Source organism: Collinsella sp. AK_207A (genome assembly GCF_902501965.1).
Classification (GTDB): domain Bacteria; phylum Actinomycetota; class Coriobacteriia; order Coriobacteriales; family Coriobacteriaceae; genus Collinsella.
Window position 1 is genome coordinate 1 of sequence record NZ_CABWID010000014.1, and the last position, 115,343, is coordinate 115,343.

At 62.5% G+C, this 115,343-nt stretch carries 100 protein-coding genes, 1 tRNA gene and 1 riboswitch (1 of these 102 running past the window's edge); of the genes, 80 read left to right on the forward strand and 21 right to left on the reverse strand.

What is annotated here, in order from left to right; genetic code table 11:
- Window positions 1-277 precede the first annotated feature (277 nt).
- From GDJ97_RS03490 to GDJ97_RS03545, 12 genes are all read left to right on the forward strand, one after another.
- Window positions 278-610: an HIRAN domain-containing protein gene (locus GDJ97_RS03490; protein ID WP_152069839.1), complete on the forward strand. Its 333-nt coding sequence runs from the start codon at window positions 278-280 to the stop codon at window positions 608-610.
- A gap of 327 nt (window positions 611-937) precedes the next feature.
- Complete coding sequence (locus tag GDJ97_RS03495) at window positions 938-2,248, forward strand: O-acetylhomoserine aminocarboxypropyltransferase/cysteine synthase family protein (RefSeq protein ID WP_152069840.1); 1,311 nt, start codon at window positions 938-940, stop codon at window positions 2,246-2,248.
- A 192-nt stretch (window positions 2,249-2,440) separates the two neighbouring features.
- Window positions 2,441-4,570: a ribonuclease R family protein gene (locus tag GDJ97_RS03500; protein ID WP_152069841.1), complete on the forward strand. Its 2,130-nt coding sequence runs from the start codon at window positions 2,441-2,443 to the stop codon at window positions 4,568-4,570.
- A gap of 102 nt (window positions 4,571-4,672) precedes the next feature.
- Window positions 4,673-5,608 (forward strand): hypothetical protein, encoded by a 936-nt coding sequence (locus GDJ97_RS03505; protein ID WP_152069842.1) that lies wholly within the window; start codon window positions 4,673-4,675, stop codon window positions 5,606-5,608.
- A gap of 2 nt (window positions 5,609-5,610) precedes the next feature.
- Window positions 5,611-6,084, forward strand: coding sequence for an SsrA-binding protein SmpB (smpB, locus tag GDJ97_RS03510; protein ID WP_152069843.1), 474 nt, complete (start codon window positions 5,611-5,613; stop codon window positions 6,082-6,084).
- Between the two features lie 50 nt (window positions 6,085-6,134).
- Window positions 6,135-6,638 (forward strand): flavin reductase family protein, encoded by a 504-nt coding sequence (locus tag GDJ97_RS03515; protein WP_152069844.1) that lies wholly within the window; start codon window positions 6,135-6,137, stop codon window positions 6,636-6,638.
- A gap of 150 nt (window positions 6,639-6,788) precedes the next feature.
- Window positions 6,789-6,932 carry a rubredoxin-like domain-containing protein gene (locus GDJ97_RS03520; protein WP_152069845.1) on the forward strand — a complete coding sequence of 48 codons (144 nt, stop codon included), beginning with the start codon at window positions 6,789-6,791 and terminating at the stop codon, window positions 6,930-6,932.
- A 242-nt stretch (window positions 6,933-7,174) separates the two neighbouring features.
- Window positions 7,175-7,732 carry a Fur family transcriptional regulator gene (locus GDJ97_RS03525; RefSeq protein WP_152069846.1) on the forward strand — a complete coding sequence of 186 codons (558 nt, stop codon included), beginning with the start codon at window positions 7,175-7,177 and terminating at the stop codon, window positions 7,730-7,732.
- The gene (locus GDJ97_RS03530) at window positions 7,725-8,096 is read left to right on the forward strand and encodes a hypothetical protein (protein WP_152069847.1); all 372 of its coding nucleotides are present in this window, start codon (window positions 7,725-7,727) and stop codon (window positions 8,094-8,096) included. The genes GDJ97_RS03525 and GDJ97_RS03530 overlap by 8 nt, the downstream gene beginning before the upstream one ends.
- 57 nt (window positions 8,097-8,153) lie before the next feature.
- A complete protein-coding gene (locus tag GDJ97_RS03535) occupies window positions 8,154-9,188 on the forward strand; it encodes a metal ABC transporter substrate-binding protein (RefSeq protein ID WP_152069848.1) in 1,035 nt (344 codons plus the stop codon).
- On the forward strand, window positions 9,181-9,915 hold the full coding sequence (locus GDJ97_RS03540; RefSeq protein ID WP_152069849.1) for a metal ABC transporter ATP-binding protein: 735 nt from the start codon (window positions 9,181-9,183) through the stop codon (window positions 9,913-9,915). Before GDJ97_RS03535 ends, GDJ97_RS03540 begins: the two co-directional genes overlap by 8 nt.
- On the forward strand, window positions 9,908-10,756 hold the full coding sequence (locus GDJ97_RS03545; protein WP_306437635.1) for a metal ABC transporter permease: 849 nt from the start codon (window positions 9,908-9,910) through the stop codon (window positions 10,754-10,756). Before GDJ97_RS03540 ends, GDJ97_RS03545 begins: the two co-directional genes overlap by 8 nt.
- A 106-nt stretch (window positions 10,757-10,862) precedes the next feature.
- Here the strand turns inward: GDJ97_RS03545 and GDJ97_RS03550 are convergent, their stop codons facing one another.
- Window positions 10,863-11,867: a hypothetical protein gene (locus tag GDJ97_RS03550; protein WP_152069850.1), complete on the reverse strand. Its 1,005-nt coding sequence runs from the start codon at window positions 11,865-11,867 to the stop codon at window positions 10,863-10,865.
- Between the two features lie 424 nt (window positions 11,868-12,291).
- Between GDJ97_RS03550 and dnaE the strand changes: the two genes are divergently transcribed.
- From dnaE to fucO, 7 genes are all read left to right on the forward strand, one after another.
- Window positions 12,292-16,104, forward strand: coding sequence for a DNA polymerase III subunit alpha (gene dnaE, locus GDJ97_RS03555; protein ID WP_152069851.1), 3,813 nt, complete (start codon window positions 12,292-12,294; stop codon window positions 16,102-16,104).
- 338 nt (window positions 16,105-16,442) lie between these two features.
- The gene (gene ftsE / locus GDJ97_RS03560; RefSeq protein ID WP_373422657.1) at window positions 16,443-17,588 is read left to right on the forward strand and encodes a cell division ATP-binding protein FtsE; all 1,146 of its coding nucleotides are present in this window, start codon (window positions 16,443-16,445) and stop codon (window positions 17,586-17,588) included.
- The gene (gene ftsX / locus GDJ97_RS03565; protein ID WP_152069852.1) at window positions 17,575-18,501 is read left to right on the forward strand and encodes a permease-like cell division protein FtsX; all 927 of its coding nucleotides are present in this window, start codon (window positions 17,575-17,577) and stop codon (window positions 18,499-18,501) included. The genes ftsE and ftsX overlap by 14 nt, the downstream gene beginning before the upstream one ends.
- Before the next feature lie 125 nt (window positions 18,502-18,626).
- Window positions 18,627-20,363, forward strand: a complete 1,737-nt coding sequence (locus GDJ97_RS03570; RefSeq protein ID WP_152069853.1) for a DEAD/DEAH box helicase — start codon at window positions 18,627-18,629, stop codon at window positions 20,361-20,363.
- Between the two features lie 43 nt (window positions 20,364-20,406).
- Window positions 20,407-21,519, forward strand: coding sequence for a CPBP family intramembrane glutamic endopeptidase (locus tag GDJ97_RS03575; protein ID WP_152069854.1), 1,113 nt, complete (start codon window positions 20,407-20,409; stop codon window positions 21,517-21,519).
- Between the two features lie 6 nt (window positions 21,520-21,525).
- Entirely contained in the window at window positions 21,526-22,188 is a 663-nt protein-coding gene (locus GDJ97_RS03580) for a YoaK family protein (RefSeq protein WP_226808787.1), read from the forward strand.
- A 188-nt stretch (window positions 22,189-22,376) separates the two neighbouring features.
- Window positions 22,377-23,537 (forward strand): lactaldehyde reductase, encoded by a 1,161-nt coding sequence (gene fucO, locus GDJ97_RS03585; protein ID WP_152069855.1) that lies wholly within the window; start codon window positions 22,377-22,379, stop codon window positions 23,535-23,537.
- A 90-nt stretch (window positions 23,538-23,627) separates the two neighbouring features.
- Here fucO and GDJ97_RS03590 read toward each other — a convergent pair whose 3' ends face one another.
- Window positions 23,628-23,852, reverse strand: coding sequence for a hypothetical protein (locus GDJ97_RS03590; RefSeq protein WP_152069856.1), 225 nt, complete (start codon window positions 23,850-23,852; stop codon window positions 23,628-23,630).
- An 89-nt stretch (window positions 23,853-23,941) separates the two neighbouring features.
- Here GDJ97_RS03590 and rnhA point away from each other — a divergent pair, with 89 nt between their 5' ends.
- The 13 genes from rnhA to GDJ97_RS03655 all read left to right on the forward strand — a co-directional run bounded on the left by rnhA (window position 23,942) and on the right by GDJ97_RS03655 (window position 38,654).
- Complete coding sequence (gene rnhA, locus GDJ97_RS03595) at window positions 23,942-24,424, forward strand: ribonuclease HI (protein ID WP_152069857.1); 483 nt, start codon at window positions 23,942-23,944, stop codon at window positions 24,422-24,424.
- Between the two features lie 27 nt (window positions 24,425-24,451).
- The gene (locus GDJ97_RS03600; protein ID WP_152069858.1) at window positions 24,452-25,555 is read left to right on the forward strand and encodes a Gfo/Idh/MocA family protein; all 1,104 of its coding nucleotides are present in this window, start codon (window positions 24,452-24,454) and stop codon (window positions 25,553-25,555) included.
- A gap of 7 nt (window positions 25,556-25,562) precedes the next feature.
- Window positions 25,563-26,039 carry an acylphosphatase gene (locus GDJ97_RS03605; protein WP_152069859.1) on the forward strand — a complete coding sequence of 159 codons (477 nt, stop codon included), beginning with the start codon at window positions 25,563-25,565 and terminating at the stop codon, window positions 26,037-26,039.
- A gap of 77 nt (window positions 26,040-26,116) precedes the next feature.
- Window positions 26,117-26,626, forward strand: coding sequence for a Cys-tRNA(Pro) deacylase (gene ybaK, locus GDJ97_RS03610; protein WP_152069860.1), 510 nt, complete (start codon window positions 26,117-26,119; stop codon window positions 26,624-26,626).
- Window positions 26,627-26,748: 122 nt separating this feature from the next.
- Window positions 26,749-27,963, forward strand: coding sequence for a C40 family peptidase (locus GDJ97_RS03615; protein ID WP_152069861.1), 1,215 nt, complete (start codon window positions 26,749-26,751; stop codon window positions 27,961-27,963).
- 18 nt (window positions 27,964-27,981) lie between these two features.
- Window positions 27,982-30,018 (forward strand): murein biosynthesis integral membrane protein MurJ, encoded by a 2,037-nt coding sequence (murJ, locus tag GDJ97_RS03620; protein WP_226808789.1) that lies wholly within the window; start codon window positions 27,982-27,984, stop codon window positions 30,016-30,018.
- Complete coding sequence (gene uvrC / locus GDJ97_RS03625; RefSeq protein ID WP_226808791.1) at window positions 30,015-32,156, forward strand: excinuclease ABC subunit UvrC; 2,142 nt, start codon at window positions 30,015-30,017, stop codon at window positions 32,154-32,156. Before murJ ends, uvrC begins: the two co-directional genes overlap by 4 nt.
- Window positions 32,157-32,586: 430 nt before the next feature.
- The gene (locus GDJ97_RS03630) at window positions 32,587-33,534 is read left to right on the forward strand and encodes a phosphate ABC transporter substrate-binding protein (RefSeq protein ID WP_152069862.1); all 948 of its coding nucleotides are present in this window, start codon (window positions 32,587-32,589) and stop codon (window positions 33,532-33,534) included.
- Window positions 33,535-33,537: 3 nt separating this feature from the next.
- On the forward strand, window positions 33,538-34,440 hold the full coding sequence (gene pstC, locus GDJ97_RS03635) for a phosphate ABC transporter permease subunit PstC (protein WP_152069863.1): 903 nt from the start codon (window positions 33,538-33,540) through the stop codon (window positions 34,438-34,440).
- Window positions 34,433-35,446, forward strand: coding sequence for a phosphate ABC transporter permease PstA (pstA, locus tag GDJ97_RS03640; RefSeq protein WP_226808793.1), 1,014 nt, complete (start codon window positions 34,433-34,435; stop codon window positions 35,444-35,446). The genes pstC and pstA overlap by 8 nt, the downstream gene beginning before the upstream one ends.
- A gap of 1 nt (window position 35,447) precedes the next feature.
- On the forward strand, window positions 35,448-36,287 hold the full coding sequence (gene pstB, locus GDJ97_RS03645; protein ID WP_152069864.1) for a phosphate ABC transporter ATP-binding protein PstB: 840 nt from the start codon (window positions 35,448-35,450) through the stop codon (window positions 36,285-36,287).
- Between the two features lie 133 nt (window positions 36,288-36,420).
- A complete protein-coding gene (locus tag GDJ97_RS03650) occupies window positions 36,421-38,238 on the forward strand; it encodes an ABC-F family ATP-binding cassette domain-containing protein (protein WP_152069865.1) in 1,818 nt (605 codons plus the stop codon).
- An 83-nt stretch (window positions 38,239-38,321) separates the two neighbouring features.
- Window positions 38,322-38,654, forward strand: coding sequence for an MGMT family protein (locus GDJ97_RS03655; protein WP_152069866.1), 333 nt, complete (start codon window positions 38,322-38,324; stop codon window positions 38,652-38,654).
- A 299-nt stretch (window positions 38,655-38,953) separates the two neighbouring features.
- Here the strand turns inward: GDJ97_RS03655 and GDJ97_RS03660 are convergent, their stop codons facing one another.
- The 6 genes from GDJ97_RS03660 to GDJ97_RS03685 all read right to left on the reverse strand — a co-directional run bounded on the left by GDJ97_RS03660 (window position 38,954) and on the right by GDJ97_RS03685 (window position 46,514).
- Entirely contained in the window at window positions 38,954-39,805 is an 852-nt protein-coding gene (locus tag GDJ97_RS03660; RefSeq protein ID WP_152069867.1) for a Cof-type HAD-IIB family hydrolase, read from the reverse strand.
- A gap of 53 nt (window positions 39,806-39,858) precedes the next feature.
- The gene (gene trpS, locus GDJ97_RS03665) at window positions 39,859-40,908 is read right to left on the reverse strand and encodes a tryptophan--tRNA ligase (protein ID WP_152069868.1); all 1,050 of its coding nucleotides are present in this window, start codon (window positions 40,906-40,908) and stop codon (window positions 39,859-39,861) included.
- A 54-nt stretch (window positions 40,909-40,962) separates the two neighbouring features.
- Window positions 40,963-42,249, reverse strand: coding sequence for a glycosyltransferase family 4 protein (locus GDJ97_RS03670; RefSeq protein ID WP_193221299.1), 1,287 nt, complete (start codon window positions 42,247-42,249; stop codon window positions 40,963-40,965).
- A 535-nt stretch (window positions 42,250-42,784) separates the two neighbouring features.
- Window positions 42,785-42,860: transfer RNA gene (locus GDJ97_RS03675), tRNA-Ala, on the reverse strand.
- A gap of 69 nt (window positions 42,861-42,929) precedes the next feature.
- Complete coding sequence (locus GDJ97_RS03680) at window positions 42,930-43,892, reverse strand: radical SAM protein (protein WP_152069869.1); 963 nt, start codon at window positions 43,890-43,892, stop codon at window positions 42,930-42,932.
- 87 nt (window positions 43,893-43,979) lie between these two features.
- On the reverse strand, window positions 43,980-46,514 hold the full coding sequence (locus tag GDJ97_RS03685) for an excinuclease ABC subunit UvrA (RefSeq protein ID WP_152069870.1): 2,535 nt from the start codon (window positions 46,512-46,514) through the stop codon (window positions 43,980-43,982).
- Window positions 46,515-46,993: 479 nt separating this feature from the next.
- Here GDJ97_RS03685 and GDJ97_RS03690 point away from each other — a divergent pair, with 479 nt between their 5' ends.
- From GDJ97_RS03690 to GDJ97_RS03705, 4 genes are all read left to right on the forward strand, one after another.
- Window positions 46,994-47,704 (forward strand): glycosyltransferase family 2 protein, encoded by a 711-nt coding sequence (locus GDJ97_RS03690; protein ID WP_152069871.1) that lies wholly within the window; start codon window positions 46,994-46,996, stop codon window positions 47,702-47,704.
- A gap of 9 nt (window positions 47,705-47,713) precedes the next feature.
- Window positions 47,714-48,061, forward strand: a complete 348-nt coding sequence (locus GDJ97_RS03695) for a DUF2304 domain-containing protein (protein WP_152069872.1) — start codon at window positions 47,714-47,716, stop codon at window positions 48,059-48,061.
- Window positions 48,062-48,291: 230 nt separating this feature from the next.
- Window positions 48,292-49,362 carry a glycosyltransferase family 1 protein gene (locus GDJ97_RS03700; RefSeq protein ID WP_193221300.1) on the forward strand — a complete coding sequence of 357 codons (1,071 nt, stop codon included), beginning with the start codon at window positions 48,292-48,294 and terminating at the stop codon, window positions 49,360-49,362.
- A 204-nt stretch (window positions 49,363-49,566) separates the two neighbouring features.
- A complete protein-coding gene (locus GDJ97_RS03705; protein ID WP_152069874.1) occupies window positions 49,567-52,275 on the forward strand; it encodes a sugar phosphate nucleotidyltransferase in 2,709 nt (902 codons plus the stop codon).
- A 46-nt stretch (window positions 52,276-52,321) separates the two neighbouring features.
- On the opposite strand, the gene GDJ97_RS03710 is transcribed toward GDJ97_RS03705, so the two are convergent.
- Both GDJ97_RS03710 and GDJ97_RS09700 read right to left on the reverse strand, forming a co-directional pair.
- The gene (locus GDJ97_RS03710) at window positions 52,322-53,548 is read right to left on the reverse strand and encodes a lipopolysaccharide biosynthesis protein (RefSeq protein WP_152069875.1); all 1,227 of its coding nucleotides are present in this window, start codon (window positions 53,546-53,548) and stop codon (window positions 52,322-52,324) included.
- On the reverse strand, window positions 53,521-54,135 hold the full coding sequence (locus GDJ97_RS09700; protein ID WP_304515496.1) for a DapH/DapD/GlmU-related protein: 615 nt from the start codon (window positions 54,133-54,135) through the stop codon (window positions 53,521-53,523). The genes GDJ97_RS03710 and GDJ97_RS09700 overlap by 28 nt, the downstream gene beginning before the upstream one ends.
- 182 nt (window positions 54,136-54,317) lie before the next feature.
- Between GDJ97_RS09700 and GDJ97_RS03720 the strand changes: the two genes are divergently transcribed.
- The 5 genes from GDJ97_RS03720 (at window position 54,318) to GDJ97_RS03740 (ending at window position 62,155) form a co-directional block, all read left to right on the forward strand.
- A complete protein-coding gene (locus GDJ97_RS03720) occupies window positions 54,318-55,118 on the forward strand; it encodes a glycosyltransferase family 2 protein (protein ID WP_152069876.1) in 801 nt (266 codons plus the stop codon).
- A 15-nt stretch (window positions 55,119-55,133) separates the two neighbouring features.
- Window positions 55,134-55,967 carry an NAD(P)-dependent oxidoreductase gene (locus GDJ97_RS03725; protein ID WP_152069877.1) on the forward strand — a complete coding sequence of 278 codons (834 nt, stop codon included), beginning with the start codon at window positions 55,134-55,136 and terminating at the stop codon, window positions 55,965-55,967.
- Window positions 55,968-56,002: 35 nt separating this feature from the next.
- Window positions 56,003-57,535: a DUF2142 domain-containing protein gene (locus tag GDJ97_RS03730; RefSeq protein WP_152069878.1), complete on the forward strand. Its 1,533-nt coding sequence runs from the start codon at window positions 56,003-56,005 to the stop codon at window positions 57,533-57,535.
- Between the two features lie 182 nt (window positions 57,536-57,717).
- Window positions 57,718-59,685: a DUF2142 domain-containing protein gene (locus tag GDJ97_RS03735; protein WP_226808795.1), complete on the forward strand. Its 1,968-nt coding sequence runs from the start codon at window positions 57,718-57,720 to the stop codon at window positions 59,683-59,685.
- 169 nt (window positions 59,686-59,854) lie between these two features.
- Window positions 59,855-62,155 carry a glycosyltransferase gene (locus tag GDJ97_RS03740; RefSeq protein WP_152069880.1) on the forward strand — a complete coding sequence of 767 codons (2,301 nt, stop codon included), beginning with the start codon at window positions 59,855-59,857 and terminating at the stop codon, window positions 62,153-62,155.
- Between the two features lie 43 nt (window positions 62,156-62,198).
- On the opposite strand, the gene GDJ97_RS03745 is transcribed toward GDJ97_RS03740, so the two are convergent.
- Entirely contained in the window at window positions 62,199-63,971 is a 1,773-nt protein-coding gene (locus tag GDJ97_RS03745; RefSeq protein ID WP_193221301.1) for a glycosyltransferase family 4 protein, read from the reverse strand.
- A gap of 35 nt (window positions 63,972-64,006) precedes the next feature.
- Between GDJ97_RS03745 and GDJ97_RS03750 the strand changes: the two genes are divergently transcribed.
- Window positions 64,007-65,887, forward strand: coding sequence for a cell wall-binding repeat-containing protein (locus GDJ97_RS03750; protein ID WP_152069882.1), 1,881 nt, complete (start codon window positions 64,007-64,009; stop codon window positions 65,885-65,887).
- A 213-nt stretch (window positions 65,888-66,100) separates the two neighbouring features.
- On the opposite strand, the gene GDJ97_RS09815 is transcribed toward GDJ97_RS03750, so the two are convergent.
- Both GDJ97_RS09815 and GDJ97_RS03755 read right to left on the reverse strand, forming a co-directional pair.
- Complete coding sequence (locus tag GDJ97_RS09815; RefSeq protein ID WP_373422659.1) at window positions 66,101-66,475, reverse strand: cell wall-binding repeat-containing protein; 375 nt, start codon at window positions 66,473-66,475, stop codon at window positions 66,101-66,103.
- Window positions 66,415-66,945: a hypothetical protein gene (locus tag GDJ97_RS03755; RefSeq protein ID WP_152069883.1), complete on the reverse strand. Its 531-nt coding sequence runs from the start codon at window positions 66,943-66,945 to the stop codon at window positions 66,415-66,417. The genes GDJ97_RS09815 and GDJ97_RS03755 overlap by 61 nt, the downstream gene beginning before the upstream one ends.
- A 110-nt stretch (window positions 66,946-67,055) precedes the next feature.
- Between GDJ97_RS03755 and GDJ97_RS03760 the strand changes: the two genes are divergently transcribed.
- The 12 genes from GDJ97_RS03760 (at window position 67,056) to GDJ97_RS03815 (ending at window position 79,757) form a co-directional block, all read left to right on the forward strand.
- Window positions 67,056-68,222: a pyridoxal phosphate-dependent aminotransferase gene (locus GDJ97_RS03760; protein ID WP_152069884.1), complete on the forward strand. Its 1,167-nt coding sequence runs from the start codon at window positions 67,056-67,058 to the stop codon at window positions 68,220-68,222.
- Between the two features lie 144 nt (window positions 68,223-68,366).
- Window positions 68,367-69,317 carry an L-lactate dehydrogenase gene (locus GDJ97_RS03765; RefSeq protein ID WP_152069885.1) on the forward strand — a complete coding sequence of 317 codons (951 nt, stop codon included), beginning with the start codon at window positions 68,367-68,369 and terminating at the stop codon, window positions 69,315-69,317.
- A 105-nt stretch (window positions 69,318-69,422) separates the two neighbouring features.
- Window positions 69,423-70,427 carry a nucleoid-associated protein gene (locus tag GDJ97_RS03770; protein ID WP_152069886.1) on the forward strand — a complete coding sequence of 335 codons (1,005 nt, stop codon included), beginning with the start codon at window positions 69,423-69,425 and terminating at the stop codon, window positions 70,425-70,427.
- 185 nt (window positions 70,428-70,612) lie between these two features.
- Window positions 70,613-71,035, forward strand: coding sequence for a flavodoxin (locus GDJ97_RS03775; RefSeq protein WP_152069887.1), 423 nt, complete (start codon window positions 70,613-70,615; stop codon window positions 71,033-71,035).
- A gap of 576 nt (window positions 71,036-71,611) precedes the next feature.
- Window positions 71,612-72,160 carry a DUF4352 domain-containing protein gene (locus tag GDJ97_RS09340; protein ID WP_193221302.1) on the forward strand — a complete coding sequence of 183 codons (549 nt, stop codon included), beginning with the start codon at window positions 71,612-71,614 and terminating at the stop codon, window positions 72,158-72,160.
- A 28-nt stretch (window positions 72,161-72,188) separates the two neighbouring features.
- A complete protein-coding gene (locus GDJ97_RS03785) occupies window positions 72,189-72,608 on the forward strand; it encodes an XRE family transcriptional regulator (RefSeq protein WP_152069888.1) in 420 nt (139 codons plus the stop codon).
- Between the two features lie 96 nt (window positions 72,609-72,704).
- Window positions 72,705-73,979 (forward strand): serine/threonine-protein kinase, encoded by a 1,275-nt coding sequence (locus tag GDJ97_RS03790; protein WP_152069889.1) that lies wholly within the window; start codon window positions 72,705-72,707, stop codon window positions 73,977-73,979.
- A gap of 142 nt (window positions 73,980-74,121) precedes the next feature.
- A riboswitch (Lysine riboswitch) is annotated at window positions 74,122-74,288 on the forward strand.
- A gap of 69 nt (window positions 74,289-74,357) precedes the next feature.
- Window positions 74,358-75,758 carry a diaminopimelate decarboxylase gene (locus GDJ97_RS03795; protein ID WP_152069890.1) on the forward strand — a complete coding sequence of 467 codons (1,401 nt, stop codon included), beginning with the start codon at window positions 74,358-74,360 and terminating at the stop codon, window positions 75,756-75,758.
- 169 nt (window positions 75,759-75,927) lie between these two features.
- Window positions 75,928-76,890, forward strand: a complete 963-nt coding sequence (gene dapA / locus GDJ97_RS03800; protein WP_152069891.1) for a 4-hydroxy-tetrahydrodipicolinate synthase — start codon at window positions 75,928-75,930, stop codon at window positions 76,888-76,890.
- Entirely contained in the window at window positions 76,883-77,632 is a 750-nt protein-coding gene (gene dapB / locus GDJ97_RS03805) for a 4-hydroxy-tetrahydrodipicolinate reductase (RefSeq protein ID WP_193221303.1), read from the forward strand. The genes dapA and dapB overlap by 8 nt, the downstream gene beginning before the upstream one ends.
- Before the next feature lie 83 nt (window positions 77,633-77,715).
- Window positions 77,716-78,432, forward strand: a complete 717-nt coding sequence (dapD, locus tag GDJ97_RS03810) for a 2,3,4,5-tetrahydropyridine-2,6-dicarboxylate N-acetyltransferase (RefSeq protein WP_226808797.1) — start codon at window positions 77,716-77,718, stop codon at window positions 78,430-78,432.
- Between the two features lie 68 nt (window positions 78,433-78,500).
- Complete coding sequence (locus tag GDJ97_RS03815; RefSeq protein WP_152069892.1) at window positions 78,501-79,757, forward strand: amidohydrolase; 1,257 nt, start codon at window positions 78,501-78,503, stop codon at window positions 79,755-79,757.
- Between the two features lie 354 nt (window positions 79,758-80,111).
- On the opposite strand, the gene GDJ97_RS03820 is transcribed toward GDJ97_RS03815, so the two are convergent.
- Window positions 80,112-81,179, reverse strand: a complete 1,068-nt coding sequence (locus tag GDJ97_RS03820) for a hypothetical protein (protein ID WP_152069893.1) — start codon at window positions 81,177-81,179, stop codon at window positions 80,112-80,114.
- A gap of 230 nt (window positions 81,180-81,409) precedes the next feature.
- Window positions 81,410-82,042 (reverse strand): MOSC domain-containing protein, encoded by a 633-nt coding sequence (locus GDJ97_RS03825; protein WP_226808799.1) that lies wholly within the window; start codon window positions 82,040-82,042, stop codon window positions 81,410-81,412.
- A 190-nt stretch (window positions 82,043-82,232) separates the two neighbouring features.
- On the opposite strand from GDJ97_RS03825, the gene GDJ97_RS03830 reads away from it, so the two are divergent.
- Window positions 82,233-83,096, forward strand: a complete 864-nt coding sequence (locus tag GDJ97_RS03830; RefSeq protein ID WP_152069894.1) for a DUF4430 domain-containing protein — start codon at window positions 82,233-82,235, stop codon at window positions 83,094-83,096.
- A 51-nt stretch (window positions 83,097-83,147) separates the two neighbouring features.
- Here the strand turns inward: GDJ97_RS03830 and GDJ97_RS03835 are convergent, their stop codons facing one another.
- Entirely contained in the window at window positions 83,148-83,576 is a 429-nt protein-coding gene (locus GDJ97_RS03835; protein WP_226808801.1) for a GtrA family protein, read from the reverse strand.
- 535 nt (window positions 83,577-84,111) lie between these two features.
- On the opposite strand from GDJ97_RS03835, the gene loaP reads away from it, so the two are divergent.
- The 20 genes from loaP to GDJ97_RS03935 all read left to right on the forward strand — a co-directional run bounded on the left by loaP (window position 84,112) and on the right by GDJ97_RS03935 (window position 107,667).
- Window positions 84,112-84,792, forward strand: coding sequence for an antiterminator LoaP (gene loaP, locus GDJ97_RS03840; protein ID WP_152069896.1), 681 nt, complete (start codon window positions 84,112-84,114; stop codon window positions 84,790-84,792).
- Window positions 84,789-85,976, forward strand: a complete 1,188-nt coding sequence (locus tag GDJ97_RS03845; protein WP_152069897.1) for an acetyl-CoA carboxylase biotin carboxylase subunit family protein — start codon at window positions 84,789-84,791, stop codon at window positions 85,974-85,976. The genes loaP and GDJ97_RS03845 overlap by 4 nt, the downstream gene beginning before the upstream one ends.
- A gap of 16 nt (window positions 85,977-85,992) precedes the next feature.
- On the forward strand, window positions 85,993-86,907 hold the full coding sequence (locus tag GDJ97_RS03850; protein WP_226808803.1) for an NAD(P)-dependent oxidoreductase: 915 nt from the start codon (window positions 85,993-85,995) through the stop codon (window positions 86,905-86,907).
- Window positions 86,904-87,842 carry a glycosyltransferase family 2 protein gene (locus GDJ97_RS03855; protein ID WP_152069899.1) on the forward strand — a complete coding sequence of 313 codons (939 nt, stop codon included), beginning with the start codon at window positions 86,904-86,906 and terminating at the stop codon, window positions 87,840-87,842. The genes GDJ97_RS03850 and GDJ97_RS03855 overlap by 4 nt, the downstream gene beginning before the upstream one ends.
- A 6-nt stretch (window positions 87,843-87,848) precedes the next feature.
- Window positions 87,849-88,649, forward strand: coding sequence for an aldolase/citrate lyase family protein (locus tag GDJ97_RS03860; protein ID WP_152069900.1), 801 nt, complete (start codon window positions 87,849-87,851; stop codon window positions 88,647-88,649).
- 1 nt (window position 88,650) lies between these two features.
- Window positions 88,651-89,307, forward strand: a complete 657-nt coding sequence (locus GDJ97_RS03865; RefSeq protein ID WP_152069901.1) for an HAD family hydrolase — start codon at window positions 88,651-88,653, stop codon at window positions 89,305-89,307.
- A 24-nt stretch (window positions 89,308-89,331) separates the two neighbouring features.
- Window positions 89,332-91,455, forward strand: a complete 2,124-nt coding sequence (locus GDJ97_RS03870) for a hypothetical protein (protein ID WP_152069902.1) — start codon at window positions 89,332-89,334, stop codon at window positions 91,453-91,455.
- A 24-nt stretch (window positions 91,456-91,479) separates the two neighbouring features.
- Window positions 91,480-92,628 carry a dTDP-4-amino-4,6-dideoxygalactose transaminase gene (gene rffA, locus GDJ97_RS03875; protein ID WP_152069903.1) on the forward strand — a complete coding sequence of 383 codons (1,149 nt, stop codon included), beginning with the start codon at window positions 91,480-91,482 and terminating at the stop codon, window positions 92,626-92,628.
- 187 nt (window positions 92,629-92,815) lie between these two features.
- Window positions 92,816-94,783, forward strand: coding sequence for a hypothetical protein (locus GDJ97_RS03880; protein ID WP_152069904.1), 1,968 nt, complete (start codon window positions 92,816-92,818; stop codon window positions 94,781-94,783).
- A gap of 39 nt (window positions 94,784-94,822) precedes the next feature.
- Window positions 94,823-95,572: a sugar transferase gene (locus GDJ97_RS03885; RefSeq protein ID WP_152069905.1), complete on the forward strand. Its 750-nt coding sequence runs from the start codon at window positions 94,823-94,825 to the stop codon at window positions 95,570-95,572.
- Window positions 95,573-95,608: 36 nt separating this feature from the next.
- Entirely contained in the window at window positions 95,609-96,625 is a 1,017-nt protein-coding gene (locus GDJ97_RS03890) for a sugar phosphate nucleotidyltransferase (RefSeq protein ID WP_152069906.1), read from the forward strand.
- Window positions 96,625-97,743 carry a glycosyltransferase gene (locus tag GDJ97_RS03895; protein WP_152069907.1) on the forward strand — a complete coding sequence of 373 codons (1,119 nt, stop codon included), beginning with the start codon at window positions 96,625-96,627 and terminating at the stop codon, window positions 97,741-97,743. Before GDJ97_RS03890 ends, GDJ97_RS03895 begins: the two co-directional genes overlap by 1 nt.
- Entirely contained in the window at window positions 97,740-98,834 is a 1,095-nt protein-coding gene (locus GDJ97_RS03900) for a glycosyltransferase family 1 protein (protein ID WP_152069908.1), read from the forward strand. Before GDJ97_RS03895 ends, GDJ97_RS03900 begins: the two co-directional genes overlap by 4 nt.
- Window positions 98,835-98,837: 3 nt before the next feature.
- Complete coding sequence (locus GDJ97_RS03905) at window positions 98,838-99,884, forward strand: glycosyltransferase family 1 protein (protein ID WP_152069909.1); 1,047 nt, start codon at window positions 98,838-98,840, stop codon at window positions 99,882-99,884.
- A complete protein-coding gene (locus tag GDJ97_RS03910) occupies window positions 99,878-102,373 on the forward strand; it encodes a glycosyltransferase (protein ID WP_152069910.1) in 2,496 nt (831 codons plus the stop codon). The genes GDJ97_RS03905 and GDJ97_RS03910 overlap by 7 nt, the downstream gene beginning before the upstream one ends.
- Entirely contained in the window at window positions 102,363-103,787 is a 1,425-nt protein-coding gene (gene wzx / locus GDJ97_RS03915; protein ID WP_152069911.1) for an O-unit flippase-like protein, read from the forward strand. The genes GDJ97_RS03910 and wzx overlap by 11 nt, the downstream gene beginning before the upstream one ends.
- A gap of 66 nt (window positions 103,788-103,853) precedes the next feature.
- The gene (locus tag GDJ97_RS03920; RefSeq protein ID WP_152069912.1) at window positions 103,854-105,563 is read left to right on the forward strand and encodes a phospho-sugar mutase; all 1,710 of its coding nucleotides are present in this window, start codon (window positions 103,854-103,856) and stop codon (window positions 105,561-105,563) included.
- Window positions 105,563-106,897 (forward strand): lipopolysaccharide biosynthesis protein, encoded by a 1,335-nt coding sequence (locus GDJ97_RS03925; protein ID WP_152069913.1) that lies wholly within the window; start codon window positions 105,563-105,565, stop codon window positions 106,895-106,897. The genes GDJ97_RS03920 and GDJ97_RS03925 overlap by 1 nt, the downstream gene beginning before the upstream one ends.
- A gap of 25 nt (window positions 106,898-106,922) precedes the next feature.
- Entirely contained in the window at window positions 106,923-107,357 is a 435-nt protein-coding gene (locus GDJ97_RS03930; protein ID WP_152069914.1) for a type II toxin-antitoxin system Phd/YefM family antitoxin, read from the forward strand.
- A 31-nt stretch (window positions 107,358-107,388) separates the two neighbouring features.
- Window positions 107,389-107,667, forward strand: coding sequence for a type II toxin-antitoxin system RelE/ParE family toxin (locus GDJ97_RS03935; RefSeq protein ID WP_152069915.1), 279 nt, complete (start codon window positions 107,389-107,391; stop codon window positions 107,665-107,667).
- 120 nt (window positions 107,668-107,787) lie between these two features.
- Here the strand turns inward: GDJ97_RS03935 and GDJ97_RS03940 are convergent, their stop codons facing one another.
- Together GDJ97_RS03940 and GDJ97_RS03945 are read right to left on the reverse strand one after the other, a co-directional pair.
- Window positions 107,788-108,453, reverse strand: coding sequence for a hypothetical protein (locus GDJ97_RS03940; RefSeq protein WP_152069916.1), 666 nt, complete (start codon window positions 108,451-108,453; stop codon window positions 107,788-107,790).
- Window positions 108,454-108,466: 13 nt separating this feature from the next.
- Window positions 108,467-109,963 carry an AAA family ATPase gene (locus tag GDJ97_RS03945; protein ID WP_152069917.1) on the reverse strand — a complete coding sequence of 499 codons (1,497 nt, stop codon included), beginning with the start codon at window positions 109,961-109,963 and terminating at the stop codon, window positions 108,467-108,469.
- Window positions 109,964-110,231: 268 nt separating this feature from the next.
- Here GDJ97_RS03945 and GDJ97_RS03950 point away from each other — a divergent pair, with 268 nt between their 5' ends.
- The gene (locus GDJ97_RS03950; RefSeq protein WP_152069918.1) at window positions 110,232-110,663 is read left to right on the forward strand and encodes a zinc ribbon domain-containing protein; all 432 of its coding nucleotides are present in this window, start codon (window positions 110,232-110,234) and stop codon (window positions 110,661-110,663) included.
- 146 nt (window positions 110,664-110,809) lie between these two features.
- Window positions 110,810-112,576 (forward strand): threonine--tRNA ligase, encoded by a 1,767-nt coding sequence (gene thrS, locus GDJ97_RS03955; protein ID WP_152069919.1) that lies wholly within the window; start codon window positions 110,810-110,812, stop codon window positions 112,574-112,576.
- A 133-nt stretch (window positions 112,577-112,709) separates the two neighbouring features.
- On the opposite strand, the gene GDJ97_RS03960 is transcribed toward thrS, so the two are convergent.
- Window positions 112,710-113,096: a Fur family transcriptional regulator gene (locus GDJ97_RS03960; RefSeq protein ID WP_226808805.1), complete on the reverse strand. Its 387-nt coding sequence runs from the start codon at window positions 113,094-113,096 to the stop codon at window positions 112,710-112,712.
- Window positions 113,097-113,206: 110 nt separating this feature from the next.
- Here GDJ97_RS03960 and GDJ97_RS09655 point away from each other — a divergent pair, with 110 nt between their 5' ends.
- Complete coding sequence (locus GDJ97_RS09655) at window positions 113,207-113,329, forward strand: hypothetical protein (protein WP_255445758.1); 123 nt, start codon at window positions 113,207-113,209, stop codon at window positions 113,327-113,329.
- 240 nt (window positions 113,330-113,569) lie between these two features.
- Here GDJ97_RS09655 and GDJ97_RS03965 read toward each other — a convergent pair whose 3' ends face one another.
- Window positions 113,570-113,953 carry a heavy-metal-associated domain-containing protein gene (locus GDJ97_RS03965; protein ID WP_152069920.1) on the reverse strand — a complete coding sequence of 128 codons (384 nt, stop codon included), beginning with the start codon at window positions 113,951-113,953 and terminating at the stop codon, window positions 113,570-113,572.
- A gap of 197 nt (window positions 113,954-114,150) precedes the next feature.
- Between GDJ97_RS03965 and GDJ97_RS03970 the strand changes: the two genes are divergently transcribed.
- Entirely contained in the window at window positions 114,151-114,834 is a 684-nt protein-coding gene (locus GDJ97_RS03970) for a DUF3793 family protein (RefSeq protein WP_152069921.1), read from the forward strand.
- A 54-nt stretch (window positions 114,835-114,888) separates the two neighbouring features.
- Entirely contained in the window at window positions 114,889-115,308 is a 420-nt protein-coding gene (locus tag GDJ97_RS03975) for a flavodoxin (protein ID WP_152069922.1), read from the forward strand.
- Between the two features lie 3 nt (window positions 115,309-115,311).
- On the opposite strand, the gene GDJ97_RS03980 is transcribed toward GDJ97_RS03975, so the two are convergent.
- A protein-coding gene (locus tag GDJ97_RS03980) for a hypothetical protein (RefSeq protein ID WP_152069923.1) crosses the window boundary here: on the reverse strand, window positions 115,312-115,343 show its 3' portion. The gene runs 310 nt beyond the window's last position; 32 of the gene's 342 nt are visible here — the last part of the coding sequence; its start codon lies beyond the right edge, outside the window — the gene reads right to left on this strand; its stop codon occupies window positions 115,312-115,314.

Sequence of the window (115,343 nt, forward strand, 5' to 3'; positions counted from 1 at the left end):
CCTCGATGCGCTCGACCAGCCGCTGACGGCCCCGAGGCGTGAGGCGTGCGTTAGGATGTTGTGACATGGGAGGGCCCCTCTCTTCGCTGCAGACCTAGACAATCCACAGCTTCGCGGAGCCCTCCCTACTTGTCACTAGTCAGACGTAAACAACCTGTTGGCACTAAACAGCTAGGGCTGCCATCCGATTTTCATGTCCGCGCCGGCAGGTAAGCTCTCCCCAGGTTGAAAAAGCGCCCGGCAACACGGTCGGGCGAGGAGACCTGGGGAGGTCAACATGGAGAACAACAGCCGCTCTCGTCTGTACGCGTCGTTCCACATCGCGGGGTTCCAGTACTGGGATGGCGCGCTCGTGCTGGACAGGCTCAAGGTCGGCAAGGCGCTCGAGCTCGTGCCCGAGCCGGGAAATCCCTACGACCCCGACGCCGTCGCCCTGTACAACGAGGGGTCCAAGCTCGGGTTCGTCCCGCGCGAGCTGAACGGGAACCTCGCCCAGCTGCTCGCCTTCGGCCACACGGGGGTGTTCGAGGCCCGCGTCCAGCAGGTCGCCCCCGAGCGCAGCCCGTGGCACCAGGTCCGCGTGGGCCTCTTCGTGGTGGATGCACGGTAAGGGAAGGGGTCTCCGTGCGCCCGCGGACTCAGCAAAGAGGACCCGGCCGCGTTTTGTAACACGCTGGAAATATCGTTGACAGGGCATCCTTTGGCACATAAAGTAACAACCAACGTGTTAAGTAGGTTTTACCGCGAAAGGAGCCACCATGCTGCAGGCCACCATGGCAATGATGCGAATGCTTTGCTCTCGGCCGTGCTGCATGGACCGGTTCGCTCGCGCCTAGGCGCGCTTCGAATCCCCTAACTTGAGCAGCGTGGCCGGGAGACCCCCGGCTTTTTTCTTAATCAGGCTGACACGCCGCTTCCACACCAAAGGAGAACCATCATGACCGCTTTCGTGAACAACCCCGAGCACACCTTCGGCTTCGACACCCTGCAGCTGCACGTGGGCCAGGAGAACGCCGACCCGGCGACCGACTCCCGCGCGGTGCCCATCTACCAGACCACGAGCTACGTCTTCCGTAACTCCCAGCATGCCGCCGACCGCTTTGGCCTGGCCGACGCCGGCAACATCTACGGTCGTCTGACCAACTCCACGCAGAGCGCCTTCGAGGACCGCATCGCCGCGCTCGAGGGCGGCGTGGCCGGTCTCGCCGTGGCTTCCGGTGCCGCGGCCATCACCTACACCATCCAGGCGCTCGCCCAGGCCGGCGACCACATCGTGGCCCAGAAGACCATCTACGGCGGCACCTATAACCTGCTCGAGCACACGCTCGCCCAGTTCGGCGTGGAGACCACCTTCGTGGACGCCCACAACCTGGACGAGGTCGAGGGCGCCATCAAGGACAACACCGTCGCCGTGTACCTGGAGACGCTCGGCAACCCCAACTCCGACATCCCCAACGTGGACGCCATCTCCGAGATCGCCCGCAAGCACGGCCTGCCCGTGGTGGTGGACAACACCTTCGGCACCCCGTACCTCTTCCGTCCGCTCGAGCACGGCGCGAACATCGTCGTCCACTCTGCGACCAAGTTCATCGGCGGCCACGGCACCACGCTGGGCGGCGTGATCGTGGACGGCGGTAACTTCGACTGGAAGGCGAGCGGCAAGTACGCGCCCATCGCCGACGCGAACCCCAGCTACCATGGCGTCTCCTTCGTGGATGCCGCCGGCCCCGCCGCCTTCGCCACCTACGTGCGCGCCATCCTGCTGCGCGACGAGGGCGCCACGATCAGCCCCTTCAACGCGTTCCTGCTGCTCCAGGGCACCGAGACCCTCTCCCTGCGCGTCGACCGCCACGTTGAGAACACCAAGAAGGTCATCGAGTACCTGGTGAACAGCCCGTACGTGGAGAAGGTCAACCACCCGAGCCTGCCGGATCACCCCGATCACGAGCTCTATCAGAAGTACTTCCCCAAGGGCGGTGCCTCCATCTTCACGTTCGAGATCAAGGGAGGCAAGGACGCGGCCTGGAAGTTCATCGACCACCTGCAGATCTTCTCCCTGCTCGCCAACGTGGCAGACGTCAAGTCGCTGGTGATTCACCCCGCCACCACCACGCACAGCCAGCTGACCGAGGAGGAGCTGGCGGACCAGGGCATCACCCCGTCCACCATCCGCCTCTCCATCGGCACGGAGAACGCCGAGGACATCATCTGGGACCTGGACCAGGCATTCAAGGCTCTGGACGAGTAGAACCGGCAGCTCGTGCCATCGCGCGAGAAGCCTGCAAGCAAAACGAGACACGGGACGACGCTCTGCGACTCGGGCGCCGTCCCGTTTTTTCGTGCGCGGGGCACGGTGATTCCGCGGCGCCGCGATGGGGTATCGTCTGAACGGGGACGCGAGGGGCCGCGCGTGAAGCGCGGCTCGCAGAAAGGAAACCGCATGGGACGAAAGCACAGCTCGACGGGCGGGCGTAAGGGACCGGCTCGCAGCCGGCGGCAGCCCGGCCTTGAGGGTACGGTTCATCTGTTCGAGGGTCGCGCCGTGGTCGAGACGCCGGAGGGCTCCTTCCGGGTGGGGTTGAGGAGCCTGGGCGGGGCCATGGACGGTGACCGTGCGTTCGTGAGCCTGCACCGCGGACCGGGCGGCAAGCGCCGGGCTCGGGTGGAGGAGGTCACGGAGCGGGCCGTGAAGTCGATCGTGGGCGAGTTCGCGCAGCTGGGGCCCTTGGGGGCCGTGCGCCCGCTCGACCGTCGCATCAGGCACGACTTCTTCGTGCTGCCCGATGACGACTCCGCCGCGCACGCGGGCGCTGCCGACGGCGATATCGTGGCGGCGTGGATCCTTCGTTATCCCACGCAGGAGGAGTCCGGCGTGGTGACCATCGAGCGGCGCATCGGCGGGCAGGATGCGCCCGAGCTTGGCATCGAATGCGTGATGGCGCGCTTTGGCCTGGCGGCGTCGCTGCCTGCTGTCGCGGAGGCCGGGGCAGCGGAGCTCAAGTTGGATGTTGATGCCGCGCTGGCCGACCCGCTGCGCCGCGATATCCGGGACCGCTTCGTCTTCACGATCGACCCGGTGGATGCCCGCGACTTCGACGACGCCGTTTCCATCGAGCGTGCGGAGGCGGGCGGCTGGCGGCTGGGGGTGCACATCGCCGACGTCTCGCATTACGTGACCTGGGGCTCCTCGGTCGATCTTGAGGCGCGCTCCCGCGCCACGTCCGTCTATCTGGCCGACCGCGTGCTCCCGATGCTCCCCGAGGCGCTATCCGCCGACCTGTGCTCGCTGCGTCCCGACGAGGACCGTCTGGCCATGACAGTGGACATGGAGCTCGACCGGAACGGGCGCGTGCGCGGCTGCAAGCTTTATCCGAGTGCCATTCGCAGCCGTATTCGCCTGGATTACGGGGCCGCGGACGCGATTCTGGCGGGGTTGGATGCGGAAACGCCGCACAACCGAACGACTAAAACGGAACATGAGACTGACTCGGTCGAGCGTGCGGCGCTTGAGCGCGCCACCGCCGCGTGCGACCGCGCGCGGGCCCTCGGGATCGACTTGCGGGCAGTCTTGCAGGCCGCCGATGACCTCGCTCGTGCCCGGCAGCGCATCCGCTATGCCCGCGGCGCCATCGACTTCGAGACCGTGGAGGTCCACGCGGTCCTCGACGACCAGGGCGTGCCCGTAGACATCGTGGACCGGCATCGCACGGCAGCGACCTCGCTCATCGAGGAGGCCATGCTGCTCGCCAACGAGTGCGTGGCGGAATACCTGGCAGATCGCGACATCGAGGCAGCCTACCGCGTGCACGAGCCACCCGAGCCCGACCATCTGGTGGCCGCAGCGCGCGTGCTCTTCGCCGCCGGGTCCTGCACCCAGGACGAGGCCGACGCCATCGCGCTCGGCGACCCCCACGCCATCGAGCGGGCGCTGGAGCGGGTGCACGGCACGCCCGAGGAGGCCATGGCGAACGCGCTGCTGCTCCGCTCCATGCAGCGCGCCGTCTACCGTTCCCGCAACGAGGGGCACTTTGCCCTGGGCGCTCCGGCGTACTGCCACTTCACGAGTCCCATCCGCCGCTATCCGGACCTCATCGTGCACCGCTGCCTCAAGCTCCAGCTGGCCGAGGAGCGCCTGGGCAAGCGCGCGGCGGCCGAGCGGCGGGCGATTCTGCTCGGTACCGGACGGGAGGCCCAGGACCGCATGCTGCCGCAGCTCTGCCGGCACGCGAGCGAGCGCGAGCGCGTGGCGGACGCCGCGGGGCACGCGTCCCAGAAGGTGAAGGTCGCCCAGTATTACGCGTGCCGCATGGGCGAGCGGTTCGCGGCCACCGTCAGCTGGATCGACGAGATGGGGGTCTTCGCGCGTCTGGACGATACCGCCGCCGAGGGGCTTCTGCGCCTGCGCGACCTGGGCGACGAATGGTGGGACTTCGACGAGCGGACCCTTACGCTCACCGGCGAGGCGACCGGGCACACGGTGCGGCCGGGCACGCGGATGATCGTTGAGGTCGCGCGTACCGACGTGCTCCGCGGGCACTTGGATCTCAGACTCGTCACCCTCCGCAGCTAGGAATTGGCTGCGGCCCGCCTGTGCCCGCGGCTACCGGCGGCGGTTCGCCTGCCCTCCGTGCCGCCTTGCGCTACACTGGTACGACTGAACAGGGAGGTATACATGAACCTGACCGTGACCGCTCAAGATATCGCCCGCGCCGAGGGCTATCTGGCAGCCGGCGACATAGAATCCGCGCTTCCGCAGCTCCAGGAGCTCACGGGCGCAGTTGAGGACTGGGCTGCGGAGACCTGCGCCGATACCAAGGACCGCCAGTGGTTCTCCTTCGACGATGCCTTCGAGCGCCTGGCATATCGCCGCGTTGAGAAGGACCCGCGCGAGCTCGTGCAGGTCGAGGTCCCGCTCGCGCGGCTCTACTCCGACCTCGCCTTCGCCCGCATCCGCCAGGAGGATTTCGCCGCCGCGCGCGACGCGCTCATGCAGGCGGTTCGCTGGAACCCCATGAATTGCGGGTACCGTCTCGATCTGGCCGAGGTCTGCCGCATCCTGGGCGATGTGCAGGAATGGGCGGCGCTCAGCTTCTCGGTGCTCGCGCGCGCTTCGGATGCGCGGTCGGCGGGCCTTGCCTACGCCAACCTTGGTCAGCTCTTCCTGAACGAGAACGACGGTGTGGCGGCGCTCGGCTGCGCGCGCCTGGCCCAGAGCCTGGCTTCCGGCGAGCAGCGCGTCACGCGGCTCATGAACAGCGTGGGAAAGACGCACCCCGAGGCGCTTTCCGCCACCGAGGACGCCCTCACGCGCCAGCTCGGTATGCAGGGCATTCCCACTGAACCTTCAGCCGAGATCGCCGTCTGCCTGCTCATGTGCGCTTCGGACGCTGCGCGCGAGGGGGATACCAAAGCGGCCACCGACTTCACCGTCCGTGCCCGGAACCTGGTGGGGGCGGACAATGCCAAGGCGCTCATCCAGCTCATCAACGAGAGCGATGCTGAGCTCGCGGCTGAGAAGGAGGCGGGCGAGCGGGGCGAGGCTGCCGCACATGCCGTCGGCCAGCCGGACACCGCCGTGCCGGTCGCGCCCGCGGGGGAGGACGCCTAGCCATGGCCCAGAAGCGAGAGCGCAAGCTTATCTCCAAGAACCGGTCCGCGCGGCACGAGTACACCATCGAGGAGACCATCGAGTGCGGCATCGAGCTTGCGGGCGCCGAGGTGAAGAGCCTGCGCGAGCGCGCCGCCCAGATCACGGACACCTTCGCGCTCATCCGGGCCGGTGAGTGCTGGCTCGTCGGCATGCACATCCACCCGTACTCCGCCGGCGGTGTGTGGAACCGCGACCCGGATCGTCGGCGCCGGCTGCTCCTCCACAAGAAGGAGATCAGCTACCTGGACGGCAAGCTCAGGAACCGCGGCTACGCCCTCGTGCCCCTGGAGCTCTACTTCAACCAGGACGGGCGCGTCAAGCTGCTGCTCGGCCTCGGTCGCGGCAAGAAGCTCTACGATAAGCGCGAGGACATGGCCAAGCGCGATGTCCAGCGCGAGATCGAGCGCGCGCTCAAGCAGCGCACGCGCGAATAGCATCGGCGGCGGCGCCCGCCTGGGCGCCTGCCCAAAGAGAGGAGAGGGCAATGGATCTGACTGCGTTCTTCAAGATGAGCTACGGGCTCTACGTGGTGTCCGCGCAGGAGGGTGAGCGACGCGCCGCGTGCCTCATCAACACTGCCGTGCAGGTGACGGCCGAGCCACCGCGTATCTCGGTGGCGGTGAACAAGGAGAACGTCACCGCCGACGTCATCGCCGACGCGGGTTCCTTCACCGTGACCGCGGTGGACGAGACCGCCGACATGCCGTACCTCGGCAACTTCGGCTTCCGTACCTCGGCGAACTACGACAAGTTCGAGAAGTACGCGTCTCAGGCGAGCGGGCTCGGCAACCCCTACTGCCCCGAGCACGCGTGCGCGGTCTTCGACTGCAAGCTGGTGGACACGGTGGACGTGGGCACGCACTACCTGTTCATCGGCGAGGTGGTGGGCGCTGAGCGCCTGGGAGACGCCGCGCCCATGACGTACTCCTACTACCACACCACGCTGAAGGGCAAGACCCCGCCCAAGGCGAGCTCCTACCAGGGCTAGGTTCTCGATGAGGATCCGGCGCGCGTCGCCTGCGCGCCGGGTTCGTTAGCCTCGACAAACGTTAGCCGTTTTGTGACATAACGAGAATCTGTCCTGATTTCGCTATACTGCAAGTACACCGTTGTTTCGCCGCAACAGAGAGGATCCAACATGAGCGACGAGAAGAAGACCTACAAGTTCGTTTGCCTAGTCTGCGGCTACGAGGTCGAGGTCGACACGCCCGAGCTGCCCGAGGACTACGTGTGCCCCGTGTGCGGCGTGGGCCCGGATCAGTTCGAGCTCGTGGAGGAGTAGGCAACCTTGCTCAACCCTTTGTCGGGGAGAGACCGTTGCTTGAAGGCCCGCCGAAAGGCGGGCCTTTTTCTTTGGATGACTATCTTGCTTTGGTCGGCTACTCTGCCGCCTCGTCCGCTCGTGCGGATTCTGTGCACCCGGTTGTCCGCTGCGCTTCCATGGTGATAATTCCGAATCGGAATCCGATTTCGTATTAGACGGGAGCCATGGCGCTCGGGAGACGACACTGAGGGGGTACGGCCATGACGCGGCAACGGTACAACACGCGGCAGCGCGGGGTCATCTCCGCGCTCATGGGTTCCTGCAGCGACCGTTACCTCTCCGTCGATGAGGTCTGCGAGCTCCTGCGCGCCCGGGGCGAGGCCGTGGGCCGCACGACGGTGTACCGCACCCTCGAGCGCCTGGCGGCCGAGGGGTGCGTGGCCAAGGTCTCGGGTATCCGGGGCGAGGCGGCGCAGTACCGGGGCGTTCCCGTCGCGGACGACGCGGACGCCGTGGGTCCCATGGGACAGCTCCGCTGCGAGCGCTGCGGTCGCGCCTTTCCGCTGGATTGCGACATGCTGCAGAGCTTCGTCCACCACGTGAGCCACGAGCACGGGTTCCTGGTCGACCAGCGGCGCACCGTCATCTACGGCGTGTGCGCGGCGTGCCAGGCTGCCGAGGTCGCCGCTGCCGAGGGCGAGGGGGCTGCTGCCGGAACCGCCGCTACGACGGTGGTTGGAGACGAGTGCGCCGCGCCCGCGCCCGATCATGCCGGCTGCTCCGCGCATCCGGGTGATGGGGGTTGCTGCCGTGGATAGCCTGTCGCTCACCTGCGCCGGCGTGCCCGGTGCCGATTCCGCGCCCGACCGCGTGCAGGGTCCGTCCCCATGGTCATCGCGCTCGGCGGCGATCTTCCTCTCGATCCTGCTCGCGCTCGCGGTGGTGCTCTCGAGCCTCACCGTGGCCGAAGACTTCCATCACCGGTGCACGGGCGACGGCTGCGTCGTCTGCGCGCAGATCTCTGCCTGCCTGCATCTCGCGCGCGACGGTGCGACCCTTGCGGGCGCCATCGCCACTCCCGGTGTCCTCACGCTCTCCGCGGCGCCGCTCGTGCTCGGCGAGGAGCGCGTCTGCCTCTCCCTGACCACGCTCGTGGCGCTCAAGGTGCAGCTGAACGATTAACGCTTCCGTGGATTTCCGCCGATACAACCAGTTCGACATCCATGGAAGGAAAACTCTATGTTCCAGTTCGTATTCGGCCGCCGTTCGGCGGTGGCCCTCGCCGCCACGTTCATGCTGGCGGTCCCACTCGCCGGCTGCGGCGCTACCTCCGCGGGCAAAGCGTCCGGTTCCGCCCCAGGGTCCGGTTCGGCGCCCGTGGGCGCATCCGGTAAGGTCCGGGTAGTCGCGAGCTTCTACCCCATGGCGGACTTCGCGCAGAAGGTCGGCGGCGACCACGTGGAGGTGGAGAACCTGGTGCCCGCGGGCACCGAGCCCCACGAGTGGGAGCCCTCGCCCAAGGACATGGCGAAGATCCAGGAATCCCAGGTGTTCGTGTACAACGGTGCCGGCATGGAGGACTGGGTCGCGGATGCGCTCGATTCCATCGATACCTCGAAAACGCAGGTGGTCGAGGCATCGAAGGGCATCGACCTGCTGCCGGGCGAGGACGACCACGGCCATGGCGACACCGACGAGCACGCGGCGGACGTCTCCGAGAGCGACGACCATGCGGCGGAGTACAACCCCCACGTGTGGCTCGCGCCCGAGAACGCCAAGCGGGAGCTCGAGAACATCAAGGACGCGCTCGCGGCTGCCGATCCCGGCCATAAGGACGATTACCAGGCCAACTTCGAGCGCTACGCCGCCGAGTTCGACCGGCTCGACCAGGAGTATCGCGAGCAGATCGGTGCCGCCGCGGGCAAGACGCTCGTCGTCTCCCACGACGCGTACGGCTACCTGGCGCAGGCGTACGGCCTCACGGTGATGCCGATCGCCGGCATGGACGCCGAGGGCGAGCCGGACGCCAAGACCATGGCGGGCATCATCGAGTTTGTGAAGGAGAGCGGCGTGAAGACCATCTTCTCCGAGGACCTGGTGAGCCCCAAGGTCGCCCAGCAGATCGCCGATGGCACGGGAGCCGCGTGCCGGACGCTGAACCCGCTCGAGGGCCTGACGGACGAGCAGCTGAGGGCCGGCGAGGACTACGTCAGCGTGATGCGCTCCAACCTTGCCGAGATCGTGGCCGCGCTCAACGAGGAGAATCATGGTTAGGCGACCGCTGCCCGGTGCCGCGGTGCCGGTGCTGCTGGATCGCGCCGGGTTCTCGTACGGCACCGCCGGCGGGCGCGCGCAGGTGCTCGCCGACACCTCGTTCATGCTCGAGCCGGGCGGGTTCGCGATTGTGACGGGCGAGAACGGCGCGGGCAAGTCCACGCTGCTCAAGCTCGTGTTGGGCGAGATCCGGCCTTCGGCGGGGGAGGTCCGTCTCTTCGGGCGCGACCCGCTACGGTTTCGAGACTGGGGTCGCGTGGGCTACGTGCCCCAGCGGACGGTCGCATCGTACGGTCAGTTTCCTGCGAGCGTGGAGGAGGTCGTCTGCGCCAACCTGTACGGGAGTGCGCGTCGCTTCCTTCCCTTCGGCCGCGCTGAGCGCCGCCGCGCCCGCGAGGCGCTCGATGCCGTGGGGCTCGCAGGCACGGAGGAGCGCATGCCGGGCGAGCTTTCGGGCGGGCAGTTCCAGCGCGTGCTGCTCGCCCGCGCCCTCGTGGCGGGTCCGGAGCTCCTCGTGCTCGACGAGCCCACGAGCGGCCTGGACGAGGAGTCGTGCCGCGCGTTCTGTGCCCTGCTGGCAGGCCTGCGCGTTCGGGATGGGAAGCTCGCCGTGCTCATGGTTACGCACGACCTGGAGCGCCTGTCCGGCCTGAGCGCCGATGTGTATCGGCTGGCGGGCGGGCGTCTGCAGCCGCCCGCTTATTTGAGGGAGGTTGCCCGTGCTTGAGTTTGTGGGCGAGATGTTTCGGTACGAGTTCATGCAGCGCGCGTTCATCGCCGGCCTGATGATCGGTATCGTCATCCCGCTCGTGGGCGTGACGGTGGTGCTCAAGCGCCTCTCCATGATCGGCGACGCTCTCGGCCACGCCTCGCTCGCGGGCGTGGCAGCGGGCCTTATCGGCGGCGTCAACCCGGTGGCGGGCGCGACGGTCGCCTGCGTGGGCGCGTCGTTCTGCATCGAGGGCATCCGGCGTCGCCTGGAGAGCCGGGCCGACCTGGCGGTGGCCGTCATCATGGCAGCGGGGATCGGGCTCGCGGGCGTGCTCTCGGGCTTCGTACCCAACTCGTCCACGTTCTCGAGCTTCCTCTTCGGCAGCATCGTCACCGTGGACGATACCGAGCTCTGCCTGGTGATCGGCATTGGTGCCGCGGTGGCGCTCTTCTGCCTAGCGTTCTCGAAGGAGCTGTTCTGGGTCTCGCTGGACGAGCGGGCCGCGCGCCTCGCCGGCGTGCGCGTGGGCGCCGTGAACGCCGCGTTCGTGCTGGTGTGCGCACTCACGGTCTCCATCGCGTCGCGAACTGTCGGCTCGTTGATCGTGAGCTCGATGATGACGGTACCGGTTGCCTGTGCGCTCGCGGTCGCCCGCAGCTGGCGACAGGCGTCGCTCGTCGCGTGCGCGGTGGGGGCGGTGAGCGCCTGCGCGGGGCTCGCGGCCTCGTACGAGTTCGCGCTCAAGCCGGGTGGCACCATCGTGCTCATCGAGGTCGCCGTGCTCGTGGCGCTTCTCGCTGTCAAGCACTCGGTTGCCCGCCTGCGGAGGGGCCAACGGAGGGGGTCGGCTCGATAGATGTAACAAATCTTGCGTATAACCGGGTTAAATGACGCGAAATACGCAGAATCCGTTACATCTGCGATATCGGCGATGTCCGCGTACGATGGTTGCGAATCGACGGCTACCGCAGATCGCGTGGATCGGTAGGGAAGCCGAGGCTCGGGTCCTGCGGGATGCCCGCGGCCTGGAGCTTGCGGGCGAAGAGTGCCGGTCGTCGCAGATCGGCGCTGTTCAGTCGCACCACCGGCATACCGAGGAGCGTCAGGCGGCTCTCGCGCTGCCGTTCGTCGGCGCGTACCCGCTCGGAGGTGCGACCGTTCGTCATCTCCTTGTCCTCATATTTGGCGAGTCCGTCGAACTCTCCGATGACGCGGCGTCCGTCCGCGAGTATCCAGAGGTAGTCGACGCGAAAGCGGCGAGTCGGGTCCACCGGGTCTGGAAACTCCACTTGCAACTCCGGCACCATGAAGCCCTGTTCGATCATGGCGGCGCGGGCGAGGGATTCTCCGCCGCTTTCGGCCCGCCCGTCGGCGAGTTGCGCGATCATACGGGCCCGCGCCGCTCCCTGCTTGTTTCTTGTGACGGCTCCCACATACGCCACGAGCGCCTCCTTCGATAGCAGGCCTCGGTGGATGGTAGAGTCGGCGATGGCGAGTCCCGCGCGAAACGGTGCATCGAGCAGGCATTCCGCCACGGTGTACATGATTTCGGTGACGAGCACGCCCTGCGCGTGGCTCGGGAGCAGGAGGCTTCGGAATCGATGGTACCGAACGGCCTTGCTGTCTCGTCCGCACCCGCCGTCGGGAAGGGCGAGGTGTACCCGGTCGAGTAGCGAATGGGAGACGGAGAGCCCCTGGAGCACGGCCGCGGAGTAGGAGCAGAACATCCAGGCGGGATGAAGCTTCGCGAGGGTCCGAAGTCGGCAAATCTCCTGCTCGGTGCGCGACATCGCGCTCCAGTATTCCGGTCGGGCGAAGAGACCCGGGTGCGGGCTGATGAGCCGTCCCTGCTCCGTCCAGCGTCGGAGCGTGCGCCGCCTGGTACCGTCTGGGGTGCTCAATAGAAGGCCCTCCCGCTCAACCGGCTCGAAGGCGGACATGATCTCGGTAATCGACGAGCGCGGCATGGGCATATCTCCTTTAGATTGAACGCAGCGGCATGCGATGCATGGACTACGAGGGGGTCGGCTCGATAGATGTAACGGGATGTGCGCAAATCGGCCTGTATCGAGGTGAAATACGCAGAATCCGTTACATCTGCGATGGTAGGGGGTCGGTGCGGTCTCTCACCGGGGCAGGGGCCAGCGTTGCGGCAATATCGGCGAGGTGCGTAAACGCTGCTTGACATGTTGCCGCTCTGCGGCCGCCGCCCAGCTGCCGCCCCGCCGCCGTCCCGTCGCGGTCCGCCCCACTCATTCGACCCCTCGAACACGCTATGAGCTTCCCGCGGGCGCGCCCCCGGCACGGGCCGCCGCGTCCGGGCCGTGCGGTAGAATCGAAGCCCGAAAAACACCGAGAGCATAGCCGCACATCACGAGGGAGCCCGCGCCCATGGCATTCGTTCACCTGCACAACCACACCGAGTACTCCATGCTGGACGGCGCCACGCGTATCGGCGACATGGTCAAGCGCGCCGTGGACCTCGGCATGCCCGCGGTGGCCATCACGGACCACGGCTACATGTACGGCGTGCCCGAGCTGGACCTTGCCTGCTCGGCCGTGAACCACGGCACACCCGAGTACAAGACCTGGAGCCACGATCGCTCCTTTTTGGAGAAGGGCCGTCGCGACGAGCTCAAGGAGCCCGACCCCGAGAAGGAGCCGCGCGAGTACGCCCAGTTCCACAAGGACATGGAGCTCTGGGACAAGCAGGGCAACATCGACGAGCTGGAGCCGCCGCTCGTCATCAAGCCCATCTTCGGCTGCGAGGTCTACTTCACGCCCGATGACGAGCTGCGCCGCGACCGCAAGCCCGAGCTCTACCACATGATCCTCCTCGCCAAGGACAACGAGGGCTACGTGAACCTCATGCAGCTGGTGTCCGAGGCCGCCGTGGAGGGCTTCTACTACAAGCCGCGCGTGACGCTCGACAACCTGCGCCGCCATGCCAAGGGCGTCATCGGCACCTCGGCGTGCATCGCCGGCATCATCCCCAAGATGATCGACCGCGGCGACATGCCGGCGGCCATCGAGTGGGCCACCACGCTGCGCGACACCTTTGCCCCCGGCGACTTCTACATCGAGATCCAGGACCACGGCATCACCACCAACAGCGGCATAACCGACGAGGAGCTCGACCGCCAGCTCATCGACATCGCGCGCCAGATCGGGGTCAAGGTCATCGCCACCAACGACTTCCACTACCTCACGCGCGACGACGCCTCGGTGCAGGACATCATGATGTGCATCGGCATGAACACCAAGGTGGACGACCCCAACCGCCTGCGTATGCAGGGCTCCGAGTTCTACATGAAGAACGAGGACGAGATGCGCGCGCTCTTCCCGTACTGCCCGGAGGCGTGCGACAACACGCTCGAGATCGCCGAGAAGTGCAACGTTACGCTCGACTGGGATAGCATCATCCTGCCGAACTTCCCCCTGCTCGACCCCGGCGAGACCCACGAGAGCCAGTTCCGCCGCGAGTGCGAGAAGGGCCTCGCTAAGTACTACGGCGAGGACTGGGCCACGCGCGAGATCAACGGCGTCAACATCAAGGAGCGCTTTGAGTACGAGTACAAGGTCATCTGCGACAAGGGCTTTGCGGCGTACTTCCTGATCGTGGCCGAGTACGTGCAGTGGGCCAAGGAGAACGGCATCGGCGTGGGCCCGGGCCGTGGTTCCGCCGCCGGCGCCATCGTGGCCTACGCCATGAACATCACCACGTTCGACCCGCTCGAGAACGGCCTGATGTTCGAGAGGTTCCTCTCCCCGCAGCGTACCGAGATGCCCGATATCGATATGGACTTCGACGATGAGCGGCGCCTGGAGGTGGTGGAGCACGTCCGCCAGCTCTACGGCCCCGAGAAGGTGACGCACGTCATCACCTACTCCACCATCAAGGCCAAGCAGGCCATCAACGACGCCGCCCGCGTGCTGGACTATCCCGTCTACGTGGGCCAGCGCCTCTCGAAGATGATCTCGAGCGACCCCTCCGTCAAGCTCAAGCAGGTGCTCGAGCAGGTGCCGGGCAAGGAGGACAACTACAACCCCGACTTCGCCGAGGCCTACCGCTCGGACGAGGACGCGCGCCGCATCATCGACTCCGCCCTCGCCATCGAGGGCCTCACCCGCGGCGAGGGCGTGCACGCGTGCGCGGTCCTCATCTGCCGCGACCCGGTGAACGAGCACGTGCCCACCAAGCTGGACACCAAGGGCGGCGTGGAGATCACCCAGTACGAGGGCCATACCGTGGCCGACATGGGCCTCCTCAAGATGGACTTCCTGGGTCTGCGCACCCTCACGGTCATCTCCAAGGCCAAGGCGAACATCAAGGCCAACTACGGCATCGACATCGACGTGGACTCCATTCCCTTCGACGACCCCGCGATCTTCAAGCTCATGGGCTCCGGCCACACAGCCGGCGTCTTCCAGGTGGAGTCCGCCGGCATGACGGCCACCATCAAGAACATGAAGCCCACCGAGTACAAGCACGTGGTCGCTCTGATCGCCCTGTACCGCCCGGGCCCGCTCGGCGCCGGCATGGTCTCCTCCTACATCAACCGCATGAACGGCAAGGAGCCCGCCGTCTCCTACGACCCGCGTCTGGACGGCATCCTGGGCGAGACCTACGGCACCATGGTCTACCAGGAGCAGGTTATGCTCATCTCCGTCGAGATGTGCGGCTTCTCCAAGGGCGAATCGGACTCCCGCGTGCGCAAGCCCGTGGCCAAGAAGAAGATCAAGCTCCTGACCTCCACCGTGTTCCACTGGGAGGACGGCTCGGACGAGACGACCTACGACCACTGGATGAACGGCGCCGAGAAGAACGGCTACAAGCGCGAGGTCGCCCAGAAGATCTGGGACGACGTGCTCGAGTTCGCGTCCTACGCCTTCAACAAGAGCCACTCGGCCGGCTACGCCATCCTCGTCATGCAGACGGCCTGGCTGAAGGCCCATTACCCCAATGAGTACATGGCCGCCGTGCTCACCTCCTACACGGGTAAGACCGAAAAGATCGTGCACTACGTCTCGGCCTGCCGTCATGACGGCATCGCGGTGCTCCCGCCGGACATCAACGAGTCCGGTACCGAGTTCACCGCCGTCAAGGAGGGCGTGCGCTTTGGCTTGGCTGGCATCCGCGGTGTGGGCGAGGGCGTGGCCCAGGTCATCATGGACGAGCGCGCCAAGAACGGCCCCTTCAAGAACCTGCACGACTTCGTGGACCGCGTGGACTCCAGCCAGGCCAACCGCCGCGTGATCGAGGCCCTCATCAAGGCTGGCGCCTTCGACGCCACAGGCTACCCGCGCCGGCAGCTCATGCACTTCGTGGACAAGGCGAACCCCGAGAACATCCTGGATGCGGCGGCCAAGCGACAGAAGGACCGCGCGAGCGGCCAGACCTCGCTCTTCGATGTGTTCGGCGACGTGGAGGGCTCGGGTTTCGAGGTCGTGGTGCCGGAGCCGGACGGCAACGAGTGGGACCGTCACATGAAGCTCTCCGCCGAGCGCGAGGTGCTGGGCATCTACGTTTCCGACCATCCGCTGCGCCCGTACGAGTACGCGCTCGGCAAGGCGCGCGAGTTCTCGCTCTCGCAGATCGAGAACGGCTACGAGACCATGAACCCCGCAGGCGGCGGTACGGTGAACGCGGAGATTCCCGAGGGCAAGCCCTTCTGGTTCGCCGGCATGGTCTCCGAGGTGAGCAAGCGCGTCACCAAGAACGGCGACCCCATGGCCATCGTCACGTTGGAGGACATGGAGGGCGAGGCCACGGTGGTGGTCTTCCCCAAGACGTACAAGGAGTGCGAGTCGCTGCTCTACGGCGACGTGGACCCGGAGACGGGCACCGTGCTCTCCGATGCCTTCGTGCGTGTGCGCGGCAAGCTGGAGCGCAGCGACCGCGGCGACCAGATCATCGCCCAGGAGGTGCAGGCCCTCGAGCTCTCGGACGAGGCGAACCGCCCCAAGGTCTTCGAGGTCATGGTGCCGAGCAACCGCTTCTCCCAGTCCAACATGGCGCGTCTGGCCACGGTGCTCGCCACCTGTCCGGGCGGCGACCGCGTGGAGCTCTTCATCGAGCAGAGCGACGGCCAGACCATGCGCGCCGAGATCCCCACGCGGGTGAACGCCCGGAGCATCCCGTTGATCGCCGAGGTCAAGGGTATCGTCGGCAACAAGGGCCGCGTCAGCGTGATCCAGGGGTGAGGGGGTAGCCCCGCCAGCCGGCGCGGGCCGGGGCGCACCCGAAGCGCCGAGCGTCCTTGAGAGCGAGCTGCGAAAACCCTGGGGAGAAACCCAGGAACGGGCAGCGGTCTCAGGGGACGCCTCAACAGTGTCATCATCCTCGTTCTGCCCGTTCCTGCGGTTTCTCCCCAGGGTTTTCCAGCCTCGCGAACTCGGCGCACCGGCGCTTCGGGTGCGCCCGGGCCCGCGCCGGCTGGCGGGGCTACTAGGTCCATGGCCTGTATAACTTCTGTGCAGCTCGGCGGTTCTTGATACAATCGATGAGCTCATGTAGTTCAAACGCACACGAAGGAGCTCAGGTGGGTAGCCACTTCCGTACACCCGGGGATGAGCAGCCGGCATCTGGTGCACAGACACCGCAGCCAGCCGCCGCTACGCCCCCGGCAACTCATTTTCAGCAGAATCAACAGGTAGACGGGGTCAACCCCTTGGCTGGCGCTCCCGTCGCCAATTCGGCGGTCCCCGTTGTCCCCAACCCGGCCGCTCCGTCGTCCACGGCGAACGTGTTCATGCCGCAGCCGACGGCTCAGACCCCGACGCAGGCCCCGGCCGACCCGTTCGACCCGGCCACGTTCCGCACGCGCGACGGTTCCGCCGCGCCCTCCACGGACGTGAACGAGCAGCGCCAGGTTGCCGACTTGGACGCCGCGCTCGCCAGCCCGGACTTCACCACGGTCTTCGCGCCGCAGGACCTGGACCGCGACGCCGACCAGCGCCGTGCCGCCCAGCAGGCGGGCGTGGAGCCGGTGATCCTCTGCGAGCACCTCACCAAGATCTATCCCGCGCAGCCCAACAAGCCCGCGCTGGACGACATCAACATCGCCATCTATCCCGGTGAGTTCGTCTTCCTGGTGGGCCACTCGGGCTCCGGCAAGACCACGCTGCTGAACACCATGCTCCGGAACGTGCGACCCACGAGCGGTCGCGTGCTCGTGGCGGGCCAGGATCTCATGCGTATCAAGAACCGCCGCATCCCGTTTTTGCGCCGCCAGATCGGTGCCGTGTTCCAGGACTACAAGCTCCTGCCGAACAAGACCGCCTACGAGAACGTGGCCTTCGCGCTCGAGTGCATCGGCAAGCCGCGCGGCGTCATCCGCGCGCAGGTGCCCGAGGTGCTGCGCCTGGTGGGCCTGGGCGACCAGATGGACTCCCTGCCCGACCAGCTCTCCGGTGGCGAGCAGCAACGCGTCTCCGTGGCGCGCGCCATGGTCAACCGTCCGCCGCTGCTCATCTGCGACGAGCCCACGGGCAACCTGGACCCGGCCATCAGCCTGGGCATCATGAAGCTCCTGGAGCGCATCAACCGCACCGGCACCACCGTCGTGGTGGCCACGCACGACCGCGAGATGGTCGATTCCATGCACCGTCGCGTCATCGCCCTCGAGGGCGGTCGCGTGATCCGCGACCAGGAGAGGGGAGGCTACGGTAACTATGGCTCCTTCTAACTTCACCTACTCGATCCGAGAGGCCAACAAGCACTTCTTCCGCAACTGGACCACCTCGTTCGGCGCCGTCATCACCATCTTCCTGTCGCTGTTCATCATCGGTCTGTTCATCGTCGGCTCGGCGCTCGTGAACTCCGTCATCGGCAACGTCGAGGACCAGGTGACCATCAACGCCTACATCGATGACAGCGCGTCCGACAGCGACGTGGAGGCCTTCAAGTCCGAGCTCGAGACGTGGGACAACGTCAAGTCCGTCAAGCTCAAGAGCAAGGATGAGGCGCTGAAGGGCTACAAGGAGAGCGGCAGCGACCAGGCCGATGCCAGCATCGCCGCGCTCGACGGCGAGAACCCGCTGCCCCGTTCCTACACCATCGAGATGAACGAGCCCTCGCAGGTTGCCTCGACCGCCGAGAAGATCAAGTCCAACGACGACTTCCTGAAGATCGTGGACGGCGGCTCCGATAAGGCGGACGAGTCCGTGCAGTACGGCAGCGAGGTGGTGGGCCGCCTGTTCCAGGTGACCAACTACATCCGCATCGCCGCCGTGGTGCTCGTGGCGCTGCTCACCTTCGTGGCGTTCATCTTCATGAACAACACAATCCGCCTCTCCATCACCGCGCGCCGTCGCGAGATCGCGATCATGCGCCTGGTGGGTGCCTCCAACGGATTCATCCGCGGGCCGTTCATCACCGAGGGTGTCATGCAGGCCGCTCTCGGCTCGGTGCTCGCCATCGGCGCGCTCGAGCTCGTGCGAAACCTCCTCATGCCCAAGGTGCAGGCCAGCCTGCAGTTCCTTCCCATGGGCGTGCCGATGGAGCTCTACCTGGTGACCTATGGCGCGCTGGTGCTCGTGGGCGTGGTGATCGGCCTCTTTGGCTCCGCCATCGCCATGCGCCGCTACCTCAAGGTGTAGCGCAGGCGCTCGTATCTTGTTTTTGTTGCGACGGGGCGCGTTCCCAGCGGGGCGCGTCCCGTTGTCTTGTCTGTCTGCGGCGGGGGAGCGTTCCCGCGCCGCGCAACCGAAATGGAATTGGACCTATGACGCTTTTCTCCGACCTTGGCCTATCCGAGAACGTGCTCGCCGCCGTGGCCGATATGGGCTATGAGCAGCCCACGCCCGTGCAGGAGCGCTCCATCCCCGAGGTGCTCGCGGGGCGCGACCTGCTCGCCGCCGCCCAGACGGGCACCGGTAAGACCGCGGCCTTCCTGCTGCCCACGCTCGACAGGCTCCCGCACGTGAAGCGCTCGCGCCGCGGCAAGCTTTCGGTCGGCTGCGGCCCGCGCATGCTCGTGGTGACGCCCACGCGCGAGCTCGCCCAGCAGATCGAGGAGGTCTGCCTGGCCATCGCCAAGCGGACCGGGCACACCGCTGTGACCGTGGTGGGCGGCGTCTCGTACGGGCCGCAGAAGAGCGCGCTCGCCCGCGGGTGCGACGTGCTCGTGGCCACGCCCGGCCGTCTGGAGGACCTCATCAACCAGGGCGCCTGCATGCTCGACGAGGTCGAGGTGCTCGTGCTCGACGAGGCCGACCGCATGCTCGACATGGGCTTCCTGCCCACCGTGCGCCGCATCGTGGCGAAGACGTCGGCCGACCGTCAGACGCTGCTCTTCTCGGCCACGTTGGACGAGGCGGCCGTGGGCGGCATCACCGACCTGGTGCGCGATCCCGCCCGTGTGGAGATCGCACCTGCGACCTCCACGGCCGAGACGGTCGACCAGTACGTGCTGCCCGTCTCGCTCGAGGCTAAGAACGGGCTGCTCGCCCAGGTGCTCAAGACCTTCGGACCCGAGCACGTGATCGTGTTCACCCGCACCAAGCGCCGTGCCGACACCGTGGCCCGTCGCCTCTCCCGCCAGGGCGTCACCTGCGCCGCGATCCACGGCGACCGCAGCCAGAACCAGCGCGACCGCGCCCTGCGCGACTTCCGCGCCGGCAAGATCGACGTGCTCGTGGCAACGGACGTGTTGGCCCGCGGCATCGATATCACCGACGTCTCCTATGTGGTGAACTTCGACGTGCCCGAGGAGCCGGTCGACTACATCCACCGCATCGGCCGTACCGGCCGCGGCGGCGAGGAGGGCTGGTCGGTCACCTTCGTGACGGAGCAGGACGTGGAGGAGTTCTACGACATCGAGGCCCTCATGGGCAAGACCGCCGACCTCTTCGCCCCGGAGGACCTGGCCGACCTGGACCTCGGTGCGAATCCCGTCTTCGTGGACCCCGCCCGCGTGCCGCGCGACCACGTGCCCGGTAAGAAGGAGAAGAAGCGCCGTCGCGACCGCATCGCGCGCAAGCTGGAGGCCAAGTACGGTGAGGGCGCCGTGGTGGGCGGTACGCGCATCGGCAAGAAGCGCCCGGGCGGCGCTGGCCGCGGCGGCTCGTCCGCGCCCGCGTCGACGGACGAGAAGGCCGCGCGCGCCGAGGGCACCGAGAAGCGCGCCGGTTCGCTCAAGCTGAAGGAGGCGGCGCCCGCCCGCCAGCGCCGTGCCGCCCAGGATGCCGTGGCCGAGGCGCCCAAGCCCTCGCGCCGCAAGCGCTCCGGTCGCACCCGCGTGCGCGAGGCCGATCAGCACGAGCAGCGGTCCGAGCAGCGGGTGGACTGGCGCAATCACGACGTTCCCGATGAGCGTCGCCGCGGCCGTGGGTACCATGGTGGGCAGAATCGTGCTCGTGCCGGTGAGGGTTCGCCTCGGAAGGCCGATCGCGGCAATCGTCGTCCCGGTGACGGCGGCGGTCGCGACAACGAGCGCCAGCACCGCCAGAACCGCCGGTAGCGTCGCCGCCTGAGCGGTGCGCGGCGCGGGGGAGAGGGGCTTCATGGACGCGGACAAGCCAGTACCTGACGGGGACATCGCCCGGGAACAGCCCATGCTGGCGGGCGCGGACACCCGTGACGGCGGCCAGGGAGGACCCGTTCCGCCGGAGGGTTTCTCGCCCGCAGCCGCCCCCGCCATGTCGGCCGGCCCTCGCGTCGCCCCGACCGCGTCTGAGCCGCCAACCGATCCTGCGCCGCGTCCGCGCACCTTTTGGTCCACGATCGGCTGGACACTTGCCGGCATCGGCTCCGGCGCGCTCCTCCTCGGTCTCATGATCGCAGGTCAGGTTATCTTCTACCTGTTCGCCCACACGGAGGGTTCCCCCCTCTCGGCCGATGTGGAGCTCGGTGCGAGCATCGCCGGCCAGCTCGCGGCTTTCGCGGCGATCTGGCCGCTCTGGCGCCGCGTGCGCCGCCGGGCGTTCGGACCGCTGCGCTCTCGGCGCGCCGATGCCCGGACGCGTTGCCGCCGCGTTGCCGCCATCGCGGTCATGGGCGTGGCCGGCCAGCTCTTCCTCGGCTACATCTTGACGGTGGCCTTTGAGTACGCGCCGACCCTCGCCCGGGAGTACGAGGGCGTCATGGACGGGGCATCGAGCCAGTTCAGCCTGCCCTCCGTGCTCACTGTGGCCATCCTCGCCCCGCTCATCGAGGAGATGGGCTGCCGCGGCCTCATGTTCGAGTTCTTCCTGCGCGCCTTCGAGCCGCGCTGGAACGGCCGCACGGGCGCTCGCGGCATCGCGCCCCGCCGCTCCGCCGTGGCGGTTGCCATCGTGCTGCAGGCGCTCGTCTTCGCGGTGCTGCATATGAACGTGGTCCAGAGCAGCTACGCGTTCTTCATGGGACTCCTCTTTGGCTGGGTCTACTGGCGCACGGGAAGCCTCGTCTGGAGCATGGGTCTGCATCTCGTCATCAACTTCAGCTCCTATGCGGTGGAGCCGTTGAGCGCGCTCTTCGGCCCCTTGAGCTACGCCTCCTGCATCGCCATCTCGGGAGTCATGTTGTACCTAGGGATTCGCGCGTTCGGGCGAACCACGGGCAACGTCGTTTTGGGGGAGCGGGCGCTTTCGGCTAGTATGGAGGGCGCATCGGACCACCGGGCGACAGAGGAGTAGGGGCGCATGCAGCTGGAGCGCGCGAAGCAGACATCGGAGTCCATCGAGCTCGGCATCTTGCTCGCGCTCGTGGGCGGGTTCATGGACGCCTACTCCTACATCGGCCGCGACCACGTGTTCTCCAACGCCCAGACCGGTAACATCCTGCTTACCGCGGTGCACCTCTCCCAGGGCGATTTCCCCGTGGCGGCGCGCTACCTGCTGCCCGTGCTCGCCTTTGCCGCGGGCATCATGCTCTCCGATTTCATTCATGCGCGCTTTGTGAGCCGGCTCCACTGGCGGCAGGCGGCGCTCCTGTTCGAGGTCGTCGTCATGGCCGTGGTGGCCTTCATTCCCGCCGCGTACAACGTGGGAGCCAACTGCCTGCTCTCGCTCGCGTGCGGGACCCAGGTCGAGACCTTCCGCAAGATCCACGGCAAGGGCATGGCCACCACCATGTGCATCGGCAACCTGCGCAACGCTCTGCACAACGTGGACGACTACATCATCAACCACGATCGGGGCTTCCTGTACAACGGCGGCCTCTACTTTGGTGCCATCGGCTGCTTCATGGTGGGCGCCGTGCTGGGCAACTGGTGCATCGACGTCCTGGGGCTTCACGCCATCCTGGTCTGCACCCCGCTGCTCGCCGCCGCCTTTCTCATTATGTTCATCGATCGCGAGCATTAGCAGCCGCGAGTTGCCGCGCGGCGCCTGCCGCCGCGTGCCGGTCCCCTCAAATTACTTTGGCGGAAGGGGGTCGACCGTTCGCAGATCAGAAATGTTTACGTACTCATGGGCGGGGTAGGATGTCGCGCGGAGCCCGCGGGGCGTGCCATCCGCGCGGGTGTGTACATCCGCTTCCACAAGGAGGAATCATGGCTGATCGCATCGTTCTCAACACCATCTCCTACCACGGCGCCGGCGCCATCAAGGAGATCCCCGGCGAGATCCAGCGTCGCGGCTACAAAAAGGTCTTCGTGTGCTCCGACCCCGACCTGGTGAAGTTCGGCGTGACCGCTAAGGTGACCGACTTGCTCGACGAGGCCGGCATCGACCACGCCCTCTACTCCGAGATCAAACCCAACCCCACGATCCAGAACGTGGTGGACGGTGTGGAGGCCTTCAAGGCCGCGGGCGCCGACTGCATCGTGACCATCGGCGGCGGCTCCTCCATGGACACGGCCAAGGCCATCGGCGTCATCATCAACAACCCCGAGTTCGCCGACGTGCGCTCGCTCGAGGGCGTGGCGCCCACCAAGAACCATGCCGTGTTCACCATTGCCGTGCCCACCACCGCCGGTACCGCGGCCGAGGTCACCATCAACTACGTGATCACCGACGTCGAGAAGGTCCGCAAGTTCGTGTGCGTGGACACCAACGACGCCCCCGAGGTCGCCGTTGTCGACCCCGATATGATGGCGTCCATGCCCGCCGGCCTCACCGCCGCCACCGGCATGGACGCGCTGACCCATGCCATCGAGGGTTACACCACTAAGGCCGCTTGGGAGCTCACCGACATGTTCCATCTGGAGGCCATCAAGCTCATCTCCGAGAACCTGCGCGATTCCGTGGCCGAGGCCAAGGAGCACAAGGGAGGTTCCGGCCGCGAGGGCATGGCGCTCGCCCAGTACATCGCCGGCATGGGCTTCTCCAACGTGGGCCTGGGCGTGGACCACGCCATGGCGCACACGCTGTCCGCGCACTACGACACCCCGCACGGCGTGGCCTGCGCCATGCTGCTGCCCATCGCCATGGAGTTCAACAAGCCCGTTGTGACGGAGCGCCTGGCCAGGGTCGCCGTCGCCATGGGCGTTGACACCGCGGGCATGAGCGTCGAGGAGGCGGCCGACGCCGCCATCGCCGCGGTGAAGCAGCTCTCCGAGGATGTGAACATCCCCAAGGTGTGCGAGGCCATCACGGAGGACGAGCTGGACCAGATCACGCGTGACGCCATGGCCGACGCGTGCTTCCCGGGCAACCCGCGCGAGGCGACCTTCGACGACGTGAAGGATATGTTCCGGAAGATCATGAAGTAGGTTCGCCGGGGCGTAAGCGCTTGGCGTTTCAGAGGGGGCGGCTCCGCGAGGGCCGTCCCCTCTGCGTTTGCGGGCACTTGCCCCGAGGCCCTACAGTTGGGCGGCGGCCTTCTTGGCGAGCTTCTTCTTGGAATCGGCGGCGATAAGCTTGCTGTTCACCTTGACGTACGCCATGCCGGCGAGTTCGGGGTGCTTCTTCAGGCAGGCCCCGATGCACCCGGTGGCGATCTCGTCTTTGGGAATACCGGCCTCCACCAGCTTCTTCTTCTTGATGCCCGAGCATTTAGGGCAGAGCTTCACGTGCACTTTCGACATCTGGACCTCCCGTCCGCGTTAACTGAGACTAACCCTATAGCATTTCTGATGGTATAGAATCGTGCGCAGGCAAACGGCGAAAGGAATTCATGGACGTCATCGCGTACACGGACGGCTCTGCGCGCGGCAACCCCGGTCCCGGCGGGTACGGGGCCGTGCTCACCTGCACCGTCGCGTCGGGTAAGCAGCACAAGCTCGAGCTCAGCGGCGGATACCGGCGCACGACCAACAACCGCATGGAGCTCATGGGGGTCATCGTGGCCCTCGAGGCGCTCAACCGCCCCTGCAACGTGACGCTGCACTCGGATTCGCAGTACGTGGTGAAGGCGTTCAACGACCACTGGATCGAGGGATGGGTCCGCCGCGGCTGGAAGACGGCGGCGAAGAAGCCCGTGAAGAACGTTGACCTGTGGCAGCGACTGCTCGCCGCCAAGGAGCCCCATCAGGTCTCGTTCGTCTGGGTGAAGGGGCACGCCGGCAACCCGCTGAACGAGCGCTGCGACGAGCTGGCGACCACGGCGGCCGATTCCGACGAGCTGATCGACGATATCGGGTTCGCCGACGCGGACTGAGCGGGGCCAACAGGGAGGAATGACGCCATGATCTCTATCGCAACCGTGGGAACGAGCATGATCACCCGCGATTTCCTGGACGTGCTGCGGCAGCGCGACGACGCCCGCTTCATCGGCACGTGCTCGCGCGACGCCGGGCGCGCCGCGGCGTTTACCGCGGAGCTCGGCGGCACGGTACCGTTTACCTCGGTGGAGGAGCTCGCCGCCAGCCCCGAGGTAGACGCCGTCTACCTCGGCAGTCCGAATGCGCTCCATGCCGAGCAGGCGCTCGCGTGCATCCACGCGGGTAAGCACGTGCTGGTGGAGAAGCCCTTCGCGGCGAACGAGCGCGAGGCTCGCCGGGTCTTCGAGGCGGCTGGCACGGCCGGCGTGGTCGCGCTCGAGGCCATGCGTCCGCTCCACGACCCGGCATTCCGCGCGTGCGCGGCGGCGTTCAACGAGCTTGGCCGCATCCGTCGCGCCACCCTGCGCTTCGGTAAGTACTCCTCCCGCTACGACGAGATCCTCGCCGGGCGCCGTACCAACATCTTCGACTGCGCGCTCGCGTCGGGCGGGCTCATGGACATGGGCGTCTACAGCGTGGAGCCCCTGATCGAGCTCTTTGGCGAACCCGAGCGCATCCAGGCGGCGGGCGTGCTGCTCGATGCGTCCACGCGGCGGCTCACCAACGGCCCCATCGACGGCGCGGGCACGATCCTCGCCAGCTATCCCGGCATGGTCGCCTCGCTCAATTGGTCCAAGATCTCGGCTGATCTGGCAGAGAGCCAGATCGAGGGGGAGCGTGGGACCCTCACCATCGACGCCATCTCCACGCCTCATCGCGCACGCGTGGGCCTGCGCGAGGAGGCGCGCCGCCGTTCGGCCAAGCAGGTGCCGGGTTATTCCGACAACGGGACGCAGACCTGCGAACTCGAGCTGCCGGCTTGCGACAACACCATGTGCTACGAGCTCGACGACTTCCTGGAGGCCGTGCGGGCGGTGAGGGACGGCGCTCCGGCGGAGGAGGCCCCGGCAGGCCCGTACGGCACCGTCGGGCATTTCCGCGATGTCACGCTCGCGTCGCTTCGCGTGATGGACGAGGCGCGCCGTCAGATGGGCGTGCGCTTCCCGGCGGACGAGCAGGAAGAATAGGGGAACCATGGGCTTCTTTGATACGGTCAAGAATCGGTGGCGCAACCCGGACAAGGTCCCCGGTGACCCGGCGGGCGCGCGGAGCCCTGAGGAGCAGACCCTGCTCGCACGGCTGCGCGGTGACGCGGACGGCGCCGTTCGCGCGGACGACGAACCGGCGGGGGCAAGCGCGCCCGACGGTGCCCAGACCGCCGACCGGTCTCCCATCCGCCTCTTCCTGCTCTGGACGGGCACGGTGCAGGGCGTGGGCTTCCGGTGGACCAACCAGGGGCTCGCACGCGAGCTCGGGCTCACGGGCTGGGCGCGCAACCTGGAGGACGGCTCCGTCGCCATGGAGGTGCAGGGTGCGCCCGCGGCGATCGCGCTCGAGTTCGACCGGCTGCACGAGTCGTACCAGCGCCTCTCGATCGGGCGCGTGTGGCTGAAGGAGTCGCGCCAGCTGCCCGTGAACCATACGGAAACCGACTTCGAGATCTGGTACTGATCGCGGCCGGCCGCGCGCAGCGCCCGCGCCAGGCGTCCGCGGCGCGCGGCATGCGGCAAGGGGAAGGGAAGGGATCCATGGCCCGGAAGGACAAGGTCCAGAAGACGAACGCCATGCGCGAGCTCGACCGCGCCGGCATCTCGTACACCGTGCACGTCTACGAGGTGGACGAGTCCGATCTTTCGGGCGTCCACGTGGCTGAGCAACTCGGCGAGGAGCCCGGTCAGGGCTTCAAGACGCTCGTGACCGTCTCGCCTGCGGGCGAGCACGTGGTGTGCTGCATCCCCGTGGCGGAGGAACTGGACCTCAAGGCCGCGGCGCGCGTGGCGGGGCAGAAGGCGCTCTCCATGATGCACGTGCGCGACCTGCTGCCCACCACCGGCTACGTGCGCGGCGGCTGCTCGCCCGTGGGCATGAAGAAGCGCTTTCCCACGCTCGTCGACGAGACCGCCGAGCTCTGGGATACCGTCTACATCTCCGGCGGGCGCCGGGGCCTTCAGCTGGAGCTCGTGCCCGCGGACCTGGTGCGCTTTTGCGACGCGACGCTCGCCGATATCTGTTCCTCCGGTGGAGATGTCACGGCGTGACGCCGCGAAGCCCCTGCTCAGAGGGCCGCTTGCGGGAATGTGCCTAGAACGGCCCGGAGAGAGCTGATAGTATGGCACGAAACACTGGTACCTGTTATCGATGCGATAAGAAGGTTCACGCAATGAAGCTCAAACGCACCAACGCCGTTTTGGCACTTGGCCTTGCCGCCACCATAGCGCTGTCGTCGTTCCCTGTGTCCGCGCAGGCGGACCCCACGAGTTCCGAGCTGCAGCAGCGCGTGAACGAGGCCTATGCCCAGCTCCTCGATTACTCCCAGCAAGCCGAGGTGGCGGGCAACCAGCTCGAGCAGGTCAAGTCCGACCTCGCCTCCGTGCAGGATCAGATCGCCCAGACCAAGCAGGAGATCGCCGACAAGCAGGCTGAGCTCGAGCAGGATCAGAAGGCCCTCTCCTCTCGCTTGAGCTCCTCCTACAAGCGAGGCGACGCGTCCCTGCTCGGCGTGGTGCTCGGGTCCTCCGATTTCGGTGAGCTCTTCTCCAACCTGTTCTACGCCAACAAGGTCGCCGCGCGCGACCGCGACGCGATCGACACCGTGCGCACCGCCAAGCAGGAGCTGACCGACCAGCAGACCGCGCTCGAGCAGCAAGAGGCGGAGAAGAAGCAGCTTGTTGCCGAGCAGGAGCAGAAGACCGCGGCGGTTCAGCAGCGCGCCTCCCAAATGCAGTCCTACTACCAGGGGCTCGACAGCGACCTGCAGGCAGCCCTTGCCAACGAGGCCGCCGTCCAGGCCGCACAGGACGCCCTGACCAAGCAGCAGGCGCAGGAGGCCGGCTCCAATTCCGGCGCCACCAACAGCGGCAACGCGAGCTCGAACACCGGCTCCAACAGCAATGCCAACACGAATACGAACACCAACACCAACGCGGGTTCGAATTCGAATCCCTCGAGCAAGCCGTCCCAGAACACCGGGAGCAGCTCCTCGGGCAACACCAACTCCGGAAGCGCGCCTTCCGGCATCCTTGCCTTCGCCCAGTCCAAGATCGGCTGCGCTTACAGCTACGGCGGCGTCGGCCCGAGCGCGTACGACTGCTCCGGTCTGGTCTACGCCGCGTACAAGAACGCCGGTCTGAGCATCGCGCGCACCGCGGACGCCCAGTACCGCCAGGTTGCCGCTGCCGGGCACCTCGTGAAGGACGTCTCGAGCCTGAAGCCCGGCGACCTCGTGTTCTTCTATCCCGGCATCGGCCACGTGGGCGTCTACGAGGGCAACGGTAGCTTCGTCCACGCCAGCACCTACGGCGTCGGCGTCATCCGCTCCAGCCTGTACTCCGCCTACTACGCCTCCGCATTCCAGGGCGGCGGCTCCCCGTACTAGTTTGGTGCGTTTGAAGGTATGAGGGAAGCAACAGACAGGCGGTTTACCGCCGCACATGGCAACGCTTCGCTGAACGGCACGGCTCCTTCGGGGGCCATGCCTGTGACGGGGGAGCGCGGGGAGCGGTTCGCCCGACCGCAGGGCGCTCACTGGCGCACGGACGATGCGGAGACCGCGGGTTTTGCGACCCCGGCTGCCGCGCCGGGGCCGGGGTCGATCCCGGCTTCGTTCTCGCCCGACACCACGGCCATGTTCGTCATGGCCGCCGAGCGCTCGCGCCGCGAGGTTGGGGAGCTCTCCGCTCCCGCGGTGACCTCCGAGCTCGATGCCCGTGTCCTTGCCTCCGAGATGCGCCTTGACGCCCCGGCCGACGTAACCGCGGTGTCCGCCATCCCGTCCGGCGAGCTTGCCGCCGAGGGAGCCGAGCGGGCAGCGGGGCAAGCCGCGGAGGAGGAGCCCTCCGAGGTGCTCGACCGCGCCGACCGCTCCTCCAACATGGTCTCGGTGCTCGTGATCATCAGCCGTCTGACGGGCTTCCTCCGCACCGCCGCCCAGGCTTGGGCTATCGGCGTCACCATGTTCGCCAGCTGCTACACCATCGCCGACCAGCTGCCCAACATGCTCTATGAGTTCGTGGTGGGCGGCATGCTCGTCACGTCCTTCCTTCCCGTGTACGTCAAGGTGCGCTCGCGCCTGGGCCGGGAGGGGGCGAGCGCCTATGCCTCGAACATCCTCTCCATCATCACCTTGTTCATGGTGGTGCTCACGGTTCTCTCGTTCATCTTCGCCTATCCCATCATCTGGACGCAGTCGGCCGGTGCCTCGAGCGCCTTCGATACCGATATGGCCGTATGGCTCTTCCGCTGGTTCTCGGTGGAGATCGTGCTCTACGCGCTGTCCTCGATCTTCTCGGGCGTCCTGAACGCCGAGCGCGACTACCTGTGGAGCAACGCCGCGCCCATCATGAACAACGTGGTCATCATCGGCGCCTTCGCGCTCTACGGCATGCTGACGCGCGCCGGCGTCCTCACGACCCAGCAGGCCATGATCCTCCTGGCCGTCGGCAACCCCCTGGGCGTCGCCGCGCAGGTACTCGTGCAGGTTCCCGTCCTCAAGCGCCGGGGCGTGCGCTTGAGCGCGCACCTCGACTTCCACGACCCGGCGCTCCGCGAGACCCTCTCCATCGGGTTGCCCACCATCATCGTGGTCTTCGCCACCTACTTCATGTTCTCCGTCTCCTCGAGCTGGGCGCTGTCGGTGACCGAGGTGGGCGCCGCCGTGACGTACTACGCGAACGTCTGGTACGTGCTCCCGTTCTCGATCTTTGTGATCCCCATCTCCACGACCATGTTCACGGAGCTCTCCAACTACTTCGTGGCGCACGACGAATCCTCGTTCCGGGCGAGCTTTGCCCGCGGCGCGGTGAAGATCCTCTTCACGATCGTGCCATTCACCTTCCTCTTCTTCGTCTTCTCGCCGTATCTGGTGCAGATCATCGCGGGCGGCTCCTTCTCCGCCGAGTCCGCGGAGCTCACCTCCACCTACTTGATCTGCCTCGCGGTCGCGCTGCCGTTCTACAGCCTCTTCATCTACCTCGAGAAGGTCTGCTCGGCCATGCTCCGCATGAAGACGCTCGCCGTGGCCACCATCGTGGGCGTGGCGCTGCACTTCCTGTTCTGCATGGCCTTCACCCCGGCCCTCGGCCTGCCCGCCGTCGCCTTTGCCCGCGCGCTCTTCTACGGCGTCATCGATCTGGTGGTCCTCGTGAGCGTACGGGAGCATCTGGGACTTGCCGGCGTCCGGTCGATTCTCGGCGCGGTGCTCCGGGCGTGCGTGTTCGGGTTTCTGGGTGCCGCAGTGGGCTGGGGCATCTGCCAGGGCCTGGTGCTCGCGCTCGGGCCGGCCCAGGGCACGCTCCAAGCGATTCTCTACGCGGCTGCCGGCGGCCTGCCGGCGCTCGCGGCGATCTACGGCGTGGCCTATGCCCTGGGTAAGTCCGACGCACCGTTCTTCGATTCCATCTTCGGGCGCGTGGCGCGCCGGTTCGCCCGATGAGCGATGAGGAGCGGGTCTCGGTTGAGTATGTGCACGGCGAGCTGAAGCCCGCTGATTCCGTTGACGCGGCCGGCGCTGACGATATCGCCTGCGGAAGCCCCCAAGCCGCTTCCGCAACGGACCCTCGCCCCGTAGAAAGCGCCTCCCACCGCTTCTTCCACGCTGGTCTCCCCGGCATCGAGCTACCCGTGGCTCCGCTCTCCGGAGCCGCTGCCGCCGCGCACGTGGGCGCCACAGGTGTGAACGGCGCCCCCTCGCTTGCCGAGCAGGTGGCCCGCGTGCCCACCGATCCCGGCTGCTACCTCTGGAAAGACGCCGCAGGCGAGGTCATCTACGTGGGCAAGGCCAAGAACCTGCGCGCCCGCATGAAGCAGTACGTGCAGCTCACGGACGACCGCGAGAAGATCCCGCTCATGATGCAGCTGGTGGCGAGCTTCGACTACCTGGTGGTCTCCAATGAGCACGAGGCCCTGGTGCTCGAGCGCAACCTCATCGCGCAGTACCACCCCTACTTCAACGTGGACTTCAAGGACGACAAGTCCTACCCCTTCATCGCGCTCACCAAGGGCGACCTCTTCCCGGCCATCAAGTACACGCGGGAGAAGCATCGCGCCGGTACCCGGTACTTCGGTCCCTACACCGACAGCCGTGCGGCGCGCGACACCATCGACACGCTCCGCAAGGTGGTTCCCCTCTGCTCGGCCTCCTGCGCGGAGTGGAAGCGCGTGAAGCGCCTCATCGAGCGCCATCCTGAGGAGCGCGAGCTCCTGCAGCTCACCTGCGCCCAGAACGGCCGTCCCTGCTTCGACTTCCACGTGGGCCGTGGTCCCGGCGTGTGCGCGGGTGCCGTCTCGCCCGAGGAGTACGCCGCCAACGTGCGCCGCGTGGAGCGCTTTCTCTCCGGACACCGCAGCGATGTGGTGCGCGAGCTCCGTGAGGACATGGCGCAGGCTGCCGAGGAGCTGGACTTCGAGCGCGCCGGGCGCATCAAGCGGCGCCTGGAGGTCATCTCCGGTCTGGACGACCGCCAGCAGGTCGTCTTCCCCTCGAGCGTCGACATCGACGTGGTGGGTTTCTTCCGCGAGGAGACCATCGCCGGCGCGTGCGTGTTCTGCGTACGCGAGGGCCGCGTGGTGCGCAGCTGCGAGTTCATCCTGGACAAGGGCCTGGACGTCTCCGTGGAGGAGCTGACCGAGGGCTTCCTCAAGCGCTACTACGACGAGACGGCCGACATCCCCTCCGAGGTGGATGTGGCCGTGGAGCTCGCCGACGCTGAGCTGCTCGGAACCTGGCTCACCGAGAAGCGCGGTCGCGTGTGCCGGCTCCACCACCCCCAGCGCGGTGAGAAGCGCCATCTCCTGGACATGTGCGAGCGCAACGCCCGTCACGCCCTCATGCGCTACAGCATGCGCACCGGCTACGCCGATGACCGCACGAATCAGGCGCTCCTGCAGCTGGAAAGCGCGCTCGCCCTGCCCGCGGCGCCGTTGCGCATCGAGTGCTTCGACATCTCCACCCTGCACGGCAACTTCACCGTTGCCTCCATGGTGGTCTTCACCAACGGACGTCCCGACAAGTCCCAGTACCGCCGTTTCAAGATCCGCGCCGAGCTGGACGAGGCCAACGACTTCGTCTCCATGCAGGAGGTGCTCGGCCGTCGCTACGCGCCGGAGCGCATGGCCGACGAGCGCTTCGGCAGCCGTCCCGACCTGCTCGTGGTTGACGGTGGCAAGCCCCAGCTCTCGGCGGCGCTCACGCAGCTGAACGCCCTTGGTCTCGACATCCCCGTCTGCGGCCTCGCCAAGTCCGACGAGGAGGTCTTCGTTCCCTGGGACGACACCCCCGTGGTGCTGCCCAACGGCTCCGCCTCGCTCTACCTCATCAAGCAGGTGCGCGACGAGAGCCATCGTTTCGCCATCACCTTCCACCGCGAGCTGCGTGACAAGGCCATGACCATCTCCGTGCTGGACGAGGTCCCCGGCGTCGGCCCCACGCGCAAGCGTGCGATCATGCGGCACTTCGGCAGCATGAAGCGTCTGCGCGCGGCGAGCGCGGAAGACATCGCCGCCGTGAAGGGTGTGCCGGCAGATGTGGCGCGGGCGGTCTGGCAGACGCTCCAGGCGACGCAGCGGGCGTAGGCGGGCGGCCGGCCCGGAGGGGCGCGGGCGCGGGCCCTCGTGTTCTCGCGAGACTGGAAAACGCTCCCGCGAAGCCGCAGGAACGGATTGAACGAGTATGGCCCCATGGTTTCAGGCTGGGACTGAGCCGCAATCCGTTCCTGGACTTCGCGGGAGCGTTCTCACAGTTCGCTCGAAATACTTCGGCCCGCGCCCGCGCCCCTCCGGGCCGGCCGCCCGCCTACGCCCGCTGCGTCGCGCACAGCTTCTCCATGCTTTTAAAACGTCTCCCTTTCCATGTTAGGAAGATGTAAAGGCCCCATCTGCTTTGCATCAAGACGAGTCATTGACCAGTAAACAAACGCAGGTAACGGCCTCGTTGAAGGGGGGAGGGCCGTATTCTCCTTCCTGACAGGCGCAGACCGCGCCTCCTCGAAAGGAGATTATCCACATGTTCGATCAAGCCGTTTCTCGTCGCCAGTTCCTCGGCCTTGCCGGTGGTCTCGCCGCCTTCGCCGGTCTCGGTCTCGCCGGTTGCGGTAACTCCGCTTCCACCGGTACCTCTGCCGGCTCCGCCGCTGGCTCCGCTGCCGCCAGCTCGCTGAGCGGCGACATCACCTACGAGGGCGCCTCCTCCTTCCAGGCGCTCGTCGAGGCTGCTGCTGAGAAGTTCATGGATGAGAACCCGGACGTGTCCATCACCGGTTCCGGCAACGGTTCCGGCAAGGGCCTGACCGCCGTCTCCGAGGGCACCGTGCAGATCGGTAACTCCGACGTCTTCGCCGAGACCAAGCTCGACGCCGACGCTGCCGCCAAGCTCGTCGACCACGAGGTCGCCGTCGTGGGCATGGGTCCCGTGGTGTCCAAGAACGTCAAGGTCGACGACCTGTCCCTCGAGCAGCTGAAGGGCATCTTCTCCGGCCAGATCACCAACTGGAAGGACCTGGGCGGTGACGACGCCAAGATCGTCGTCTTCAACCGTAAGGCCGGCTCCGGTACGCGTGCCACCTTCGAGGCTGCCGTCTTCGGCACCGAGAAGAACGAGTTCAAGGGCGACGCCGAGCTCGACAAGTCCGGCGACGTGGCCACCAACATGGGCTCCACGGACAATGCCATCTCCTACCTTGACTTCTCGCACTTCGATGACTCCAAGTTCACCGCCGTCAAGGTGGAGGGTGTCGAGCCCAAGAGCGAGAACGTCTTCGACAACAAGTTCCCCATCTGGGCTACCGAGCACATGTACTGCGCCAAGGATGCCGACGACGTCACCAAGGCGTTCCTGGACTACATGCTCTCCAAGGACGTCCAGGGCAAGCTGGTCGAGAAGCAGGGCTTCATCCCCGTGTCCGAGATGAAGGTCGCGAAGGACGCCAACGGTAAGGTTACGGAGAAGAAGTAAAACATGGTCAAGACGATGCCTAAACGTCGTCTCGAGAAGGTTGGACTCTCGGTCACGGGTGCGTGCGTCGCACTCGTGACCCTTGTCGTGCTCGCACTAATTTTCATGGTTGCGGGCAAGGGCATTTCCGCGTTCTTGAAGGACGGCGTCAATCCCGTTGAGTTCTTTACGGGTACCAAATGGGACCTGCAGAACACTAATGATGCCGGCATGCCCTTCACGGGCGCTCTGCCGCTCATCGTCACCTCCTTTACGGTGATGGTGCTGTCCACGCTCTTCGCGCTGCCGATCGCCATCGGCTCCGCGATTTTCGCCGTTGAGATCCACCCGGACTTCGGTCGTAAGGTCTTCCAGCCGTTGGTGGAGCTCCTGGTGGGTATTCCGTCCGTCGTGTTCGGCCTCATCGGCTTCCACGTGGTGGTCGCCGCGATGAAGCTCTTCTTCGGCGCGTCCACTGGTCTGGGCATCCTGCCCGGTGCCATCGTGCTGGCCGTGATGATTCTGCCGACCATTACCACCTTCTCTATCGACGCGTTGCGCGCCGTGCCGGCGAGCTATCGTCAAGGTTCCCTCGCTCTCGGGTGCACGCGCTGGCAGACGATTTGGCACGTGGTGCTCTACGCCGCCCGTCCGTCGCTCATCACCGCGACCATCCTGGGCATGACCCGTGCCTTCGGTGAGACCCTCGCCGTGCGCATGGTCATCGGCGGTATCGAGGCGATGCCGCAGGGCCTGCTCTCGCCGGCCTCGACCATCACGACAACGCTGACCACCAGCATGGCCGTCTACGCGGACGGCACGCCCCAGGCTGACGTGCTCTGGGCCCTGGGCCTGCTGCTCATGGCCATGTCACTCGTGTTCATTCTGATCATCCATCTCATTGGAAAGGGGCCCCAACGTGCTTAATCCCGTAGAATCCGTTTCTGGTGCAAACGGTGCCGCCGGCGTTGGCACGTCTGGCTCCGGCAGCGTTGGTTCCGTCTACGATCCGCGTGCCGAGCGTGCGCGCCGCGATGCCCTGCGTCGTCGCGCAATCGCCCAGGACAAGTTCGCGACCGGCGTGCTCACGGTGATCATCGCGCTCGTGCTCGCTATCGTCGGTGCCATGGTGTTCTACATTCTCTTCGAGGGCGTGGGTACGCTCGTGCAGCCCGGTTTTCTTACCGAGCGCGCCCGTGCGAACGGCACGGCCGGCGGAGTTGCCTACCAGCTCTTCGACTCCTTCTTCCTGCTGGTGCTGACGCTGCTCATCTCCGTTCCCGTATCTCTTGGTGCGGCCGTCTTCCTTGTTGAGTACGCTCCGGATGGCCCGGTGAAGCGCATCGCCTCCACGGCTGTCGAGACGCTTTCCAGCCTGCCCTCCATCGTGGTCGGCATGTTCGGCTTCCTCGTCTTCTCCGTGGGCTTTGGCTGGAAGTACTCCATCATCTCCGGCGCCGTGGCGCTGACGATGTTCAACATCCCCATCCTGGTGCGCGCCATTCAGCAGGCGCTCGAGGATGTTCCCCGCGCCCAGCGCGATGCGTGCCTTGCCATGGGTCTCACCCGCTGGGAGGCGACGGTCCACGTGCTGATTCCGAGCGCCATGTCCGCGATCGTGACAGGCGTCGTGCTGTCCGCCGGCCGTGTCTTCGGCGAGGCCGCGGCCCTGCTCTTCACCTCCGGTATGTCCAGCCCGGTGCGCCTGAATTTCCTCTCGCTGAACTTCAACAGCCCCAGCTGCGCTTGGAACATCTTCCGTCCCGGTGAGTCGCTCGCCGTGCACATCTACAAGATCTACGGCGAGGGCAGTGCCGAGGCGCAGCAGATCGTGTGGGGTACCGCTGCTCTGCTGATGATTTGCGTGCTCATCTTCAACGTGGCGGCGCGCATCGCCGGTCGCGCGATTTCTAGAAAGGTTACGGGTCAGTAGCATGAACGATTCCAAGCAGACCGCTGCCTCCGGCGCCGCCGTGGCCGATGCGTTCGCGAGCGAGCAGGCCGGCAGCAAGCTGGTCGAGAAGCCGGTCCTCTACACGCACAACGTCAACGTGTGGTACAACGACCACCACGCGCTGGACGACACGTCGCTCACGTTCAACAAGGGCGAGATTACCGCGCTCATCGGGCCTTCCGGCTGCGGCAAGTCCACGTTCCTGCGGTGCCTGAACCTCATGAACCGCGAGATCGACGGCTGCCAGATCACCGGTGACATCATCTACCGCGATCACAACATCAATACGCCGGAAGAGGACCTCTACGAGCTGCGCCGGAGCATCGGTATGGTGTTCCAGCAGCCGAACCCGTTCCCCAAGAGCATCTACGAGAACATCGCCTTCGCCCCGCGTTGCCACGGTCTGCGCGACAAGGCGTCCCTCGACCAGCTCGTCGAGGAATCGCTCCGCGGTGCCGCGCTGTGGGACGAGGTCAAGGACAAGCTTAAGAAGAGCGCCCAGGATCTTTCCGGTGGCCAACAGCAGCGTCTGTGCATCGCGCGCGCCCTGGCCCTTAAGCCGGACGTCATCCTACTCGACGAGCCCTGCTCGGCCTTGGACCCGATTTCCACGCTGGCGATCGAGCAGCTGATGACGAGCATCGCCGATGGTCGCGCCATCATCATCGTCACCCACAACATGGAGCAGGCCACGCGCGTGAGTAACCGCACCGCCTTCTTCTACATGGGCGAGATGGTCGAGACCGGCGAGACCGAGCAGATCTTCAACGCGCCGCGCACCGAGAAGTTGCAGGACTACCTGAACGGCCGCTTCAGCTAAGTCTTTCCGGGCATTCGCGAACCCTTTCACCGCACTATCGAACGACTCAACCTCCTTTTTGGTTTTAGTCTTTCGGTAGTGCGGTGTTTTGCGTCCTGCTAGGATGGATAGCCGGTGAAAGGAGTGCTGAACCATGGCTATTCTGCTGGGGTGCGACAGCGTGCATCTTGAATATCCCACCAAGCTCGTGCTGGGCGACGTGACGCTCGGCGTCTTCGAGGGCGACCGCGTGGGCATCGTGGGTCGCAATGGGGACGGCAAGTCCTCGCTGCTTCGCGTGCTCGCCGGCGTGCAGGAGCCGGATGCCGGCCGCGTGACGCGCACACGTGGCGTCGAGGTGGGGCTTCTCGGCCAGCGCGATCAGCTCTCGGATGACGAGACGGTGCACCATGCCGTGGTGGGGGATGCTCCCGAGTACGAATGGGCCGCGAGCCCGCGCATCCGCGAGGTGCTGGACGGGCTCATCGCCGATGTCCCCTGGGAAGGGCTCGTGGGCGAGCTTTCGGGCGGCCAGCGCCGACGGGTGGACCTGGCCCGGCTCCTCGTGGGCACTTGGGACGTGCTCGCGCTCGACGAGCCGACCAACCATCTGGACATGCGGACCATTAACTGGCTTGCCAACCACCTGAAGACCCGCTGGCAGCGTGGCCAGGGGGCGCTCCTGGTGGTGACCCACGACCGCTGGTTTCTCGACGAGGTGTGCGAGCGCATGTGGGAGGTCCATGACGGCGAGGTGGATCCCTTCGAGGGCGGCTATTCCGCCTATATCCTGCAGCGCGTTGAGCGCGACCGCCAGGCCGCCGTCATCGAAGATCGGCGGCGCAACATGGCGCGCAAGGAGCTCGCGTGGCTGAGCCGGGGCGCTCAGGCGCGCAGCAGCAAGCCGCGGTTCCGCGTGGAGGCTGCGCGCGACCTGATCGCCGACGTGCCGCCCGTGCGCAATGAGCTCGAGCTCAAGCGCTTGGCTGTTGCGCGACTTGGCAAGCAGGTCGTGGATGTCTTGGACGTCACGGCGGGCTACCAAAACGTCGACGGCGCTGCCGCCAGGCCCGTTTTGGATGATGTGACCTGGCTTATCGGCGCGGGCGACCGATTCGGTCTGCTCGGTGCCAACGGCGCGGGCAAGACGACGCTCCTCGAGGTCGTTCAAGGCAAGCTCGCCCCCTCGCGTGGTCGGGTGAAGATCGGGCAGACCGTCCGCTTCGGCGTGCTCTCGCAGCAATTGGACGAGCTGCGTCCGCACGAGCAGGAGACGATTCGCGAGGTGCTCTCGGGCTTCAAGCGCGTCTATGTGGTGGACGGCAAGGAGACGAGCCCCGAGAAGCTCTGCGAGCGGCTGGGATTTACCACGCAGCAGCTCTGGAGCCGCATCTGCGACCTTTCGGGCGGCCAGAAGCGTCGCCTCTCGCTGCTGCTCACCATCTTGGCTGAGCCGAACGTGCTGATCTTGGACGAGCCGGGTAACGACCTGGATACGGATATGCTCGCCATCGTCGAGGACCTGCTCGATGGCTGGCCGGGCACGCTGATTCTCGTCACGCACGACCGCTTCCTGATGGAGCGCGTGACCGACCAGCAGTTCGCGCTCATCAACGGGCATCTGCGCCATGTGCCGGGCGGGGTGGACGAGTACCTGCGACTGGCAGAGCACGCCGGCGCGGTTGGGGACGATTCGCCTGCCGCGGCGCCGAGCAAGAAGCAGGCTCCTGCACAGCCGACGGGGCTCTCGAATGCCGAGCGTCAGCGGCTCAAGAAGGAGGTTTCCTCCATCGAGCGGCGACTTGCGAGCAAGCGCGAGCGGGCAGAGCAGCTCAAGGCGTCCATGGCCGAGGTTGATCCGACGGATTACCAAGCCCTCGAGGCGCGTCAGCAGGAGATCGATGCCGCGTTTGCGGAGGTCGACGAGCTCGAGACGGCTTGGCTCGAGGCAAGCGAGCGGTTGGGGGAGTGAGGCCCGCAGGCGAACGGCGAAACGTGATAGCTCGTTTTGCTCGATCGGTCGTGCGGTGATGTACGCGAAGGAGGGTGTCTGAGATGGCGGACTCGGACCGCGAGGGCTTCTTTCAGCGGGTCTACAACATGGTGAAGCAGGTGCCGGAGGGGATGGTCGCCACGTACGGGCAGATTGCGCGGTTGGTGGGTTCGCCGCACCGAGCCCGCTACGTCGGCTTCGCCTTGCACGTCAACCCGGAGCCCGGCGCCATTCCCTGTCATCGCATCGTCTTTGCCGACGGGCGTTTGGCGGACGGGTTCGCATTTGGCGGGCCGGATGTCCAGCGCCATCTGCTTGAAGAGGAGGGCGTCTCCTTTCTGCCCGATGGTCGGGTCGACCTCAAGGAGTGCCGCTGGCCAGCGGGTACCGAGTAGGGTCGAGGGCCGCGGAAGGAAGAGCGGCATCCTCCCACATGCAAACCGTCCCCGAAACAGGAAAACGCCCGCAAGCCTAAGCCAGCGGGCGTTTTCCTGAAGTACACCGTTGATACGCACAGAGGGGAGGGATGCGTAACAAACTGGCAGCTGAAAGGCTTTTTCATCGCCTGTTGCCTTCCTGCTGTTGAGTTAACTATAGCAAACAATTAACCAAGGGCAACTATGTGAATCTGCTCCATAGGGTCTTCACAAGTTAGCCTCAGCTGACCCAAGCTGCTGGAAACCCCGCGGGCGCATCAGGCGGCCTCGCCAGCACCTTCTCCAGGCTCCAGGAACCGCTCGACCAGCTCTCCGAAGGCGCCTTGATCGGATCGCGTGTCCAGCACCGCGTCGCAAAGGGGGCGAACGTCGTCCGTCACGTTGGCCACGCCCACGCCCAGCCCCGCAAGCTCGATCATCTGCGCATCGTTGGAGGCATCGCCCACGCCGATGGTCTCCTCGCGGGGGATGCCGAGCATCTTCGCCAGATGGAGGAGTCCCGTGCCCTTGTTCACGCCGGCGGGCATGAACTCGAGGTAGCGGGAGGAGGAGTAGGTGACGGAACCGCCCTTGGCGGCTACCTCGGGCTTCAGCTGCGCGCCCAGTTCCCGAAGCCCGGAGAAGTCATCGCTCATGTAGAGCAGCTTGACCACGTCGTCGCCGAGGAACGAGAGGTTCTTCTCGTCGGCGGGGTCAAAGTAGACGATGCCGCTCAGCGTGGACAGGTAGCGCCGCTCGGATTCCGGCAGGTTGCAGACGTAGATGAGGCCGTCGGGCGCGTACACGTGCATGCAGTAGCCGTGCTCGCGCCCGAGCGCGTAGAGCTCCTCGGCGAGTTCGTGGTTGAGGGAGCAGGTGAGCAGCGGCTTGGGATCCCCGTAGCGGTTGATGAAGCCCCCGTTGAAGCTGATGACGTAGCCGCCTTCCATGAGCTTGGGATCCAGTTCGCGAATGCTCTCCATGATGGACGCGTAGGGGCGCCCGGAAGAGGGGACGAACAGCACGCCCAGCTCGCGCATACGTCGAACAGCCCGCACGTTGACCTCGGGAATCTTGTGCTCGGTATCCAGGAACGTCTCGTCCATGTCGGATGCGACCAGTCGGTACATCGTCTGCGCCCCCCCCCCTCGCGGTGATTCGGTCAAATGGCGGCAAGCGGCCGCTAGTAGACCATGCCCATGGCCTCGCGGACCTCAGCGAGCGTGGCCTCGGCGATCTGGTTGGCGCGACGGTTGCCCTCATGCAGCACGTCCTTCACGTAGTCCAGGTCGTTCTCATAGGCGTGGCGACGCTCGCGGATCTCGGCGAAGCGGTTGTTCACGGCCTCGGTGACGTACTTCTTGAGCTGGCCCGAACCGCCCATGCCGATTTCCTCGGCGATTTCCACCTCGGAGCGCCCGGTGCAGATGGCGGCGGTGGAGAGCAGACCCGACACGCCGGGACGGTTCTCAGGATCGAAGGTGATCATGCGCTCGCCGTCGGTCTGGCTCTTCTTGATGCGCTTGGCCGTCTCCTCGGGCGTCATGGAGATGCTGATGGCGTTGCCATAGCTCTTGGACATCTTGCGGCCGTCCAGACCGGGCAGCAGCGGGGTCTCGGAGAGCAGGGCGTCCACCTCGGGGAAGACCTTGCCATAGCGGTTGTTGAACTTGCGTGCGATGAGACGCGTGAGCTCGATGTGGGGCAGCTGATCGCGGCCCACGGGGATCACGTTGCCCTTGCAGAAGAGGATGTCGCAGGCCTGGTGCACGGGATAGGTGAGCAAAAGGCCGGTGAGCTCGTGGCCCGAGGCCTCCATCTCAGCTTTCACCGTGGGATTGCGCTGGAGTTCCGCCTCGGAAACGAGCGAGAGGAAGGGGAGCATGAGCTGGTTGGCCGCGGGTACCGCTGAGTGCGCGTAGATCATGGTCTTCTCGGGGTCGATGCCGCAGGCCAGGTAATCCATGATCATGTTGTAGACGTTGTCCTGGATGTGGTCGGTGGTGTCGCGGTCGGTGATCACCTGGTAGTCGGCGATGAGCACGTTGGTGCGCACGCCCAGGTTCTGCAGCTCCACGCGGCCCTTGATGGTGCCGAAGTAATGGCCCAGGTGCAGGCGCCCGGTGGGACGGTCGCCGGTGAGCATGGTGTAGCCCTCGGGATGGAGCGGCAGATCGGCGCGAATCTGGTCGCTGCGCTTCTGGGCGGTCTCGTAGCTGCGCTCGTTGGGCATGGGTACTCCTTTTCGTTTGAGCGGAATGCGGTGCGATGCGTGTGAAGCTGAGAATCAGCTTGGGTTGGAATCCTGGCCGACGGAGGTCTTCTCGTTGGTCGAATCGCTTCGATGCTCCGGGGATTCATGATGCGGCAGGATCTTCGCCAGCAGCTCCTCGTGCTCCTCGTGGGCGGCGCGGGCCTCCTCGGCAAAGGCGGGGTTATCGGGCGTGACGATCTCGTCGCGGCGCGTCTTGGGGTTGTAGTGGTGGCGGAGCACCGGCTCGAAGAGGTGGAGCCGCAGGGCAAAGGCCACGGAGCAGGCCACGAGCGCGGCGAAGATCACCACGCGCCACCAGACCGTCACCTGGTTGATGGCGGCGGCGCCGGCGGAGAGGATCGCGCTCCACCCGTACATGAGCAGCACCGCCTGGCGCTGGTCGAACCCCTCCTGGATCAGGCGGTGGTGGATGTGACCCTTGTCGGCCTGGCCGATGCTCACGTGCGCCCGCTTGCGGCGGATGATGGCCGAGAACGTGTCGAGGATAGGCACGCCCGCCACGATGAGGGGCAGTGCGAGCGAGGTGAGGGCGGCGATGCGCGAGACGTTCAGCAGCGAGATGGAGCCGAGCGAGAAGCCGAGCAGGAGGGAGCCGGAATCTCCCAGGAAGATGCTCGCGGGGTTGAAGTTGTAGCGCAGGAAGGCGAGGCAGGAGCCGATGAGCGCGATGGAGAGCGCGGCGGCGTCCGAGCGGCCCGCCAGCACGGCGAACAGGAACATAGAGGCGCCCGCGATGGCGGAGATGCCGCAGGCGAGGCCGTCGAGGCCGTCGATGAGGTTGATGATGTTGGTGTATGCCACCAGGTAGATGACGGTGATGGGGTAGGCGAGCCAGCCGAGCTGGATCTCGGCGCCGGTACTGAAGGGGTTCACGATCACGTGGATGAGGAGGCCGCTCGCGGCGGCGACGCAGGCGGCGAGGAGCTGACCGGCGAGCTTCATCTTGGGCGAGAGCGAGACGATGTCGTCCACCGTGCCGGTGATGACGATCATGAGGAACGAGATGGCGAGCATGGGGTAGTTGATGGCCATGCTCGGGTGCGGCACAAGAGCGGAGGGCCAGTCCCAGAGTATGGTGCCGGCGACCTGCAGGATGCAGGCGACGGCGAGACCGGCGAACACAGCGAGCCCGCCCAGGCGGGGGATGGGGCGCTTGTTGATGCGGCGCTTGGAGGGGTAGTCCACCGCGTCGAGGCGGATCGCCAGGCGCTTGGCCAGGGGCGTGAGCAGCAACGTTGTTGCGAACGCCGCCGCCATGAGCCATATGTAGTGAACCGGAATGCCCACGTTCACCGCCATTCGCGCTCCGTTCGTACAAAACCCATTCATTTTACCTGCCGGGGTGTGATTGTGCGAGACGGGGACGGTGCCTGCATGAAAGGGACAGGGTGGCAGCGCCCTGTCGGGTTCGATTCCCATGCATGGGTAACAAAAAAGCCCGCAACCGATGGCTGCGGGCTCTCAGGTTCCTGTGGTGGAGACGAAGGGAAGTCCGCGGCCGCTTCGCGGCGCTCGTGCGCCGCTCGCGCGCTCCGCTGGGAAATGCATACGCATTTCCTCAGCTCCGCGCCCTGTCGGGTTCGATTCCCGTGCATGGGTAACAAAATAGCCTGCAACCGGTGGCTGCGGGCTCTCAGGTTCCTGTGGTGGAGACGAAGGGAAGTCCGCGGCCGGCTTCGCCGCCCGCGGCCGCTTCGCGGCGCTCGTGCGCCGCTCGCGCGCTCCGCTAGGAAATGCATACGCATTTCCTCAGCTTCGCGCCCTGTCGGGTTCGATTCCCTGCCCGGGTAACAAAATAGCCTGCAACCGGTGGCTGCAGGCTCTCAGGTTCCTGTGGTGGAGACGAAGGGAATCGAACCCTCGGCCTCTGCCATGCGACGGCAGCGCTCTCCCAGCTGAGCTACGTCCCCAGGACAAGTGACTATTGTAGCGGCGCGGCGCGCGGTGTCAACGGGTTTTCTTGACGCTTCTGTTCGGGCTCACGATTGCCCGCGGCGAGCGGTGGGGGCGATGGCGGGTGAGAGGACGCCGGTGGTGTCGAAGGCCGGGGTGAAGCTTTCGTCAACCGCGCCGCCCTGCTGCCAGTACATGGTGGTAAAGCCCAGGTCATCGGCGTGGTCGAGCACGCGCTCGTACTCCTCGTCGGTGACGGCGCGGGCAAGCTCCCCGCCTTGCCGCCTCATCGCGGCGTTAGGGGTGTACTGGTTCATGACGGAGATGGGGACGTCGCCCACACTGTTCCAGATGCGGTCGAGCACGCGGAGGGAATCGGCCACATGCCCCGGTAGCACGAGATGGCGCACGATGATGCCCTGACGCATCAGGCCGTCATCATCGAAGCGGGTGCCGCCGCGCCGCTCGATTTCGCGGGCCATCTGAGCGAGCGCCGCCTCGGCGATTGCGGGGTAATCCGCCACATTAGAGAGTGACGCGGCCAAGCCCGCGCTCGCGTACTTGAAGTCGGTGAGCCACACGTCCACAAGGTCGCCCAGCTCGGCCACGGCGTCCACCAGCTCGTAGCCACTCGTGTTGTAGACGATGGGGATGGTGAGGCCGCGCGCTCGCGCCGCGCGAATGGAGTGGGGAAGCAGGTGCGCCCACTGGGTCGCGGTGACGAGGTTGATGTTGTTCGCACCCTGTTCCTGGAGTTCCAGCATGATCTGCACGAGGCGTTCCTCAGGGACCTCGAGGCCGAAGTTGCCGGTCGAGATCTCATGGTTCTGGCAGAAGACGCATTTGAGGGGGCAGCTGCTGAAGAAGATGGTGCCCGAACCGGACTCACCGGAGATGGGCGGTTCCTCCCACAGGTGAAGCGCGGCACGGGCGAGCTTGAGAGTGCCGCCGGCTCCGCAGATGCCGCGTCCGCCGTGCGCGCGATCGGCGCTGCAACGGCGAGGGCAGAGCTCGCAGTGCGCGAGCGTATCGGGTGAGAGGAGGGGCATGGGTTCCTTTCTCAGCGGGTTGGTGCGCGGGGCGGCGAGCCCAGCAGGGTCGCTGCCGTTGCCCCGGTAGCGGTGCATCGGTTGCCACTATAGCGCGAGATAGCGTCCCGTCACGCTTTCCGGAACGGCGGCTATCTCGTCAGGCTTGCCGGTCGCCACGATTCTGCCGCCGCGCTCGCCACCGCCCGGTCCCAGGTCGATGAGGTAATCGGCATTGCGGATGACGTCGAGGTCGTGCTCGATGACGAGCACCGTGGCCCCCTGCGCCACCAAGCGGTCGAACACGGCGAGCAGGGTTTCAACGTCGAGCGGGTGCAGGCCGATCGTGGGCTCGTCGAACACGAAGACCGCGTCGTCCTGCGCGCGCCCCATCTCGCTTGCGAGCTTGAGCCGCTGGGCCTCGCCGCCCGAGAGCGCGGGCGTGGCCTCGCCGAGGGTGAGATAGCCGAGGCCCAGGTCGTGCAGCGTTTGCAGGCGCGTCTGAACGCGTTTGATACCGAGACCCGCATCGAGCGCCTCGTCCACGGAAAGCTCCATGACCTGCGGGAGCGAAAGTTCGCTGCCGTCCGCACAGGCACGGGTGAACCCCGAGGCGGCCTTCCCGTACCGGCTGCCGCCGCAGTCGGGGCAGGGGATGTCCACATCGGGTAGGAACTGCACATCGAGCGAGATCTGCCCCGTGCCGTCGCAGGTGGGGCAGCGGAGCTTGCCCGTGTTGTAGGAGAAATCGCCGGCCCGATAGCCGGCTTCCTTGGCCGTGGCGGTGCGGGCATATGCCCGCCTGAGCTCGTCGTGGATATCGGCGTAGGTCGCCACGGTGCTTCGCACGTTGACGCCGATGGGCGTGGCGTCGATGAGCTGGGCCCGCGTGATCTCCTCGGCGTCCACGCACTTCACGTGGGCGGGGAGCGGTGCGCCGGCGGCCGCGGCATTGATCGCGGGAACGAGGCTCTCCAGCACGAGCGTGGTCTTGCCCGAGCCCGAGACGCCCGTCACGGCCACGAGCTCACTGCGCGGGATGTCAACGGAAAGCGGCTTCACGGTGTGAATGGCGTCCGTCTCCAGGCGGATGCGACCGTGCTCGAACGGTTCGGGGACGCCGCCGCGCTCAATCCCTCCGGCCCCCTGCCGCACCACGCTCCTCGTCCCGGAGAGAAACGGCCCGATGCGGCTTTCCGGCGCGCGTTCCACATCTGCAACCGTGCCCTGTGCGATCACGTGCCCGCCGCCGGCGCCGGCCGCCGGTCCCATCTCGATGAGCCAGTCCGTTTGGGCGAGGATGCGCTCGTCGTGGTCCACCATCACCACGGAGTTGCCATCGGAGAGGAGGTCGCGCATGACGCCCATGAGACCGTCGATGTTCGCGGGATGGAGGCCGATCGAGGGCTCGTCCAGCACGTAGAGCACGCCGGTGGTGCGGTTGCGCACGGAGCGCGCGAGCTGCACGCGCTGGCGCTCGCCGGTGGAGAGGGTGGCACCTGCGCGGTCGAGCGAGAGGTAGCCGAGCCCTAGGTCAAGCAGCCGGCGCGCGGTGTCGGCGAAGCTCTCGCAGATGCGCGTGGCCATGGGGCGCATCTCGGCGGGCAGGCTCGCGGGCACGCCGGCTACCCAGATAGACAGGTCGTCGAGCGTCATCGTGCTGGCCTGGGCGAGGTTGATGCCCCGTATCTCGGGCGCCCGCGCGGCAGCGGAGAGCCGGGTGCCGCCGCAATCCGGGCAGGGGCCCTCCGTGAGGAAGCGGGCAACGCGCTTCATCCCCTTCTCGTCCTTGACCTTGGCGAGTGCGTTCTCCACGGAGTAGACGGCGTTGTAGTAGGTGAAGTCCAGCTCGGCGAAGTCGTCGCCCTTCTTCGACCGGTAGAGGATGTGGCGCTTCTCGGGCGGTCCGTTGAAGACGATGTCGCGCTCGCGGGGCGTGAGCTGGTTGAAGGGCACGTTCGTGCGCACGCCCATGGCTCCGCAGACCTGCTTCATGAGGTCCCACATCAGGCTGCCCCAGGGCTTGACGGCGCCCTCGTCTATGGAGAGGGTCTCGTCGGGCACGAGTGCCGCGCGGTTCACCGTGCGCGAGATGCCGGTGCCGCCGCAGGTAGGGCAGGCGCCGCCGCTGTTGAAGGCGAGGTCTTCCGCACCCGGCCCGTGAAACACGGCTCTGCAGGAAGGGCAGGTGATGGGTTGCTCGGCAGCGACGGCGAGCGTGGACGGCACGCGCGCTCCGCAGTGCGGGCACACGTGGCTGCCGCAGCGCGAGAAGAGTAGGCGGAGGCTGTTCAACAGCTCGGACATGGTGCCGAAGGTGGAGCGCACGCCGGGGACGCTCGGGCGCTGGTGGAGCGCGAGAGCTGCGGGCACGTGGAGCACCTCGTCTACCTGGGCGCGCCCGGCCTGCGTGAGGCGGCGACGCGTATACGTGGAGAGCGCCTCCAGGTAGCGCCGCGATCCCTCGGCGTAGAGCACGCCGAGGGCGAGCGAGCTCTTGCCCGACCCCGAGACGCCCGCGATGCCCACGAGCTTGCCGAGCGGCACGTCGACGTCGATGTCCTTCAGGTTGTGGACGCGAGCGCCCCGCACTTCAATGTGGGAAGGGTTGCCAGATCGCGCGCGTGTCGGAGAATCGCCCATGGTCGCTCCAAAAACAGAACAAATGTTTGCATGAGTATACGGCAGAAGACAGCACGAAACCAGCGAACAAGTTATGTGTTTTGGCGGGGCTGCTCGGCGTTGGCATGCCGGAATAGCGGCAACTCAAACGCCGCCCGAGAAAAAAGAGCCGCACCCCAGCTTCACGAAATGAACCCACCTATTCCAGGTGGGTGCCCTCATCGTCCCCTCCAGCTTCCTTAACAACGAAGGATGCCTGTACACGAACGACCTGTGTGGGCTCCCTAAATAAACGCGACGGTTCACCCAGTTGCTCCGCTGGGGTGCGGAACACCTTCATAATAGCCCGCCGTCCAGCCGATACCAGTCTTGACTTTGCCGTGTGTTGTGGGGACGATAAACAAAGGTGCCGATTCCGTTGACCGCCCGTTCCATGCCGGGCAAAATTCCTTCCTGCGCTATCATGAACGGGTTATACCCAGCGTATTGAGAGGTCAGGGATGGGTTCTAAGCCAAGGGTGCTCGTCATCATTCCGGCGTACAACGAGGAAGAGAGCATCGTTGCCACGGTGGAGAGCGTCGTCGCCGCGGGCTACGACTACATCGTGGTGAACGACGGTTCCCGCGACGCCACGCTCGCCGAATGCCGCAGCCATGGCATCAACGTGCTCAACCTGCCCCAGAACCTCGGTATCGGTGGCGCGGTCCAAGCGGGCCACAAGTACGCGCTCGAGCGCGAGTACGACGTGGACGTGCAGGTGGACGGCGACGGCCAGCACGATCCAGCCTACATCGCCGATCTGGTGAAGCTCATTCAGAATGGTGCGGACCTCGCCATCGGTTCGCGCTTCGTGCAGAAGACCGACGGCTTCCAGTCCACGTTCATGCGCCGGGTGGGTATCACCTGGCTCTCGTTCTGGATCCATCTGTTCACGGGCGAGTGCGTCACCGATCCCACCTCGGGTTTCCGTGCCTGCGGACGGGAGACCATCGAGTTCTTCTGCTCTTATTACCCCACGGACTATCCCGAGCCGGAGTCCATCGCCATGGTGCTCAAGCGCGGCCTCTCGGTGCGCGAGGCGCCCGTCAAGATGCGCGAGCGCCAGGGCGGCCGCTCCTCCATCGGCGGGCTTTCCACGGTGTACTACATGGTGAAGGTCTCGCTCGCCATCTGGGTCGCGTGTTGGACGAGCGCGACGCGCGCCAAGTAGGAGGTTCCCATGACGCTTCCGATGATGATTCTCGCCATCGCGTTCTGCGTGGCGTTCCTCTACGCGGTGCTCCGCCTGGTGGCGCGCGGGCGCCTGCTGCTCCGCTACTCGCTGCTCTGGTTGTTCCTGGGCATCGTCATGCTGCTGTGCGTGCTCTTTCCCAACGCGGTGTTCTCGCTCTCCACGCTCGTTGGCTTTGTGACCCCGGCGAATTTCATGCTGTTGGTGGGGCTCCTCATGGTGCTCGCCATCGCGCTCTCCATGAGCGTGGCGCTTAGCCGTCAGAACACCATGATCAAGAACCTCACGCAGAAGGTTGCGTTGCTGGAGAAGGACATCGAGGACGGTTGCAAGTAGCCGATTCTTGGGCGCCGCGCGTTCGCCGCCGTGCGATTACGTCGCAAACAGGTATCAAAAAGATGTCGTTTACGTCGCAGCGCCTTCGTTGAACTGCTGTTTATATCCTGGACTCCCAAGTTCCGGATAAACGGTGCCATGACGTAACCCGCGGTGCCCTATGCGAGACGTCCATTTCCGTGTGCTAGGATGATTTGGCATTTTCAGACGGCAAAAGGATGTTGAATCGCATGCAAGTTTCCTTGATTATGGACAACATCGTCTTCTCCCTGCAGCGCATGGGAGGCGCGTCGGTCTACTGGGGTCATCTACTCGAGGCCGCTCAGGCGGACCCGACGATCGATTTAACAGTGATCGAGCGCTCCGATGGCCTGAACAACAAGGTCCGGAGCAATCTGAACGTTACCGCGCCTGTCATCCTCCAGGACAGAGTCCCTCGACGCGTCGCCCAATTTGTGCGCGCTTCGGTTCCGGCAGCCGAGTCTCTCTTCCACTCGAGCTGCTACCGGCTTTCGCGGGGTAAGAGCTGCCACGACATTACGACCGTTCACGATTTTATCTGGGCGTACTACACGCACGGTCTCAACAGGGCGATTCACATGGCCCAGATCCGCGATGCGGTGCTGGGGGCCGAAGGGGTCATCTGCGTTTCGGAGAGTACGAAGCGCGACATGCTCCGCTTCATCCCGGGTGCGTCGAATAAACGCATCAAGGTGGTTTACCAGGGCTACGATGAGGCGAGCTACACTTACGCTCCCGCAGAGCGTAAGGATCAGGTCGTCTACGTCGGAAGCCGCGTGGCATTCTACAAGAACTTCTGGCTTTCTGCAGAAGCGGTGGCTGCGAGTAGCGATGTCACCCTGGTCATCGTTGGCGCTCCGCTCACCGATGCGGAGAAGACGAGACTCGACGCCCTGCTCCCACATCGTTACGTTTCCAAGGTCTTCCCATCATCCGCCGAGGTGTGCCAGATTCTCCGCGAATCGATCGCCTTGCTCTACCTGTCCGAATACGAGGGCTTCGGCATCCCTGTTCTCGAGGGTATGGCCTCCGGCGCTCCGGTCATTGCCAAGAACGTTAGCTCCATTCCCGAGGTTGCCGGCGAAGCGGGCATCCTCCTCGATGAACCTACCGCCGACGGTGTTGCTAGGGAGATTGAGCGCCTCCGTCAAGACCGAAGCTACCGGGATGACGTGGTCCAGAAGGGTCTGCAGCAGGTCAAGGGGTTCTCATGGGACAGGACGACACGCGAGACGCTCGATTTCTACCACGAGATGTTCCAGTCCCGAGCGAATCGGTAACCGTCTTTTCTGAGAAAAGCCGACAAACGCATCGGGGTGGCCGCCGATCGGTCTGGACATAGGGCCGTGAGATCGTTTCGTCGATATCGCGTCGTGGCTTTGGGCTCGCTCTAGCATGGCGCGGTCTACCTGCATCTCTGTGCTGCTGAGTTGCACGTGTTGTATAGTGTTTTAAGGCTCAGTCATTTTTGAGAGGATTGAACGTTGACGCACCTTATCATGCTGTCGGGTGGTTCTGGTACGCGGCTGTGGCCGCTTTCCAACGGTGTCCGGTCCAAGCAGTTCCTGAAGGTTCTGCGCGACGGCACGGGCAAGCACGTATCGATGGTCCAGCGCACGTTCTCGAAGGTGCGCGACTATATCCCCGACGCGGACGTGACCATCGCAACCTGCGCCGAGCAGGCCAGCATGATCGCCGAGCAGGTGCAAGGAAGCTTTGCCCTGGCCGTTGAGCCCTCTCGTCGCGATACGGCACCCGCTATCATGCTCGCGTGCGCGCACGTGTTGTGGGAGCAGCACGCCGATCCAGCTGATCCGGTTATCGTTCTGCCCATAGACTCGTACGTTGATGATGCCTACTACGAGGGCCTTTCCAAGGCTGCGGACGCCGTGCAGCAAGATGCGTCCGATCTCGTTCTGATTGGCGTCGAGCCAACCTATCCGTCCGAGAAGTACGGCTACATCGTGCCGCGCGTACCGACGGGCCCGCTTCGTCCGGTCGATCGCTTCGTCGAGAAGCCGTCGGCGGACAAAGCCGAGTTTCTTATTCAGAACGGCGCGCTTTGGAACTGCGGTGTCTTCGCGTTTAGGCTCGAGTACGTCATGCGCATCCTGGGAGCGTACGGAAACTACGAAGGGTATGCCGACTTGCGGAGTCGCTACAGCGAGCTTCCCAAGAATAGTTTTGATTACGAGGTCGTTGAACGGGCGCATTCCATTTCAGTCGTCCCCTATGCGGGCAATTGGAAGGATCTGGGCACGTGGAGCACGCTGACCGAGGAGATGCCCGACACCACATCGGGACGCGTCGTCGTTGACGGCTCCTCTAACACCCATGTGATCAACGAGCTTGATCTGCCGCTCGTGGTCTCGGGAGTCCCGAACGCGGTCGTGGTGGCCACGGTGGGCGGAATCCTCGTATGCGCAAAGGACAAAAGCGCTGGCATTAAGCCGCTCGTCGAGCAGGCGTGCTCGAGCGTTGACCCTCGCTGGCAGCGTTGGTATCAAAACGTCGACGAGGAGGGGAGAGCCCAGCTCGATGCCCTCGTGAATGATAAGCAGGCCTTTGGCGAGGCCTTCGATCGCGAGCTCCATTTTGGAACGGGCGGTATTCGCGAGCCCATGGGCATCGGCCCGGCCCTGCTCAATCGCTATACCATCGCGCGTATTTCCCAAGGTCTTGCGAACTGGCTCGTTGCACAGGGCGATGCTCGGCCGAGCGTTGTCATAGCCCGCGATACGAGAGAGCACGGCGAGGAGTTCGAGCGGGAAACCACGCATGTCCTTGCTGCAAACGGGGCGCGTCCGCTGTGCTTTTCAGGTCCCGTTCCCACTCCCGTGCTGTCTTTCGCGGTCCGCGAACTCGGTTGCGCGGCTGGCGTTGTGATTACGGCATCGCACAACGCGCGTCAGTACAACGGCTTCAAGGTGTACGGACCGGATGGATGCCAAGCCACGACCGAGATGTGCTCTCAAATCCAGGCTGCGATTGAAGCGGTTGATATCTTCAAGGATGTGAAGCGTTCCGACGCCGCCGCGACTATCGTTCCCGACGATGTGCTCGGCCACTATCGCGACGCGGTGCTGGGCAGCGCTGGTTCTGCGGACTGCTCCGGCCTGAGGATTGCGTACAGCCCGTTGTGCGGGACGGGGCTTAAGCCGGTCCTTGCCGCCTTCGCCAATCTGGGTGTTTCTCGCGAATGGGGCAACCTCTTCATCGTGTCCGAGCAAGAGCATGAAGACGGGGTATTTTCGACGTGTCCTAAGCCCAACCCCGAGCTCGCCGAAGCCATGGACCAGGTCATAGCGCTTGCTCAACGTGAAGGTTGTGACCTCGCCCTGGCGACCGATCCGGACGCCGACCGACTTGGCGTTGCCGTGCCCGATGGGGATAGTTGGCGCTTGCTGACCGGAAACGAGGTTGGCGTCCTGCTGCTTTCCTGGCTCGTGCTGCGCGCTGAGCGGGAGGGCGCTGACCTTTCCCAACGCGTGGCCGCTACCACGATCGTAACGACTCCGCTGGCAGACGTGGTCGCGGAGCGTCATGGGTTCGAGCTGCGTCGCACGCTCACCGGCTTCAAGTTCATCGGTGAGCAGATTGGCTCTCTGGAGCGTCAGGGACGGGAGTCTGACTTCCTCTTCGGCCTCGAGGAGAGTCTCGGCTATCTTGCGGGCAGCTACGTTCGGGATAAGGATGGCGTCGAGGCGGCGGTCCTCATCTCGCAGCTCGCCGCCGAGTTGAAGCAGCGGGGCGTATCGCTCACGCAGGCGCTTGACGAATTGGGTAAAGCCTATGGTTTCTGCGCCGGGAAGCAGCTCTCGATTCCGTTCGAGGGTAAAGAGGGCGCCTCACGTATGAGCGGAATCATGGCGACGTTTCGCACGAGCCCGCTTGACGAATTCGCCGGCTGCAAGGTGGTCAAGACCATCGACTACCTTCCGGGAACGCCGATGCCGGTCGTCAACGCGACGGGTCGGGGAGGGGAGCAGCTGCCTCCGTCCAATGTCATCGAATGGCGTCTCGAGGGCGGCTCTCGGGTCCTTCTGCGCCCCAGCGGTACGGAGCCCAAGCTCAAGGCCTACCTCTATGCCTATGGGGCAACGGAGGATGACGCCTCAGCATTGCTCGACGCGATGGCGACAACGCTTCGATCGCTCATAAGCGAGATGGAATTCGGAGCTGGCAGGGCATAGGAACCGTCTACGCCATCCGCGACCGCTTCGCCTCAATCGTGAATTACTACGTGGCGCTTCTTCTCAGGAGCGCCACGTTGCAGACGATGAACGCGACGAGCCCGGCGATGTAGACGAGCGTCGCCCCGTTGGGCCCGAACAGGTCGATGCAGGGCACCGAGCCCGCGATCGCGATGGCACAGATGAGCACGCTGCTGATGACGAGCCCTCGTAACCGGCGCAGGACCATGACAACGGTTGCAAGGAACCAGCATGCCGCAACGAGTGCGCAGCTGAGTACCAGGGGAATCGACAGCCCAACGTAGGGAGCGATGGCATCTCCGAAGAGAAGCGTGTAGAACCACTCGCCGAGGACCGCGAACCCCGCGACGCCCGCAACCGCTATCGCGACGATGGAGATGACCACCTTCTTGATCATGGAGGAGAACGCTTTCATGTCTCCCGTGGTATAGGCCTCCGCGAGCGGTGTGGCAAGGGGCGCGAAGATGAAGTTGGCCGATACCTGGATGATGGTGACGGGCATGGCGATCGAGCTGTAGTAGCCGAGCATCGTGGAGCCGAGCATGCTTTCCAGGACGATGCGGGGGATCTGTCCCGCGGCGGTAAAGAGCAGGCTGTATACGGCAACGGGCAGGCAAGCCTTCAGGAGGCTCAAAACCAGCTTGAGGGGTTCGGCCTGGGGGCGGTAGAACAGATGGGCGCGCCGGGCATCGTAGCAAGCCACCACGAGCAACGACGTGAGGAATAGCACGCCGAGCGAGAGGGTGAGGTCGCGGGAGATGAAGAGGCAGGAGCCGAACGTGGCGAGCTCGAGGACCCCCTTTGCGATGAACGACTTCCCCACGTAGTCCATGCGCATGCGCAGCTGCACGACGCCCTGGTAGACATCGGAGACGCTCTCCGTGAGCTTGAAGAGCATGTAGAGTGCGATGCAGCAGAGCGTTTGCCATGCATAGCCGGTGAGCAGGGAGAACAGGGCGCATCCCACAAGCGCGATGAGCGAGGTCAGGTAACGCGATTCAACATAGGTTGAATCGGCGTATTCATGTGAGATATCGGACGCCTGGTAGTTTCGCATGCCATAAGCGGAAATTGTGTAGAACGTCGTGCAGATGCTCACGGCGAGCGAGTAGATGCCGGCACCCTCAAAACCGAGGGCGATAGTCACCAGATAGGTGAATAGCCATTGCGAAATCAGATAGATGAAGTTGCCGACCGAGTTCCAGATGAGATTGGATTTGAGCGTTAGCGCTTCGGGCTGTTTTGCTTCCACGTGCCATCGCTTTCGTCGTAGAGCTTGAGGGGCCGCGCCGGGATGCCGGCGACGATCGTGTTCTCGGGTACGTCACGTGTGACGACCGCGTTGGCGCCGATGACCGCCCCGTCGCCGACCGTGACGCCCGAGAGGATGCAGGCGTTCTCTCCCACCCACACGTTGTCTCCAATGCGCACGGGCGAGGAGATGAGCGGCCGCGCGGACGGGTCGGTGTCTGGTGAGCAGGGATCCGCGATGCCGTAGTTGCCATGCGAGCTATCGCTGATGAACACCTTCGAGGCAGCGAGGAAGTTATCGCCGATGCTCACGCGTTCCACCGCGGCAATGTGCACGTTGTCGCCCAGATGGCAGTTCTTGCCAAAGCTAATCTTGGTGACGCGGTCCCCCCGTCCGTTCCCAAAAGCCTCGATACGGCAGCGATACCCGGTGGTGAAGCCACGGCCAAAGCTCACGCGCGGCTTGCCGCGCAGGTAGAAGGGGCGGCGGATAAGCAGGGCGCTGGGGTAGAAGAGCCTAGTGCACACGGTGGCGTGCACCATACGGAGAATCTCCGAGAGCGTGTAGTAGTTGTCGATGATGTACATGCGAGGACTCCATCTGTCGGACAGGGGAGAAGTATATCGTTCACCCGCCCGGTCCAACCGCTGCGGACAGAAAGACCATCCGACGTCTGTTTATCCTTTGGTAACGAGACCGCACGGACGGCGCTCCGCGCTTGGTGCTCTAGAATTCCAAAGGTAATGGGTACCGCTCTGAGAGGTCGTGCATGTATACCGAGCAAGATCACACGTTTGTTATCTGCGCCTATGGCGAGAATCCCTATGTTGAGGAGACGCTCGTATCCCTTGAGCAGCAGACCGTGCGCTCGCAGATTAAGCTCTCGACCTCCACGCCGAACGATTACCTTAAGGACATCTGTGCGCGGCACGGGGTGGAGATGCTCGTGAACCCTGAGAAGAAGGGCGCGGGCGCTGACTGGAACTACGCGTACGATCATGCCGGCACGCCGCTCGTCACCCTGGCCCATCAGGACGATTACTATGAGCCCACGTTCACCGAGGAGGTGCTCGCGGAGGCTCGCCGCTACGAGGGCGAGCGCGTCCAGATGTACTTCACCGACTACTTCGAGATGCGCAAGGGCGCCCGCGTGGCCTCCAACAAGATCCTCAAGGTCAAGCGTATTCTCAACGCCCCGCTCGCTAAGCGCTTCTGGAACGGGAGGATCTGGCTCAAGCGGCGCATCCTTGCGTTCGGCGATCCCATTTGTTGTCCTGCTTGCACCTACGACCGCACTGTGCTCGGACCGAGTATCTTCGATACCCACTATGTGAACAGCTGCGATTACATGACCTACGTTGAGCTGGCGTCCCGGGCGGGGCGATTCGTATTCATCCCCAAGCTGCTCATGGGTCACCGGATCTACGAGGGTTCGGCGACGACCAAGAATCTGAGCGAGAACATCCGCAAGCGCGAGGACGGCGAGATTCTGGCGACGCTCTGGCCCAAGCCGATCGCCGCCATGGTGAATAACGTGTATGCTACGAGCGAATCCAGCAACGAGCTCTAGAAAGAGGACTGCGATATGAAGACCGTGCTGATAACGGGCGCCTCGGGCTACATCGGAAGCCACGTGACGCGCGCCCTGGCAAAGAATGGCGTTCGCGTCATCGCGCTCGACCAGCGGAAGGGAGAGGAGCTCGAGGGCGTCCAATGGGTGGTTGCCAACCTCTTCAGCGACGAGTTCGCGCTGTCCGATTATGTTGACGCTGTTCCCGACGTGTGCCTCCACATGGCTTGGCGGAACGGCTTCGACCATAACAACGAGTCCCACATGCTCGACCTTTCCGGGCACTACCGGTTCCTCCTCAAGATGATGAACCTCGGCGTGCAGCAGATCGCCGTCATGGGCAGCATGCACGAGGTCGGTTACTGGGAGGGTGCCATCGCTGAGGACACGCCGTGCAACCCCCAGAGCCTCTACGGCATCTCTAAGGACTCGCTGCGTCGCGCCTTCCTGCTCGAGGCAGCCCGCAAGGGCGTGGTGGCGCAGTGGCTGCGCGGGTTCTACATCTACGGCGACGACGAGGGCTCGCAGTCCATCTTCGGCAAGATCATCCGTGCGGCGAAGGCGGGGGAGACCCACTTCCCGTTCACGTCCGGTAAGAACAAGTACGACTTCCTGAGCGTTCAGGAGCTGAGCGAGCAGATAGCGGCATGTGTGCTGCAGGACGAGGTAGCGGGCATCATCAACTGCTGCTCCGGCAAGCCGCTCAGCCTGGGCGAGATGATCGAGCGCTTCATCGCCGACCATGGCCTGAACATCACGCTCGATTACGGCAAGTACCCCGACCGTCCGTACGATTCTCCCGGTGTATGGGGCGATGCGACGAAGATCGATAAGGTTCTGGGCAGGTAGCCTGCTCTCTCCGTTTATCTGAAGGGGTATCTGGTTTGCGTACAGAGGATCGAGAAACGGCGGCTGCGGACGAGCGCGGCAGTGTGTCCTGCCCTGTCTGTTCCCACGATGTTCCGAGAGGCTGGCTTCTGCTTGCGTATAGCGCGCTGTCCGTCATCGTCATGTCCGTTGCCTTCTGGAGCGTGCTCGACTATGCCGCGAATGCTTCCGTCTCGGCTTTGCAACCCCTCGCGCTCGTCCTGCTCTTTCTCTTGGGCTGGTTCTTCTTCCGGCTGTGCCGCGTCTTCTCGAGCGATGCGGCCTCGATGTTCCTACTGATCGCCGTTCCGGCCGTCTCCGCTTTCGGGTTGTTTATTCTGCCCGGCTGGGTTCCCGACGAACAGGTTCATCTTGCCCAGGCCTTCTCCCTTTTCGGGCGTCACGATGGGGCCTGGCGCATACCGTCAGCGCTCGCTTCCGAAGACGTTATGCCCGGTACCTATCGGGATGCGTATCGGCTGCTCGCCCAGTCCGATACATGGGGCAGCTTGTCGACGTTCTCCCGGTATCTTTCTAGCTACTACGACCATCTCTATGCACTGCCCGCTTTGATCGTCACGGTCTGTCGATCTCTCGGAGTCAATGCCTATCTCGCCTGCTTCGCGTGCCGGATCGCCAACGGCTTGTTGTTCATCGCGTGCGGGTATTGGATGATCCGGGTTATGCCGTTCGGCAAGACGGCCCTGTTCGTCTTCTTGCTGAACCCCATGCTCGTTCAGCAAGAAGCCTCTTTCTCGGCTGATTGTGTGGCGAACATCGTTTCCCTGGCCTTCGTGGTCTACTTTATCGCGGTGTTCTGCTCGAAGGCGATTTCTCGCCGGCAGGTCTTGGTCCTTATCGCGCTCGGGGTGCTCGTGCTCGTTTCCAAGTACATGTTCGCGCCGCTTCTCCTGCTTCCGCTTCTATTTCTCAAGCGTCGTTTCGACGGCAGGACGTGCCTGAAGATCTATATCGGACTGTTCGCGCTCATGATGCTGATGGCGGGTGCGGTCGTCATCCTCTATCATGGTTCGTTCATGGCGGATGCTTTCGAGCTCATGCGAAGCCCCAAGGCGTTCCTGCGCATCATGCTGAATACGTTCTACATCATGGTTCCTACTTGGATGCGGTGGTATTTCGGGTCGAATCTGGGCCGCCTCTCAATCGGGCTATGGGAGCCGGCTCTCTGGGCGTACGCCGCCATGCAGTTCGTTGTCCTCTTCTACAACGATGAGGACAACGAGCGGGTTTTCGATACGATCGACAAGGTCGTCGTGTGCGTGCTCTGCTTCGTCAACTTCGTGCTTATCATCCTGACCATGCGCGGTTGGACGCTGACCGTGGACAAGGTATCCGATTACATCATGGGCGTGCAGGGGCGGTATCTGTTCCCGCTCGGACTGTTGCTCTTGATGTGCGTGTTGAGACCCCATAAGAAAATGTCTCAGGGGGGGGTCTTGGTAACTGTTGCGTGTTTGATCGTGGCGTGCTATGTCATGAACATGCCGTGCATCCTTGCGAGCTTTGGAGTCGCTCTCTTTCCGCTCTAGCTTCAGCTCCGGAGTTCTCTAACGCAAAGCTCCTAAGCTCAAAGCCCCCTGACCCTTCATCGAGTCGTTGCTGTGGGATAAAGCTTTCGGCTTTCGTTGGAGGTCTGTATTAAATGAAAACAGGTGAGTTGGGACCAAGGACCCTGTCGAGCGGGTTCATTATCCGTGTGTGCGGGACGATGATGCTCGCCATGGACGTTTACTGCCTATTCCGCTTCACTATCATCGCATCCATGCTCGTCTGCTGCCTATCGGCCGTTGCGTTCATGCTGGTTTATGGGGCGGTAAAAAAATCGTTTCCCCTTGCCGGGCACATGAGCATCTTTGGGTTGTTGACCGCGCTTGCACCGATGGCGCTCATCTCGCTCGTTGCGGGGCTGCTGCTCGAGCTTCTCACGCTCTTCGGGCTATCGGATTCTCTTGCCGGCGGAGCACTGCTCTGGAGCAGGGAAAGATTAGCGATCTTTGTTGTAACGGCGTTCTTTTTCCAGGTGGGTTTTATTTACATTCGCGCGTATCTGAGGAACTCGTATCCTGAAGCTGCTGCGGATTCTCTTTTCGACAGAAAGGGCATCGCCTTTCTTGGCACATGTGTTTCTTCTGCAGCGCTTATCGCGGTTCTACTTGCAGTGATGCTTGGGGGTACGTACTCGGTTATCTATCGATCGCTGCTGCTGGTGCTCGAGCTCCTGCTCTCCATAGCGTTCGTTTTCCTCGCCATCAAGTTTCTTGGAAGGAAGGTCGAGTTTCTCTTTCTCGCTCTCGCTATCACGTTGGGCTCCTACCTATCGTTCGCATTGCCGCCTGTCACCAATCTCGCTCCCGACGATCAAATTCATTACGAGCGTGCGCTAGGGCTCTCATTTCTCGGACATGGCGAGGTCGGTGCTCTCGAGGGAGAACTGGTAGATGTTCCCTGGGGCCGAGGAGGGGGTCTTAACCATGAGCGTATCGACGAGTTTTGCAAGCGCATGGAAGAGGTTGGTTCCGATTCAAATGCAACGGACAACGGGCGCGAGAGCATAGGCTTCGTAGTGCCGGTTTCAGGCGAATTGTATCTTTTTGTGCCGATCGTCGGGGCGATACCCTCCGCACTCGGGCTCTGGATGGGCAGGCTGCTGCATCTTTCGTTTGTCGGGACATTTATACTCGGCAGATGGTTCAATCTGCTCTTTTATGTGCTGGTCGTATTTGGTGCAATTGGCATCACGCCGGTAAAGAAGGTGCTCTTCGCGGTGGTGGGGCTGCTCCCAACAGCCCTTTTCTTGGCTTCCGGCTACTCCTACGATCCCTGGTTGCTTGCTCTGAGCATGCTGGGGCTGGCGTTGTTCGCGAGACTCTATTGCGGTTCGCCGGCAGGTTCGGTAACGGTCGTTTCGTTCGTTCCCTGTCTTATTGTTTTTACGTTGGCGATCATGGTCAAGGCAGTTTACTTTCCGCTCATCGGCCTTTTGTTCCTGATTCCCGCGAGACAATGTGCGAGTCGTGAGGAGGCAAGGCGATGTCGGGTGTCGGTGCTCGTCCTTGCGCTTCTCCTCGTCTTGTCCTTTGTGTTGCCCATGCTCTTTTCTCCCGCGGCGCAGGCAGGCGATGTGCGCGGTGGTACAGATGTGAATGCCTTGGGGCAAGTTTCCTATATCCTGCACCATCCGCTTGCCTATACGGGGACCTTGCTGCGCTTCATGCTGAACTATGTCTCGCCGGCGTCATCGAACGGCTATTCGATTTACTACGCCTATGTTGGGAGCGATATATCGGTCTTTCCCCTGTCCGCCTTCTCAACGGTGCCGTTTATCATTCTGCTGCTGAGTGCCCAGGTCATATTTGGGGATGAAACGTCCCCCATCTTCACGTTCAAATCGAAATGCTGGATCTCCCTTTTGGTCTTCTTGATGATCTCCCTCTCGGCCACGGCTCTCTATGTCTCCTTCACCGGCGTTGGGAGTGGGGAGATTGCAGGGATGCAGCCCCGGTATCTTCTTCCTCTCTTGTGCCCTGCGTTCATGATGGTGCGAACTCGATGCGTTGGGGAGGAGCCCCTCGCCTCCCTGTTGGAATCAAGGATTCATGTGATAACGCTACCTGGAGTCATAGCAGCCATATCAGGGCTATCCGTGTTGCTCGATTTCGTCTGGGTTGCTTCTTGGTAGGGGGAGCCGCATCTTTTGATGCCAAGCGCCCGTTCTCCTGGCACGACCTTTTTCTGGTTTTGAATCGGTTCGCGTAGATGCCGTTTGATTACCTATAAAATGGCTTCGCATACTTGAACATGAGGGCTGAACCTCTGCCGTCATCTCGATTGAGGGTTGTGAAATAAAGATGTCTCGTTTCGCTGAGTTGAAAGAGGGCCTTTCCTACACCCTGCGCGAGGAAGGCCTGTACTTTGCCGTCGACAAGACGAAGCGGGTCATCCGTGAGCAATGGGGAGGCTTCACGCAGCGGTTCTTCCATGAGGAAAAGCCGGACAACTCATTTTTCGACGTCATCTTCATCAACGGATGCGATTACAGCGTCCCTCACCCCATTCGCTATCGGATCGATCATCAGCGGGAGCAGCTGCAAGCCGCCGGTATCTTCACCGGTTTCGCCAACGCATGGGATGTCACCGACGACCTGCTTCGGCACGGTCGCGTCTTCGTTATCTTCCGTTGTCCGCTCACGGATACGATCTCCCAGTTTATCCGCAAGGCAAAGGCGCTGAACAAGCGCGTGATCTACGATATCGACGACCTTGTCATCGATACCTCGTACACTGACCTCATTCCCTATGTCGCGGCCATGAAACCCGAAGACAAGGCGCTTTATGATGATGGCGTCCGGAGGATGGGCGAGACGCTCAAGCTCTGCGATGCCGCGATTACGACGACCGAGGATTTGGCGGCTGAACTTAGGAGATACGTTCCCCGCGTCTACGTCAACCGGAATACCGCTTCGGAGCTGATGCTTCGCTACTCCGATATCGCGGTCCGCCGGCGCGATGTCCTTCCAAAACTTGACCCGTCGAGAATCGATCGTCACGAGCACAAGCAATATCAGAATGCCTGCGCGCGCGAGGCTCGGCGCAAACAGGGTGAGGTTCGTATCGGATACTTCAGCGGCAGCATTACGCACAATGCTGATTTCGACCTTGTGCTCGAGGCGCTTGTACGGGTCCTTCAGGATCGATCACAGGTGAAGCTCGTCATCGTCGGCGACCTCGATCTTCCCGAGGCGCTCGTTCCGTTTTCCGATCGCATCATCGCAACTCCGTTTTGCGAGTGGAAACGTCTCCCCATGCTTATCGCAGATTGCGATATCAACATCGCACCTTTAGGGGACTCGATTTTTAATCGGGCGAAATCCGAGAATAAATGGGTCGAGGCTTCGCTGGTGAAGGTTCCCACGGTCGCGAGCAACGTGGGTGCGTTCAAGACCATGATCGATGACGGCGTCACGGGTCTTTTATGCGACAACGTTCCCGATGCGTGGTACCAGACCTTGGTGAGCTTGGTCGACGATTCCGACAAGCGCCTTCAAATCGCTTCCGCTGCCTCGTCGTTCTGTCGAAAGAACTGCACGACGGTGGGGAGTTGCCAGAACATCGCTCACATCATCCAGCAGGAAATGACGCCCAACCTTGCTATGTTCTTCCCGTCGCTGAAGACCAGCGGCGGGGTGCTGGTTGCGCTCAAGCACCTTGCCATGCTGCAAGATGCCGGCGTGGACGTCCTCCTTGTCAATACGGACGATACGACGGCGTGGAAAACGTTCGAGGGGCATGAGTTCCCCGTCCTGAACCGCAGGGTGCCTTCGGGCAAGATGGATGATTGCCAGTTCAGGGGAACGATCGACAAGGGCGTGGCGACGCTGTGGGACACACTCGATTTCCTCGAGCGCTATCCGCGCATGAAGAAGAAGTACTACTTCGTCCAGAATTTCGAAACCGATTTCTATCTGCCGGGAGACGCGCTGAAGCTCGATGCGAACGCGACGTACGTCGCCCCTGACGATGTGACCTACGTTACGATTTCGCGGTGGTGCGAGGGTTGGCTCAAGAGTGATTTCAATCGCGTTGTCCGCTTTGCCCCCAATGGCATCGACCTCGCTTCGTTCCCGCACGTCAGGCGCGACTTCTCCTCTGGCAAGATTCGTATCCTCATCGAGGGGGACTGCGATTCCGAGTACAAGAACGTTGACGAGAGCTTCTTCATCACCAATACGCTTGATCCCGAGAAGTACGAGATTTGGTACATGTCGTACACGGCGACGACGAAACCCTTCTACCGCATCGACCGGAATCTTGGCTCGGTGCCACACAGCGAGATCGCCGACGTCTATCGACAGTGCCATATCCTGCTCAAGACGAGCATCCTGGAGAGCTTCTCCTACCCGCCGCTCGAGATGATGGCGACGGGTGGGTACGTCGTGGCGGTCCCCAACGGGGGCAACGCCGAGTTCCTGGAGAACGAGGTGAACTGCCTGCTCTATAAGCAGGGAGACTACCGGGCCGGTGTGGAGGCGATCGAGCGGATCGTGGATGATGCGGACCTGAGGGAGCGACTCTATAAAGGTGGAGTAGACACAGCGAAAGATCGCGATTGGCACGTTTTGAAAAAGCAGATTATTGCTCTGTATGAATAACAGCGATGCCGCCACATGCAATATGTGACGGCATCGTTTTTTGTCAGTGCAGGAAAAGGTCTCGTATTGCTCGCAGAGGCTTGGTCAATGCGCGACCGAGCCTGAATGATATTGAGCCCTCAATCTTTGAAATCACATCTTCTAATTCATGTATAAGAACATCTTTATCATGTATGGCTTCTTGACAACCATTTAGCGTCACATGCAAGGATGCTGTCTCATTCTCTATATCTGATAGATGCTGTCGATAAGTGGAGAGCAGCTCCGACCAAAGCCTTGACTCTCTCGAGCCATTACTTATCAGTCTCTTGCTGTCAAGTTGGGCGTTCTGAAAGACATCGAGCCAAAAGCCCCGATAGTCCCAGTTTGAAAGAGCGGCTATCTTCTGCCGCCCCTTTTCACCCATTGCATGCGCGAGGTTTTTATCGATTAATACTTGAGCCAATGCTTTTGCTGCGGCTTTGTAATTGTCCTGCTCAATGGTTAGTACGGCAGGGTTCTGCTCGGCGAGAGTCAAATTGGGAAGATCAAAGGAAACACATGGGAGGCCGTGTGCCAACGCCTCGCCGAGGGCAAGGCACCATCCCTCCCGTCGTGAGGTAAGAAGAAAAGCATCTGATTTCTCGTACCATCTGCCCATCGCGCTTTCAATTTGAGGGCCACATAGCTGGATGTGTTTTGTTACATGCAACTCATGCGCTTTTTGGAGTATGACTTCTTCATATCCTGGATCGATAGGACCGACCATGAGCAGCTGGGCATCGGGTATCATCTTAACGAGTTCGGCCATTATGTATAGAGCTTTTACAGGGCATTTATCCGGGGCGACTCGTGCCGGCCAGAGAACAGTATGTCCCGAAAGAGGGGCCGCTGTTTTTGTGACGGGGCATGTAATGGGGTTTTGGGCTACTCGTATATTCGAATTGAAATGAATCCAGAAGAGGGCATCCAGTTCGCTGAGGCAGATAATCCCCGTTGCAAGCTTATACTGCAGTGGAAGATCTGCATGAATGGAGGGGAGATCTTTATCAAGAAAGAACTGGGTGAAAGAGGTTTGTATAAAAAGCTGAACGGGAATACCCAACGTTCTGATTGTCAACAGGTCAAACGTTAGAGCTTCTGAAAACCAGTGAGCAAAGACGACGTAGTCGACCTTGTTATCGATCAATGTCTCCCTCAGCGCTTTTCCTCGTGTCCAGTAGGTTTCACGCCCATAGTGGAAGAAGCTGGGAATCACGACACGTTTAACTTGAGAAGGAAGTGCGTAATCGTTTATTTCGGGTTCCTTGTTTGTAATTAGCAGGACTTCTTTTCCCATGTCGAGCCATAGTCTAGTGAGGTCCCTCGTTACCCGCTCTCCTCCTCCAATTCCAAGTGAATGGAAGAAGATTGCGACCGAATTTGTCTCATTGCTTATCGGCTGCAGTGATTTTGCCCCATCAATTCGATTGACTAAGGTGCTTGGCTTAGACCAGAAGTCAATTGCCAGGCGCGGGATTACCCTTTCGGCGCCATATTTCTCAATAAGATGGTCGAAATCCTGTGGGTTGCCAATGTTGATGCAACCATCTTCCAGCATAGAGCAATCCATGTATGTGACCCCTTCTAAATTGGCTGCCGTAGTATAGGACCATCGGGCAACACTGCTTAATTGTATATCGCTGTTTCTTTTCCCATGTAGGTTATTCGCAATATGTTTGTTCAACAGAGCGTATAGCACGTAAGCCGGTTGTTGCAATTCAATTTGCCGTAGGGCTTGTGTTAAAAATGCTGCTAATTTATTGAAAGGTATCATAACTGCAATAATTGAATCCATGGTTTTATTCGTATCGAGGATGAAATGGAACAAAAATGAACAATAATCCCAATGATATCTATAATGATAAATCGTTTTCCAATTCGCAATTGATGACCCGTCGTGGGGCATTGTGCGCGGCTGCCGGACTTGGTGTATCCCTCTTTCTACCCAATGTTGTTTTTGCAGACGAAGAACCCGATGCTTCAGCTGATTCTCAGCAAGATGACCGTCTTGCCCAGAGTTGGCGTTTCAGGGATGGTGCTCCTATAACGCCTGAGACGAATACCGATGATGACGGCATCATGCTGCTGGGCGATGGCATTCCCTACGGCAAGAACTCCGCCGGCCAGTGGTGCAACGGCCGCGGCGATGCTATTCCCGGGGCGCTGCTGCGGGGAGTCGATGTCAGCTACTTCCAGTTTTCGATTGATTGGAACGCCGTCATGGCTTCCGGTGTTGATTACGCGATCATCCGTGCCGCGTGGTCGGCACCCTATACCGATTCGAGTGGTACCTATCACGATGGTATCGATTCCTATTGGAACGGCAACGCGAGCGCGTGCGAGAGGGTTGGCATGCCGTACGGCGCCTATATCTACTCGTATGCGCGGACCGCTGCGGAGGCCGTGCGCGAGGCAGAGCATCTCATTGGCCTCATGAGGGGCCATAAGCCGACGTACCCGCTCTACATCGACATCGAGGACGACAAGGTTGTGGGTGCGGACCTCAACGCCGTCGCCATTGCCTTCTGCCGGCGTATCGAGCAGGCCGGGTACCAGGCCGGCGTGTACGCCAACCTGAGCTTCTGGAACAAGTACCTGACGAGTTCCACGCTCAACAACTGGACGCGCTGGATCGCGCAGTACAACGCGACTTGTGATTACGGTGGACGCTACGACATGTGGCAGTGCACGTCTTCAGGCGGCATCTCCGGCATCAACGGCTCGGTCGATATCAACTTCGATTACGTTGGCCTGAGCAACGAGTACTCTAGTCAGACTACATGGACTCGCGTATACGGACAGTCTCATCTTGATACCATGCTTGAGATTTCAAAAACGGGATGGGGCTCCTCGGATGCGGTGGTGATTGCTACTGAGCGGACATATTGGGACGCCCTGTCCGCGAGTGCGCTCGCAGGGTATTTGGGATGCCCTATCCTATTGACCTACACTGGGGCTTTGTCGAATCAAGCGAAGAGCGAGATCCAACGTCTTGGGGCAAAGACCGCCTATGTTGTTGGTGGCAACATTGCGATTGCCGATGCCGTTGACTCACAGATCAGAGCGGCTGGCTGCCCTACCGTTCAAAGGGTTTTTGGTCAGGACCAGCAGGGTACGGCGCGTGCGATTGCTGAATTCATCCGTAAGAAGAGCGGGGCTCAGTCAAAGACGTGCATTATTGCCACGTCTTGGAAATTCCAAGACGCCCTCAGCGTCTCCCCGTTTGCTTTCTGGAGCAAATCTCCTATATATCTGTGCGAGACCGGGTCTAATACATTGTCTGACGCTACGGTCAAATCAATTCAAAACGGTGGGTTTACCAAGGCCATTATTGTTGGTGGACCGGTCGCCGTGAATTCTTCCGTTGAAGGCCAGCTTCGGGGTATCGGCCTCTCCAACGTCAAGCGGGTGTATGGACAGACTGAATACGAAACGAGCCAGGCTATAGCTGAATGGGAGATTAGCGAAGGCATGGGCGTTTCTAATATGGCTGTAGCGACTGGTGAGACGTACTACGATGCCCTTTCCGGTGGTGCCCTTTGCGGGAAGAATGGCTCTGTCCTCACAATCGTGCATGATACCAATCGCGTCTGCCTCACAGATTTTATCCCCAAGCAAAAGGGCAAGGTGTCTCACGGATTTGTTTTTGGTGGTCCTATCGCCGTTTCGAAGACAAGCTGGCTTGTCCTATTGAGAAACTACCTGTATTAGCATGGTCCTTGGCTCGTAGATTACCTTTTCATGGGTTCGATGGGTCGATTTGCCTTTAAGAGAAACGACCGCCCCCGCGTTTCATGCGGGGGCGGTCGTTTCTCTTTGCGGGATATCAGATTCAGCCCAGTAGACGTTCACTGTGGGATCGCGTGCCATTTGAGTCGGTGAGGAAAATGGGAGACTTTGACCAGTATGTATAGGGCGCGATGCTCAGTGCATCCTGATAGGCTCTGGAAGTCGCGATGACGCACGTTGCGGATGAGGGGCGAGCGGGCCGGCAGACAGGGCATCCCAATAGCCGGAAATGGTGGCGACGGCGACTGTCGAACACGAGTCATCCGCCCATCCCTTCTTTGAGATTGCCTGCATAGTATCGAATTCGTCCTGTCCGAATACCCTCTCCCAGCCCTTCGGGATAGCGGTGTTCGCGGAGTTTGCCGCCGCAACCCTTGCTGCTGCAGGTCCTCCAGAATGCGAGGTCTTGGAGACCTCGCATTTAGCTTGTTTCGCCTCCTGTGGATTTTCTACTTTGTTGCTTTTGTCGGCTTTGCTGTTTTCCTCTTCAGCATCTCTCGGCGTTGGCAAGCTAACCGCAGAATCTTTGGAGCCGGAGTTTGCTTTTCCTCGGCCTCACTCGAGGCCTCCTCGCTTAAGGAGCTGTCGGTTTCCTTGTCGGCTGGATTACCGCCATCCGTTGCACCAGTGGGGATCTCAGTTGTTTCCGTGGATGAACCACTGCCTGCAGCAGCATCTCCCGGAAGCGGTTCGGACGCGCTGCCGCTCTCATTAATAGCTTGGTTCTCCTTGGTGCCTGGCTTCATCGTCTCGATAGAATCAAGGGCTTTGACGGCGACCGTCGCCTCTTGATTGGGTGAAACCTGGCCGACTGCATCATGGGTCAAGAATGCCGGCGCGGATTGCCTACTCGTCCGCTCTATAGTGGCGGGCACATCTTCTTCGGCGATCGCCACGCACGGTACCATGCCAAGGCCGGCGGAGACGATAAGGGCAACCGAGAGGACTCGACTTGCTCGACTTGCGCGGAACGATTCCATGGGCATCCCCCCCCGGACGTCGAAACGCAACTTCAGAGATTATAATCTTCATAAGTTAGATAAATAATCAAAGGATTCGTGTATTCGAAACTGAAAAAAGGGGCACCACCATGCAGTTCTCCCACAGGCTCGGCCTCTTCGGCGCGGAGGTCTTCGCGGCGTTGAACGACCGCCGCGTCGCCCTCGAGGCCGAGGGCCGCACCATCTACAACCTGTCCGTGGGCACGCCGGACTTCGCGCCGTACCCGCACGTGGTGGACGCCCTCACCGACGCCGCGCAGGATCCCGCCATGTGGAAGTACAGCCTGCGCGACCTGCCCGAGCTCAAGCAAGCGGTCTGTGACTACTACGAGCGCCGCTTCGGCATCTCCGGCATCACGCCCAACATGGTCGCCAGCTGCAACGGCACGCAGGAGGGCGTGGGCCACTTCGCCCTCGCGCTCGCCGATCCCGGCGATACCGTCATCGTGCCCGATCCGTGCTACCCCGTCTTCCAGGCGGGGGCCAAGCTCGCCGGGGCGGACATCTACTATTACCCGCTCTGCGCCGAGCACGACTTCCTGCCCTACGTGGCGGATATTCCCGCCGAGGTTGCCGACCGCGCCAAGTACATGATCGTGAGCCTGCCCGCCAACCCTGTGGGCTCCGTTGGCACGCCCGAACTCTACCAGGAGATCATCGACTTCGCTCGCGCCCACGACCTCATCATCGTGCATGACAACGCCTACTCGGACATCGTCTTCGACGGTCCGCGCGGCGGCTCGTTCCTCGGCTATCCCGGCGCGCTCGAGGTGGGCGTTGAGTTTTTCTCGCTCTCCAAGAGCTTCAACGTCACGGGCGCGCGCATCGGCTTCTGCGTGGGTCGCCCCGACGTGGTGGCCGCCTTCGCCAAGCTGCGCGGCCAGATTGACTTCGGTATGTTCCTGCCCATCCAGAAGGCCGCCATCGCCGCGCTCACCGGTCCGCTCGAGCAGGTTGAGGAACAGCGGCTCAAGTACCAGGAGCGCCGCGACGCGCTCTGCGACGGGCTCGAGGTGCTCGGCTGGGAGCGTCCGAACGCCCACGGCTCCATGTTCGTGTGGGCCAAGCTGCCCGGCGCGCGCACGGATTCCATGGCGTTCTGCGAGGAGCTCATGGAGAAGGCTGGCGTCATCGTCACGCCGGGCGCGAGCTTTGGCCCCTCGGGCGAGGGCTACGTCCGCATGGCGCTCGTGCTGCCGCCGGCGGGCATTCGCGAGGCCGTGGAGGCGATTCGCGCGGCGGGGATTCTCGGCTAACGAACAGCGCGCCGTGCATCCACCGCCCTCACCAAGTCGCCGCGTTGACTCCACATCTGGAATCTCGACGAACGGTTGAGAATACCCGGCGAGTTGCGGGATAATGCAAGTCCGTAACCATTCTTCCTACCTTTGGGGGCAAATATGATTAACGACAGGAAAGTCGCCATCATCGGCTGCGGTTTCGTGGGTTCGAGCTCCGCGTTCGCCCTTATGCAGAGCGGCATCTTCTCCGAGATGGTGCTCATCGACGTGGACCGCAACCGCGCCGAGGGCGAGGCGCTCGACATCTCGCACGGCGTGCCGTTCGCCAGCCCGATGAAGATCTACGCGGGCGACTACTCCGACCTCGGCGATGCCGCCATGGTGGTCGTCACCGCCGGCGCCGCGCAGAAGCCCGGCGAGACGCGCCTCGACTTGGTCAACAAGAACGTCGCCATCTTCAAGTCCATCATCCCGCAGATTCGCGAGAGCGGTTTCTCCGGCGTACTGCTCATCGTCTCCAACCCAGTCGACGTGCTCACCTACGCTGCCGTCCAGATGTCCGGCCTACCCGAGGCCAAGGTCATCGGCTCCGGCACCGTGCTCGACACCGCCCGCCTGCGCTACATGCTCGGCGAGCACGTGGACGTGGACCCGCGCGACGTGCACGCCTACGTGATGGGCGAGCACGGTGACTCCGAGCTCGTAGCCTGGTCCAGCGCCACGGTCGCCGGCGTTCCCCTGTCCGAGTTCTGCGAGCTTCACGGCCACTACCAGCACCGCGAGGCCGAGGCCCGCATCGCCGAGGACGTGAAGAACAGCGCGTACACCATCATCGAGAAGAAGCACGCCACCTACTACGGCGTGGCCATGGCCGTGCGCCGCATCTGCACCGCCGTCATGCGCGATGAGGACTGCGTGCTACCCGTCTCCAGCCTGATGGTGGGCGAGTACGGCCTCTCCGACCTGTGCATCTCCATGCCGACCATCGTGGGCCGCAACGGCGTGGTCGCGCGCGTGCCGGTCTCCATCAACGACGATGAGGAGAAGGAGCTGCAGAAGAGCGCCGCCGCGCTGAAGGCCATCATCGAGAAGGTCGACTTCAACGCCTAGTCTCGCCCGCTGTTGAGGGGGACGCTCCCGCCCATCGATCGAGGTCGATGCGGGGGCGTCCCTTTCTCGCTCTTCCGATCCGATGCGCCCCGGGAGTTTCGCGCCATGAACATCAACCACGCCATCCTGCACATCCTCGACTTCGACTCGTCAGTGAACGTCATGAGCCAGCGCGAGCTGGAGCTGGACACGCGCGCCGCCAAGTCCTTCGTGGCCACGCACCTGCGTCGCGCGCGCACCTCGGCCGATAACCGGCGGGGTAGCTTCTCGCCCGAGTCCGGTTTTGCGCCTGAGCTCAAGGCGTTCCTCTTCGGCGAGCGGGACTTCATCGACCTCTCGCAGCAGGTGGCGGAGTTTCTGGCAGCCGAGCTCGCCAAGGCCGAGAAGCCCGAGAGCACGGACGTGTTGGTCGCCGACTTCGAGGACGACGATGACGTGCGCTGGTTCGCCGTTCTGCTGCTTTCCAGCCGGCAGGCCTTCATGCACGAGGTGGGCCGCGAAGGCGGCGAGGTGGCCAACGCCATCAAGCGCCACTACGCGATCCTTCCCAATCCCTCGCAGAAGCTCGCGAGCTATGCGCTCGTGCGTGCGAGCTCGATGGAGATCTTCTACCAAGATAAGCCGCGCGAGATTGGCGGCATGGACACCCTGCTCATCCCGCAGGGGCTCCTGCAATGCGATGAGGGAACCTCGGGCAAGGAGGCCATCGAGGCCGTGACGCGCGCCGTGGCGCAGGCGGCCGAGGACCATGGCGCCAACGCGGCCGTGGCAGTTGCCGCGGTGAAGTCCGCGGTGGCGAACGCGGTGGAGGAGGACGAGGACCTGCCGCCCTGGGATGTGGTGGACGCGGCGCTCGCCGACGAGCCGCAGCTGCGCGACGCCGCCAAGGAGGCGCTGGCGAGCGAGGGGGTGCCCGAGCATGTGCCCGTGGAGCGGCACCAGGTTGAGCGCGCGGCGGTCAAGAGCCATCGCATCCGCACGGATACGGGCATCACCATCACGTTCCCGGTGGACATGGTGGGCAACCCCAACTACGTCGAGTTTGTCAACGAGCCGAACGGCCTCATCAGCATCGAGCTCAAGCAGATCGGCAGCATCGAGAACCGGTAGGTTGCGGGGCGTGGTTTGCGGGCTGCGGCTTGGGGTACGGCTTGGGCCTCGTGCATGGCCCCGTGGCTCTTGGCGATAAGTTGCATGTGGCTAATTTGTAGGACCTGCGGGCGCGGCATATGCTAGCATCCAAGTAGCATTAGAAAATCAACGCTCGGAAGCGGGCATGTCGCAAGGAGGATCCTATGAGCAAGACGGCTGTTGTGTACTGGAGCGGTACCGGCAACACCGAGGCCATGGCCGAGTATCTGGTGAACGCCATCAACGAGAAGGGTGGTCAGGCCGAGCTCTTTCCCGTGGACAGCTTCGACGTCTCCACGGCCGATGCGTACGACGCGTTCGCACTCGGCTGCTCCGCCTGGGGTTCCGAGGAGCTCGAGGCCAACGAGTTCCTGCCCGTCTACGAGGAGATCGAGCCTAAGCTGGCTGGCAAGAAGGTGCTGCTGTTCGGTTCCTACGGTCACGGCGATGCCGCCTACCAGCAGGATTGGAAGGCGCGCGCCGAGGAGGCCGGCGCTCAGGTGGTCGCTACCGTGGGCTCGCTCGACGCCCCCGAGGTCGAGGACGAGGAGGCGCTCGCCGCTGCCGCCGACCAGCTGCTGGCGTAAGCGCGCCGTTCGCAATCCCATAGTCCGTATGGAGTCCCGAGCATACCTAGCATGCTCGGGACTCCGTTTTTGCCCGATTGCTATCGCCGCGCCCAAGGCGTAGCGTTCGAGAGCGCTTTTCGCCGTCCTTGGTGCTCATATGCAGGTCGGTGCGTCGAAAAGCGCTCGCAAAGCGCGTCGGGGACGTTTCCGATGTCGAAATCGGCGCGCAAGGTCCCCACGGCCCATCCGGACGCGACCGACTTGTTTGCGGCCACGTTCCGCGCTTTCTCGGCCTGCTGAAATCAAAACTCGCCGAAACGGTACAGGTTTATTCGAACCATCGAAGTATCACCGGAATCTGGCACTTTCTTGACCTGCGCGTTCTCCACGGACCGTAGGCGCTCTCCTTCATTCCACCGCATAAACCTGTACCATTGCGGCGAGTTCTGAAAAATAGCCCCCTATAGCCGTCGCCGGCGTCCGCACATGCCCCCAAGCCTTAGCTGCGAGCTAATGAAACCGCACGGCGTTCCCCATACCATGAGGCCAATCGGTCGCCGTACGAGCGGCCTCGGCACGTGATGGGAGAATCACATGGCAAAGGAAAAGGGCAAGAAGTCTATCGGGAAGATTGTGGTCATTGCGATTGTGGTGCTGGTCGCCATCGGCGCGTTCGCCTCGATGGGCGGCAACGACGGTCCCAAGGTGGCGGGTTCCAGCGAGGAGCCGGCGGCTCAGAAGGAGGGCAAGCAGGAGGAGCAGAGCACCGAAAATCTCGCCGCGGGCACCGCCGTGGACATGGGCGACGGTGCCACGGTGAGCGTCGACTCTATCGAGACGGTCTCTAACTACGATGGCTCCGCGCTCATCAAGGCCACCGTCACCTACAAGAACAACAGTGATGACACCATCTCGTTCAACAGCTTCGACTGGAAGGGCGAGGACGCGAACGGTGCGCAGGAGAATGTCGAGGTTTTTATCGGCGCTGACGCCTCCACCGACAAGTCCGCCCTCGATTCCGGTAATCTTGCAGCCGGCGGTACCAAGACTGGTACGGTGTATTTCAAGGAAGGAACCGTTAAGATCCTCTACTCCGGTAACATCTTCAGCAAGGACGTCAAGGCGAGCTGGACGGTCGCCTAACCGCCAAGCGTCAAAGAGGGGAGGGCGCATGGCCGAACGCTTAACGGAGGAGTTGCTGGAAGAGCTGCTCGAGACGCCGCGCATCGAGGAGTACCTCGATGCCCATGCGCTCAACGCCCCCTCTCTTGCCGAGTATCTGAACCGCCTGCTCGCGGACAAGCGCTTGAAGCGCTCCGAGGTCGTGCGTATGGCGGACCTCAACGAGACGTTCGGTTACCAGATCTTCACCGGCAGCCGCAACCCTTCGCGCGACAAGGTGTTGCAAATCGCCTTCGCCATGGCGCTCAGCGTGCGCGAGACCGATCGCGCCCTGCGCGCCGCCGGCGTCTCGGCGCTCGACCCCAAGGGCAGGCGCGACGCCATCATCATCTTCTGCCTCGATCGCGGGTGCTCGCTCCAGAAGGTGAACGAGGAACTCTATCGATTTGACGAGCGCACCGTCTGCTAGGGTTGGCGGGTCGGTCCCCGGCTTCTCGTGTCCGGGGGGGGCGGAGGCAGCGGCCCCCCGGCTCCTCGTGTCCGCGCCCTGAGCTAAGATGAACCCATGGAACAACGCAGCCTGACAGAAGACCTCATCGCGCAGCTCGCGCACATGGACGCCCCCGCACAGGGGGCGTATCGCGTTGACGAGGTGCTTAAGCGCAGTGGCACCGAGGTCACGGAGGTCGTGTACTATCCGGGTCGCGACGGGGGAGAGCTCGGCCCCTTCGTTCGCAAGCGCATCCTTGCCGCCTCGGGCGCCGGATCAGCCTACGATGCGATTATCCAGGCCGAGCGCGCGGGCGAGCGCTTTCTCTTCCTGCCACGCGTGATGGACATTCGCCGCGTGGACGACGAGGTGCATGTCGTCATGGAGTTCGTGCCAGGGGAGACCCTCGATACCCTGGTCGATTGCGTGGGTGCTTCCCCCGAACTCGCCTGCCGTCTGATGCCTGTCGTGTGCGAGGCGGCCTCGGAGCTGCATGAGCGTTTTCAGCCGCCCATCATCCACCGCGACCTCACGCCGTCGAATATCATGGTGCTGGATTCCGACGGCGCCTCAAAACCCGTTGTCACCCTGATCGACTTCGGCATCTCCCGCCGCTGGCAGGAGGGTGCGGATACCGATACCACCCATTTTGGCACGCGTTCCTATGCGCCGCCCGAGCAGTTCGGCTTCGGGCAGACCGATGTCCGCAGCGACATCTTCGCGCTCGGCGGCGTGCTCTTCTTCTGCTGCGTGGGCGAGCAGCCCCAGCCGGCGCTCGATGCCGATATGCTCGCGCGGGCGGGCGTGCCCGACCCCCTTGCCGCGGTCATCCTGCGCGCCCGGGCCTTCGACCCGGCGGACCGCTATCCCTCGGCGGCGGCGATGCGCGGGGCGTTGCTCGCTGCATGTACAGCCGCGGGCTCGGCCGCGGCTGGTGCCGCTGCGGGTGAGGTCGACCTGCCGGCGGCCACCGCCCCCGGTCCGCTCGTCGCGCGCCCGCCCCGGCGGTCTCGCCGCCTGACGGTTCCCGCTGCCGTCGGGACCTGCTGGAACGTCATTCTACTTGCCTCCTTCGTGCTCATGGTTGCCCTCTGCGTCGCGATGGCCCTCGACCCGCCTTCCCAGTTCCGGAGCATGCCCTTCTGGCTGTTCGCCTTGCTGCTAGTGGGGATCATCTTGGTGCCCTACGCGATCACCCTTTATTGGTTCGCCGACCGGAGGCGCTTGCTCGCCCATGTTCCCTGGTTCTCGGGCCTGAGTCTCGCACGCCGCATCGTGTGGAGCATCGCGGCGATAACGGTATCGGCGGTCGGCGCCTGCGCGATTGGCATCGCCGCGGGGTACCTCTAATCCCGTCGACCAGGCCGGCGGCATTCCGGCAACGCCGCCGCCCCGATCCCGGCAACGCCGCCGCCCGACCCCGTCCACATCGACAAGTTGTGGAACATGTACCCCGGCGCCCGCCCAGGCGCTGTATCGTGATAAAGTATCAGAACTCGATAGAGGCGCGGATGAGAAGAGGTGCGGGCGAGCGAGCGAGCTTCGACCCCGTGCCGAGGCGATTCCGCCGAACCTCGGGGCCCGGGCGCGGGCTGCGGGGTGGGTCCGTGGGGAACACCCACGGAACTGTCTGCACGTTGCAGGGGTGCTATCCGGGTTTGGTTCGCGCGTTGCCGCCAAGGGCGTCGTCGCGGTCCGCTTCCGGCCCCTGTCCGGAAGAAAGGACGCATGCCCGTGGCATCGGACACCATCATCTACCCGGCACCCGATCCGGCCGAGGCCGCTCTCTACGCCGCAAAACGGCCCTTCGCCTCCAAGGAGACGCTCGAGACCATCTGCGCGGAGTATCCAACGCCCTTTCACCTCTACGACGAGGCCGGCATACGGCGCAACATGGAGGCGGTGCGCGACGCCTTTGCCTGGAATCCCGGCTTCAAGGAATACTTCGCCGTCAAGGCGAACCCCAATCCCGCGCTGATCAAGATCCTCACCGAGTACGGCTGCGGCTGCGATTGCTCGAGCTACACCGAGCTGCTCATCGCGGATGCCTGCGGCGCGACCGGCCACGATATCATGTTCTCGGCCAACGATGTGCCCGCCGAGGACTTCGCTCTCGCCCGCGAGCTGGGCGCGATCGTCAACTTCGACGACATCAGCCACATTCCGTTCTTCCGGCGCGTGGCAGGCCCTGTGCCCAAGACCGTGTGCTGCCGCTTTAACCCGGGCGGGCTCTTCCGCCTGGCCAATGGGCTCATGGACAACCCCGGCGACTCCAAGTACGGCATGACAGAGGAGCAGCTCTTCCAGGCATTTCGCGAGCTCAAGGAAGCTGGCGCCGAGGAGTTCGGTATCCACGCCTTCCTGGCGAGCAACACCGTTACCAACGAGTACTACCCGGCGCTCGCGCGCGTGCTGTTCGACCTTGCGCGACGCCTGCAGGAGGAGACGGGCTGCCATGTGGGCTTCGTCAATCTCTCCGGCGGCGTGGGCGTGCCCTACCGTCCGGACCAGACGCCGAACGACATCGCCCGGATCGGTGCGGGCGTGCACGAGGTCTTCGACGAGGTGCTCGTTCCTGCTGGTATGGGCGACGTGCGGATCTTCTGCGAGATGGGTCGCTTCATGATGGCACCGTATGGCTGCCTGGTGACGCGCGCCATCCACGAGAAGCGCATCTACAAGCACTACATCGGTGTGGACGCCAACGCCTGCAACCTCATTCGCCCGGCCATGTACGGGGCGTACCACCACATCTCCGTGGTGGGGCAGCCGGGGGGTCCTGACAAAACAGCGGCTCCTGCCACCTGCGTGTACGACGTGACCGGCAATCTCTGCGAGAACAACGACAAGTTCGCCATCGACCGCCCCTTGCCCGAGGTGGAGATGGGGGATCTGCTCGTGATCCACGACACGGGCGCGCACGGGCACGCCATGGGCTACAACTACAACGGACGCTTGCGCTCTGCGGAGGTGCTGCTGCGCCCCGATGGCTCCACGCGCCTCATTCGCCGCGCCGAGCGTCCGAGCGACTACTTCGCCACGCTCGACGTGCTGCTCGAGGGTCGGGATCTGCTCGCGCGGACGGCGTTTCTCGAGGGCGAGGCGAGTTCGGAGGGAGAAGAATCCTAAAGTGTAGAGTTTGGCCGGGGCTGTCGGAGTATAGGCATCTACCGCATTACCGCGACCTGCGGAAATGTTGGCGCGTGTTACGGGTCTACTCACCGGACCGGCTGAAAACTCTACACTTTACGTTTTATCTCAATCGTTGAAGGCAAAAACCAGTTCTGAGGAGGAGCATATGGACGTCAGGAAGCTCGAGGGGTCGATCGTCGCGCTCGTGACGCCGTTCGCGGCGGACGGCAGCGTGGACTTCGACGCGCTGGGCAGGTTGGTCGATTTCCACGTGGCCAACGGGACCGACGCCATTCTGGCGCTCGGCACCACGGGCGAGTCCGCTACGATGACGGACGAGGAGGATTGCGCCGTCGTGCGCTTCGTGGTCGATCGCGTGGCCGGCCGCGTTCCGGTGATCGCGGGCTCCGGTTCCAACAACACGGCCACGCAGATTCGTAAGAGTCTGGCCTACCAAGAGTTGGGCGCGGACGCGCTGTTGATCATCAGCCCCTACTACAACAAGAGCAACGAGGAGGGCATCTACCGGCACCTGACCGCGACCGCCGACGCAGTGGACATCCCTTGCATCCTGTATAACATCCCCGGTCGCACGGGCTGCTCCATCTCCGCGGCAAACGTGCGCCGGCTGAGCGTGCATCCCAACATCATGGGTATCAAGGAGGCGAGCGGTAGCCTGGCCTATGCGGCGAGCATCGCCGACTGCCTCTCGGATGACTTCCGCATGTACTCGGGTGAGGACGCGCTCACGCTACCGCTTATGTCGCTCGGCGCGTCGGGCACCATCAGCGTCTGGGCGAACGTGCAGCCCGCGCTCGTGCACGCCATGTGCCGCGCCTACTTGGACGGTGATCTGGCCGGTGCCAAGCGCATCCAGGTAGAGGGCCAGCCGCTCATCGCGCAGCTGTTCTGTGAGGTGAACCCCATCCCTGTCAAGGACGCTCTGGCGCAGATGGGGTTCATCGAGGGACCCGTGTACCGCATGCCGCTTTGGCCTCTGACGGACGCGCACCGCGCTCAGCTCGCGGATGCGCTCGGCGCCGCGGGTGTCGATCTTCCTGTTGCAAACGACCTCGCACCCCAATCGCTGCTGAGCAGCGTCACCGAGAAGGAGGGCCGCAATGATTAGCGTCGTCATCGTCGGCACGGGCCGCATGGGCACGCTCATCCGGCAGACGGCCGAGGCGGCCCGCGGGGTGGACGGCGCGCCCGTCTTCGGCGTGGCGGCCCAGGTGGGCTTCGAGCTGGATGAGCTCGCGGCCGCTCCCGCCGCGGACGCCATCATCGACTTCTCCAACGCGGCCACGCTCGATGCCGTTGACGCCTACGTGCGCCGGACCGGAGCCGCGCTGGTGAGCGGGACCACGGGTTATACCGAGGAGCAGCTGGGGCTGCTCCACGCTCTGGGGGAGGTGGCCCCGGTGCTCCATTCTGGCAACTACTCCATCGGCGTGGCGGCGCTCAGGCACCTGACCGCCCAGGCCGTGCGCGAGCTGCCGGGCTTTGACGTGGAGATCACCGAGACGCATCACAATCAGAAGGTGGACGCTCCCAGCGGGACGGCGAAGCTGCTGCTCGACACCGTGATCGAGGAGGAGGCTGCGGGGGATCGCGGAGACTATCATCCCGTCTTCGGCCGCGAGGGCATGGTCGGCGCGCGCGATCCCCGCGAGGTCGGGGTGCACTCGCTGCGCGGTGGCACCGTCGCCGGTGTGCACACGGTGGGTTTCTTCGGTGAGGACGAGGAGGTCACGCTCACCCACCGCGCCACAAGCCGTCAGATCTTCGTGAACGGCGCCCTCGCCGCAACCGCCAAACTGGTAGGTAAGCCCGCCGGCTTCTACACATTCGATGAGATATTGTTCGGCTAGCGGGTCGAGCGCCACCGCGTGCACATCGCGCGCAATGGGCGCCACTGCGAGCAACACGCCGACACAAGGGAAAGGACAAGAACATGGCAGATACCAATATGGATGCGCAGGAGATCATCGACTTCATCGCCAACGCCAAGAAGAAGACCCCCGTCAAGCTCTACGTTCGCGAAAAGCCGGGCCGCCGCGTGGACTGGGGCCAGGCGCACGTCTACGGCGGCCGCAAGGGCAAGACCATCTTCGGCGATTGGGCCGAGCTGAAGCCCATTCTCGACGCTAACGCCGAGAACATCGACTTCTACGACGTTGAGGGCGATTGCCGCAACTCTGCCGTTCCCCTGCTGGACACTAAGGGGCTGAACGCGCGCATCGAGCCCGGCGCCATCATCCGCGACCGCGTTGAGATCGGCGACGGTGCGGTGATCATGATGGGCGCGATCATCAACATCGGCGCGCAGATCGGCGCGGGCACCATGATCGACATGGGCGCCGTGCTGGGCGGTCGCGCCACGGTGGGCAAGAACTGCCACATCGGCGCCGGTACCGTGCTGGCCGGCGTGGTGGAGCCCGCGAGCGCCACGCCCGTCATCGTCGAGGACGACGTGATGATGGGCGCCAACGCCGTGGTGCTCGAGGGTGTGCACGTGGGTCGCGGCGCCGTGGTGGCCGCCGGGGCCGTCGTCATCGAGGACGTGCCCGAGAACGCGGTGGTGGCCGGCGTGCCCGCCCGCGTGATCAAGCAGCGCGACGAGCGCACGGACAGCAAGACGGGCCTCGAGGAGGCGCTCCGCACGCTGTAGCAGCGGCGGGCACTGAGGTCTGCGACGACGCGGCGGCGAATCCATCCTTTGCGAAAGGGGCGGCTCTTATGGCTTGGGAGGAACGGGATAGGAATTGGCTCGAGACGGCATCGGAGCTGGAGCTGCTCACGCGGTTCCGGCGCGATCTTCATCGGATTCCCGAGCTGGACGATGAGCTGCCGCAGACCGTCGCGTATGTGGAGGGCGTGCTGGGCCTGCTCTCCTGCGAGGTGGGGTATCCCTGCAAGGGGAGTGTGAGCGCGTTCTTCGACCTGGGCCATGGTCGCGAGGCGGGAGCCACCGTGGCCGTGCGCGCCGACATGGACGCGCTGCCCATCTGCGAGCGGACGGGCGTGGCCTTCGCCTCGGAGCATGCGGGCTGCATGCACGCGTGCGGGCACGACGGCCACATGGCCATGGCGCTCACGACGGCCGTGCTGGTCGATCGGGCCGTCCGGGCGGGGGTCGCGCTCGCGCGGAACGTGCTCTTCATCTTCCAGCCGGCAGAGGAGACCACGGGCGGCGCCAAGCGCGTGTGCGAGTCCGGGGTCTTCGAGTGCTATGGAGCGAATCGGATCTTCGGCTTCCACGTGTGGCCCGACCTGCCGTCCGGCACCGTGTGGTCGCGCCCCGGGGCGCTCCTCGCCCGTTCCTGCGAGGTGCATATCGACATCCACGGCCAGAGCACGCACGTGGGTAAGACGCTCGGCATGCCGGATGATCAGAGCCACGATACGCTGCTAGCGGCCTCGCGGTTCGTGGCCGCAACGCGTCCCTTCCTGGCCGAGCTGAGCGAGGGCAATCCGGTGATCTGCCGCTTTGGCCTCCTACAGGCTGGTACGGTCTGCAACGCGCTCGCGGGCGAGGCCAAGCTGCGCGGCACGCTGCGCACGTTTTCCGACGAGACACACGACCAAGCGATGGAGGGCCTGCGTGAGCTGCTGGCCAAAAGCTGCGAGGAGACCGGCTGCACGTTCGACCTCGAGTTCACGCTCGGCTATCCGCCGGTGGTGAACGATGCGGGCCTGGACCGCGCCGCGGCCGGTGTGCTCGACGGGGATGGTGGCGCGCCTCGACTGCAGGAGCTTCCCGACCCGCTGCTCATCTCCGAGGACTTCTCCTTCTATCAGCGTCATCTACCGGGGCTCTTCATGCTGCTCGGCGTGGGCACGCCGGCTGAGGGTGCTGAGGGTCAGGAGGGCGTGGCTGAGGACGGCGGAGTGCGGCGCTTCGCCACGAGCGCCCTGCATACGGATACGCTCATGTTCTCCGAGGAACAGCTGCTGCCCGGCGTGGCGGTGTATCGCAGACTGCTGGGGTTGTAGCGCGGCGAGCGGGCGGACGCCGGGCGGGCGCCGACCGGGGAAGTTCGGGCTGGTGCCAGGCGAGGTACCGGGTTGGTGCCGCCTGCCGCGGCGTCGTTCCGCGTAGCTTTATCGGAGTTGTGAACGCGCGGTCATCGGTTTTTCGGTCTTCCGAACGCTCCGTTCACAACTCCAAGAAACCGATGCACTCTGACCTGCGGCTTTCTTGATGCTGCCTCATCGGCAGTATCTGCAGTGTTCATTACTCGGAATAATCGACGGTAACCCGCGTCCGGCAACCCGTACCCAGCAATTCATGGAGCAAAATAAGAAGGTCCCTACCGGGACCTTCTAATGGAAACAATAACCAACGCCCTATATCTTGTTCATCTCGGCGAGCGTCTTGTTGTACCACTCGTACCAGTTGGGCGGGCAGTACTTCTGGGCGCCCTTCACGCTGATGGTGTAGCCGTAGCCGGCGGCCAGGCCGGAGACATGGCTGTCGATGGCCTGCTCCCAGCTGCTCCAGGACTTGCTGCCCCAGCCCCAGGCGTTGCACGGCAGGAAGCAGTTGGCGCCCTTGGAGCTCTCGGTGTTGGAGATGGCAGGGGAGAAGCGTGGGTCAACGCCGTACTTCCACGCGGCGGAGGCAAACGCGTTGCCATAGCCGGCGAGCGGGGAACCAGCCAAGTAGGCATCGATGCGCGGACCCCATTGGGCCACGAACGTGGCCTCATCGACGGACCAATCCACGGCGGAGTTATCCACCGTGCCAGCCTGGGCGGAGCCGCTCGCGCTCGACTGCGTGCCGTTGCCGGCGGCCTGCTGGGCGGCGGCCTGCTGGAGCGCGGCGAGCTCGTCGGCGGCTTCCTTGTCGGCCTGCGCCTGCGCTGCCTCGCGCAGCTGCTGCGCCTGTTTGAGCGCCTCGTCCGCCTTCTGCTGCTCGGCATTGGCCTGCGCCTTGGCCTGGGCGAGCTCGGTCTTCTGCTGCTCGAGCTGCTGCTCGGCATCGTTCAGCTCGGAGAGGGCCGCGGTGTTGGAGGACTGGATCTGGTTGAGGTAGGTCACCCGGGTGAGCAGGTCCTCCAACGAGTCGGACTGGAGCACCAGGCTCATGAGCACGTTCGTGCCCTGCTGGTTCTTGTACGAGGCGCGCATGGCCTTGCCGGCCTTCTCGCGCATGTCGGGAAGCTGGGCCTCGATCTCGTCGATCTTGGCCTGGTTGTCGTTGATCTGCTGCTGGAGCTTCTGGACGTTGGCCGTGGCCTCGTCGTACGCAGCGGCAGAGGATTCAACCTGCTTCTGGGTCTCGGTGAGCTTGGCCTCGGTCTCCTGGGTCACGGCATGGGCCGCAACAGGGGAGAGCGCCGTGCCGGCCAACGCGAACGAGAGTGCAGCTCCCACCACGAGGGCCCGATGCGTCAGTGTTCTAGCTCCGTGCATGAACCATCCTCGACAATCCGTGTCATAGACCTTTCAAGTACGTGAGGATAGTGTACTACCGGTCTAGACCTCAACTTGAACCTTAGACTACTTTAAGGTTCAAGTTGAAGGTTTACCATGCCTTGGAGCTGCGGAAATACCGCAATGTAGAGCAACTGTGGAGTTTAGAGTTTCACTTGAAGGTTGAAGGTATGAAAAACGCCGCAGGCTTCTGACCTGCGGCGTTGCTGTTAGAGCGTTCCGTCTGCCCGGGCGCGTTCAACCTCGGCCAGCGCCTCGGGCGGGGTGTGGGTACAAGTTCCGTCACCCAGGTGGACGACCTCGATCGCGTCGCCCTCGCGGACCTCGCCGCCGTGGAGCACCACGCCGAAGATGCCCTCGTGCGGGAAGATGCAATCGCCCGCCAGATAGTAGATGGCGCACCGCGTGTGGCATACCTTGCCGATCTGGCTGATCTCCACGAGCACGTCCCTGCCTAGGCGAAGCTGCGTTCCCAGGGGGAGTGAGAGGAGGTCGATCCCCTCCGTGGTGAAGTTCTCGCCAAAGTCGCCGCGCTTGACATCCAGCCCGCGGGCTTGAGCCGTCTCGATGGATTCCTTGGCGAGGAACGAGACCTGGCGGTGCCAATGGCCCGCATGGGCGTCCTCGGCCACGCCGAAGTCCTCGATCACCCGCGCCACGCCGTCGGGAATCGGCGACTTGCGCGTGCCCTTGCGCGGCGAGGCGTTGACGGAGATGATGCGGGCGGGACCCTGAAAGGCCTCCGCATTGGTTCGCATGGGCCTCTGGGCCCCTTCGGCCTCCGCGCGCGCGGCACGGTCCTCAAGCTCGCGTTTTGCAGCGTCGAGCAGCATATCTGCCATGATTGTTCCTCCCCTGCTTATTTGTCGGCAGCATCCTAGCACATCCCTGTGGGGCGTACCTGTGCGGCCCGGGTGGGGGAGCGGTGCCGGGGCCATGCATGCTAGAATCGGCTCGCCGGACGGATGTATGGCAGCGATTGCCCCGTGCCCCCGCGATGAGGGCACTTCGTAATTGAAAGGACTCACGCGCATGGCTCAAGACGCAGGGAACACCAAGCAGCCTCGGGGTGAGCGGCGGGATATGGACGAGCGCGTGTATCCCGGGGCCCCGTCTTGTGCGGATGCGGCGGCGGAGGGACGGAGTGGCGGCCCCGCAGGCTCGGCTCGGTGCCAGCGACGCGTGGCAATCGCCCTCGCGACGGTATCCGCGCTGCTCATCGTGGCGGCGCTCGCGATGGTGCTCTTCAACGGGCAGCCCGGCTTCGACGGCCTCATGCATACGGTCGCCGGGCAGGGCAGCGAGCCGGCCGCCGTTGAATCCTCTGATTCCGCCGGGCAGACCGCGGCGGGTTCCGGCGCCGAAACCGCCTCATCAGAAAACGACGCTGCGGACTCTTCGACCCGGGGTGGCGACGAAACCTCTGACGGCTTTCGCGCCGCAACGGCTGGTTCGGAATCCGGATCATCTTCCGCAGCCTCGGGCGACGAGGCCCCGGGCGGGCGATCCCCGAACAATACAACCGCTTCAAGCAGCGGAAACGCCAAGCCAGGCAACGGCGCCTCCAATGGCAACGCGCCAGCGCAAACCATTACCGTTTCCGTGGTCGTGGACGCATCCGCGGCTGGCGGCGGCACCCTGGCGAGCACCAGTCTCACCTTCGAGCCGGGCGCGACTGTCTACGACGCACTGCGCGGTACCGGCCTTTCCGTCAACGCGCGGGGCACGGCGTACGGCACCTACGTTGCGGCCATTGGAGGCTATGCGGAAAAGGAGCACGGCGGCACGAGCGGCTGGACCTACTCCGTGAACGGGGCGTCTCCTACCGCCGCGTGCGACGCGTATGAGCTCTCGAATGGGGATGTCGTTTGCTGGACGTACGTCACGTCAAACTGACCGACCGCACGAGCTCGGCGCGGCCTTCAGCCTGCGATCTCTTGCGGCCCCTTACGCCCGGCTCGCTAGGAAATGGCGACGGCTGAAGTAGTTGTACCAGGTGACGAAGAACGTGGAGATGAGCTTCATCAGCTGGTAGCCGATGTTGAACATGGTGACGCCTACGAACATGTAAAGGTCGTTCAGCCCCAGGCCCACGGCGGAGAGCACGGCGAAGATGGTGAACTCGCGCCGACGGCTCATGCCGTCGCGGTGATCGAACACAAAGCGCAGCGAGAGGTAGTAGTTCACCACGACGCTCAAGATGAACGCGAGGGTGGTGGAGACCAGGTAGTCCACGTGCAGGAGCTCCACGAGGAGGAGCAGGACCGAGTACTCGACGACGAGCGAGGTCAGGCCCACCAAGGCAAACTTGGTGAACTCCTTGGTGCCCGGCGTCAGGTGCGGCGCGTGCAGCTTATGTCCGCGAAACCCCTTCAAAATACTCCCCATATGTGGAATAGTGTGTGAACCTCTGCTTACTATACGCGCGATGTCAGGGAGATGTAAGGATTCGAAACGGCTTCCCACAGCTATTTCTCGCTATCTGCGCAGCATCTCCATGGGAGAGCGCGCTTCGGCGAGGTCGGAGCTGCGAATGCGGACGCGCACGAACGGGGCGCAATTATGGGCGTTTTGTGCGCGGGGGGGGGTTCTGGCTTCAATCGCAGTGTTTAGCAACGTTCACCTGTGCTCTTGCCATGGAAGTGGGGTTTTACCGAGACTTCGCCTTTGAGCTATAGTTAACAAGCTTGTCGCTTTGTGGCCATCCTTGAGGCGTGCGGGCGTCCGACATAGCTTGCGAAGACGGGGCGGTGCCTGGTGTGGGTCCCGGAATTGCAGGTGCTCTATATATGACGACCGGTTGTCTTTCCAAGACGGGGCGAAGCCATGCAGCAACTCCGTGTCCCTGGGTGCGGTGCGTTTGCATTCCTTGCTTTGACGGGCACTCGGTCGAGGGAGAAGTGGGGTCCATATGGAGGCCGATACCGTCGAGTTCGCCGGGTCGCGTGTGCCCGACGCGCGTGAGCGTGCGAGCGCACGTAACCGTGCACGGGACTATGCACACGAGGAGCGCGCCCAGGCGGCATGCATCGGAGGCGCGCGCGCCAAGTGGTACGTGATCCAGGTGGTCTCCGGCAGGGAACGCAAGGTTTGCGAGCTGCTTCGCGCCAAGATCGGAGAAGACGTGCTCAAGGAGTGCTTCTCGCCCGCTTACGCCACGCAGCGCAAGGTCAAGGGCGAGTGGCAGGAATGCCAGACGCTCCTGTTCCCGGGGTACGTGATCGTCGTCACGCGGGACGCCACCGAGCTCAAGGCCCGCCTGGGCGGCGTGACGGAATTCACGCGCCTGCTCTCGCTCGGCGAGCGCTTCACCTCGCTCACCAAGGCCGAGCGCGCCTGGATCTGCGCCTACACGCAGCAGGGCGAGCGCGTCATGCCCATGAGCATGGCCGTTATGGAGGGGGATCAGGTGCGCGTGGTCCAGGGTCCGCTGCTCGGGCAGGAGGCGCTCATCGACCACGTGGATCGCCGCCGCAGCACCGCATATATAGAGTTCGAGATGTTCGGACGAAGGATCAAGACCAAGATCGGCCTGGGGGTTGTGGCGAAGAAGTCGCAGCCCGATGATGTATGGGGGGATAATCAAGTATGAGCTCTCAGCGCCTGCTCATCCTGAACGGTAGCTTGAGCGAACTGCCGCTCATCAAGAAGGCAAAGGAACTTGGCTACTATGTCATAACCTCTGGTAACGCTCCTGAGCTTATTGGTCATCGCTATGCCGACGAGTACATCCCGGCTGATTATTCAGACAAAGAGGCCATACTTCAGCTCGTCAAGGACAATGCTATCGACCGCATCGTCTCTCCAGCCAATGATTTTGGCGTCATCAGCGCTTGCTACGTTGCCCAGACCATGGGCTGGCCCGGTCACGATACCTATCAGAACGCGCTTACCCTCCACCACAAAGATGCGTTCAAGATGCTCATCCAGGAGATGGGCATCAGGACGCCGCACTCGGTTGTTTTCCACTCAAAGGATGAAGCGCTCGACGGCATTGATGATTTCAACTACCCCGTTATCGTCAAGGCGGTTGACCTCACGGGCGGCAAGGGCATCCATCGGGCCAACAACCGCGAGGAGGCAATCGCTGCCATCGAGAACGCCTACAGCATCTCGCGTTCCAACAACGTCGTTGTCGAGCCGTACCTGACGGGCGTCCAGCAGTCCATTGACACCTTCGTTCGCGATGGCAAGGTCATCGCTTCTGTAAGCAACGACTGCTACATGCCAATGAATCCCTATCTCATCCAGTCCGAGACGCTGCCCGCACGAGGCATCGAGGACATCCAGGACGAGCTCCATGGGATCATCGAGGCCATTTGCAAGCGTCTCTCTCTGGTAGATGGTATGTTCACCCTGCAGTACATCATCTGCGACGGCAAGCCGTACGTTATCGAGATGATGCGGCGCTGCCTAGGCAACCAGTTCCTGACTGTTGCCGGCCGTGTTACCGGTTTCCCTTGGGAAGAGGCCTTGCTTCGCGCGGAAACGGGCATGCCTCTCGATGGACTTACCTTCGAGACCCCAAAGTCCGCTTTCGCTGGGCATCATGGGGTCATGGGCGATCACAACGGAAAGATTGCCGGCTATCGCATCGATCCTGAGCTGCAGGATCATCTTTTTCAGACGATCGAGATCATGCAGCCCGGTGAGGAGATCACTAATTTCATGAACGAGCGCGTTGCCTATCTGTATTACGAAGCGGACACCCGCCAGGAGATTGAATCGTTTGCAACCAGGCTGAACAGCCTGGCGTACGTTGTCTATGCAGAGTAGAAAGCGCAGGGTAGCTATGCATCTTTTGGTCACAGGTTCAAACGGATTCATTGGCCGCAACTTTTGCGCATGGTGCCACGAGCATTACGGATGGGAGATTACCGGTCTCGACCTTTCCGAGTCCTCCCGCATTCCCGTGGAGCACTATGTGCAGTATTCGCTCGGGCCTGCCGGTTCCATCGATGCCCTCGATGATGCCATGAGCGGTGTTGACGCCGTCGTGCACTTTGCTGCTGACATGCGTCGCGAGCCTCACAACGTCGCCGTCGTGCGCGACAACTGCACGGGTACCCAGATGCTCCTCGAGGCGTGCGAGCGCGCGGGCGTTTCGTGCTTTGTCCAACTTTCCAGTCTGCCGGTCATCGGCCATCCGGTCGAGCATCCCATCGACGAGCATCATCCCCTGAAGCCGCCCACGGTGTACCACGCCACCAAGGTCATGGATGAGCTGCTTGCCAATTACGCCGACTATGCGCGCGGAATTCGTGGCGTGAGTCTGAGAATCTGCGCCCCGGTGGGCGAGGGCGTCAAGCCCACGACCATCTTCCCGACGTTTGTCCGTAACGCCTTGGATGGAAAAGACATCGTGCTGTACGGCAGGGGCACGCGCAAGCAGACCTTCATCCATGTCTACGACATCGCTCAGGCGATTTGCAAGGCCATTACCTCCGAGAACGCCCATGGTGTGTATAACCTAGCCAGCAGGAATCTTATCTCCAATATGGAGCTTGCTGAGAAGTGCATCGAGATCCTTGGATCTAGTTCCCAAATCGTCTACAACGGTCAGCCTGACCCGTCCGATGATGAGGTCTGGGACGTGTGCATCGATCGACTTGAAAAGGATACCGGGTACGAGCCAAAGCTATCAATCGATGAGTGCATCCGTCGTCAGGCGGCGTATCTTGCTGGCGAGGAGAACGCATCCAAATGATGATTTCCGTTGTCATTCCCTGCTATCGTTCGGCTCACACCGTTGCCGATATCGTTCATCGCGTACAGAATACCATCGAGGCCGATGGCCGATATGATTACGAGGTCATCTGCATCAACGATAATCCCCCTGATGAGACCCTCAAGGTTCTGAAGGGTTTGGTTGCAGAAAGCGAGAAGGTCAAGGTCATCTCATTCACAAGGAACTTCGGCCAGCATTCCGCCCTCATGGCGGGTTTCAACAACGTTTCCGGAGACGTTGTTATCTGCCTGGACGATGACGGCCAGAATCCCCCTGAGGACATGTTCAAGCTCATCGACAAGCTGGACGACGGGTACGACCTTGTTTCCGCGCGTTATGTCGATGAGCATCGTCCTCTCATTCGTCAACTGGGGTCCAAGGTCGCGATGAGCATGTCATCGCATCTCATCGGCATGCCCAAGGGCATTGAGCTCAATAGCTTCTGCACCTTCAAGCGATTCATTGCAGATGAGGTCGTCCGTTACACCAATCCGTATCCGTTCGTCCACGGTCTGATGCTCCGCGTGACGCGCAACATCGCGAACGTCGACATGGTCCGAAGTGACCGAGAGGAGGGGAGTTCTGGCTACACGATCTCTAAGCTGTTCTCGCTTTGGTTGAACGGCTTTACCGCGTTCTCCGTTACGCCGCTGCGCGCTGCATCGGTTTGCGGTGCACTCTTCGCGAGCATCGGGTTCATCGCCGCCATTGTCGTTGTCGTTCGCAAGTTCGTCGTGCCCGAGATTTCTGCGGGCTACAGTTCCCTTATGGCAGCGATTCTCTTCTTCTTCGGCCTGAACATGTTGTTCTTGGGTCTGATTGGCGAGTATATCGGCCGTATGTACATCTGCATGAATGAAGCTCCCCAATTTGCTATACGCGATACGTACAACTTGTCACGGAAGGAAAGGTAAGACACCATGGCTATGAACGCTACCGGAAGGAAGATGGTCGAGCTCCTGAAGGAGCTACGCGATGACTACGGCTGCACGGCCATCAAGTCTGAGTTCGAGGCCGAGGGCTCGCGCACGGACGAGATGATCATGCTCTGCGAGGTCATGAACACGTGCGAGGTGCCCTGCACCATCAAGATTGGTGGCTGCGAGGCCGTGCGCGATCTTGACCAGTGCAAGCTCCTCGGCGCTGACAACATCATGGCCCCCATGATCGAGACGCCCTACGCCATGAAGAAGTTCAAGGAGGCCGCCGCCAAGGTCTACGGTGACCGCCTGGGAGAGATCAACTGGGTCATCAACGCCGAGACCAAGACCTGTCATGAGAACTACGACGCCATTCTCGCTGAGGGTGCCGGCTTCGTGAACATGGTGGGCATCGGCCGCGTGGACTACTCCGGCTCCTGGGGCCTCACCCGTGCAGACATCAACGGCGATTTCATGCTGGAGAAGGTCACGGATATGGCCAAGCGCGCCAAGAAGGCCGGCATCATGGTCGCCTTCGGCGGCGGCATCTCGTTTGACGCCATCCCGTTCATCAAGGCCATGGTGCCCTTTGCGGACCGCTTCGAGACACGCAAGGTTAATTTCCAGATTACCGATGACGAGCGCATCCTCAAGGGCGGCATCCTCCGCGCCATGAAGTTCGAGACACTCTACCTTGAGAGCAAGTGCGCCTACTACGACTCTATGGCCAATGAGGACCGCGCGCGTCTGAAGATGATGCACGAGCGCGTGGAAAAGGCCGAGTCCGAGCTGGGGCTATAGCGTGGCCGTGAAACTTGCGATCTTCGACTTGGACGGCACCCTCGTCAATACGATTGAGGACGTTTGCGACTGTTTCAATCAGGCGCTTGAGAACTGCGGGCATCCACGAGTGGATGACGGCGTCATAGCCGCGCTCGTGGGCAAGCCACTCCCAGTGATTGTGCGTGGGCTCCTGCCCGAGGGTATCTCCGATGATGAAGTGGACGCGATAGCAGGGGAGTACCGTCGCGTGTACGGCTCGAGCGCAAAACCCAACACCAAGCCATACCCGGGCATCCCGGAGATGCTTGCGCACCTGCAGGCCGAGGGTGTTCGCCTTGCCGTTAACAGCAACAAGCCTCACGAGGCTGCTGTTGAGGTGGTCAATCGCATGTTTCCGAAGCTCGATATGGACGTTGTGGGATTCGGTGCCGTGGCTACCACCAAGCCCGATCCCGCCGGTGCGAACCTGCTCATGGAACGCGCCGGCGTTATCCCGGCCGATACCGTCTACGTGGGTGATACCGTGGTGGATGTGGATACCGCCGATGCCGCCGGAGTTCGCTGCGTGTTGGTGACCTGGGGACAGGGTACGCCGGAACTTCGTGATGATTCGCGGATTTGGGTTGTGGCGGAGGACGCCGTAGACCTGCTCAATCTCTTCTTGCATCGGGATTAACGCGTGATGGAACCAAATAATCGAATGAAGCAATCAAATACAAATAAATCACTTTACGATTACATCCCGGTTGTAGTCGTGTGTCTTGTTTTCCTGATCGTCGGCATCCTGTTTGTTCAGAACGAGATATTTCAGGATGACTGGTATATCGAGGCGAGTGCCGATGGGTTTTTTGGTAACAGCAACCGAAGCCTTTTTGTTGTAGGTCCAAATTATCTCATTACTGGACTGATTTGGGTTCTATCGCTCACGGGCATTAGGCTCTTCTGGCTTCATATCCTGCTTGTTCTATTCAACTTTCTTTCACATCTTCTCATCAGTTGCGTCATGGTGCGGAGAGTCGGTTCACGTGGCGCGACCCTATCATCCGTCTGCATTGGGTTGCTGTTTGCGCCTATCGTGAGCTTCGAGCTGCAATTTACTACCACTGCTGCCTACGTAATCACCTCGGGTTGTTTTGCGCTTCTTGATGCGGTCGAGCGCGATGCTCACTTGAAATGGAAGTTGCTTGCCATTGCATGGATTGTCATCGGATCCTCGCTTAGATTTGATTGTCTTGTTTACTCCGTGCTACTGTTCGGCTTGCTATGGCTATTGAACTCGATTGATGTCATTCGCCATTGCGACGTTGGTGACAGGATTATCTTCACTCTAAGAAGACTGGCACCTTTTGCCGCTACCTTATTTGTCTGCGTTTGTCTTGAACTGAGTCATAATGCGTTACTTAATTGGCAAAATCCAGGATTCAGTAGCTGGAATGCTGTTCGTGCCAGCGTTGATGACTATGCACTGCCCTCGTACGACGAAGCTGCTCAGGAGTACGAGCAAATTGGACTTTCCAAGGTTGATGTCAACCTTCTCAAGTCATGGAACAATATCGATGAGATCACATTTTCTGAAGAGACGTACAACAAGCTAAAAGATATTAAATTGCACTGGAAAGGCCAGGGAGAAGGCAAAGATGTCTCCCTTCTTACAGTCGTTTCCTTTTCGCTCTTTTCTTCCGCTAAGAGCTTTATTGGAACCACATGGTTTTGGGAAGCAGCTTTGTTTCTTATCTTGATCGTGTTCCTATCTGATCGAAAAGCCATTCTTTCCGCCGGTCTCGTTTTTCTAGGCTCGTTCGCACTGTATGCGTATCTGCTAGCAATCGGTAGGTTGATTTGGCGAACGGAGTGGCCAATCTGGATAGCGCTTATCTTTGCGCTTCTGTTTGTTTTCTCGAATAATCGTGTTCGCTCAATTCGACTACTCGATTCTGTCTCCAAGACGCAGCGTACACTACTCGTAGTTGCTCTGTTTTGCTTGGCGTTCTTTGGACGTTCTTACAATGCTGATTCCGCACTGTTTACGCGATATAAAGATAGGATAAATAATCCAAATACGTATGGTCGATACATCATTTCGCTTGTAACTGGAAAAACTATAAACTATGTGACGTATAGTAGCAGCGCTGCTGTTGATCTGAGCGAAGACGATAACCATTTTTATTTTTCACTGTGGTCTAATGATTGGCTGCAGCAGTATCCTCTGTATGCAGTTGACACCTTCCGCTTTTTTCCTATTGGTTCCGGTAAGAACTGGGGGACGCTCGGGCAGTATCAGATTCGCTTGAAGCCTATTCGGAGTAATTTCTCTAACTGGAAGATAGACAATCCCTTCGAAGCCTTAACAAATGAAAAAGTTCGAGTAGCTGCTAGGCCATCTGAAGCACTCGCTAGAAACGATGAGCTTTTGGCTTATTTGAACGAGAGATACTCAGCGACTACAACATATTCTGTAGACCGGATGGTTGCAAACGATACTTTGATTACTCGCTATTGCGATGTTAAAAAAATTCCCGAAGCGGATAATACGGATATAGCCGTTAGCTTTACAAGTATGGTATCTGATGAGCTGTCTGACTTTCTTGAAATCGATGCTCGTTTTCCAGATAGCCAGTCCGGCCTTCACTATCGGCAAGCCTTCCTTGTCTTAACCAACGAGTCGGGTGTTACAAAAGCGTTTAGTTGTGAAAGATCATCAATTCGGACGACTATTCCTAAAACGCAGATTGGTAACGGCAACTATATTGCTTCATTGGTTTTTGAAACGGATGAGGGAAATTGGCTTTCGTCCGCTTCAGCTGAATTAAGGGTATCGGAATAGCGAGAATCGAAGGGGTTGGACGCTATGTCTATCGCTTTTAATGTACCTCCTTATGTTGGTAAAGAGCTTGATTACGTGCGTCAAGCAGTTGAAGTCAACCATAAAATATCCGGCGATGGACCTTTTACCGGGCTTTGTCATAAGTGGATTCAGGAACACTGCGACACTCAAAAGGCGCTACTGACGACAAGCGGAACTACCGCACTTGAAATGGCTGCTCTTCTCTGCGATATCAAGCCTGGTGACGAGGTGATTCTTCCGAGCTTTACGTTCTCAACAACCGCAACTGCCTTTGTGCTGGTTGGAGCGAAGCTCGTGTTTGTTGACGTTCGCCCTGACACGATGAATATTGACGAGAAAAAGATCGAGCGGGCAATTACTGAGAAAACACGAGTAATTGTCGCTGTGCATTATGCCGGTGTTTCCTGTGAGATGGACACTATCATGAGAATTGCTCATGAACATAATCTTTTGGTTGTTGAAGATGCCGCGCAAGGGGTTATGAGTTCTTATAAGGGTAAACCCCTCGGATCAATCGGTGACTTCGGTTGTTTTTCGTTCCATGAAACTAAGAACTATTCCATGGGCGAGGGGGGGGCTCTTCTCATTAAGAACTCTAAGTATAATGACCGCGCAGAAATCATTAGGGAGAAGGGTACCAATCGTCAGCGTTTTCTCCGTGGCCAGGTTGATAAATACACTTGGGAAGAATACGGGAGCAGCTACCTTCCGAGCGATATGAACGCGGCGTATCTTTGGGCCGAGCTTGAAGAGGCTGATCTCATTAACGACAATCGACTTAAAACTTGGGATACATATTATCAAGCTTTGCTGCCCCTGGCTTCAGGCGGTAAGCTTGAACTTCCGGTTATTCCTGATGGGTGCAAGCATAACGCTCACATGTTTTACGTGAAGCTGCGTGATTTGGAGGAAAGGACCTCCTTCATTTCGTATCTTAAGGACCGTGGTATTACTTCCGTGTTCCATTACATTCCGCTTCACTCCTCTCCTGCAGGCATGCGGTTTGGTCACTTCGATGGTGACGATCAGTACACCACAAGCGAATCTAATCGTCTTGCTCGTCTTCCCCTGTATTTCAATCTTGAGAAGAAGGACTTCGATTACATCATTTCGTCTATTTACAGCTTCTTTGATTCATCTGCTGCCTGCTAACTCCATTGATTTGCTCCCTATGCTGCCGACAGCTTCCCCGTTTATGACTCGGGAGAGCTTTCGGCTGCTTGGTTGTTCTTTGTATTGTTGTTTTTTCATCCCCAATCTATTCGGCAGAAATGGAAACGGCTGACTTCTTTCCTATATATGAGCAAAGAATCCTCCAGTTTATTCGGTTGACTTCATTATGTATAGTTTCAGACGTAGTATTCGCGATAGCGCAGCATTGTCTTTTTCCGCGTTGAATGTGCGGCACCTAACTGTCGCTCTTTCTGCTTCGCTCGTTAGCTTTCTAGCAACTGTTATTCTTCTTTCTTCTTTTTTCGCCACTAATGACGATAGCTATATACAAATGGCATTGGCTGGATCTCTTTCCGGTGATTATTCCGCTTTTGTCACCTTCGTTGGTTTTTCTCTTACATGGTCCGTTTCACGACTTTTCGCATGCATTCCGGGGGTGCCCTGGTGGGGCATCATGCATTATGTTTCCCTTTTTGCGAGTGTAGTGTTTTTTAACCTCTCTCTTCTGTCTTTATCTTTTTCTAGGCGCTTTCGAGAAAGAGGAGTTTTTTCTTTCTTCGTACTTTCATTGACTGATTTCTGTCTTTTTTCTTTTTTTGTTTCGCGGGTTCAATTTACTGAAACTGGGTCTGTTGCTGCGGCTGTTGGCTCGATGCTTTTTGCTGCTAATATCTTCCGACATAAACGGGGCAATAGGCTTGACAATGAGATGAAAACCCGGTTGGTTCCTTGGGCGTTTTCCGTTCCATTCTTTTTGCTGGCTTTTTGCTATCGCATGGAATGCGGTTTGCTTGCTTTGACGTTTTGCGGGCTTGCAGTGTTCATAAAGGTTGTTGTCGACAAGGTTGAGCATGTCTCTTTTGATTATCGAATAGCCTTGCACTTCCTTATCGCATGCATGGTTTGCTCGATCGCGTTCGGTATCCACGTCGGTGCGTATTCATCTCCGGAGTGGAAGAGCGTCAAGACCACCATTAAGGCTTTTGCCGGATGTACCGACTATCCCCATGCAACATATGAAGATAATCCTTCCCTGTATGATTCGGTTGGTTGGGATGAATCGCTGGTAAAGCTTGTTCCCATGTTTTTCTATATGGACAAGCGCGAGACCCCTGAGGCACTTGAACATGTCGCCAACTCTGATTCAACGTATTTGTGGGAGCTTAGGGCCAATCCTCTGGGAACGTTGAAGACCAGGCTTTCCGATCTCGCAAATCCGGTCGTTATTCCCTTCGTTGGATTGTGCGTCCTACTTTTCATCATTGCCAACACCCACGCCGAACGCTCCGTGCGGTTCACGGCTCGCGCGGTCTTTATCGTTGCCCTTGCCTTTTTAGCCTATCTAGTCGTTCGCGGGCGCATGCCGTATCGAGCTGCTCTTTCTGTGATTCTTCCTGCTATGGGAGTCTTAGCTGGTTCTTTGATGGGAAGTGGTCACGGTTTCAGGTTTCTTGAGAGTAGAGGACGTTTTTTTGATATTGCTTTTGACGCTGTGGCGCTCCTGATGCTCGCTGTTCTCTTCTTTGCTTCCACGCGTCTCGGCAAAGTGCTCGTTCTTTTCATGGTTCTGGGCTTGGGCCTCATTTCCGTTGTCCGATTCATTCGTCTTGACGCTCGGACGGCGTGTCATCGCGTTTGCAGCGCTATGAGTATGTGGCTGGTCCCAGCATCCCTCGTTGTCTTCATTGGCGCCGCTGGATGCGTTACGGTTTATAAATGTGGACCGTGGAGTGAGGACTATCACGAACTCACCATTACCGAGCAGAATGGCGATGCAATCTACTCCTATGCAGAGAATAATCCTGACCTGCTGGTTATCTTTGATTCTGCTATTGGTAGGTATGGTGCGGTTCCTCGCGATGTATGGAGCCTGCGATGGCCGGTCAACCAGACGAACTGGGGAAGTCTCTTTTACCAATACCCCTGGTTCGATTCCACGCTCAAATCCGCAGGGTTCAAGGGCACGCCTACGACTGAAGACCTGTTTGACGACAACGTGCGCCTGGTCATCGGATCCGATTACGTCTATGAGCTTATGAGACAATATTTAACCAACCTGTACGGCGACGTTCAGATGACGTGCGTGGATGTCATCGGCAACGGCCTGAGGGTATACCGATTCAGCAAGGACTAGCAGTTACGATTAGCCATGATACGCGGGAATGAACATAAGATGAGCAGTCAGAACATACGGTTCGAACGAGCTGACGGGGATTCGCATGTCCAGGCATCTACGCCTCCCTGTTATGAACGCGGCGAGTACCGAGCTCCCGCGCCGGATCCCAGCGTCCCGGCTCCCAAGCCGGGCGGCGTTCTCTACCTTGTCCTTAAACGCTTCTTTGATATCTGCATCTCACTGGTGATCATGGTCCTCGGCATCATCCCTGGGTTCTTGCTGAGCATCCTTATCATGTTGGATTCTCCCGGTGCCTCTCTGTACCGGCAGGCGCGTATCGGCCTGGGTGGCGCGCCGATCAGGATTTGGAAGTTCCGCACCATGGCCGCGGACGCCCATGAGCACCCCGAGCGGTACATGACGCCCGAACAGCTTGCCCTCTGGCGCCGGGAGCAGAAGATCGATGACGACCCGCGCGTCACGAGGATTGGGCGCGTACTGCGCCGCTACTCCATCGACGAGTTTCCGCAGTTCCTGAACGTGCTCATGGGCGACCTTGCTATCATCGGCCCTCGTCCGGTCACGCAGGAGGAGACGCTGGAGCTCGGTGACGCGCGTGACGAGTTCCTCTCGGTCAAGCCCGGCATCACCGGATGGTGGCAGGTAACCGAGCGCAACGAGGCAACCTGGGCCAACGGGCACCGCCAGGCGCTCGAGCTCTTCTATGTGAGACATGCCAGCGTGGCTCTCGATTTGCGCATCTTCGTTCGCACCTTTCGTGCCATTTTTTCCGGCACCGGTAAATAACGCGCTTCTTCAATGGGAAAGGATGGGTAGCTCGCAATGAAAAAAGGTCGAGGCACGCACGTCGTGCTCCTCTCAGGTGGGTCGGGTAGCCGGCTCTGGCCGCTCTCAAACGATGTCCGCTCCAAGCAGTTCCTCAAGGTGCTGCGCGACGATTCCGGTAATCACGTCTCCATGGTGCAGCGCACCTACGCCCAGCTCCGGCGGAACCTCCCCGGTGCGGATGTCACCGTGGCCACCTGTGCTTCGCAGGCAAGCATGCTCGCCGAGCAAATTGGTGGCGGCTTTGGGCTCGTGGTTGAGCCCGAGCGACGCGACACAGCGCCTGCGATCCTGCTCGCTGCGGCACACCTCGCTTGGGAGCAGGGCGCGGATCAAGACGACGCCATGGTCGTCATGCCTATAGACTCCTTTGTTGAGGACGCCTACTACGACCGTCTGGCCGACGTGGCCGATGCTGTGCGGGCTCGGGCGGCGGAAATCGTGCTCCTGGGCGTGGAGCCCACCTACCCGAGCGAGAAGTACGGCTACATCGTCCCCTCCGCCCCCTCGGGCTCGCCCCGGCAGGTGGAGAGCTTCCGCGAGAAGCCCGATGCTGAGACCGCGGCTTCGCTCATTGCCCGCGGAGCGCTTTGGAACTGTTGCGTGTTTGGCATGACGGTGGGGCACGCGCTCGAGGTCCTTGCCGGCTACGGGGAGTTCTCGGGCTTCCGCGACCTGCGCGAGCGTTATGCCGAGCTCCCGCGGAACAGCTTTGACTACGAGGTGGTCGAGCGCGCCTCGTCCGTGGCGGTGGTGCCCTACGGAGGTGCCTGGAAGGACCTGGGTACCTGGAACACGCTTTGCGAGGAGATGGCCGACGACGTGGCTGGTCCCGTGGTAGTGGATGCCAGCTGCCGAAACGTCCACGTCATCGACGAGCTCGGAGTGCCCATCGTCATCTCCGGCATAGAGGACGCCGTGGTGGTGGCCACCGAGGACGGCATCCTCGTCTGCGCCAAGGAGCGCAGCGCCGGCATCAAGCCGCTGGTCGCGCGGGCTGAGGAGCTGGCGTGATGGCGGGCGGTCCCAAGGTCGCGCTCGTTCACGACTGGCTCGTGGGCTCGGGTGGTGGCGAGCGCGTGCTGCGCTGCATGCACGAGATGTGGCCCGATGCTCCCATCTTCACGCTCGTGTACGACGAACGGAGCGCGCCCGCGTGGTGCCGTGGACTCGATATACGTACCACTTACATCCAGCGGTGGCCCGGTGGCAGGACCCATCACAAGCTACTGCTTTCCTTTATGCCGCGCGCATGGGAGACGTTCGACCTCACCGATTACGACCTGGTGGTCAGCTCATGCATGAGCTGCTGCAAGGGTGTGCTCACCCGCCCGGACGCCCTGCACGTGTGCTACTGCCATAGCCCCATCCGTTACGTGTGGGACCTCTACTACGACTACCTCGCCGGTGCGGGTGGCTTCAAGCGGCTCTTCATGCCGCCGCTCATCTACCGGGTTCGCCAGTGGGATTATCTTGCGGCGCAGCGCGTGGACCGTTTCGTGGCGAACTCTGCGTTCGTGGCGAAGAGGATCGCCAAGTTCTACCGGCGCGACGCCATGGTCATCCATCCCGGCGCGGCCGTTCCCGGCGAGTTGCCGGCGTCCACGGCCAAGGGCGATTACTACCTCGTGGTCTCGCGGTTCGTGGGCTACAAACGGATCGACCTCGCTGTGGAGGCGTGTAACCGGCTCGGGCGCCGGCTCGTAATCGCAGGTTCCGGTGGTGAGGAGGAAGCCAACCTGCGAGCGCTCGCGGGTCCCACGGTGGAGTTCCGCGGCCGCGTCTCCGACGAGGAGCTGGACGAGCTCTACGCCGGTGCCCGCGCCTTTCTGTTCCCGGGCGTGGAGGACTACGGCCTTACCCCCGTGGAGGCCATGGGGCACGGCGTGCCGGTTCTCGCCTTCGGCCGCGGCGGCGCGCTTGAGACCGTGGTGGACGGGGAGACCGGCCTGTTTTTCTCCAAGCAGACGGCGGAGTCGCTCTGCGGCTGCATCGAGCGGTTTGAGCGTGACGGCGTGGCGCTCTCCGTCGAGGGTATCCACCGACACGCCCTGGGCCTCTCCGAGGAGTGCTTCAAGGAGCGCTTCGGCGCCTACGTGCGGCGCGCGATGGGGGAGGCGGGATTGATTTGACAGTTACAGCGCCCCGCAAGATCATCATCAACGGCCTGTTCCTGTCCCGCCGCTTGACGGGTATGGAGCGCACGGCACGGGAGCTCGTTCGCGAGATGGACGCCCTTGTCGATGACTGCTACACGCCCCTTGAGCTTGCGGTTCCCTGGGATGCCGTGGACGATCTTCATCTCCGGAACATCTCGATTCGGGTCGTCGGCTCGCGTACGGGCACGGCCTGGGAGCAAACCTCCCTGGCACGCTACGTCCTTCGCGAGCGTGGGTGGTGCCTGAGTATCTGCTCCACGGCGCCCCTGTTCTGCAAGGGGGGTGTCTTCATCCACGACATTGCGTACCTGCAGCATCCCGAGTGGTTCACCTCGCTTTACTCGCGCCTTTCTGCGGCCTGGCATCGGGTGAACTACGCCTACGCTGCCAGGAGGGCGGACGTGCTCTACACGGTTTCCGAGTGGTCCAAGGAGCAAATCTGCGCTTGCCTTGGCGTCGATTCCCAGAAGGTGGTCGTCGTTCCCAACGGTTGGCAGCACATTCTGCATGTTAAAGAGGATGAAGGTGCGGCGCGCCTTCATCCCGAGCTGCTTGAGCGACCCTTCTTCTTCACGTTATGCAGTTTGGCCCCTAACAAGAACCTGCCATGGGTGGTCGGGGCGGCGAAGCGCAACCCCGATACGCTCTTCGTCGTGGCGGGCAATCTGAACAAGGTCGCCTACGGCGAGCGCTTCAAGGATGAGCTTCCTGGGAACATGCTGCTTCTGGGCTATGTTTCCGATGGCGAGAGCCGCTGGCTCATGGGTCATTGCCGCGCTTTCCTCTTCCCCTCGCTCTATGAAGGGTTCGGGATTCCACCGCTCGAGGCCTTGTCCTGCGGCGCCGCGGTTGTCGTCTCCCATGCGACGGCGTTGCCCGAGGTCCTTGGTGACGCCGTTCACTACGTGGACCCCGAGGCTGCGATCCCCGATCTTGATGAGATCCTGGCGGAACCCGTCGGGGACGCCGGAGCCGTCCTTTCCCGATACAGTTATTCCAAAGCCGCCGAGGTCGTTTGCCGGTCCCTGGAGGACCGCGGCCTCCTGCGGCGAAAGGTGGTGTGACGCGTGCCACGCCTTCTCATCGATGGTCTCTTTCTCACCAAGGAAGTGAACGGGATACCGCGCTATGTGCGCGAGCTGCTTCGCTGTCTGGACGATACGCCGCGCTCGTTCGACGTGGAGGTGCTCGTTCCGGGTGGGGGAGAGGTGAACGACTTTCCACGGTACCGCACGATGAGCGTATCCCGTGTGGGGCGCCATACGGGGCAGCGCTGGGAGCAGTTTGAGCTTCCATGTTTCATGCGCTCGCGCGAGGGCGTGGGGCTCTATCCCTGCAACACCGCACCGGTGCTCAGCCCCGGCATCACCATCATCCATGACATATCGCCCGTGGTGAACCCTAGCTTCTATTCTCCTGTCAACGCTCGTTACCATGGGGCGCTCTTCGCCCTGACGATTCCCCGAGCGCGCCTCATCCTCACGGTGAGCGAGTTCTCAAAGCGGGAGATCGAGCGCGTGTACCCCGCCGCGCGCGGCAAGGTCGAGGTGGTTCCCTGCGCCTGGCAGCACATGGAGCGTGTGGGTGCCGATCCCGATATCCTGGGCAAGCTGGGTCTCGTGCCCGGTGGGTACTTTTTCGCGCTGTCCACGTTGTCCCCCAACAAGAACCTGCGCTGGATCGCGGAGACGGCGCGCCTGAACCGGGGTTACACCTTCGTCATTGCGGGCGGCATGGATCCCCGCGTGTTCGGCGAGCACGGTATTCCCCGGGCGGACAACGTGATCTATCCCGGCTTTGTCTCCGATAGCGAGGCCAAGGCCCTTATGGCATCCTGTCGCGGATTCCTGTTCCCAACGTTCTACGAGGGTTTTGGCATTCCGCCGCTCGAGGCGCTCTCGTGCGGGGCACCCGTGGCAGTCTCCGACACTGAGGTCATGCATGAGGTTTACGGTTCCTCGGCGCACTACCTCGACCCCCATGTCCCCTGCGAAGACGTAGAGGTGCTCTTCAGCACTCCCGTTGACGAGCCGGGGGATGTGCTCAAGCGCTTTGGCTGGGATATCTCCGCACTTAGGTTTTCTGATGCGGTCGGGAGGTGTCTTGCATGTTAGATTCGTGGACGCTCTGCGCGGTTCTCGCGCTCGCGAGCGCGGTGCTGTTCGTCGCTTATCTGGCGACCACCTTCGTGCGATACGGGTACATCGTCTCGCCGTTCAACGTCACCATGTTCCTTGCCGCCGTCGCGTTCTGCCTGAGCCCGTTCTTCTATCTTGAGGACGGCACGTGGGCCTCGGTGTGGATTTACGACGCAGCGTCTATGCGCGCGTACCTGGCGCAGTCACTGAATATCAACCTGCTGGGCACGGTGGTGTTCCTGGGCTTCCTGCTCTTCAAGACGGTGCGCGAGAGGAACAGCGGGGCCGAGCTGGGCCGTAATCGGGTGCTGAACGTCATGCCACGGGTCGACGCGCGGGTGGCGGGATTCGTCACGCTTGGTTCGATCGCTGTGTTCACCGCGATCTGCCTGATATTTAACAGGGGAACCTTCCCGCTCCTCAACGGGGACCGTGATTTCTATTACCAGTCCTCGATCTCTCCCGTGTACCAGGCCATGCTCTTCGCCATGCAGTTTATGGGCGTGTACTATGGTTTTCGCTTCGTGTCGCAACGGCGCGGGCTCCTCGGTTTTCTGGCGGTGCTGTTCTTCCAACTCCTTTCCGGCACGCGCGGGGGGATGCTCCAGAACACGCTCGCTCCCGTGCTCGTATATGCGATCAGCTATCCCTACCAGGTGCTGCGCGCCGGCAGGCCGGTGGAGAGGCGCGGCCTGGTAAGGCGTTGGAGCACGCTGCTGATCGGCGTCGCTTGCGTGGGCGTCCTCGTGCTGGGGCTGGAGATCCAGACCGTGCGCTCGGGCGAGGGTCTCGGCGGCATCGCGCGCATGGCACAGGAGGTCGTTGACGGCAACACGTTCAGCGACATCCGCGATGGTGCGTTCCTCCTAAAGGGTTTCGCAGAGCGTACTGATAGCTCGTTCGTCCACGGTCTCACGTACCTCGCGGGGCTTCTCGGATTCGTCCCCTCTTCGCTGAGCGCGTTCCGTCAGACCTGGTCATGGGGACGGTTTAGTGCCCATACGCTAGCCGGAATTCGCCAAACGCATTTTGGCCTGCGCGGCGGATGGTTCCTTGAGTCCTATTTCAACTTTGGGATTCTGGGAATCCTCGCGCTCGCCCTGGTGCTTGGGCTGCTCATGTTCAAGAGCGAGCAGATTTATCGCAGGTTCATCCTGGGCCGGGGAGGTCGGGGAGGGATCGTGCACCCGGCGGCGGACGCATCCCTGCTGCTCGTGCTCGTTCGCACCTTGTTCTCGGCGCTGACCTGCTCGTCGGGCACGATCGAGCTCTACGCCTGTCTGGCTACCATGTGTCTTCTCGTGGGCGGCTCCCATTGGGTACGGCACCTTCGTGCGTCGCGCGCCGAGCAGGTGGCGGGGACGGCCATGAGCATATGCCTCATGGGCGGGGACGAGCCCGGGGTTCGCTGCGGGGTGACGGATTACAGCCGCCGGCTCGCGCAGGAGCTGCGCTTGGAGGGAACGCGGGTTCTTGAGGTGGTTCGCGGCGGATCTGGCGGCGTGGGGTTCGATGCCGACGGGTGTCTGCGTCTTTCGGGGGGCTGGAAGAATCCCATCGCACTCGCGTTGACGCTGATTGGGGCCAAGCGCGCCGGATGCAACGTGGTGCATGTTGAATACCCGACCGTCGCCTACGGTCGGTCCCTGGGCATCAGCTTGGTTGGTTGGATGGTTCGCTTCCTCGGGCTCTCTTTCGTCTACACGGCTCACGAGTTTTCTAGCTACGGCCCACTCGGCCATGTGCGGCAGTTGCCCAGTCTGTATGCCGCAGATGCCGTTGTTGCCGTGGATGAGCAGGAGCGCGACGCGATTCTGGAGTATTTGCCCGCCGGAGCCGAGGTGCATCTCATCCACATTGGCTCGAACATCTCCCGGTTCGCCGGCTCGGCGTCTGACGTGCAGCAGCTCAGGGCCTCACTGGCCGGACCAGGTACGACGGTGGCAGCGTTTTTTGGATTCGTGCTGCCGAGCAAGCATTTCCACGAGATTCTTCGCGCCATGGCGGAGCTCAAGGGGAGCGAGCGCTTGAGCACCAAGCTCCTGCTCGTGGGGGAGCTCGATCCGGCGAACGGGTACCAGGCCGAGGCGCTGAATCTCATCAAGGGACTTGGGCTCACGGACGACGTCATCACGACCGGCTACCTGCCCGCGGAGAACGTTGGCCTCTATCTTCGTGCGGCCGACTACGCGCTGCTTCCCACCGACCACGGTGCCTCTGTGCGCAACGGCAGCTTCTTAGCGGCCTATCAGGAGGGGATCGAGGTCGTCACTTCCGCCCCCAAGGGCGATTTCCCCTTCCATGATGTTCGGTTCCTCGATACGAACGATGTGGAGGGCATCAAGAAGGCGATCGTTGCGGAGCAGAAGCGCGAGATTCCGCGATACGACCGCGATGTTGACTTCGGCTGGAAGCGCGTAGCCCGTTCCCACGCCAATCTCTACCAGGAGGTGCTTGACCATTAGCGAGGTTTTGCAGGCTCGTAGAGGCGACGTCATCTGGAACTACGTGGGCACGATCGTGTCCATGGGGAGCGGTTTCATCCTGCTGCCGATTCTCTTGGCATTCCTCTCTGCTGACGAGCTCGGTCTTTGGTACGCCTTTTTGGCGGTGAGCAACTTCACGTTGCTGTTTGAGTTTGGCTTCAGCCCCACGTTCGCGCGCAACATCGTCTACTGCCTGAGCGGCGTCTCCTCGCTCTCGCGCGAGGGGAAGACCGAGCGCGGCGATGAGATCGATTGGCATCTGTTCGCTTCTATCCTCAAGACATCCAAGCTTATCTATGCCGGCATCGCGCTCGTGGCACTGCTTATCTCCGTCACGCTCGGCAGCGTCTACGTCGCCTCCATTACGAGCGACCTGGAGGGGCTCGACCATTGGCTTGCCTGGGGCGTCTTCTGCGTCTCCATCTTCCTCAACCTCTACTATCTCTGGACCATCACGTTCCTGCGCGGGTTCGGTGACGTGGCAGGGGAGAGCCGTGCCAAGACGTTCGCCAAGGTGTCCCAGCTGGTTGTGACTGCCCTGCTCTGCGTCATCGGGCTGGGGCTCATGGGGGCAGCGATTGGTTTTCTGCTCAATGGTATCCTGCTGAGGGCCTTCGCGAAGGTCGAACTCAGGCGTCATGAAAAGCTGCTCGAGTCCGCGCGGACGCTCGGCGGGAAGGTCTCGCGAGGGGATGTCAAATCTGTCTTGGACAGCGTTTCGCACCTTGCCGTCCGCGACGGGTTGGTTCAGCTGTCGCTCTACTTTGCTACCCAGGCTTCGTCCATCGTGTGCTCGCTCTACCTCGGGCTTGCGGAGACGGGAACGTACTCGCTCCAGCTGCAGCTCGCGAACGCAGTCGGGAGCGTCTGCATCGCCTACATATCGTCGTTCTATCCAAGTTATCAATCTGCGTACACGCGGGACGATGTGGCGAAGATGCGCGAGATCGTCGAGCGTGGCTTCAGCGTCTTCTGGGCGTGCGCCATCGTTGGAATCGGAGGCGTGATCCTCGTCGTGTATCCGCTGCTCCCCCTGGTGAAGCCCGGGGTATCGCTGGATGCGTGGATGTTCGTGGCGCTGGCGGTCTATACCTGCCTCCTCCAGCAGTATTCCGCGTTCTGCTCCCTAATCGTCGCCACGAACCGCATTCCCTACGTGCGGGCGTACGTCCTCGCGTCCGTTTGCGGCATCCTCTGCTCCATAGTGCTCATCAGGGTTTTTGGCCTGGGGGCATGGGGCCTGGTGCTCGGCCAGGCGATTGTCCAGCTCGCCTACAACGACTGGCATTGGCCCGGCCTGGTTATGAGCGAGTTGGGATTGGGTTATCTGAGTGCCCTCAGGGAGGGGTACCGCTGGCTGGGCGGTAGGCTTTCTCGCCGTCTCTCTCGGTAACGCGTTGTCTTTGCGCGCCGCCCGCGTATGATGTGGTGGCTGGAATTATCTACAGGAGCTTTGAATATGGATGAACGCATCGTTTCCACCTACGATCGCTGGTTGCGCTTGGCCGAGGTGGCCGATTCTCGGGCGCTGGAAGGTCTCAAAGCCGAGCCGGGTGAGTTGGCGGACGCTTTCGCGCGTGATTTGAGCTTTGGTACCGGCGGACTGCGCGGTTTGATGGGACTTGGTCCCAATCGGCTGAACGTTTACACCGTTGGTCGGGCGACGCAGGGGCTCGCGAACTGGCTGCTCGCCGACTGTTCTGCGGTCGGCACGTCCGTTGCCATCGCGTACGACTCGCGCAATCATTCCGCGGAGTTCGCCCGCCGGGCTGCTTCGGTTCTCGCCGGCAACGGCATTCATGCTCTGGTTTTCCCGCATTTGGAGCCAACCCCCGTGCTCTCCTACGCGGTGCGTCGGCTTGGCTGTGCGGCTGGTATCGTGCTCACGGCTTCACACAATCCCAAGGAGTACAACGGCTACAAGGTATATGGGCCGGATGGTTGTCAGGCCACCACGGAGGCGTGCCGCTCCATTCAGGGTGCTATTCTCAAGGTGGACCCCTTCGACGATGTGCGTGCCCTGCCCTTTGAAACCGCGCTGGATGCGGGCGCGGTGAGTTGGATCGATGACGAGCTACTGGATGGTTACGTGAACGCGACCGTGTCGTTTCGCGCTAGACAGGATTTGTCGAACCTTTCCGTGGTGTATACCCCGTTGAACGGAACCGGCGCCGAGCCGGTCGCACGCGTGCTGCGCGAAGCCGGCGTGACCGATTTTGCCGTCGTGCCCGAGCAGGCGGAGGCAAACGGGGACTTCCCCACGTGCCCCAAGCCGAACCCGGAGGAGCGCGCTGCGCTAGAGCTCGCCGTCGCCCTCGGCGAGAGGCGTGGGGCCGATCTGGTGCTCGCGACCGATCCCGATGCAGACCGTGTGGGCGTGGCCGTTCTCCACGAGGGCAGCTACGAGCTGTTGACCGGCAACGAGGTGGGATTGCTGCTGTTGGACTGGCTGGCGCGCCGGTCCCGCCGAAGCGGTTCTGTGGCTATGACGACCATCGTCTCGGCCCCCATGGCGGATGACCTGGCCCGGGCGCACGGAATCGAGCTCCGCCGGACGCTCACCGGCTTCAAGTTCATCGGCGAACAGATCGGCCTGCTGGAAGGGGAGGGCAGGGAGGACGACTTCCTCATGGGCTTTGAGGAGAGCTATGGTTACCTTGCTGGGACCCACGTTCGCGACAAGGATGCCATGATATCCTGTCTGCTCATCTGCGAACTGGCAGCTGAGGCCAAGGAGCGCGGATCCGATTTGTACGTCGATATGCGACGCCTCTACGATGACTATGGCCATTGGGGTAACGAGCAGGTCTCCATCCGGTATGCTGGAGCCGACGGACCGGAGCGGATGGCGGCGCTGATGGCCGGCCTGCGCACCCAGCCTCCCGCCTCGCTCGCAGGGCTCGGGGTCGAACGGATGATAGATTACCTGGCCGGCGCTGAGATGCCTGTGGTCAATCCAAGGCCTGACGAGGGGGTGCAGACCCTGCCGGCGTCGAACGTGCTCGAGTTCCGGCTCACGGGCGGAAGCCGTGTGCTCGTGCGACCGAGCGGGACCGAGCCCAAGGTCAAGGGCTACGTGTTCGCGAAGGCATCCACGCAGGACGCGGCCGAGCGGCTGCAGACCAGGCTCGTCTCCGACCTGAGAACGCTTTTGAACGGAAACGAGTGATGGCTGGAAAACTCAACCCGGATCGGAATCGGGCGGTGCCTGAATCAGAGGAATCGCGTCGGCGGCGCTCGGCGTATGTCTGGAACACCGTGGGCGGTCTGCTCATGGCATTCCAGTCCGTTATCATGCTCATGGTGCTCACCCGGGTGTGTGACATTGCCACGGCCGGCGTCTTTACGCTCGCGTACGCCAACGCGAACCTCTTCCTCAACTTGGGCAAGTACGGCGTTCGCAACTACCAGGTCTCTGACGTTCGCGCCCGCTTCTCGTTCTCGGCCTATCTGCGCGCCCGCGCGGTCTCCACGTTCGCCATGCTCGTCGTGGGCGGGGCCTATACCTTGGGGTGCGCTGTCTCGGTGGGATGGTCGACGGAGAAGACGGCGACGGTCGCGGTCATGCTGCTCTTCAAGGCGGTGGATGCGCTCGAGGACGTGTTCCACGGCAACTATCAGCAGCATGATCGTCTGGATGTGGCGTCCAAGGTCATCACGGCGCGCCTGGGCACGTTGATCGTCGTCTTTGCGGGGCTTATCATCGCCATGCGCTCGCTGCTCATGCCGCTTGCGATCACCACGGCGTTCACCGCGCTCTTCTTTGTGGGGGAGACACTCTGGGCCCGTCGTTTCGGCCTGCCGGTGGCGGACGGATCGACGGGGGAGGGCCTGCGTGCCGTGTGGCGCGAGACGGCCACGCTGCTGCGCGAGTGCTTCCCGGTCTTTCTTGCGGCGTTTCTGCTCTTCTACATCGGCAATGCTCCCAAGTACGCCATCGATGCCGCCATGGACGATGCCGCTCAGGCCTATTTCGGCTACATCGCCATGCCGGTCTTCGTGGTGGGGCTGCTCGCGAGCTTTGTCTACAACCCCATCATCGCCTCGCTCGCCGAGGATTGGGAAACGCGGCGCGCCGGTCGTTTTGCCCGGCGGCTCGGCGTGCAGGCGCTCATCATCGTGGGCATCACGCTCGTCTGCATCCTCGGCGCCCTGATCTGCGGCATCCCCGTGCTGGGGACGCTGTACAACGCGGACCTGTCTCCGTACCGGGTCGATCTTCTGATCCTGCTTGCCGGCGGTGGGTTTTTAGCGCTCGCCACCCTGCTCACCATGGGTATCACCATCATGCGCCGGCAGGGGCTGCTGGTTCCCGGTTACGTCGTGGTAGCTGTGTTCGCCGCCGTGCTCTCGCCCTGGGCGGTCGGCCTTGCCGGCGTGGACGGCGCCTCGTGGATCTACCTGGCGCTCATGGCGGTGCTCACCTTGTGGTTCACGGTCGTCTTCGCGCTTGGAGTCCGGCGGGGAGATAGCCTTCCCTTCGAGTCGCTTGATCCTCGATGACAATGCCTACGATAGGGAAGTCACCGTGGGGGTGTTTGCAGCAACAGTTCCGACGCAATCGATTCGTCTCGTCTGGGAAGTTGTCCCGCCCCATTTCTTCCATTCTTTTACAAAAGAACTTATGTATAATCCTATGAAGAATCTCATGAAGGGAGTGCATATGCCCGTTGTAAAACCCGTTTCAGACCTCCAACGCAACCTTGGTTCGGTGAGCAAACTCTGCCACGAAACGGGTGAGGCCGTGTACCTTACCAAAAACGGATCCGCCTCCCTTGTCGTCATGGATGCGGCGGCCTTCGATAAGAAGGTTTCCATCGTCGAGGATGTCCTGCGCCATGAGGAGCGTATCTCGCGCGCAATTGCGCGGGGATACGACGACCTCGCCAATGGTCGCGTGAGGCCTTGGTCCCAGGCTAGGGGAGACGTCGACCGAATGAGGGCTGAGCGTCGTGCCGGCTAGTGGGAGCGAGGACGCTCCGTTCCAGATCCAAATGACCGACGAGGCCCTCTACGGCTATGCCCGGGTGGAGCCTGAACGGGTGTATCGCCGCATTGGTGATTTAATCGACACACTTTGTGTCTTTCCTCGCTATGGCATGGAGTATGACCCGTATTACCCCGCCGCCCAGCCGTCGGTGCCCTCTCGGGTGTTCTATTGCGGGCATTATGGCGTTTACTACTGTGTTGACGATGACCATCGACTCGTGACCATTCTTGCCGTAGAAGACGAGCGGCGCGATCCCCGAAATAGGTTTTCCTATCTCAACTAGGTTGGTGCATTCGAGGGCTTTACGGACGCTGGCATCGAATTACTGGAGCGTCTGATTCGCGACAATGAGCCGCTTATCTACGAGCTTGCCGCGCGGGCGCCGCAGGAGGCCGTGTGAGAGCTACGCCGACGCCTTGTTTGCTTTCCTGAACGCCAACGCGAGGTTCGAGGCTCGATTCATCGAGTTGCCGTTCTCAAAGATGTACTCCCAAGAATCACGGAACTTCTGGCAGGGGAGTAGCTCTTCCAGCAGGGTACGGAATCCCTCCAAGTCTCTCGCATATCGCTGCTGAAATGCGCGCGCGAGCAGTTCCTTCTTGTGGGGCGTGAGCTCGCTGCCATGGATGCCGTGTAGGGCGTCCTCCATATCCTGCGAGAAATAGTAGAGCGAGTAAGGCACGGTGCGCTTTTTAAATGTGAACGCGCTCTTGCGTGCGAGGATCCGTGCGTTCCCTCGCTTGATCTCGTTTCTGTGCACGAGATGGTCCGGTGCGAGCTCCTCGGGGACGAAGGCGGCGTCCGTGTCGGTGATCTGGATGATGCACGCCAGGTCGTTCCAGGTAATCTTCGGTGAGAGGCCCTGAAGGTAATCAAGGATCCCCTTGCGAACCCATTCGTCAACCCGTTTCGATTCTGCGTTGCCGCCAGGGGTGACGCAGAATCGTTGCTGGGTCAGTAGATCCCCGTGGACGACCTCAAAATGCAGCCTGCCCATGGCGCGGAACAGCTGGGAGAAGACGAGACCCAGGGTGAGCTCCTCCGTCGGACCTTCCACGATGACGAGCACGACGTTCGGCCTCTTACTCATTGTCATCGACGCCTTGGGGCTTCAGCGCCTGTCCCGCCTGGTAGAAGGCATTGTCCATCTCATAGCGGTCGGTCCTGTTGTATATCGCCGCAGGCCCGTCCTCGAGCTCTATGGCGCGCAGGTACACGTCGCGCAGGTTGTTCGTCTTGCGGATGTTCGTGAACGTGATGAACTTGTCGGAAGGGCTCGACGTGGCGAAGACGACGGACTGCTTGGGCAGCTTCTCGAGCGGGAACAGGTCGTGCGCGGTGAAGAGGAGCTGGCCCTTCGCGTACTTGCTGAACGTCTCGACGATCTGCCCCAAGAGGTACTCGAAGATCCCCGAGTCGAACTCGTCGATGGCGAGAAACGCCGAGGGGTTCGTGTAGACATTCACAAGCAACGTGGAGATGGAGACGATTTTCTTGATGCCCTCGGATTCGCACCGGAAGGGGATGAGCGCCGAGCCTCGCTGAGAGAAGAGCTCCGCACGCACGCCCGTCTCGCCGTTATCGAGGGCTTGTCGGCCGTGGTTTTGAACAATGAGGGAGAGGCCAGGGACCAGCGTGCCGATAACCTCGTTCAGGGCGCCGATCGTTTGCTTGAGGCGTTCGAAGGTCTTGAGGTCCAGGGTGTTCGCGGCAAGCAGGTCGAGCCTGATTCCATCGGGCTCGGAGCCCCAATAGTCGGCATGGCGCGACTGGACGTGTAGGAAGTTGAGCGAAACCTCGGCATGCGCGGACGTGGAGATGACGTCCATGTTCTCCAAGGCGTTCAGGGCGAGCGCCGGCACGCACAGGAGATAGTGGTGCAGGTGAGCAAGCGCCGCCAGGGTGTTCTTGCTCATGTTGGTGCCCTTGCGTGCTTGCTCCGAAAGTGCTCGCTCCACAATCGCGTAGACGTTGTAAGAGAAGATGCCCGAGGAAGAGCGCTCGTTTGCGAGGGCGAGCTGGACCATGAGTTGCGAGCGGTCATCGGACCTGCCGGTGAAGAGCGACTTCCAATCTCCCGTGGGGGAGAGGGAGGTGCTGAGTGCGGGGTCATCGGACGCGGAGAGCGCGATTAGCGTGCGGAGGCTCTCTTGCGCGAGGAGGTTCTTGATGCGCAGGCGCTCGTGGGAGATTCGAAACGTGGCCGCGTTTTTGTTTTGGGAGCGTTGTGGATTGGCGCTCCGGGCGATTTCAACGTCGTAGATCAGGCGATAGTCGAATTGTTGCTTGCCAGAGGAGGCGTCATCGGCATCGGTCAGGCGAATCTGGAGCTCGATCTTGTAGGAGTCCGCGCCGGGCTGAAAGTAATCGGCCGCCTGCGAAGGAAGGCTCGAACCGGACATGAGGCGTTGGAGCAGGGCAAACGCCTCGACGACGGATGACTTGCCGGAACCGTTCTGGCCGTAGATACCGATAATGGAGGGCAGGGAATTTTCGAGGTCGTCGGTATGGGGGAACGAGATTTCGCCCTGGTCGATGTTCTTGAAATGGCGCAGTGCGACCCGCTCGAATCGAATCAAGGCATCCTCCACTCAGGCTGGCTGTAAAACTACAACAATAATAGTAAAACGGAATAGAAAATACCGTTTAGCGAGAACTAATCCATTCAGAGCAGACGGATGACGGACAGTCGGCATCCACGTTACATGCTACGCCGTAGCAGCCTCTCTCCTGGGCCGACCGGGCCAAACCAACCCAAATTATCGCAGGTTTGGTGCTCTTATGGTCTCCCATCAGCTGATGCGCTAGAATCAAGCGGTTATTCGCTATGGAAAGGTTCTAGGCACTATGTCCAAGTACATCCAGGAGCTCATGTCTCCGCAGCTCATGGGCGCGCTCTATCTGTTCATTGCGTTCATCGTGGCTCTGTACCTGCTCGCCATCGTCTACGTGTTCATCGACGCCCGCCGTCGCGGTGCGCAGGCCTGGTGGGCATGGGGCTTGGTTTCCATCATCCCCTTCGTGGGTCTGATCGCCTATATCGCGCTTCGCCCCGGTTCGTACCAGAGCGATCGCGAGGAGCAGGAACTCGACATGGCGCTGCGCGAGCATCAGCTGGCGCAGTTCGGCTCCTGCCCCAACTGCGGCACCACCATCGAGAAGGACTTCATCGTCTGCCCCGTGTGCAACACGCAGGTGCGCAACGTCTGCCCCAGCTGCCATAAGCCGCTCGACGCGCACTGGAAGGTTTGCCCGTACTGCCGAACTCACATCCAGTAGGCGTGGTCCGCGCCGGGTAGCCCCGGTGTCGTCCATGCTGTCTCGCGCCCGCTCGCCCCGGAAAGGGGAGGGCGGGTTCTCTGTTCTTCGTTATCCAACCGCCGCCAGCCGATCGCGCAGCATACATCCATGGGAGGAAGCATCATATGAAAGCGCTCTACAACGACGGGCACGTAGCCGAGCTGCCTGAGGACGAGGTCACGCACGTCGTCCGCCACTCCGCCGCCCACATCATGGCGCAGGCCATCAAGCGCCTGTACCCCGAGGCCGACTTTGCCTATGGCCCCGCCACTGAGCACGGCTTCTACTACGACATCGACCTTCCCGAGGGCACCAAGATCTCCGACGACGACCTGCCCGCCATCGAGGACGAGATGAAGAAGATCGTGAAGGAGAACCTCAAGTTCACGACCTTCGAGCTGTCTCGCCCCGAGGCCATCAAGCTCATGGAGGAGCGCGGCGAGAAGTACAAGGTCGAGCACATCGGCGACCTTCCCGAGGACGCGCGCATCACGTTCTTCCAGCAGGGTGAGTACATCGACATGTGCGTGGGCCCGCACATCACCTACACCAAGGCCCTCAAGGCCTTCAAGCTCACGGGCGTCTCCGGTGCCTACTGGAAGGGCGATTCCAGCAACAAGATGCTCACCCGCGTGAACGGCGTGGCCTTCGCGTCCAAGGACGAGATGGACAAGTATTTCGAGATGCTCGCCGAGGCGGAGCGCCGCGACCACCGCAAGATCGGCAAGGAGATGGAGCTCTTCATGATGAACGAGGCCGGTCCCGGCTTCCCGTTCTGGCTGCCCAACGGCATGATCGTGAAGAACTCCCTCATGGACTACTGGCACGAGATGCAGTCCAAGTTCGGCTACGAGGAGGTGCAGACGCCCATCATCCTCTCCCGCACCCTGTGGGAGACCTCCGGCCACTGGGACCACTACAAGGCCAACATGTACACCACCAAGATCGATGACGAGGACTACGCCATCAAGCCGATGAACTGCCCGGGCGCCTGCCTCATCTACAAGATGAAGCCCCGCAGCTATCGCGACCTGCCCATGAAGCTCGCCGAGGCCGGTATCGACCACCGTCACGAGCTGAAGGGCGCGCTGCATGGCCTGTTCCGCGTGCGCGAGTTCCAGCAGGATGACGCGCACCTGTTCATCCGCCCGGACCAGATCACCGAGCAGGTGACGGATGTGGCGCATCTCATCACCGCCTACTACGCGCAGTTCGGCTTCCCTTACAAGGTCGAGCTCTCCACCCGTCCGGATGACTCCATGGGCTCCGACGAGGACTGGGCGAACGCCGAGGCCGGCCTCAAGGCCGCGCTCGAGGCCATGGGCGTCGAGTACACGGTGAACGAGGGCGACGGCGCCTTCTACGGCCCCAAGATCGACTTCCACCTGCAGGACTGCCTGGGCCGCACCTGGCAGTGCGGGACCATCCAGCTCGACTTCCAGCTGCCGCACAACTTCCAGCTGGAGTACACGGACGTGGACGGTACCAAGAAGCAGCCCATCATGATCCATCGCGCCGGTTTTGGCTCCTTCGAGCGCTTCATCGGCATGCTTACCGAGGAGTATGCGGGCAAGTTCCCCACGTGGCTCTCGCCGCTGCAGGTGAAGGTCCTGCCCGTATCCGAGAAGAGCCGTCCCTACGCGCATGAGATTGCGGCTGAGCTGCGCGACGCCAAGGTCCGCGTGAAGGTTGACGACCGCGACGAGAAGATCGGCTTCAAGATCCGCGAGGCCCGCAGCATCGACCGCGTGCCCTACATGTTGATCATCGGCGAGCAGGAGGTCGAGGCCGGTAACATCTCCGTGCGCGACCGCTCCAACAAGACCGTCCAGCGTGAGCTAGGCGAGTTCATCGCTGACATCAAGGCCGAGATCGAGGAGCGCCGGGGTTAGGGCGTCGTATCCTTGGGCACCGCGCCCGATCGGTTGACGTGATGAAAAGGGAGCCTCTCGCAAGGCTCCCTTTCTTGTTTGGTTTGGATTGCGGGTCGGGATGCTGGGTGGTAGCCAGCCGGTTGCCTACCGGCTATCGGCAGTTGGGGCACAGTCCGAGGAAGACGGTGCCATGGCTCTCGACCACGTAGCCGGTGGCGCGGGCGGCCTCCTTGTCGGCATGCGCGTTGTAGGTAACGGGCGCGTCCACAACGGCGCCGCAGCGGCGGCACATCACATGGGAGTGGTTGTCGGTTCGCAAATCGAAGCGATTTCCGCCGGGAACGTGCACGGTGAGGATGGTTCCCTCATCCGAGAGCAGGTTGAGGTTGCGATAGACGGTGCCGCGGCTGATCTTGGGGTCCCGCTGGCGCACCTCGGTGTAGACTTCCTCCGCCGTGGGGTGGTCACAGCGGCCGGTAACAGCGTCGAGCACGAGCTGGCGCTGGCGGGTATTGCGTCTCTGGATGGTCGCGGGCACGGGTCATCGACTCCTTTCTGCGCAAAAACGATACCACGGAACACGGGATTTCAAGTAAACGATATCAATTCCTGATACCAGGTTTCAATCGCACCCTGGGGGAGCTCGGCGTGTGCGCACCCTATATCGAGCGCCTGATCCCCGGTCTGCGCCTCACTCGCGGCGAGGAGTTCGGGACGTTCCAGAAGCTCACCCTCGACGACGCGCGGGCCATCTACCGCAGCGCGCTGTAGGCTGGGCTGGGGTCAATCCGCGTCCCAGGCGCTTCGGCACCCCGTCCGCATGGCGCTGTCCTCGCGAGACTGGAAGACCTCGGTGGGAAACCGCGGGAACGGGCAAAACGAAGATGGGCGCATCGGCTGCGATGTGCCCTTTTCCGTCGCCCGTTCCCGCGGTTTCCCACCGAGGTCTTCTCAGTTCGCTGCGGGGTGCGCCACGCGGACGGGGTGCCATAGCGCCTTGCAGCCTATTGCCTAAAGATGCGGCACGTAGTAGCCGGCGTCCTTGATAGCCTGCTCGTAAACGGCCTCGTCGATCGGCTGCTTGGCGTGTACGTGGGCCACGCTGTCCTCCAGGCTCACCTTGGCGAGTGTGCCGGGAATGGCGTTCAGCGCATTGGTCACATTCTTCACGCAGTTCGCGCAGCTCATGCCGTTGACCATGATGTCCGCTTCGTAGGGGTAGTGGGAAAGGTCGGTGTCCTCGACCTTCACCTGCTTGGGATGCGGGCGGTCGTCTGCGTCGGTGCAGCAGCTCTGACCCCTGAAGCTCCCGATGATGCGGCGCCCGCCAAAATAGAGCGCCACGAGCACGATTGCCAGGACGATGATGTTTCCCGGTGTGAAGATGCCACTCATCGCTATTTCCTCTCCCTCTGGTTTCCGCTTGGGCGAAACCACTATACTCGCTCCTCCTATTGGTACATAAAAAGTTTCCAAAGGCTCACTTCTCCGCTTGACCGCTGCGCGATTCCGAGTAAGTTATCTCTAGTTAACTGTTAACCGCAGTCAACTTACATGGCGGAGCCGGAACACGGCTGGGGAGGGGAGGCCTGATGACGAGAAGCATCGACGTCGATTCCATCGCGGACGCCCTCGTGCGCAACGCCGCGCCCACGCTCGCCGGCATCAAGCCCGCGAGCCTCTTCACTTTTCCCGGTCGCTTCGTGGGCGGCGCTCGCGAGCGCGCGGCCGTCCTTTCCCGGCGGGAAGCCTTCTTGAACGCACTCGACGCCTGCCGCGCCGAGCTCGCTGCTTCGGGCGTGCTCATCCGCGTGCTCGTCTGGCGGCATTGCGGTGCGCTCGTGTACGTGTACCGGCCCCGTTCCCTTGCGCGTTATCTGGCGGATCCGCGGGCGGCCATGCCCCTCGCGGGCGAGGGTTATCGCGTGAACGACCTCGATGCGTGCCTGGACCTCCTGGCCGAGCGCCTGGAGGCGCGCGGTAAGTTCACCGTGGCCGCGCACGACGCCGAGCACGACTGCCCCTGCACCGCCCGTTCGTGCCGGGCGCGATTCCCGCACGAGATCGGCTTCTTCCTGGGTTATCCCTATGCGGACGTGGCCGGGTTCATGGAGCACGAGGGTCGCGACTTCATCCTCATGGGGCAGTGGAAGGTCTACGCCGATCCGGCGGGGGCACTCGCGCTCTTCGAGCGGATCAAAACCTGTACCGAGCGTTGCTGCGAGCAGCGCGCACGGGGCGCGGGGCTGGCGGAGCTTGCCGCCTGCGCCGCGTAACTCTTTGGTATCCATGCCGCGTAACAACGCGCGGCCGAACAGAAGGGAATGGATATGAGCAAGGTAGCCATCGTGTACTGGAGCGGCACGGGCAACACGGAGGCCATGGCCGACGCCGTGGCCGAGGGCGTCACCGGCAAGGGCGGCGAAGCCGAGATCATCCAGTGCTCGGACTTCAGCGCCGGCAAGCTGGGCGACTACGATGCCATCGCCTTCGGGTGCCCCGCCATGGGCTCCGAGGAGCTGGAGGACACCGAGTTCCAGCCCATGTGGGATGATGTGAAGGGCGAGCTGGGCGACAAGCCCGTGGCGCTCTTCGGCAGCTACGAGTGGGCCGACGGCGAGTGGATGGAGAACTGGAAGGCCGACGCCGACGAGGCCGGCGTCAACGTGGTGGATACGCTCATCTGCTACGACGCCCCCGACGACGAAGGCGTTGCCAACTGTCGCGCGCTCGGCGAGAAGCTGGCCTAGGACCTAGCTTTCGGCGTGGCGCTCGATGGCGCAGA

Excerpts from the sequence above, each read along its gene's own strand:
- GDJ97_RS03670 (WP_193221299.1), bottom strand. The coding sequence starts at position 42,249 with ATGGCGGTGAACGTGGGCATTCCGGTTCACTACATATGGCTCATGGCG.
- GDJ97_RS03525 (WP_152069846.1), top strand. The coding sequence starts at position 7,175 with ATGACGCGGCAACGGTACAACACGCGGCAGCGCGGGGTCATCTCCGCG.
- GDJ97_RS03825 (WP_226808799.1), bottom strand. The coding sequence starts at position 82,042 with ATGGCAGATATGCTGCTCGACGCTGCAAAACGCGAGCTTGAGGACCGT.
- trpS (WP_152069868.1), bottom strand. The coding sequence starts at position 40,908 with ATGCCCAACGAGCGCAGCTACGAGACCGCCCAGAAGCGCAGCGACCAG.
- smpB (WP_152069843.1), top strand. The coding sequence starts at position 5,611 with ATGGCCCAGAAGCGAGAGCGCAAGCTTATCTCCAAGAACCGGTCCGCG.
- GDJ97_RS03755 (WP_152069883.1), bottom strand. The coding sequence starts at position 66,945 with ATGGAATCGTTCCGCGCAAGTCGAGCAAGTCGAGTCCTCTCGGTTGCC.
- GDJ97_RS03745 (WP_193221301.1), bottom strand. The coding sequence starts at position 63,971 with ATGGATTCAATTATTGCAGTTATGATACCTTTCAATAAATTAGCAGCA.
- GDJ97_RS03950 (WP_152069918.1), top strand. The coding sequence starts at position 110,232 with ATGTCCAAGTACATCCAGGAGCTCATGTCTCCGCAGCTCATGGGCGCG.
- GDJ97_RS03885 (WP_152069905.1), top strand. The coding sequence starts at position 94,823 with ATGAGCAGTCAGAACATACGGTTCGAACGAGCTGACGGGGATTCGCAT.
- GDJ97_RS03820 (WP_152069893.1), bottom strand. The coding sequence starts at position 81,179 with ATGCACGGAGCTAGAACACTGACGCATCGGGCCCTCGTGGTGGGAGCT.
- GDJ97_RS03920 (WP_152069912.1), top strand. The coding sequence starts at position 103,854 with ATGGATGAACGCATCGTTTCCACCTACGATCGCTGGTTGCGCTTGGCC.
- GDJ97_RS03935 (WP_152069915.1), top strand. The coding sequence starts at position 107,389 with ATGACCGACGAGGCCCTCTACGGCTATGCCCGGGTGGAGCCTGAACGG.
- loaP (WP_152069896.1), top strand. The coding sequence starts at position 84,112 with ATGGAGGCCGATACCGTCGAGTTCGCCGGGTCGCGTGTGCCCGACGCG.
- GDJ97_RS03790 (WP_152069889.1), top strand. The coding sequence starts at position 72,705 with ATGGAACAACGCAGCCTGACAGAAGACCTCATCGCGCAGCTCGCGCAC.
- GDJ97_RS03605 (WP_152069859.1), top strand. The coding sequence starts at position 25,563 with ATGGGCTTCTTTGATACGGTCAAGAATCGGTGGCGCAACCCGGACAAG.
- GDJ97_RS03690 (WP_152069871.1), top strand. The coding sequence starts at position 46,994 with ATGGGTTCTAAGCCAAGGGTGCTCGTCATCATTCCGGCGTACAACGAG.
- GDJ97_RS03795 (WP_152069890.1), top strand. The coding sequence starts at position 74,358 with ATGCCCGTGGCATCGGACACCATCATCTACCCGGCACCCGATCCGGCC.
- GDJ97_RS03770 (WP_152069886.1), top strand. The coding sequence starts at position 69,423 with ATGAACATCAACCACGCCATCCTGCACATCCTCGACTTCGACTCGTCA.
- GDJ97_RS09700 (WP_304515496.1), bottom strand. The coding sequence starts at position 54,135 with ATGTACATCATCGACAACTACTACACGCTCTCGGAGATTCTCCGTATG.
- GDJ97_RS03515 (WP_152069844.1), top strand. The coding sequence starts at position 6,135 with ATGGATCTGACTGCGTTCTTCAAGATGAGCTACGGGCTCTACGTGGTG.
- GDJ97_RS09340 (WP_193221302.1), top strand. The coding sequence starts at position 71,612 with ATGGCAAAGGAAAAGGGCAAGAAGTCTATCGGGAAGATTGTGGTCATT.
- GDJ97_RS03505 (WP_152069842.1), top strand. The coding sequence starts at position 4,673 with ATGAACCTGACCGTGACCGCTCAAGATATCGCCCGCGCCGAGGGCTAT.
- GDJ97_RS03775 (WP_152069887.1), top strand. The coding sequence starts at position 70,613 with ATGAGCAAGACGGCTGTTGTGTACTGGAGCGGTACCGGCAACACCGAG.
- GDJ97_RS03680 (WP_152069869.1), bottom strand. The coding sequence starts at position 43,892 with ATGCCCCTCCTCTCACCCGATACGCTCGCGCACTGCGAGCTCTGCCCT.
- GDJ97_RS03890 (WP_152069906.1), top strand. The coding sequence starts at position 95,609 with ATGAAAAAAGGTCGAGGCACGCACGTCGTGCTCCTCTCAGGTGGGTCG.
- ftsX (WP_152069852.1), top strand. The coding sequence starts at position 17,575 with ATGGCTCCTTCTAACTTCACCTACTCGATCCGAGAGGCCAACAAGCAC.
- GDJ97_RS03520 (WP_152069845.1), top strand. The coding sequence starts at position 6,789 with ATGAGCGACGAGAAGAAGACCTACAAGTTCGTTTGCCTAGTCTGCGGC.
- GDJ97_RS03815 (WP_152069892.1), top strand. The coding sequence starts at position 78,501 with ATGGCTTGGGAGGAACGGGATAGGAATTGGCTCGAGACGGCATCGGAG.
- GDJ97_RS03925 (WP_152069913.1), top strand. The coding sequence starts at position 105,563 with ATGGCTGGAAAACTCAACCCGGATCGGAATCGGGCGGTGCCTGAATCA.
- GDJ97_RS03580 (WP_226808787.1), top strand. The coding sequence starts at position 21,526 with ATGCAGCTGGAGCGCGCGAAGCAGACATCGGAGTCCATCGAGCTCGGC.
- dapB (WP_193221303.1), top strand. The coding sequence starts at position 76,883 with ATGATTAGCGTCGTCATCGTCGGCACGGGCCGCATGGGCACGCTCATC.
- GDJ97_RS03630 (WP_152069862.1), top strand. The coding sequence starts at position 32,587 with ATGTTCGATCAAGCCGTTTCTCGTCGCCAGTTCCTCGGCCTTGCCGGT.
- fucO (WP_152069855.1), top strand. The coding sequence starts at position 22,377 with ATGGCTGATCGCATCGTTCTCAACACCATCTCCTACCACGGCGCCGGC.
- GDJ97_RS03895 (WP_152069907.1), top strand. The coding sequence starts at position 96,625 with ATGGCGGGCGGTCCCAAGGTCGCGCTCGTTCACGACTGGCTCGTGGGC.
- GDJ97_RS03975 (WP_152069922.1), top strand. The coding sequence starts at position 114,889 with ATGAGCAAGGTAGCCATCGTGTACTGGAGCGGCACGGGCAACACGGAG.
- GDJ97_RS03590 (WP_152069856.1), bottom strand. The coding sequence starts at position 23,852 with ATGTCGAAAGTGCACGTGAAGCTCTGCCCTAAATGCTCGGGCATCAAG.
- rffA (WP_152069903.1), top strand. The coding sequence starts at position 91,480 with ATGTCTATCGCTTTTAATGTACCTCCTTATGTTGGTAAAGAGCTTGAT.
- GDJ97_RS03720 (WP_152069876.1), top strand. The coding sequence starts at position 54,318 with ATGTATACCGAGCAAGATCACACGTTTGTTATCTGCGCCTATGGCGAG.
- GDJ97_RS03860 (WP_152069900.1), top strand. The coding sequence starts at position 87,849 with ATGGCTATGAACGCTACCGGAAGGAAGATGGTCGAGCTCCTGAAGGAG.
- GDJ97_RS03500 (WP_152069841.1), top strand. The coding sequence starts at position 2,441 with ATGGGACGAAAGCACAGCTCGACGGGCGGGCGTAAGGGACCGGCTCGC.
- GDJ97_RS03550 (WP_152069850.1), bottom strand. The coding sequence starts at position 11,867 with ATGCCGCGCTCGTCGATTACCGAGATCATGTCCGCCTTCGAGCCGGTT.
- GDJ97_RS03740 (WP_152069880.1), top strand. The coding sequence starts at position 59,855 with ATGTCTCGTTTCGCTGAGTTGAAAGAGGGCCTTTCCTACACCCTGCGC.
- GDJ97_RS03700 (WP_193221300.1), top strand. The coding sequence starts at position 48,292 with ATGCAAGTTTCCTTGATTATGGACAACATCGTCTTCTCCCTGCAGCGC.
- GDJ97_RS03540 (WP_152069849.1), top strand. The coding sequence starts at position 9,181 with ATGGTTAGGCGACCGCTGCCCGGTGCCGCGGTGCCGGTGCTGCTGGAT.
- uvrC (WP_226808791.1), top strand. The coding sequence starts at position 30,015 with ATGAGCGATGAGGAGCGGGTCTCGGTTGAGTATGTGCACGGCGAGCTG.
- pstB (WP_152069864.1), top strand. The coding sequence starts at position 35,448 with ATGAACGATTCCAAGCAGACCGCTGCCTCCGGCGCCGCCGTGGCCGAT.
- GDJ97_RS03655 (WP_152069866.1), top strand. The coding sequence starts at position 38,322 with ATGGCGGACTCGGACCGCGAGGGCTTCTTTCAGCGGGTCTACAACATG.
- GDJ97_RS03970 (WP_152069921.1), top strand. The coding sequence starts at position 114,151 with ATGACGAGAAGCATCGACGTCGATTCCATCGCGGACGCCCTCGTGCGC.
- GDJ97_RS03695 (WP_152069872.1), top strand. The coding sequence starts at position 47,714 with ATGACGCTTCCGATGATGATTCTCGCCATCGCGTTCTGCGTGGCGTTC.
- GDJ97_RS03965 (WP_152069920.1), bottom strand. The coding sequence starts at position 113,953 with ATGAGTGGCATCTTCACACCGGGAAACATCATCGTCCTGGCAATCGTG.
- GDJ97_RS03725 (WP_152069877.1), top strand. The coding sequence starts at position 55,134 with ATGAAGACCGTGCTGATAACGGGCGCCTCGGGCTACATCGGAAGCCAC.
- GDJ97_RS03615 (WP_152069861.1), top strand. The coding sequence starts at position 26,749 with ATGAAGCTCAAACGCACCAACGCCGTTTTGGCACTTGGCCTTGCCGCC.
- GDJ97_RS03750 (WP_152069882.1), top strand. The coding sequence starts at position 64,007 with ATGAACAATAATCCCAATGATATCTATAATGATAAATCGTTTTCCAAT.
- GDJ97_RS03850 (WP_226808803.1), top strand. The coding sequence starts at position 85,993 with ATGCATCTTTTGGTCACAGGTTCAAACGGATTCATTGGCCGCAACTTT.
- rnhA (WP_152069857.1), top strand. The coding sequence starts at position 23,942 with ATGGACGTCATCGCGTACACGGACGGCTCTGCGCGCGGCAACCCCGGT.
- GDJ97_RS03685 (WP_152069870.1), bottom strand. The coding sequence starts at position 46,514 with ATGGGCGATTCTCCGACACGCGCGCGATCTGGCAACCCTTCCCACATT.
- GDJ97_RS03845 (WP_152069897.1), top strand. The coding sequence starts at position 84,789 with ATGAGCTCTCAGCGCCTGCTCATCCTGAACGGTAGCTTGAGCGAACTG.
- dapA (WP_152069891.1), top strand. The coding sequence starts at position 75,928 with ATGGACGTCAGGAAGCTCGAGGGGTCGATCGTCGCGCTCGTGACGCCG.
- GDJ97_RS03575 (WP_152069854.1), top strand. The coding sequence starts at position 20,407 with ATGGACGCGGACAAGCCAGTACCTGACGGGGACATCGCCCGGGAACAG.
- GDJ97_RS03855 (WP_152069899.1), top strand. The coding sequence starts at position 86,904 with ATGATGATTTCCGTTGTCATTCCCTGCTATCGTTCGGCTCACACCGTT.
- GDJ97_RS03650 (WP_152069865.1), top strand. The coding sequence starts at position 36,421 with ATGGCTATTCTGCTGGGGTGCGACAGCGTGCATCTTGAATATCCCACC.
- dnaE (WP_152069851.1), top strand. The coding sequence starts at position 12,292 with ATGGCATTCGTTCACCTGCACAACCACACCGAGTACTCCATGCTGGAC.
- GDJ97_RS03535 (WP_152069848.1), top strand. The coding sequence starts at position 8,154 with ATGTTCCAGTTCGTATTCGGCCGCCGTTCGGCGGTGGCCCTCGCCGCC.
- GDJ97_RS03870 (WP_152069902.1), top strand. The coding sequence starts at position 89,332 with ATGAAGCAATCAAATACAAATAAATCACTTTACGATTACATCCCGGTT.
- GDJ97_RS03600 (WP_152069858.1), top strand. The coding sequence starts at position 24,452 with ATGATCTCTATCGCAACCGTGGGAACGAGCATGATCACCCGCGATTTC.
- GDJ97_RS03490 (WP_152069839.1), top strand. The coding sequence starts at position 278 with ATGGAGAACAACAGCCGCTCTCGTCTGTACGCGTCGTTCCACATCGCG.
- GDJ97_RS03660 (WP_152069867.1), bottom strand. The coding sequence starts at position 39,805 with ATGTACCGACTGGTCGCATCCGACATGGACGAGACGTTCCTGGATACC.
- ybaK (WP_152069860.1), top strand. The coding sequence starts at position 26,117 with ATGGCCCGGAAGGACAAGGTCCAGAAGACGAACGCCATGCGCGAGCTC.
- dapD (WP_226808797.1), top strand. The coding sequence starts at position 77,716 with ATGGCAGATACCAATATGGATGCGCAGGAGATCATCGACTTCATCGCC.
- GDJ97_RS03765 (WP_152069885.1), top strand. The coding sequence starts at position 68,367 with ATGATTAACGACAGGAAAGTCGCCATCATCGGCTGCGGTTTCGTGGGT.
- GDJ97_RS03880 (WP_152069904.1), top strand. The coding sequence starts at position 92,816 with ATGTATAGTTTCAGACGTAGTATTCGCGATAGCGCAGCATTGTCTTTT.
- murJ (WP_226808789.1), top strand. The coding sequence starts at position 27,982 with ATGAGGGAAGCAACAGACAGGCGGTTTACCGCCGCACATGGCAACGCT.
- GDJ97_RS03830 (WP_152069894.1), top strand. The coding sequence starts at position 82,233 with ATGGCTCAAGACGCAGGGAACACCAAGCAGCCTCGGGGTGAGCGGCGG.
- GDJ97_RS03760 (WP_152069884.1), top strand. The coding sequence starts at position 67,056 with ATGCAGTTCTCCCACAGGCTCGGCCTCTTCGGCGCGGAGGTCTTCGCG.
- GDJ97_RS03495 (WP_152069840.1), top strand. The coding sequence starts at position 938 with ATGACCGCTTTCGTGAACAACCCCGAGCACACCTTCGGCTTCGACACC.
- GDJ97_RS03570 (WP_152069853.1), top strand. The coding sequence starts at position 18,627 with ATGACGCTTTTCTCCGACCTTGGCCTATCCGAGAACGTGCTCGCCGCC.
- thrS (WP_152069919.1), top strand. The coding sequence starts at position 110,810 with ATGAAAGCGCTCTACAACGACGGGCACGTAGCCGAGCTGCCTGAGGAC.
- GDJ97_RS03735 (WP_226808795.1), top strand. The coding sequence starts at position 57,718 with ATGCTCGCCATGGACGTTTACTGCCTATTCCGCTTCACTATCATCGCA.
- GDJ97_RS03785 (WP_152069888.1), top strand. The coding sequence starts at position 72,189 with ATGGCCGAACGCTTAACGGAGGAGTTGCTGGAAGAGCTGCTCGAGACG.
- pstC (WP_152069863.1), top strand. The coding sequence starts at position 33,538 with ATGGTCAAGACGATGCCTAAACGTCGTCTCGAGAAGGTTGGACTCTCG.
- GDJ97_RS03910 (WP_152069910.1), top strand. The coding sequence starts at position 99,878 with ATGTTAGATTCGTGGACGCTCTGCGCGGTTCTCGCGCTCGCGAGCGCG.